The organism is Salinicola socius, from assembly GCF_001937195.1.
GTDB lineage: Bacteria > Pseudomonadota > Gammaproteobacteria > Pseudomonadales > Halomonadaceae > Salinicola > Salinicola socius.
This window is the reverse complement of the sequence record NZ_MSDO01000020.1, coordinates 1-115343: the sequence shown is the minus strand read 5'-3', so window position 1 is coordinate 115343 and position 115343 is coordinate 1. Positions and strand designations below refer to the sequence as shown.

The 115343-nt window shown below is 62.1% G+C and carries 97 protein-coding genes, 2 tRNA genes and 1 pseudogene (1 of these 100 running past the window's edge); 72 read left to right on the top strand and 28 right to left on the bottom strand.

Features of this window, described 5'->3' with window-relative positions; all coding sequences use genetic code 11:
* From BTW07_RS13640 to BTW07_RS13580, 13 genes are all read left to right on the top strand, one after another.
* Nucleotides 1-741, top strand: partial view of a KpsE/RkpR family capsule polysaccharide export protein gene (locus tag BTW07_RS13640; protein ID WP_075570725.1) — the 3' portion only. 375 nt of this gene lie to the left of the window's left edge; 741 of the gene's 1116 nt are visible here — the last part of the coding sequence; its start codon lies off the left edge, out of view; its stop codon occupies nt 739-741.
* A 176-nt stretch (nt 742-917) separates the two neighbouring features.
* Complete coding sequence (gene rfbB, locus BTW07_RS13635) at nt 918-1991, top strand: dTDP-glucose 4,6-dehydratase (protein ID WP_198651205.1); 1074 nt, start codon at nt 918-920, stop codon at nt 1989-1991.
* A complete protein-coding gene (gene rfbD, locus BTW07_RS13630) occupies nt 1988-2875 on the top strand; it encodes a dTDP-4-dehydrorhamnose reductase (protein WP_075570723.1) in 888 nt (295 codons plus the stop codon). Before rfbB ends, rfbD begins: the two co-directional genes overlap by 4 nt.
* Nucleotides 2876-3029: 154 nt before the next feature.
* Complete coding sequence (rfbA, locus tag BTW07_RS13625; protein WP_075570722.1) at nt 3030-3959, top strand: glucose-1-phosphate thymidylyltransferase RfbA; 930 nt, start codon at nt 3030-3032, stop codon at nt 3957-3959.
* Between the two features lie 72 nt (nt 3960-4031).
* On the top strand, nt 4032-4577 hold the full coding sequence (rfbC, locus tag BTW07_RS13620; protein WP_075570721.1) for a dTDP-4-dehydrorhamnose 3,5-epimerase: 546 nt from the start codon (nt 4032-4034) through the stop codon (nt 4575-4577).
* A 104-nt stretch (nt 4578-4681) separates the two neighbouring features.
* Nucleotides 4682-6031, top strand: a complete 1350-nt coding sequence (locus BTW07_RS13615; RefSeq protein WP_075570720.1) for a UDP-glucose dehydrogenase family protein — start codon at nt 4682-4684, stop codon at nt 6029-6031.
* A gap of 579 nt (nt 6032-6610) precedes the next feature.
* Nucleotides 6611-7783 (top strand): hypothetical protein, encoded by a 1173-nt coding sequence (locus BTW07_RS13610; RefSeq protein WP_208605410.1) that lies wholly within the window; start codon nt 6611-6613, stop codon nt 7781-7783.
* A gap of 20 nt (nt 7784-7803) precedes the next feature.
* Nucleotides 7804-10194 carry a rhamnan synthesis F family protein gene (locus tag BTW07_RS13605; RefSeq protein WP_208605409.1) on the top strand — a complete coding sequence of 797 codons (2391 nt, stop codon included), beginning with the start codon at nt 7804-7806 and terminating at the stop codon, nt 10192-10194.
* A gap of 129 nt (nt 10195-10323) precedes the next feature.
* Nucleotides 10324-11322: a glycosyltransferase family protein gene (locus BTW07_RS13600; RefSeq protein WP_075570719.1), complete on the top strand. Its 999-nt coding sequence runs from the start codon at nt 10324-10326 to the stop codon at nt 11320-11322.
* A gap of 27 nt (nt 11323-11349) precedes the next feature.
* Nucleotides 11350-13194: a glycosyltransferase family 2 protein gene (locus BTW07_RS13595; protein ID WP_075570718.1), complete on the top strand. Its 1845-nt coding sequence runs from the start codon at nt 11350-11352 to the stop codon at nt 13192-13194.
* 11 nt (nt 13195-13205) lie between these two features.
* Nucleotides 13206-15521 carry a glycosyltransferase family 2 protein gene (locus BTW07_RS13590; RefSeq protein ID WP_158025882.1) on the top strand — a complete coding sequence of 772 codons (2316 nt, stop codon included), beginning with the start codon at nt 13206-13208 and terminating at the stop codon, nt 15519-15521.
* A gap of 44 nt (nt 15522-15565) precedes the next feature.
* Nucleotides 15566-16594 carry a glycosyltransferase family protein gene (locus tag BTW07_RS13585; protein ID WP_075570717.1) on the top strand — a complete coding sequence of 343 codons (1029 nt, stop codon included), beginning with the start codon at nt 15566-15568 and terminating at the stop codon, nt 16592-16594.
* 121 nt (nt 16595-16715) lie between these two features.
* Entirely contained in the window at nt 16716-17666 is a 951-nt protein-coding gene (locus BTW07_RS13580; protein ID WP_075570716.1) for a glycosyltransferase family 2 protein, read from the top strand.
* A 212-nt stretch (nt 17667-17878) separates the two neighbouring features.
* Here BTW07_RS13580 and BTW07_RS13575 read toward each other — a convergent pair whose 3' ends face one another.
* The 4 genes and pseudogenes from BTW07_RS13575 to BTW07_RS13565 form a co-directional block, all read right to left on the bottom strand.
* Nucleotides 17879-19129 carry a capsular polysaccharide export protein, LipB/KpsS family gene (locus BTW07_RS13575; RefSeq protein ID WP_075570715.1) on the bottom strand — a complete coding sequence of 417 codons (1251 nt, stop codon included), beginning with the start codon at nt 19127-19129 and terminating at the stop codon, nt 17879-17881.
* Nucleotides 19130-19516: 387 nt separating this feature from the next.
* A complete protein-coding gene (locus tag BTW07_RS20335) occupies nt 19517-19921 on the bottom strand; it encodes a helix-hairpin-helix domain-containing protein (protein WP_425272038.1) in 405 nt (134 codons plus the stop codon).
* Nucleotides 19922-20062: 141 nt separating this feature from the next.
* A pseudogene (gene ligB, locus BTW07_RS20185) lies at nt 20063-21319 on the bottom strand (NAD-dependent DNA ligase LigB); the annotation flags it as partial.
* Between the two features lie 320 nt (nt 21320-21639).
* The gene (locus BTW07_RS13565; RefSeq protein ID WP_075570714.1) at nt 21640-23811 is read right to left on the bottom strand and encodes a carboxy terminal-processing peptidase; all 2172 of its coding nucleotides are present in this window, start codon (nt 23809-23811) and stop codon (nt 21640-21642) included.
* A 133-nt stretch (nt 23812-23944) separates the two neighbouring features.
* Between BTW07_RS13565 and BTW07_RS13560 the strand changes: the two genes are divergently transcribed.
* From BTW07_RS13560 to BTW07_RS13510, 11 genes are all read left to right on the top strand, one after another.
* Nucleotides 23945-25261: a M18 family aminopeptidase gene (locus tag BTW07_RS13560; RefSeq protein ID WP_075570713.1), complete on the top strand. Its 1317-nt coding sequence runs from the start codon at nt 23945-23947 to the stop codon at nt 25259-25261.
* A gap of 94 nt (nt 25262-25355) precedes the next feature.
* Nucleotides 25356-26270, top strand: a complete 915-nt coding sequence (locus BTW07_RS13555) for a LysR family transcriptional regulator (RefSeq protein WP_075570712.1) — start codon at nt 25356-25358, stop codon at nt 26268-26270.
* A gap of 102 nt (nt 26271-26372) precedes the next feature.
* Entirely contained in the window at nt 26373-27293 is a 921-nt protein-coding gene (locus BTW07_RS13550; RefSeq protein ID WP_075570711.1) for an N-carbamoyl-D-amino-acid hydrolase, read from the top strand.
* Nucleotides 27294-27357: 64 nt separating this feature from the next.
* Nucleotides 27358-28764 carry an amidohydrolase family protein gene (locus tag BTW07_RS13545; protein WP_075570710.1) on the top strand — a complete coding sequence of 469 codons (1407 nt, stop codon included), beginning with the start codon at nt 27358-27360 and terminating at the stop codon, nt 28762-28764.
* A 37-nt stretch (nt 28765-28801) separates the two neighbouring features.
* On the top strand, nt 28802-30241 hold the full coding sequence (locus BTW07_RS13540) for an N-acyl-D-amino-acid deacylase family protein (protein WP_075570709.1): 1440 nt from the start codon (nt 28802-28804) through the stop codon (nt 30239-30241).
* A gap of 89 nt (nt 30242-30330) precedes the next feature.
* Nucleotides 30331-31470 carry a TRAP transporter substrate-binding protein gene (locus tag BTW07_RS13535; RefSeq protein WP_075570708.1) on the top strand — a complete coding sequence of 380 codons (1140 nt, stop codon included), beginning with the start codon at nt 30331-30333 and terminating at the stop codon, nt 31468-31470.
* Nucleotides 31467-32027: a TRAP transporter small permease subunit gene (locus BTW07_RS13530; protein ID WP_075570707.1), complete on the top strand. Its 561-nt coding sequence runs from the start codon at nt 31467-31469 to the stop codon at nt 32025-32027. Before BTW07_RS13535 ends, BTW07_RS13530 begins: the two co-directional genes overlap by 4 nt.
* 57 nt (nt 32028-32084) lie before the next feature.
* Nucleotides 32085-33401, top strand: a complete 1317-nt coding sequence (locus tag BTW07_RS13525; RefSeq protein WP_075570706.1) for a TRAP transporter large permease — start codon at nt 32085-32087, stop codon at nt 33399-33401.
* Between the two features lie 80 nt (nt 33402-33481).
* Nucleotides 33482-34483 (top strand): N-acetyltransferase DgcN, encoded by a 1002-nt coding sequence (gene dgcN / locus BTW07_RS13520; protein ID WP_075570788.1) that lies wholly within the window; start codon nt 33482-33484, stop codon nt 34481-34483.
* Complete coding sequence (gene dgcA / locus BTW07_RS13515) at nt 34477-35457, top strand: N-acetyl-D-Glu racemase DgcA (RefSeq protein WP_075570705.1); 981 nt, start codon at nt 34477-34479, stop codon at nt 35455-35457. Before dgcN ends, dgcA begins: the two co-directional genes overlap by 7 nt.
* A 94-nt stretch (nt 35458-35551) precedes the next feature.
* Complete coding sequence (locus BTW07_RS13510) at nt 35552-36415, top strand: D-amino-acid transaminase (protein ID WP_075570704.1); 864 nt, start codon at nt 35552-35554, stop codon at nt 36413-36415.
* 129 nt (nt 36416-36544) lie between these two features.
* Here the strand turns inward: BTW07_RS13510 and BTW07_RS13505 are convergent.
* From BTW07_RS13505 to BTW07_RS13465, 9 genes are all read right to left on the bottom strand, one after another.
* Nucleotides 36545-36621 (bottom strand) — tRNA-Met (locus BTW07_RS13505).
* Between the two features lie 154 nt (nt 36622-36775).
* Entirely contained in the window at nt 36776-37867 is a 1092-nt protein-coding gene (gene ychF, locus BTW07_RS13500) for a redox-regulated ATPase YchF (protein ID WP_075570703.1), read from the bottom strand.
* Nucleotides 37868-38041: 174 nt separating this feature from the next.
* Nucleotides 38042-38626, bottom strand: a complete 585-nt coding sequence (gene pth, locus BTW07_RS13495; RefSeq protein ID WP_075570702.1) for an aminoacyl-tRNA hydrolase — start codon at nt 38624-38626, stop codon at nt 38042-38044.
* 34 nt (nt 38627-38660) lie between these two features.
* Nucleotides 38661-39308: a 50S ribosomal protein L25/general stress protein Ctc gene (locus BTW07_RS13490; protein ID WP_075570701.1), complete on the bottom strand. Its 648-nt coding sequence runs from the start codon at nt 39306-39308 to the stop codon at nt 38661-38663.
* A gap of 163 nt (nt 39309-39471) precedes the next feature.
* Nucleotides 39472-40413 (bottom strand): ribose-phosphate pyrophosphokinase, encoded by a 942-nt coding sequence (locus BTW07_RS13485; protein WP_198651187.1) that lies wholly within the window; start codon nt 40411-40413, stop codon nt 39472-39474.
* Nucleotides 40414-40676: 263 nt separating this feature from the next.
* Nucleotides 40677-40751: transfer RNA gene (locus BTW07_RS13480), tRNA-Gln, on the bottom strand.
* A gap of 147 nt (nt 40752-40898) precedes the next feature.
* Entirely contained in the window at nt 40899-41783 is an 885-nt protein-coding gene (gene ispE, locus BTW07_RS13475) for a 4-(cytidine 5'-diphospho)-2-C-methyl-D-erythritol kinase (protein WP_075570699.1), read from the bottom strand.
* The gene (gene lolB, locus BTW07_RS13470; protein ID WP_075570698.1) at nt 41780-42433 is read right to left on the bottom strand and encodes a lipoprotein insertase outer membrane protein LolB; all 654 of its coding nucleotides are present in this window, start codon (nt 42431-42433) and stop codon (nt 41780-41782) included. The genes ispE and lolB overlap by 4 nt, the downstream gene beginning before the upstream one ends.
* A 173-nt stretch (nt 42434-42606) precedes the next feature.
* Nucleotides 42607-44331 carry a tetratricopeptide repeat protein gene (locus tag BTW07_RS13465; RefSeq protein ID WP_075570787.1) on the bottom strand — a complete coding sequence of 575 codons (1725 nt, stop codon included), beginning with the start codon at nt 44329-44331 and terminating at the stop codon, nt 42607-42609.
* 321 nt (nt 44332-44652) lie between these two features.
* Between BTW07_RS13465 and hemA the strand changes: the two genes are divergently transcribed.
* From hemA to BTW07_RS13435, 6 genes are all read left to right on the top strand, one after another.
* Nucleotides 44653-45927 carry a glutamyl-tRNA reductase gene (gene hemA / locus BTW07_RS13460; RefSeq protein ID WP_075570697.1) on the top strand — a complete coding sequence of 425 codons (1275 nt, stop codon included), beginning with the start codon at nt 44653-44655 and terminating at the stop codon, nt 45925-45927.
* Nucleotides 45928-45943: 16 nt separating this feature from the next.
* Nucleotides 45944-47029, top strand: coding sequence for a peptide chain release factor 1 (gene prfA / locus BTW07_RS13455; protein WP_075570696.1), 1086 nt, complete (start codon nt 45944-45946; stop codon nt 47027-47029).
* The gene (gene prmC / locus BTW07_RS13450) at nt 47029-47859 is read left to right on the top strand and encodes a peptide chain release factor N(5)-glutamine methyltransferase (RefSeq protein ID WP_075570695.1); all 831 of its coding nucleotides are present in this window, start codon (nt 47029-47031) and stop codon (nt 47857-47859) included. Before prfA ends, prmC begins: the two co-directional genes overlap by 1 nt.
* Before the next feature lie 281 nt (nt 47860-48140).
* Complete coding sequence (locus tag BTW07_RS13445) at nt 48141-48641, top strand: Lrp/AsnC ligand binding domain-containing protein (RefSeq protein ID WP_075570694.1); 501 nt, start codon at nt 48141-48143, stop codon at nt 48639-48641.
* A gap of 109 nt (nt 48642-48750) precedes the next feature.
* A complete protein-coding gene (locus BTW07_RS13440; RefSeq protein WP_075570693.1) occupies nt 48751-49500 on the top strand; it encodes a HesA/MoeB/ThiF family protein in 750 nt (249 codons plus the stop codon).
* Between the two features lie 677 nt (nt 49501-50177).
* Complete coding sequence (locus tag BTW07_RS13435; protein ID WP_075570692.1) at nt 50178-50408, top strand: hypothetical protein; 231 nt, start codon at nt 50178-50180, stop codon at nt 50406-50408.
* Nucleotides 50409-50654: 246 nt separating this feature from the next.
* Here the strand turns inward: BTW07_RS13435 and BTW07_RS13430 are convergent, their stop codons facing one another.
* Together BTW07_RS13430 and BTW07_RS13425 are read right to left on the bottom strand one after the other, a co-directional pair.
* Nucleotides 50655-51200, bottom strand: coding sequence for a glycine zipper 2TM domain-containing protein (locus BTW07_RS13430; RefSeq protein WP_075570691.1), 546 nt, complete (start codon nt 51198-51200; stop codon nt 50655-50657).
* A gap of 395 nt (nt 51201-51595) precedes the next feature.
* A complete protein-coding gene (locus tag BTW07_RS13425; RefSeq protein WP_075570690.1) occupies nt 51596-52855 on the bottom strand; it encodes a 6-phosphofructokinase in 1260 nt (419 codons plus the stop codon).
* A 460-nt stretch (nt 52856-53315) separates the two neighbouring features.
* Here BTW07_RS13425 and mpl point away from each other — a divergent pair, with 460 nt between their 5' ends.
* Both mpl and BTW07_RS13415 read left to right on the top strand, forming a co-directional pair.
* Nucleotides 53316-54683 carry a UDP-N-acetylmuramate:L-alanyl-gamma-D-glutamyl-meso-diaminopimelate ligase gene (mpl, locus tag BTW07_RS13420; protein ID WP_075570689.1) on the top strand — a complete coding sequence of 456 codons (1368 nt, stop codon included), beginning with the start codon at nt 53316-53318 and terminating at the stop codon, nt 54681-54683.
* Nucleotides 54673-55359, top strand: a complete 687-nt coding sequence (locus tag BTW07_RS13415) for a flavin prenyltransferase UbiX (protein WP_083941862.1) — start codon at nt 54673-54675, stop codon at nt 55357-55359. The genes mpl and BTW07_RS13415 overlap by 11 nt, the downstream gene beginning before the upstream one ends.
* A gap of 49 nt (nt 55360-55408) precedes the next feature.
* Here BTW07_RS13415 and BTW07_RS13410 read toward each other — a convergent pair whose 3' ends face one another.
* The 3 genes from BTW07_RS13410 to BTW07_RS13400 are packed head-to-tail and all read right to left on the bottom strand — an operon-like array spanning nt 55409 to nt 58553.
* Nucleotides 55409-56815: a bifunctional DedA family/phosphatase PAP2 family protein gene (locus BTW07_RS13410; protein WP_075570688.1), complete on the bottom strand. Its 1407-nt coding sequence runs from the start codon at nt 56813-56815 to the stop codon at nt 55409-55411.
* A complete protein-coding gene (locus tag BTW07_RS13405; protein WP_075570687.1) occupies nt 56812-57735 on the bottom strand; it encodes a diguanylate cyclase domain-containing protein in 924 nt (307 codons plus the stop codon). Before BTW07_RS13405 ends, BTW07_RS13410 begins: the two co-directional genes overlap by 4 nt.
* Nucleotides 57726-58553, bottom strand: coding sequence for a hypothetical protein (locus tag BTW07_RS13400; protein ID WP_075570686.1), 828 nt, complete (start codon nt 58551-58553; stop codon nt 57726-57728). The genes BTW07_RS13405 and BTW07_RS13400 overlap by 10 nt, the downstream gene beginning before the upstream one ends.
* A gap of 209 nt (nt 58554-58762) precedes the next feature.
* On the opposite strand from BTW07_RS13400, the gene BTW07_RS13395 reads away from it, so the two are divergent.
* The 13 genes from BTW07_RS13395 (at nt 58763) to BTW07_RS13335 (ending at nt 71359) form a co-directional block, all read left to right on the top strand.
* A complete protein-coding gene (locus tag BTW07_RS13395) occupies nt 58763-60046 on the top strand; it encodes a glutamate-5-semialdehyde dehydrogenase (protein WP_075570685.1) in 1284 nt (427 codons plus the stop codon).
* Nucleotides 60033-60734 carry a nicotinate-nucleotide adenylyltransferase gene (gene nadD, locus BTW07_RS13390; protein WP_075570684.1) on the top strand — a complete coding sequence of 234 codons (702 nt, stop codon included), beginning with the start codon at nt 60033-60035 and terminating at the stop codon, nt 60732-60734. The genes BTW07_RS13395 and nadD overlap by 14 nt, the downstream gene beginning before the upstream one ends.
* Nucleotides 60735-60799: 65 nt before the next feature.
* Nucleotides 60800-61168 carry a ribosome silencing factor gene (gene rsfS, locus BTW07_RS13385; RefSeq protein ID WP_075570683.1) on the top strand — a complete coding sequence of 123 codons (369 nt, stop codon included), beginning with the start codon at nt 60800-60802 and terminating at the stop codon, nt 61166-61168.
* Nucleotides 61165-61632, top strand: coding sequence for a 23S rRNA (pseudouridine(1915)-N(3))-methyltransferase RlmH (gene rlmH / locus BTW07_RS13380; RefSeq protein ID WP_075570682.1), 468 nt, complete (start codon nt 61165-61167; stop codon nt 61630-61632). Before rsfS ends, rlmH begins: the two co-directional genes overlap by 4 nt.
* A 105-nt stretch (nt 61633-61737) precedes the next feature.
* Nucleotides 61738-63633 (top strand): penicillin-binding protein 2, encoded by a 1896-nt coding sequence (gene mrdA, locus BTW07_RS13375; RefSeq protein ID WP_075570681.1) that lies wholly within the window; start codon nt 61738-61740, stop codon nt 63631-63633.
* The gene (gene rodA / locus BTW07_RS13370) at nt 63623-64765 is read left to right on the top strand and encodes a rod shape-determining protein RodA (protein WP_075570680.1); all 1143 of its coding nucleotides are present in this window, start codon (nt 63623-63625) and stop codon (nt 64763-64765) included. The genes mrdA and rodA overlap by 11 nt, the downstream gene beginning before the upstream one ends.
* 35 nt (nt 64766-64800) lie before the next feature.
* Entirely contained in the window at nt 64801-65832 is a 1032-nt protein-coding gene (gene mltB / locus BTW07_RS13365) for a lytic murein transglycosylase B (RefSeq protein ID WP_075570679.1), read from the top strand.
* Nucleotides 65829-66908: a septal ring lytic transglycosylase RlpA family protein gene (locus BTW07_RS13360; protein ID WP_075570678.1), complete on the top strand. Its 1080-nt coding sequence runs from the start codon at nt 65829-65831 to the stop codon at nt 66906-66908. The genes mltB and BTW07_RS13360 overlap by 4 nt, the downstream gene beginning before the upstream one ends.
* A 27-nt stretch (nt 66909-66935) precedes the next feature.
* Nucleotides 66936-68156, top strand: coding sequence for a D-alanyl-D-alanine carboxypeptidase family protein (locus BTW07_RS13355; protein ID WP_075570677.1), 1221 nt, complete (start codon nt 66936-66938; stop codon nt 68154-68156).
* Nucleotides 68157-68532: 376 nt separating this feature from the next.
* A complete protein-coding gene (locus BTW07_RS13350; protein ID WP_075570676.1) occupies nt 68533-68820 on the top strand; it encodes an HP0495 family protein in 288 nt (95 codons plus the stop codon).
* 5 nt (nt 68821-68825) lie between these two features.
* Nucleotides 68826-69494 (top strand): lipoyl(octanoyl) transferase LipB, encoded by a 669-nt coding sequence (gene lipB / locus BTW07_RS13345; protein ID WP_075570785.1) that lies wholly within the window; start codon nt 68826-68828, stop codon nt 69492-69494.
* A gap of 35 nt (nt 69495-69529) precedes the next feature.
* Nucleotides 69530-70519 carry a lipoyl synthase gene (gene lipA / locus BTW07_RS13340; protein ID WP_198651188.1) on the top strand — a complete coding sequence of 330 codons (990 nt, stop codon included), beginning with the start codon at nt 69530-69532 and terminating at the stop codon, nt 70517-70519.
* A gap of 306 nt (nt 70520-70825) precedes the next feature.
* Nucleotides 70826-71359: a GAF domain-containing protein gene (locus tag BTW07_RS13335; RefSeq protein WP_075570675.1), complete on the top strand. Its 534-nt coding sequence runs from the start codon at nt 70826-70828 to the stop codon at nt 71357-71359.
* Here the strand turns inward: BTW07_RS13335 and BTW07_RS13330 are convergent.
* Nucleotides 71356-72339, bottom strand: coding sequence for a LysR family transcriptional regulator (locus BTW07_RS13330; protein WP_075570674.1), 984 nt, complete (start codon nt 72337-72339; stop codon nt 71356-71358). The two genes, BTW07_RS13335 and BTW07_RS13330, sit on opposite strands and share 4 nt — an antisense overlap.
* 137 nt (nt 72340-72476) lie before the next feature.
* On the opposite strand from BTW07_RS13330, the gene BTW07_RS13325 reads away from it, so the two are divergent.
* Nucleotides 72477-73892, top strand: coding sequence for an acetyl-CoA carboxylase biotin carboxylase subunit (locus tag BTW07_RS13325; protein WP_075570673.1), 1416 nt, complete (start codon nt 72477-72479; stop codon nt 73890-73892).
* 37 nt (nt 73893-73929) lie between these two features.
* Nucleotides 73930-75750: a sodium-extruding oxaloacetate decarboxylase subunit alpha gene (gene oadA / locus BTW07_RS13320; RefSeq protein WP_075570672.1), complete on the top strand. Its 1821-nt coding sequence runs from the start codon at nt 73930-73932 to the stop codon at nt 75748-75750.
* Nucleotides 75751-75911: 161 nt separating this feature from the next.
* Here oadA and pyk read toward each other — a convergent pair whose 3' ends face one another.
* Entirely contained in the window at nt 75912-77375 is a 1464-nt protein-coding gene (pyk, locus tag BTW07_RS13315) for a pyruvate kinase (protein ID WP_075570671.1), read from the bottom strand.
* Nucleotides 77376-77894: 519 nt separating this feature from the next.
* On the opposite strand from pyk, the gene topA reads away from it, so the two are divergent.
* The 4 genes from topA to BTW07_RS13295 all read left to right on the top strand — a co-directional run bounded on the left by topA (nt 77895) and on the right by BTW07_RS13295 (nt 82194).
* A complete protein-coding gene (gene topA / locus BTW07_RS13310; RefSeq protein WP_075570670.1) occupies nt 77895-80516 on the top strand; it encodes a type I DNA topoisomerase in 2622 nt (873 codons plus the stop codon).
* A complete protein-coding gene (locus tag BTW07_RS13305) occupies nt 80513-80971 on the top strand; it encodes a DUF6586 family protein (protein WP_075570669.1) in 459 nt (152 codons plus the stop codon). The genes topA and BTW07_RS13305 overlap by 4 nt, the downstream gene beginning before the upstream one ends.
* A gap of 135 nt (nt 80972-81106) precedes the next feature.
* Complete coding sequence (locus BTW07_RS13300; protein ID WP_075570668.1) at nt 81107-81346, top strand: hypothetical protein; 240 nt, start codon at nt 81107-81109, stop codon at nt 81344-81346.
* 59 nt (nt 81347-81405) lie between these two features.
* A complete protein-coding gene (locus tag BTW07_RS13295; protein WP_075570667.1) occupies nt 81406-82194 on the top strand; it encodes an aldolase in 789 nt (262 codons plus the stop codon).
* 11 nt (nt 82195-82205) lie between these two features.
* On the opposite strand, the gene BTW07_RS19865 is transcribed toward BTW07_RS13295, so the two are convergent.
* A complete protein-coding gene (locus BTW07_RS19865) occupies nt 82206-82367 on the bottom strand; it encodes a hypothetical protein (protein WP_157958550.1) in 162 nt (53 codons plus the stop codon).
* A 155-nt stretch (nt 82368-82522) separates the two neighbouring features.
* On the opposite strand from BTW07_RS19865, the gene BTW07_RS13290 reads away from it, so the two are divergent.
* Nucleotides 82523-83467 carry a cation diffusion facilitator family transporter gene (locus BTW07_RS13290; RefSeq protein WP_075570666.1) on the top strand — a complete coding sequence of 315 codons (945 nt, stop codon included), beginning with the start codon at nt 82523-82525 and terminating at the stop codon, nt 83465-83467.
* 18 nt (nt 83468-83485) lie between these two features.
* On the opposite strand, the gene BTW07_RS13285 is transcribed toward BTW07_RS13290, so the two are convergent.
* A complete protein-coding gene (locus tag BTW07_RS13285) occupies nt 83486-85141 on the bottom strand; it encodes an FMN-binding glutamate synthase family protein (protein ID WP_075570665.1) in 1656 nt (551 codons plus the stop codon).
* Between the two features lie 310 nt (nt 85142-85451).
* On the opposite strand from BTW07_RS13285, the gene BTW07_RS13280 reads away from it, so the two are divergent.
* The gene (locus tag BTW07_RS13280) at nt 85452-86552 is read left to right on the top strand and encodes a metallophosphoesterase (RefSeq protein WP_083941885.1); all 1101 of its coding nucleotides are present in this window, start codon (nt 85452-85454) and stop codon (nt 86550-86552) included.
* Nucleotides 86553-86629: 77 nt separating this feature from the next.
* On the opposite strand, the gene mfd is transcribed toward BTW07_RS13280, so the two are convergent.
* Nucleotides 86630-90079 (bottom strand): transcription-repair coupling factor, encoded by a 3450-nt coding sequence (gene mfd, locus BTW07_RS13275; protein ID WP_075570663.1) that lies wholly within the window; start codon nt 90077-90079, stop codon nt 86630-86632.
* 311 nt (nt 90080-90390) lie between these two features.
* On the opposite strand from mfd, the gene BTW07_RS13270 reads away from it, so the two are divergent.
* The 10 genes from BTW07_RS13270 to sthA all read left to right on the top strand — a co-directional run bounded on the left by BTW07_RS13270 (nt 90391) and on the right by sthA (nt 100915).
* Nucleotides 90391-91842, top strand: a complete 1452-nt coding sequence (locus tag BTW07_RS13270) for a glyceraldehyde-3-phosphate dehydrogenase (RefSeq protein WP_075570662.1) — start codon at nt 90391-90393, stop codon at nt 91840-91842.
* Nucleotides 91843-92166: 324 nt separating this feature from the next.
* The gene (locus BTW07_RS13265) at nt 92167-93516 is read left to right on the top strand and encodes a Na(+)-translocating NADH-quinone reductase subunit A (protein WP_075570661.1); all 1350 of its coding nucleotides are present in this window, start codon (nt 92167-92169) and stop codon (nt 93514-93516) included.
* A complete protein-coding gene (locus tag BTW07_RS13260; protein WP_075570660.1) occupies nt 93516-94751 on the top strand; it encodes an NADH:ubiquinone reductase (Na(+)-transporting) subunit B in 1236 nt (411 codons plus the stop codon). The genes BTW07_RS13265 and BTW07_RS13260 overlap by 1 nt, the downstream gene beginning before the upstream one ends.
* On the top strand, nt 94748-95527 hold the full coding sequence (locus BTW07_RS13255) for a Na(+)-translocating NADH-quinone reductase subunit C (protein ID WP_110641882.1): 780 nt from the start codon (nt 94748-94750) through the stop codon (nt 95525-95527). The genes BTW07_RS13260 and BTW07_RS13255 overlap by 4 nt, the downstream gene beginning before the upstream one ends.
* A 2-nt stretch (nt 95528-95529) precedes the next feature.
* A complete protein-coding gene (locus BTW07_RS13250; RefSeq protein ID WP_075570658.1) occupies nt 95530-96210 on the top strand; it encodes an NADH:ubiquinone reductase (Na(+)-transporting) subunit D in 681 nt (226 codons plus the stop codon).
* Nucleotides 96203-96823, top strand: coding sequence for an NADH:ubiquinone reductase (Na(+)-transporting) subunit E (gene nqrE / locus BTW07_RS13245; protein ID WP_075570657.1), 621 nt, complete (start codon nt 96203-96205; stop codon nt 96821-96823). The genes BTW07_RS13250 and nqrE overlap by 8 nt, the downstream gene beginning before the upstream one ends.
* Nucleotides 96824-96900: 77 nt before the next feature.
* Complete coding sequence (gene nqrF, locus BTW07_RS13240) at nt 96901-98133, top strand: NADH:ubiquinone reductase (Na(+)-transporting) subunit F (RefSeq protein ID WP_075570656.1); 1233 nt, start codon at nt 96901-96903, stop codon at nt 98131-98133.
* Nucleotides 98130-99185 carry an FAD:protein FMN transferase gene (locus BTW07_RS13235; protein ID WP_075570655.1) on the top strand — a complete coding sequence of 352 codons (1056 nt, stop codon included), beginning with the start codon at nt 98130-98132 and terminating at the stop codon, nt 99183-99185. The genes nqrF and BTW07_RS13235 overlap by 4 nt, the downstream gene beginning before the upstream one ends.
* Nucleotides 99182-99439, top strand: coding sequence for a (Na+)-NQR maturation NqrM (gene nqrM / locus BTW07_RS13230; protein WP_075570654.1), 258 nt, complete (start codon nt 99182-99184; stop codon nt 99437-99439). Before BTW07_RS13235 ends, nqrM begins: the two co-directional genes overlap by 4 nt.
* A gap of 84 nt (nt 99440-99523) precedes the next feature.
* The gene (gene sthA, locus BTW07_RS13225) at nt 99524-100915 is read left to right on the top strand and encodes a Si-specific NAD(P)(+) transhydrogenase (protein WP_075570653.1); all 1392 of its coding nucleotides are present in this window, start codon (nt 99524-99526) and stop codon (nt 100913-100915) included.
* Nucleotides 100916-101052: 137 nt separating this feature from the next.
* Here sthA and BTW07_RS13220 read toward each other — a convergent pair whose 3' ends face one another.
* The 3 genes from BTW07_RS13220 to BTW07_RS13210 form a co-directional block, all read right to left on the bottom strand.
* Nucleotides 101053-101985: a DNA replication terminus site-binding protein gene (locus tag BTW07_RS13220; protein ID WP_075570652.1), complete on the bottom strand. Its 933-nt coding sequence runs from the start codon at nt 101983-101985 to the stop codon at nt 101053-101055.
* 186 nt (nt 101986-102171) lie between these two features.
* The gene (locus BTW07_RS13215) at nt 102172-103071 is read right to left on the bottom strand and encodes a carbon-nitrogen hydrolase (protein WP_075570651.1); all 900 of its coding nucleotides are present in this window, start codon (nt 103069-103071) and stop codon (nt 102172-102174) included.
* Between the two features lie 9 nt (nt 103072-103080).
* The gene (locus tag BTW07_RS13210) at nt 103081-104133 is read right to left on the bottom strand and encodes an agmatine deiminase family protein (protein ID WP_075570650.1); all 1053 of its coding nucleotides are present in this window, start codon (nt 104131-104133) and stop codon (nt 103081-103083) included.
* A 303-nt stretch (nt 104134-104436) separates the two neighbouring features.
* On the opposite strand from BTW07_RS13210, the gene BTW07_RS13205 reads away from it, so the two are divergent.
* Complete coding sequence (locus BTW07_RS13205) at nt 104437-105678, top strand: lipoprotein-releasing ABC transporter permease subunit (protein ID WP_075570649.1); 1242 nt, start codon at nt 104437-104439, stop codon at nt 105676-105678.
* Nucleotides 105671-106396, top strand: a complete 726-nt coding sequence (locus BTW07_RS13200; RefSeq protein WP_075570648.1) for an ABC transporter ATP-binding protein — start codon at nt 105671-105673, stop codon at nt 106394-106396. The genes BTW07_RS13205 and BTW07_RS13200 overlap by 8 nt, the downstream gene beginning before the upstream one ends.
* A 165-nt stretch (nt 106397-106561) precedes the next feature.
* On the opposite strand, the gene BTW07_RS13195 is transcribed toward BTW07_RS13200, so the two are convergent.
* Nucleotides 106562-107092 (bottom strand): DUF2062 domain-containing protein, encoded by a 531-nt coding sequence (locus BTW07_RS13195; protein WP_075570647.1) that lies wholly within the window; start codon nt 107090-107092, stop codon nt 106562-106564.
* 87 nt (nt 107093-107179) lie between these two features.
* Here BTW07_RS13195 and BTW07_RS13190 point away from each other — a divergent pair, with 87 nt between their 5' ends.
* From BTW07_RS13190 to murB, 7 genes are all read left to right on the top strand, one after another.
* On the top strand, nt 107180-109540 hold the full coding sequence (locus BTW07_RS13190) for a DNA internalization-related competence protein ComEC/Rec2 (RefSeq protein WP_244158366.1): 2361 nt from the start codon (nt 107180-107182) through the stop codon (nt 109538-109540).
* A gap of 79 nt (nt 109541-109619) precedes the next feature.
* Nucleotides 109620-111359, top strand: a complete 1740-nt coding sequence (msbA, locus tag BTW07_RS13185) for a lipid A export permease/ATP-binding protein MsbA (protein WP_075570645.1) — start codon at nt 109620-109622, stop codon at nt 111357-111359.
* On the top strand, nt 111356-112417 hold the full coding sequence (lpxK, locus tag BTW07_RS13180; protein ID WP_075570644.1) for a tetraacyldisaccharide 4'-kinase: 1062 nt from the start codon (nt 111356-111358) through the stop codon (nt 112415-112417). Before msbA ends, lpxK begins: the two co-directional genes overlap by 4 nt.
* 71 nt (nt 112418-112488) lie before the next feature.
* Nucleotides 112489-112689 (top strand): Trm112 family protein, encoded by a 201-nt coding sequence (locus BTW07_RS13175; protein WP_075570643.1) that lies wholly within the window; start codon nt 112489-112491, stop codon nt 112687-112689.
* Nucleotides 112686-113471, top strand: a complete 786-nt coding sequence (kdsB, locus tag BTW07_RS13170; protein WP_075570642.1) for a 3-deoxy-manno-octulosonate cytidylyltransferase — start codon at nt 112686-112688, stop codon at nt 113469-113471. Before BTW07_RS13175 ends, kdsB begins: the two co-directional genes overlap by 4 nt.
* A complete protein-coding gene (locus BTW07_RS13165) occupies nt 113468-113962 on the top strand; it encodes a low molecular weight protein-tyrosine-phosphatase (protein WP_075570641.1) in 495 nt (164 codons plus the stop codon). The genes kdsB and BTW07_RS13165 overlap by 4 nt, the downstream gene beginning before the upstream one ends.
* Nucleotides 113962-114990: a UDP-N-acetylmuramate dehydrogenase gene (gene murB, locus BTW07_RS13160; RefSeq protein ID WP_075570640.1), complete on the top strand. Its 1029-nt coding sequence runs from the start codon at nt 113962-113964 to the stop codon at nt 114988-114990. The genes BTW07_RS13165 and murB overlap by 1 nt, the downstream gene beginning before the upstream one ends.
* A gap of 144 nt (nt 114991-115134) precedes the next feature.
* On the opposite strand, the gene BTW07_RS19860 is transcribed toward murB, so the two are convergent.
* The coding region (locus tag BTW07_RS19860) for a hypothetical protein (protein WP_208605408.1) at nt 115135-115343 on the bottom strand (209 nt) is incomplete at its 5' end.

The window sequence follows — 115343 nt, the reverse complement described above, 5'->3', positions numbered from 1 at the left end:
TACTTCCTGTCGCGGGTGTCGATAGAGCTGGACGATTACGCCGGCGTGCTGCGAGTCGATGTGGAAGCCTTCGATCCGGAGGAAGCCAACAAGATCGCCCAACTGCTGCTCGACGAGGGCGAGCGTCACATGAACCTGATGGGGCAGCGTCTGGCGGAGGAGCAGGTTCGCTTCCTCGAACAGCAGGTCTCGTTGCTGGAAGACAAGTTCCAGCAGACCCGTGATGCACTGCTCGACTATCAGAACGCCAACGGCCTGGTCTCGCCGACGGGCACGGTGGAGAGTCTGAGCTCCGTCGTTTCTAGTCTGGAAGGGCAGCTTGCCATCGCCAAGGCCCGCAAGAGCGCACTGGCCAGTTACCAGAGCGTTCGCTCGCCGGAAATCGTGCGCGTCAATAGCGAAATCAAGGCGCTTTCCGATCAGATCACCCAGGAACAGGGCCGCCTGGCTCGGCAGTCCGGCGATGCGCTCAACAGTATCTCCTCGGAATATCAGACCTTGATGCTGCGCGCCCAGTTTGCTCAGGAGAGCTACTCCGGGGCGCTGGGAGCGCTCGAAACGACACGCATCGAAGCGGCGCGGAAGTTGAAGCAGGTATCCGTGCTCCAGACGCCGACGATGCCGGAATACCCCGAACAGCCTGAGCGCCTCTACAACTCGGTGGTATTCGCCGTGATCGCGCTGTTCATCACGCTGATCATCAACATGCTGATCCTGATCGTGAAGGACCACCGCGACTGATCCAGCAGATCCGGCCGCGGCCCCGGCTGTCTCATGCCACGGGCCCGGCCCGCTGCCGGAAAGCCATACCACCCCGGACAGATCGCACGATTCAGTCGGTCTTTCCAGTCGATCTCTTCCGTAGATCGATCTACCCGCTATTCAACAACAGGCTCGACGGGGGAAGCACCATGAGCATGACATTTCTGGTAACAGGTGGCGCCGGGTTCATCGGCTCGGCAGTCGTGCGCGAATTGATCGAGCACACGCCACATCGCGTCATCAATGTCGACAAATTGACCTACGCGGGCAATCCGGAATCGCTCGCTCGCGTCGACAGCGACGAGCGTTACGAATTTCGTCTGGCCGACATCTGCGATGCGGCGGCCATGGCCCGGATCTTCAACGAGTACCGGCCGGATGTGGTGATGCATCTGGCTGCGGAGAGTCACGTGGATCGCTCCATCGATGGGCCGGCGGCGTTCATCGAAACCAACATCGTGGGGACCTACGTCCTGCTGGAAGCGGCACGTAGCTACTGGAAAGGGTTGCAGGAGAGCGACCCCCGCAAGGCAACGACGTTCCGGTTTCACCATATCTCCACCGACGAGGTCTATGGCGATCTGCATGGCGTGGACGAGCTGTTCACCGAAACCACGCCATACGCGCCAAGCTCGCCCTACTCGGCCAGCAAGGCGAGCTCCGATCATCTGGTTCGCGCCTGGCACCGCACTTTCGGTTTGCCGACGCTGGTGACCAACTGTTCCAACAATTACGGGCCGTTCCATTTCCCGGAGAAGCTGATTCCGCTGACGATCCTCAACGCGATGGCGGGTCAGCCGCTACCGGTTTACGGCGATGGCAAGCAGATCCGTGACTGGTTGTTCGTCGAGGACCACGCGAGGGCGCTGGTTCTGGTCGCCAGCGAGGGCGAGATCGGCGAGACCTACAACATCGGTGGTCATAACGAGAAGCAGAACATTCAGGTAGTCGAGACCATCTGCGAACTGCTCGAGGAGCTCGCGCCGAAGAAGCCGGAAGGTGTCGCTCACTATCGCGACCTGATCACTTTCGTGACCGACCGACCGGGGCATGACCAGCGTTACGCGATCGACGCATCCAAGATCCAGCGGGAACTCGATTGGACCCCCAGCGAGAACTTCGAGAGCGGCATGCGCAAGACCGTGCGCTGGTTCCTGGAGAACGACATGTGGTGGCGCCGGGTGCAGAACGGCAGTTACCAGGGCGAGCGTCTGGGAGCGACGGCATGAGCATGCTGATTCTGGGAGGCAACGGGCAGGTCGGCTTCGAGCTGCAGCGCGCGCTGGCCCCGCTCGGGCCGTGCGTCGCGCCCGGGCGCCAATCACTCGATCTGCAGGATGCCGCTGCCGTCGCTCGGCTGCTCGATGAGCATCGGCCGTCCCTCATCGCCAACGCCGCTGCCTGGACCGCGGTCGATGCGGCGGAGACGGCGCGCGACGAAGCCTTCCGGCTCAATGCCGAGTTGCCGGCTCAGCTTGCCGACTACTGCGCGTCGCACGGGGCCAGACTGGTTCACTACTCGTCGGATTACGTCTATCCGGGGGATGGCGACATTGCCTGGCAGGAGTCCAGCAGCAGTGGACCTCTGTCCGCCTACGGGGAGAGCAAGCTGGCGGGTGACGAGGCGATCCTGGCCAGTGGCGCGGAGGCGCTGATCTTCCGTACCAGCTGGGTCTACAGCGCACGCGGTCACAATTTCATGAAGACCATGTTGCGTCTCGCCCGCGAGCGCGAAGCGCTGAGCATCGTTGGCGATCAAATCGGTGCGCCGACGCCAGCCCGGCTGATCGCCGAAGTGACCTTGCTGGCAGTGAAGCAGCAGACGGAAGGACGCCTGGCCTCTGGCCTTTATCACCTCGCGCCGCGTGGTGAAACCAGCTGGCACGGCTTCGCGCAGGCGATCTTCCAGCATGCCGAGGTACTCGGGGAGACCCTGCGGGTACGACCGGATCAGGTGGCATCGATCGCGACCGCGAATTACCCCACTCCCGCTCATCGGCCGCTGAATTCGCGACTGTCGCTGGAGAAAGTCGAGCAGGCGCTGGGTATCACGCTGCCGGATTGGCAATCCCAGTTGCAGCTGACGCTGGCGGAGCTGCTCGAGGGCGCATAGCGCGCCGATCATGGCTGTTCCATCGCTTCGTAACTGTTCCATCGCTTCGTAACTGTTCCATCGCTTCGTAACAGAGTCCCTTGTCACAGGGGTAACTCTTATACCGTTATCTTGAATGTCTGAATCGATCCTCGCATCGAAAAGGAGCTCCACCATGGCACGTAAAGGCATCATTCTCGCCGGCGGTTCCGGCACACGCTTGCATCCGATCACTCAGGGCATCTCCAAGCAGCTGCTGCCGGTGTATGACAAGCCGATGATCTACTATCCGATTTCGGTGCTGATGCTGGCAGGGATTCGCGAGATTCTGATCATCTCGACGCCGTCCGATCTACCGCAATATCAATACCTGCTGGGCGATGGCGCGCAATTCGGGGTACGTTTCGAATATGCCGAACAGCCGTCTCCCGATGGTCTGGCGCAGGCGTTCCTGATCGGCGAATCGTTCATCGGCAGCGACTCGGTCTGCCTGGTGCTCGGCGATAACGTCTTTCATGGGCAGCACTTCTCGGAGCAGCTGATGCGGGCCTCCGACATGCAGAAAGGGGCAACGGTCTTCGGCTATCTGGTCAAGGATCCGGAGCGCTTCGGCGTGGTGGAATTCGACGCATCGGGCAAGGCGCTGTCGATCGAAGAGAAGCCGATCAAGCCGAAATCCCCTTATGCGGTCACCGGCCTCTACTTCTACGACAACGACGTGGTCGAGATCGCCCATCAGGTCAAACCCTCCGAACGCGGCGAGCTGGAAATCACCAGTATCAACAACGCCTACCTGGAGCGGGGCGATCTGCGCGTCGAGCGACTGGGCCGCGGGTTCGCGTGGCTCGATACCGGCACGCACGACAGCCTGCTGGAAGCGGGCCAGTACGTACAGACGATCGAACATCGCCAGGGTCTGAAGGTCGCCTGTCTGGAAGAGATCGCCTGGAACCAGGGCTGGATCGATGACGCGCTTCTCACCGAGCGTGGAACCGCGCTCAAGAAGACCGGTTATGGTCAATATCTGCTCAAACGTCTCGAAGACGCCCAGCGCGGTGCAACGCTGACCGAAGCTGCGGTGGCCGGCATCCGCGGCAATCGCTGATTGCTGTCCCTCAGTTCAGCCATCACCTCAACCATTGCCTCAGCCATCCACCCAGCCGAAGAGGCGGACGACATGAATTACGAAAAGTTGGCTATTCCCGAGGTCGTGCTGATGACACCGCGTGTGTTCGGCGACGAACGCGGATTTTTCCTCGAAACCTTTCGCCACAGTGAATTCGTCGAGCACTGCGGCGATCATCGGTTCGTCCAGGATAACCACAGCAAATCCGGCCAGGGCATTCTGCGGGGGCTGCACTATCAGCTGCAGCACCCGCAGGGAAAACTGGTACGGGTCACGCGGGGCGAGGTCTATGACGTCGCGGTGGATCTGCGTCGCAGTTCGCCCACCTTCGGCCGTTGGGTCGGCGCGCTGCTGAGCGAAGACAATCGCCAGATGCTGTGGGTGCCGCCGGGATTCGCCCACGGTTTCTACGTCACCAGCGAGGTCGCCGAGTTCCAGTACAAGTGCACGGACTACTATGCGCCGGGCGACGAATACAGCCTGCACTGGAACGACCCGCAATTGGCCATCGACTGGCCGCTGGTGGGCGACGAACCGGTAACGTCCGACAAGGACGAACAGGGCAGCTCGCTGGCCGACGCGGCGACGTTTGCCTAGAGCCGACGTTTGCCTGAAGCCGACGCTTGCCTAATGCCAATGCTACTGAGACTTGACCGAGCTGCCCCTGTGGGTGGCATCGCGCATTCATGGGGATTTCTCGAATGAAGATTACCGTTTTCGGTACCGGCTATGTCGGTCTGGTCACCGGCACCTGTCTGGCCGACGTAGGCCATGACGTGGTGTGTGTCGATATCGACCGAAACAAGATCGAGCGTCTGGTTCAGGGAGACATTCCCATCTATGAGCCCGGCCTCGAGTCGATGGTACTGCGCAATGTGGAAGCCCGGCGTCTGCGGTTCACGACCGACGCCGGCATGGCGGTCGAACATGGCGTGCTGCAGTTCATCGCCGTCGGCACGCCGCCGGACGAGGATGGCAGTGCCGATCTGCAGTATGTGCTGGCAGTGGCATCCACTATCGGTCAGTACATGAACGGCTACAAGGTCGTCATCGACAAGTCGACCGTGCCGGTCGGTACGGCCGACAAGGTTCGGGATCGTATCGAGAGCGTGCTTGCGGAGCGCGTCGCAGATGTCCCCTTCGATGTCTGCTCCAACCCCGAGTTTCTCAAGGAAGGCTCGGCGCTGGAGGACTTCACGCGTGGGGCTCGTATCGTGGTGGGTACCGACTCGGACCGCGTCAGCGATCTGATGCGCGAATGCTATGCCCCTTACAACCGCAACCGCGAGAAGCTGATGTTCATGAGCGTGCGTGCGGCGGAGTTGACCAAGTATGCCGCCAACGCGATGCTGGCGACCAAGATCAGCTTCATGAACGAAATTGCCAATCTGGCAGAACGTCTTGGCGCAGACATCGAGGACGTTCGCCGCGGCATCGGTTCCGACCCGCGTATCGGCTACCACTTCATCTATCCGGGCTGCGGCTACGGCGGCTCCTGCTTTCCCAAGGACGTCCAGGCGCTGGCGCGTACCGCCAGCAAGGTGGGCTACGAAGCCGAGCTGTTGAAGGCCGTGGAAGCGGTCAATAAACGTCAGAAATCGACGCTGTTCGAGAAGCTCTCTCATGCGCTGAATGGCGAGCTCGAGGGCAAGACGATCGCGGTATGGGGGCTATCGTTCAAGCCGGAAACCGACGACATGCGGGACGCCCCCAGTCGCACCCTGATGGAAGCGCTGTGGGCACACGGGGTCACGGTACAGGCCTACGATCCGGAGGCCATGAAGGAGTGTCGCCGCATCTACGGTGAGCGGGACGATCTGATCCTGGTGGCAGACCGTATCCAGGCGGTCAAGAAGGCCGACGCGCTGGTGATCTGCACCGAGTGGAAAGAGTTTCGCACGCTCGATGCCGAGTGGATTCGTGGCCAGTTGAGCACGCCGGTGGTGATCGACGGTCGCAACCTGTTCGATCCGCAGACGATGGCGTTGGCAGGGGTGGATTACTACGCCGTAGGCCGAGGCAAGACCCTGAGCACTTCGGCTCCGGTCTGACGTCGCCTCTCTCGCTTCCTCCCGCCAGAGACATTTCATCGACGATCCATGGCTCGGTGGCACCACTCGAACGGGTGCTGCCGGGCCGATGTATGGCGGAAAATGAGCTAAATCGTTTCTATTGAGTAAGTCTAATACCGTCGTAGATGAAGTTTTTAATGTTTCCTTGGCGCCGTTAATTCATGGAAGCGTGGATGGTGAATATCGATGAGTAAATTCATCTTCACCAAAAGCCGGGGCACGATTAACCTGACTAAAGTCTTAACGCTAGTTGCTTCGTTACCGATGGCAAGATCGCAGTTCTGTCGTGCTCGATATTTCTGGTCCTGCATGCTTTGTCGGTTAACGGCGACGTTCGTTTTTTGGGACGTCTCTATATTGCCTTAACCGTCCCGGTTTTCGAACCTGGGAACAATGCCCGGTTCATGACGACGAAGTTTGACCAGTATCGGTCTTAGAAGATATCGGTCTTAGAAGAAATGACTTATTGAAATAGGTTTTGAGAGCCGATTCCATATGCTGGCCCTGGTTTCATTTAAATGACATTGAGTTCCTGGTCATTGAGTCTCGAACTCATTGATGTCGAATTCATCGAATGCCGAGTCATTGACGAACAAGATATTTTATTCCGGCATCATGGTGCCGCAATCACAAGTATATAACGTCAGTATTGCAACCTATTACATCGACAGACGAGGCGTCACCATGCAAGCCAAGAGCCGGGCACTATATGAATTCGGGGCGACCTTCCTTGGACCTGCCCTGCACGTTTATGCAGAGTCCATTGAAGCCGAGGCCGAAGGTCATCTGCCGGTATGTCTGGCGCGCGAAGGATGGTGTTTTCATCGCCTGCTGACTCGCCTTCAGCGAGAGTCTTCGATCGAATTGCAGCACGACCCCATTTATCTGCGCGTCTCCAGAACGCTGTTGTTCCGCGCCATGCTGGGATCCGAGACGATCACCCCCATGGCCCTGGGCAACGATTTCTCGGGCAGCGTTCTGGATCTCATGCGCAAGAGGTTCGGTCTTCAGCTGCACGAAATATTCGCAGCGTTACCGTTCGAGCTGCTTCGCTTTCAATGCGAGCTCCCCAAGGACAGGGAGCTGGTTTTCCAGTGGCTGACTCCGCACCTGCAAGCCTTGAAGACGGTGGTGTCCCCGACCCGGAAGGCGTTAGTCGCCTACCTGGAGCGATCGGGGTTGATGGATCCAGACAAGCGCCCTTTGATGCTGGATCTGGGGTATTCCGGCACGATCCAGAAGATTCTTACCCATATTCTGGAGCGTGACACGACCGGACTTTACTTCATCGCTACCAAGCCGGGCGACGCGGAGATCAGCGAACATCATGCGCTGTTGAAGGGCGTCTTCCATGAAGGGGTGGGCTGGCGAGAAGGGTGCATCATGCTCGAACGCTCTCTACTTTTCGAATGCCTTTTGACCGCGCCGCATGGCCAGATGGTCGATATCCGGCAGAAAAGCAACGGAGAGTTCGAATACTTCTACGGCCGCCAGGCGGCAACGCAGCGTCATTTCCAGGACTTGAAGACGCTCTTCGACGGGGCGATCGATCACGTCGTGATGTGCCGCCGCCACGGCGTGAATTATACGCCGGCTGACGTCCAGGGGCTCTATGAGGTCTTCGCGACCCGACCCAACTGTATTCCGCACGATGTTTGGCATCTTTTCAGTGTCGATGATGACATCACCGGCAACGGCATCGTCAATCCGATGCAAATGTTTGCAATATAAATCAAGAGGTGGGGGCCCACATGAAACCGACGGGAAAGATGATATCGCTACTACCGTGGCTATTTCAGACCCAGTTCGCCAGTCAGGCACGCAAAAGGCGCCTGGCGGCCGAGGAGGTCGTGGGGATGGACGACAATATCGTCGTGTCGGAGAAGGGTATCGAAGACCAGCCAGGCAAGGAGCCTGCGCTCGATGACAGGCATCTGGTCACGGTGACCGAAACTGTCGTGGTGGCAGACGGCGAAGCGGTCAATGACGACCTCTCTCCGGTGGATGATTACCACCGCGGAACTGGCGATGCCAGCGGCGAGCGGTTGATGGGCTTGCCTGCTGGTCTGGCTCCTGCCGCTGGCGTCGGGGAAATGGCGGAGCCAGGTATCGCTGCGCCGGCGGCTGACACGCCAGAAACCGATCGCTCGGGAATCGACGGTTCAACAACAGCAGCATCGGAAGTGGTCGAGCCCGAGATCGTCGAGCCAGAAATCGTCGAGCTCCCGCTGGGAAACACCGCCCGAAGCGGTGGCGCCCACGCCGCCATGATGAGTCAGGCCTTCATGGATTCGCTGAACACTGGCCTGTTCGATCCCAAGTGGTATCAGGCTACGTATGGCCTGCGTTTTTCGACCCAGCGAGAGGCGTTCGACGATTATCTTCGCAAGTCTCGCTTCGCGCCGGTCAACCCTTCGCCGCGTTTCGACAGCGAAACCTATCTGCGAATGTATCTCGATGTTTTCCACGCCCAGCAGAGCCCTCTTCAGCATTATCTGCTGCACGGACGCAGCGAGGGCCGCAAGCATGTGCCGGCAACGGTGCGCTGGTTCCCACGGGAAATCGTCAGCCCAGCCAAGACGCTGACCCGAGCGGCTGGCGAGTTGAAGGTCGCGCTCTGTCTGCATGTGTTCTATGTCGATTTCCTGGATCGATTTGCCAAGGCGATCGAGCGCTTTCCGGTCACCGTCGATATCTATCTCACGCTGGCGGATGCCAGCTTCGAGACGCGAGCCAGACAGGTATTCGGCGAGCACCCGCGGGTGACCAAGCTGGAAACCCGGATCGTGCCCAACCGTGGGCGCAATTTCGGTCCGGTGCTGGTGGAGTATGGTCAGGCGCTTCAGGAGTACGATCTGTTCTGCCATCTGCACTCGAAGAAGTCGCTCTACTCCGGCAAGGAGCAGACGCAGTGGGCGGAATACCTGATCGAATATCTGCTGCGTGACACATCCGTCATCACGCGCTTGTTGAACGCCTTTGCCGCCGACGACTCCCTGGGGGTCTATTACCCGACCACGTTCTGGATGATGCCTTCCTGGGTCAATCACCAGACCATGAACAAGGGCTTCATGCGCGAGTGGCAGGAGAAGCTCGGCATCGACCATATCCCTGAATTCCTGAGCTACCCGGCGGGCGGCATGTTCTGGTCGCGCCCCGAGGCCATGAAGGGGGTTCTGGATCAGACCTGGACCTACGAGGATTTCCCGGAAGAGCCGTTGCCCAACGACAACTCGATGCTCCATGCCCTCGAGCGCGTTCTGGGGCCGTTGGCCGAACATCACGGTTTCCGTCAGCTGTTCTTCTATCCGCCCACGGGCCAGTTCACCACCGACAACGGTTACATCACCGCGAGCTATCACGGTCGGCTCGAGCATCACATCGCCAGCATTCAGGCCCATGCCTGCATCAGTTTCGACGTCTTCGACACGCTGGTGCGCCGTGAGTACACCGTTCCCGATTACGCCAAACTGAAGTTGGGCAAGATGCTGGCCGAACAGGGCCATGTGCCCTCCGCACAAGCGTTCGTTCGGCTGCGCAACGATGCCGAGTCGACGCTGCGTCGGCGCGCCAACTTCCAAGGTGACGTTCGTATCGAGGCCGTCTACGACGAGCTGGCCGACCAACTGGACGTGACGCGGTCAGTCGCGCAGCAGTGGATGGAGCTGGAGTACGAACTCGATCTCGAGATGATCCAGCCCAAGGACGAGATGGTCGAGCTGTTCAACCATCTTGCCGCCCAGGGACACATTCTCTGGGTCATCTCCGACAGCTACTACAACCGCGAACAGGTGGGGTTGATGCTGCGCAAGGCCGGCATCGCGGCGGCGTATCGGCTGATGGTCTCCAGCGAAGAGCAGGCGCGGAAGGATAACGGTTCGATGTGGGTCAAGGTGAAGCAGGACCTGGCCAACGAGGGCATCTCCCGTCATCTGCATATCGGCGACAACGTGGTGGCGGATGCCCAGATGCCCGGCGATCTCGGACTGACGACGTTCCACATTCTGCATCCGATGGACAAGTGGGCGGCTTTGGGTTTCCCGCCGGTCCTTCATGGCGAGGACGCGCTGGATGAGATGCAGATACTCAAGTGGGGGCGTCTGATCAACGAGGTCGGAAGAAATCCGTTCATCGGTGAGTGACGCCCGCACCTGCCTCCGGATCACGCAGGGGCGGGTCGCCAGGCAGTTGGCCAACAAGCGCGCAGGCGGGGATCCACTACCGATTTCCGATGCCGGTTCAGCGATGGTTTTAGAGGTCGAGGGGGAAGCGTGACAGCCGATTCAAAGCGCGCGGCGTTTCGTGCCACGCCGGACATCTGTTTCACCGCCCTCATCATGGTGCGGGGCGAGAGCGATATCGTGTGGTCGTCGCTTCTGCACCATGCGCGGCTGGGATTTCATCGCCTGATCGTTATCAGCTATCTGGATCACGATTTCCTCCGCCAGTGTATCGACAAGCTGCGCGATGACTTCCCCGGCATGGAAGTCGATCTGGTCGAACTCGAAAGCCAGGGTCATTTCGGACGGCGCAAGGCCTTTTACGTCAATCGGGCACTGTCGTTGTTCATCGATCCCAAAATGGAGAATTACGTCTACTGCTTTGACGCCGACGAGTTTCTGTCTCTGGGGATTTACCCCTCGATTGGCACCTTTTTCGCGGCGTTTACCGCCGGGCTGGCGAGCGGGGCCCACGACGGGACGGTAGGGGACTGCTTTCCGCTGCCGTGGCTGAACCTGATTCCACAGCGTCATCAGTACGACGAGCGGGATCTGGGAGGGCAGTTTCTCGAAGGCGATTATCTCTGCGTCGATACCCGCCAGAACAGCCGCCACAAGGTGCTGTTCCGCAAGCGCCCCGGGACGCGTGTGCATATGGCCTATCACCAGGCTTACGCGGGAGAGAAGGACGTCCCCATGCTGCCCGATTCCGAAACGCTGGCATTCGTCGAGGCGAGCGGGGCCTGTGTCTATCACGTGCCGTTACGCAGCCTGAGCCAATTTCGGGATCGGCTGGAAGGGCCCATGCGGCGAGTGATGAGCCAGTCGGGGGTGAATCCCGCGCCGGCGCACGCCGAGCTGCCTTTCGATATCGCCGATGCCCTGTTTTCGGCGTGTACCGCCAGTCAGCCACGATTCGCCAGTCTTGCCGAAGCGGCAGATGTCTTCGGCGAAGCCATTACCGATAGAAAGATCCGGGCCATCACTCGATTCATCTACCGCCATCGAGTGAACGTCGGCCCGGTTCTGAGCCCGCGAAATAGTCGCTGAGCTCGTGTTGCCTGGGAACTAACGCCAATGATTTCACGTATTGCCAATCATCCCCGTTATCGCTACGCCATCGCCGCCATCGTCAAGAACGAGCGGCCGTATCTGGCCGAGTGGATCGCCTATCACCGGCTGATCGGCTTCGAGCACTTCTATATAGCCGATCACGGCAGCACCGATGGTACCGATCTGCTGTTGGCGAAATGGCAACGTCAGGGTTTGGTGACCGTTCAGCATTGGGTGCCCGAGGAGCGAGCGCAGACGCTGTGGTATCAGCATGTGCTCGAACACCATGGACGCGAAGTCAGCTATCTGGCGTTCATGGACGCCGACGAGTTCCTGGTGCATCCCCATTGCGACCGACCGCTGGAGTGGCTGGCACCGACCCTGTCCGCCAACGATGTGGGCGCCGTGGCGATCAACTGGCGGATATTCGGTTCGTCGGGCATGCGCTTTCGCCAGCCGGGAGGCGTACTCGAACGCTTCAGCATGGCGAGCGACAGCGAGCGGGTCGTCAACTGCCACGTCAAGTCGATCGTCAAGCCGTCGCTGGTGGTGTCGATGACCGCCCATACGGCCGAGCTGAAGCCCGGCTATCGCTACCTGACCGCCGATGGTCAGGAAGCCGCATTTCTGGATGACAAGGTGACATCCGGCCGTACCGATCGGGTGATCGATACGCCGCTGAAGATCTATCACTACAACATCAAGTCGTACGAGGAGTTCGTCGATACCAAGATGTCGCGCGGTCGCGCCAACATGGGGCCGGCCCACTCCCGTGACCTCGATTACTTTCGCAATCACGACATGAACGAGGCGTGCGTTCGCTTCTCCCCTGAGCTGTTGAGCCGGTTGCGCCAGGCGAGTCGTGAACTTGCCCCTGACATGACCGCGCCCTCACGCCAGCCCTGCTTCTTCATTCACATTCCCAAGACCGCGGGAACCAGTTTTCGATTGGGCGCCAAGGCGTATCTCGGCGAGGGCCAGGTCTGGCACGACTATGGCGAGACTCAGCGCGAGACTGCGCCCATGGTGGCGCGCTGGGCCTACGAGCGGCGTGACGTGTGGCGACTGTGGCAGATCGTGACCGCGCAGAACGTGCAGCTGCTGGGCGGCCACGTCAAGGTGGAAAAATATGGTCACCTTGCCGGCCTGCGCCACTGTTTTTCGTTCGTGCGCGATCCCTTGCAGCGTCTCGCATCCGAATACCACCACTTCGTGCGGCATCACGGTTACCAGGGCGCGTTCTCGGCGTTCTACCGACGCCACGACATGATCAATCGCCAGAGTCGATTTCTCGAGTCGACGCGCGTCGAGGCGCTCGGGTTCGTCGGGCTCACGGAACGGTATACGGAATCCCTGGCGATCCTTAACGACCTGTATGGCTGGCAGATTCCCGGCAGGGCCGAAAACCTGGGGCATGCATCCGTCGACCACGTCTACGACATCGATCCGGCCGACGAAAGTGCCTTGCGCGAACTGAACGCTGAGGACTTCAGGCTTTATCAGGATTGCCAGCGCTTGTTCGAATCGCGTCTGGCCCTTTTCCGGCAGGGCATGCCATTCGTTCATGGCGCGATACAACAGTGCGTGGCCGACAAGGTAGTGGGCTGGGCGTGGTGGGCCGCCGACGACAGTCCGGTCGAGATCGAGGTCTGGGTCAACGATCGCAAGATCGGCCGCACGCTGGCCAACGCGCTACGCCCCGGCATGCTGCGATGGGGCGCCCCGCGCGGCGCCTATGTAGGCTTCCACCTGCCGCTGCAAGCCGTGCCAGGCGACATCGTCGACTGTCGCGTGACGCTGACTCAGCAGTCGTTGGGTCGGCACCGGGTGGCACGAACCGCTTCACTTCAACCCGTGCTGGAACCGTGAGGGAGATGCTCATGCAGACCTCTGTGCCGGCTGGGGCGGACGCCCGAAATTGGATGCTCTGGCGCGGCTTGAAGCGCTCCACCCGGATCGTCTGTTATCCGCGACTGAAGCCTCTCTACCAGCTCGAGCGATTGGTTGAAGGGGAGATGGACGAGTCTCGTCAGTACCTCTGGCGTTCGACCGGTAACGACCCCCAGTTTGCCTGGAAGCGTCATTTGCCGTTGCCGGGCTGGAACATGCTGGAGGTCACCATCCGTCATGATCAGCCGAGCGGTGCCGTGCGGTTGTACGTCGATACGGGCCGTGGCTTCAACGAAAAGGAGAGTTTCTATCTGATGCTCAGGCCGGGACGCACCGCCAAACGGCTCTGCTACATCGGCTCGGGGGTCAGGGGAATTCGTTTCGATCCGCTGGAGAGCGAAGGCTGCTTTGCCGTCGATCACCTGCGGCTGGTGTGGCTGAGCCCGTGGTTCGCTCACGACCGTCTGGTTCAGCGGCTGGCCAATCTGCACGGCGAGTGGCTGGAGACCCCCAAGGCGAGGGTCCTCGCACAGCTGAAGCAGCGTGCCAGGGAGCAGCACGTCCACTGGCGAGCGCTTGCGCTCAGGCAGTACGAGGAGACGTTCGTTCGGCTCTGCCCGCGCAAGAGCTATCGCCAATGGCTGACGCAGCAGCCCGTATTGGCCTCCGATCAGATATCACGGCGTCTGGAGAACTTTTCCTACCGACCGTTGATCTCGATCCTGCTGCCGACGTATGACCCGGTTCCCGAGGCGCTCGAGCGTTGCATCGAGTCGGTGCTGGCCCAGCACTATCCGCACTGGCAGCTGTGTATCGCCGACGATGCCTCGACCGATCCGCGGATCCGGGAACGGCTTTCCCGTTACGCCGAGCAGGATCCCCGCATCGACCTGGTGTTGCGCCCGGTCAATGGTCATATCTGTGCAGCCAGCAACAGCGCGCTGGCATGCGCCGACGGCGAATACGTGGCGCTGCTCGATCACGATGACCGGCTCGTGCCGGAAGCGCTCTATCACGTCGTCGAGACGCTGCAGCGTCAGCCTGACGCCGAGCTTCTGTACAGCGACGAAGACAAGGTCGACGGGTTCGACGAGCGCTACGATCCGCACTTCAAGCCGGCCTGGAATCCCGATCTGCTGCTGGGACAGAACTATGTCAACCATCTGGGGGTGTACCGAACGGCGAGAGTCAGAGCCGTCGGCGGCTTTCGTGTGGGCTTCGAGGGCAGTCAGGACCACGATCTGACCCTGCGTTTCACGGCAGGGCTGGCAGCGGATCGTATCGTGAGGATCCCCCGTGTGCTGTATCACTGGCACGCCGGCCAGGGCTCCACGGCGACCGCGGCCGTCGAGAAGAGCTATACCGCCGAAGCGGGCCTGCGCGCGGTACAGGATTATCTGACGCGGCAGGCAACGGGGGCCCGCGCCGAGCCGGGCAAGTTCCCCAACACCTACCGCATCCGTTGGCCGATCCCCGATCCGGCGCCGCTGGTGAGTCTGCTGATTCCCACTCGCGATCAGGTAACGATCCTGCGGCCCTGTATCGAGGCGCTGCTCGAACGCACGCGTTATCCGCATCTGGAAGTGCTGATCCTGGACAACGGCTCGACCTGCCGAGAAACCCTGGATTTTCTTGACGAAATCGTCAGAGATCCCCGGGTTCGCGTGCTCCGCTGGCCGCACCCGTTCAACTATTCGGCGATCAACAATTTTGGCGCGCGTCAGGCGCGCGGCGAGATTCTGGGGCTGATCAACAACGACATCGAACCGATCAACGAGGACTGGCTGGAAGAGATGGTGGCCCAGGCCTGCCGCGAGGAGATCGGTTGCGTCGGGGCCAAGCTCTACTACCCCAACGGCACGATCCAGCACGCCGGGGTGCTGCTGGGAGTGGGCGGCGTCGCGGGTCACGCGCACAAGTATTTCTCGCGCCACGAACCCGGTTACTTCAGCCGGCTGCACCTTGCCCAGAATTTCTCCGCGGTGACCGCGGCCTGTCTGGTGGTGCGCAAATCGCTGTTCGATTCAGTCGGTGGGTTCGATGAAGCCAACCTGGCGGTCGCGTTCAACGATGTCGATTTCTGTCTCAAGGTCCGCGAGGCGGGTTATCGCAATCTGTGGACGCCGTTTGCCGAGCTCTATCACCACGAGTCCGTTTCCCGAGGCGCCGACGACACCAGTGCCAAGCGACTGCGGGCGAGCCAGGAGGCCAACTACATGCGCCGCCGGTGGCAACATCGACTGTTCGACGATCCGGCCTACCACCCCAGCCTGACACTGACTTACGAGGACTTTTCGCTGCGCTGAGTCGCGGTGGAAAGAATGAAATCCAGCCTACGAGGGGACTGATCATGAACTATCCGCGCTGGGTGGTTTTGAGTGATGGAACCTGCCCGACCGAAGATATCTACTTCCTGAAATCGGTGGCACCGTGGCTGCAATCACGTGGCATCGAGGTCAAGCGTATCGACACCAGCTACTGGCGACTGCCGGTGATGTGCATGCCGTGGCTGGTAGGCGAGCTTCGCAATGCCCACGTCCTCGTCTGCAGATCGCTCAACGGCGCCTGGATCTCGTGGCTGGAAGACAACCGTCATCGCGTGGCCACCATTCGCTATCTGATCGATGACGACATCGATGCCGCTGCCCTGGACGAACAGCTGCCGGAGACCTATCGGCGCCGGATGTCGCACGTGGCGTCACACCTGCAGCCGCGCTTGCTGGCGATTGCCGACGAGGTGATTGCCTGTTGCGAACCGCTGGCGAAGCACTTCAGCCGTCGTCACGATTCGGTCTCGCTACTGGCGCCTTCATTGATCGCGCCGATGCCGAACCACGATCACTTTTCGATGCTGGCACCGCGGGTCGGATTTCACGGCTCGCGGGCGCATCTGGCCGATCTCGAGAACATCACGCCGGCGCTGGTCGATATCCACGAGCGCAACAAGGCGCTGACGTTCGAGATCATGCTGGGGGGATTTTCGCCGGTCTCGCTGCGAGGGTTGCAGCGGGTCCGTACCCCCAAGCCTCTGGGCTGGCGGGCCTTCCAGCGCTATCGCGACCGGCAGCGCATGCATATCAGTCTGACGCCGATGCGCGATACCCCGTTCAATGCCGGCAAGACCTATATCAAGTTCCTGGACAACGCGGCGATGGGAAGCGTGGGGCTATACAGCGCGCGCTCGCCCTATCGGGAAATCGTCTCGCAGGGGGAAGACGGTCTGCTGGTCGAGGATACGCCGGAAGCCTGGCGTTCGGCGATGCAGCAGTTGATCGACGATCCGGCGGCCGCGCGGCTCATGGCTCAGAATGCGGCTCGCAAGGCGCTCGATATCGGTAACCCGGAAAAGGCGCGCGCCTTCTGGTGGGTCAGGCGCTGAAACCGCGACGGCGAGACGAATGCCGCGAGCCTGATCTCGCAGGGATGATGATGGCAAATGTTCCCGATCTACGTCGCCGCGACGGCGACAAGAACCTTTAACGTTGACAGGAAACTTCACGATGAAACTTGAATTTACCGCCATCACCATGGTCAGGGGAGAAGAGGATGTCGTCTTCGCCTCGTGCCTGCATCATCTGCGTCTGGGGTTCGACCGGCTCATCCTGATCAGCCACATCGAGCACGATTTTCTGCGGGATTGCGTCGCCGAACTGCGAGAACGCTATCCCGAGAAGGAGGTCGCTTTCGTCGAGATCGAGGACGAGCAGGGCTTTTCCAGACGCAAGGCCGACTATATCAACGGGGCGCTCGAGCTCTATCTGAAGAAAGACTGCTACAACGTCGTCTACGGATTCGACGCGGACGAGTTCCTGACGTTCCGGAAGGGCCATACGATCAAGGATTTCTACGCGGCGTTCGCCCAGCGCTTCCCGGGAGAGGAGAACCTGAAGCGCTTCTACTTCCGACTGCCGTGGATCAACGTGATCTGCAAGGAGCGCATTGCCTATCAGGAAGATCTCGAAGGCAAGTTGCTGGACGCCGAGTACTGGTCGCTGGGTGAACAGGCGTCGGATACCAAGGCGCTTTTCGTCTATCGCCAGTCTCATCGGCTGCATATGGGCTATCACTGGCTGATGGCCAAGCAGGATGGCACCGTGCTGGAACCGGAATCCGAACTCATGGACTTCGCCCGGGAGTGGGAGGCCTGCATCTATCACTTGCCGCTGCGCAGCGTGGAGCAGTTTTTCGCCCGGATCGGCAACTACGTTTCCAGCGCTGCGAAGCAGGAGAAGCACAATCGCCTGAGCCAGTTCTTCATCGATAACCCGCACATCAATCGGCAGCATTTTTTCGAGATGTGCATTGCCCCCGAACCGACCTACCCGAGTTATGAAGCGCTCAAGCAGGATATGGGCCCGGCCATCGAAGAGATGGTGTTGATGGCATTCACCAAGTTGATGGTGAAGCCTCGTATCGATATCGGACGAGCGTTGCTGTCGGCCAATCAGTAGGCCTCGCATCGACAGGGCCGATACCCGAGTGGATATCGGCACGCAAGTCGTGATCGAAAGGAGAGCGCTGGCAACGACCAGGCGGCCGGGTGGCATTCACCTGGCCGCTTGTCGTTGGCAGGGGGCGTTGAATGGTCTATCTGCTTGGTCTATCCGATGGGGCTAGCCGAGCCGTCTGTTCGAGCGGAATCGATTCGAACGTATCGGCGACGTCAGGAGGCGACCGGGAGACGGGAATCCCACAGCAGTCGCTCGATCGGGGAGACGTTATCGGTCAGATGCGACACTGCGTTGACCACGGCGAGATCGATGCCTTCCCGACTGAAGAACCCGCCGTTGATCTGGGTGGCGTGGGTGAGCACTTTGGCAAAGCTTCGAAACAACCGCCTGTCGGGGCTGATGGGGTGGCGCCAGAAGTCATCCAGCGAGCTGGGTGAGATGAGCCCGGGCATGCGATAGATGGCCTGGCCGAGCACCACAGTCGGGCACTCGCTCTCGATCGCCATGAGGCCTTCGCTGCCGTTGATCGTGACCAGGCCCGACGCGTGCTCGATCAGCCGGTTCAGATCGCCTCCCGGCATGACGATCAGCCGGTCGCCAATCTCGGTTTCCCGGGCCAGACCCCGAAGGCGTCGCGCATCGCCCGACGAGAGGTCGCCTGCGCGGTCGATGACGACCAGCCGCGCACGTCCCGGGGCAAAGCAAGCGAAGGATCGGATGACGCGCTCCAGCGCTTCCCAGCGGTCGGCAAGGGACGAGTGCCATCGAATCCGCGGGTCCTCGGCGGGCTGCAGCGGGAAAAGATAGAACGGTCCGCCTTCGCCGATCAGCTTTCGGCAACGCTCCAGGGATCGGCGTCGATTCAGCGCCACGAGCTGCCTGAAAGTGCCGGGTGAGTGGCTGGCCCCGGGCAGCCTGGCATGGCCGCGGGTCTGCCAGAACATCACTGGATTGACGAGCTGTGCCAGGTGATAGCCGACATCATGCGCGGCGCGAGTGGTAAACGTCTGGCGAAAGGGGCGGGGCGGCAGAGCGTGGGGAATGGTCGGGCCGACACTGTGATACCACTCCGGATCCCGCGGAAGCAGTGAATAACCGTTGGCGCCCTCACGTTCCAGCGTGACCCAATGGGGGTGGAGATAGCCTGCCTCCAGAACGTGGCTACGTATCCCGCGCCGGCGGGCAACGGGGATCACGGCTCTGTGGGCGAGGCGGCAGTCGTCGAAGGCGACCTGATCGGTAATCTCGTGACGGCGCCACAGCTCGACAATGAACTCCCCCAGCATGGGCCACGGGTCACGAAAGGTCTCCGTCAGTTTCCCGTGCCAGATGGCTTGATCGCCGGTGCTGAAATTGACCTTGACGACCTTGTGGCCATCATCGGTGAGCCGCTGCCCGAGCTGATTGAAGAACGGGGAGCGGGGGCCTTGCAGGAACAGGAAAGCTCGCCTGGCCGGAAACATCGTGTCGATCCCTTACTGCGTCGATCTCTCCAGCGGCGATTCTTCCTGCATGAAGAGAAAGGCATTCAGGAATCGGCTGTCGTCGACATCGTTGTGGGGAAAACGCTTCAATGTCCTTCCCGGAGGGAACCACGGATTCGGGGGTGGCATCGGGTCGTCAAGGGATCGAGTGCCTTGAGGGTCGACACATCGATGACTCGAGACGCTGATAGCTCGGAACTGATGGCTCGAAGCTTGGCGAGGTCGACACGTCGACCATGAGCGGACAGCACGCCGCCCGGCCCCGGGGTGGACACGATTCGACTATAAGGCGCCCTGGCTCCGCTGCCATGGCGCGTTTTGGTGAATCTGGCGGTGGTTTAAGTCGTGCCGGGAAGATGAAGCTTCTCAGCCGTCGGTGTCGTCCGCCGAGGAAGCGGGGAGGGAGGATAGCCAGGCATCGATGGTGGCGTCATGGAAAAAAGCTACCAGCTGTGCGCCGCGGATGGCGCCAATTCCCGGGAACGCTTGCCAGCCTGCGGTCGTTCGCTCACGCAACGTCGACAGTGGCGCTTCCAGTGCCTTGTCGCGCACCGCTTCTGGAATCGGCGGCATGCCGAGCGCCACGAACCATTGCGTGCGGCTGCGGGCGTTCGCTGCCTGAAACGTGTGGATCCAATGCTGGGCACGAACCTCGTCAACCCCGGGTAGCTGCTGTAGTTGATCCGCACTCAGTTGTCGCCAGGCGAGCAGGTCGTCGACCAGGCCTGCGTCGACGAGTGCTGCCCAGCTGGCGGGGCCGATGCCGTCCATATCCAGGCCTTCCTCGCTGCCAAGCCAGGTCAGACGAGCAAGAAACTGCTCGCGGCAGCCAGGGGTCAACGTCAAACAGGAGAGCGCGTCGTAGCGATCGACATCGGGAAGCTCCAGCGGTTCACGCGGCGTCGCCGGGATGACCACCTGCTCGACTCGAGGAATGGTAGCGCCGGCGAGAGAGAGCGACACCTGATCGCCGGGACGCACATCCAGCGTTTGCCAATGTGCCAGCGATCCCAGGCTTACCGAACTGACTTCACGGTCGTCGAGCTGTACCGGATCGAGCCGGGCAACGGGAGTCAGCCGACCGGTGCGACCGACCGATACGTCGATCGCTTCGACGACGGCCAGCGTTTGCGCCGCAGGGTATTTCCAGGCCATGGCCCAGCTCGGCGGTTCGGCTTGCCAGCGATCGCCGGAGGGCCGCTCGCTGCGCTTGATGACGATGCCATCGGAGGCGAACGGTAGCCGGGCGTGATACCAGTGATCCCGCCACTGCGCGACCTCGGATAACCGAGTCACCGTGCGGGTGTAATTGGCCGTGTCGGCGAATCCGAGCTGCGTCAGCTGGCGGAGTCGTTCCGCGCCTTTCCGGGGGCCATCCGGCCAGGCCCAGGCAAAGAAGCCGATCTTTCGGGCCGCTGACTCGGAAAGCGTCTGGCGATTCAGCAGCCCCGCCACTTGGGAGCGCGCAGAGACACTGCCGTCCCGGGCCTGAACATGATTCGGCAGGCGAAGATAGAGCTCTCCCTGCAGAGTCACCGGTTCGTCGGTCGTCAGATGTCGGGGAATGCTTTCGATCCGGCTGACCTGCCGCGTCTAGTCCTGGCCCTTCACGCCGTCGCCACGACTGATGGCGGTCTCGAGCTGGCCTTTCCGGTAGACCAGCGTCACGGCGACGCCGTCCACTTTGGGCTGGATCCAGAGCGTCTGGTCCGACTGGCGTGCAAGCCAGTGTCTGACGGCCTGGCGGTCAGGCAGCTTGTCGAGCCCGGTCTGGGCGAAAGGGTGGGTGAGTTCGTCACGGGCCGACGCCGGCGTTGGCTGGGGCGGCGGCGCTATGGTGGGGTCGAGGCATTGCCGCCAGTGTTGCCAGCGGCGTTTGGCCTGATCGTACACGCCGTCCTCCACGAGACGCTCGCCTTGTCGATAGTAGGCGTCGTCCCACACCTGCAGCTGTCGGCTCAGGGCATCGTAGGCGTGCTGCCGTTGCGCCCGTGTCGTACCGGGAGGGCACGACGTATCGCCCGTGCCGGCAACGACCGTGCTGGAACCGGTCTTGCTGGAACCGATCTTGCTGGAACCGATCTTGCTGGAAGGTGCCGTATCGGCATGGGCCGTCACCGACAGCCCCAGGCAGACGAAGGCCGTGGCCCGGATCAATGTCGCAATCATGGCGTCGCTCTTGAGTCTTCTAGAGGTTCAACGACCGATAAGCGATTTTCTGAACACCGATAGCCCCAGGATGCGATGCGTCGAGGGCAATGCAATCCGTCGATTGACAAAAGGCCGACAAAAAAGGGCCTCGCGATTTGCGAGGCCCTTCATGTTTCGTGATTCGGTCGCTCATGGCTGGATAGTTCATGATGCGACGGTTCACGGGTCGACGGTTCACGGGTCGACAGCTCATGGGTCGACAGCACCGGGAGGGGAGATGTCGCAGGCTCCAGTCTCGCGCCTCGGTCCTCATGGGTTCCGGACCGGGGCGCGATGGATCAGCTGGCGGACTTCAGTTGCACATAGTCCAGCAGGATCTGGGACGTTTCCTGCAGTTCGGCCCGATCGATGGGCTTGGCATCGTCGGAATCGACGGCTTCGTCGTCACCGCTGTCGCTCTTCTGGCCAGCACCGTCCTTTCGACCATTACCGTCCCTTTGGTCACGGCTTTCGGTCTTGGCGTCGTCGCTGGTCTGACCCGCTTCACTCGCGCCGTCATCGTCCTGATCTCGAGCATCGGTCCAATGATCGAGGGGCTCCATACCCAGCGCTTTCCGCCGCTGATTCTCGAGCGCCAGCTGCTCGGTTTCCTGAGCATCCATCTCGCGCTGACGCTGTGCCTTGTTGAGACTGATGCTGGTCTGCTGATCGCGTAGCCGCTTGCTCAGTTGCGCCTGTTTTTCCAGGTAGACGAAATCCGGGTCACTGGCGATGCGCTGCTCATGACGATCCTGAAGCGCTTCGAGATAGCGCCACGGTTCGCCGTAGAGACGATACTGCACCGGTCGAACGCGATCCCAGGGTAGGGCGTTGTCGAGTGCGCTTTCGCCGATCTCGTCCGGGTCGATCAGACTGGGATAGAGAATGTCGGGCTCGACACCGCGATGCTGGGTGCTCTCGCCGGAAATCCGGTAGAACTTGGCCCGGGTCAACTTGATCTGGCCATGGCTCAGGTCGCTCAGCGTCTGGACGGTCCCCTTGCCGAACGTTCGGCTGCCGATGATCAGGCCGCGACCGTAGTCCTGAATCGCGCCGGCGAAGATCTCGGAAGCGGAAGCGGAAAGCCGATTGACCAGTACCGCGAGGGGGCCGTCGTAGGCCACCCCGGCGTCGGTATCGCCATAGAGATTGATGCGTCCCTGAGCGTCGCGAACCTGTACCGTGGGCCCCCGATCGATGAACAGGCCGATCATGGAATTGGCTTCCTGCAGCGCGCCGCCGCCATCATTGCGCAGATCGAGCACGATGCCTTCGACGCCCTGCGCCTTGAGCTTGTCGATCTCCTTGGCCACGTCGCGGGTGGTGCTGCGATAATCGGACTCACCGGCCTGCCAGGCATCGAAATCGACGTAGAATGCCGGCACGGTAATGATCCCGATCTTGTGCGTCTTGCCGTCGCGCTGAACGTTCTCGACCCGGCTGTGAGCGGCCTGGTCCTCGAGCTTGACGGTATCCCGCGTGATTCTGATGGTATGCGTACGGGTCACGTCGACGGCCTTGGCCGGAATGATGTCGAGTCGCACCGTCGAGCCTTTCGGACCGCGGATCAGATCGACCACTTCATCGAGGCGCATGCCGACCACATTGACCATGTCGCCATTTTCGTTCTGGCCCACGGCGACGATACGATCCGCCGGTTGCAGCACGCCGGCCTTGTCGGCGGGTCCGCCAGGGACCAGGCTCGAAACCTTGACGTACTCGCCATCGCTCTGCAGCAGCGCACCGATGCCTTCCAGCGACAGGCGCATCTGGATATCGAAAGACTCGCTCTGCTGGGGAGAGAAGTACTCGGTATGCGGATCGACGGTGCCGGTGACCGCCGCCATCAGCAGCACCAGAACGTCTTCGGCGTTGGTCTGACGGACGCGATTGAGCTGGTTGGCATAGCGGTCATGCAGCGTCTTCTGGATTTCGGCCGGGGATTGATCGCTCAAGGAGAGCGTCAGTGCGGCGTTCTCCAGCCGCTTGCTCCACAGCTCGTCGAGCGAGCTCTCGCTGCCCGCCCAGGGCGAGTCCTCACGATCGAGGGCCAGGCGCTCGTTGCTGGTGTAGTCGTAGTCGATGCCCTGATCGACCTTGTCTACCAGCCATTGAAGTCGCGATTCCACCCGATCCTGATAGCGTGAATAGAATGCATAGACGCGGTCGAGATCACCCGCCTTGACGGCATCGTCCAGTGACGTCTCAAGCTCGCTGAAATTGTCGACGTCCCGCTGCAGAAGGTAGGCGCGTTGATCGTCCAGCACGTCCAACAGCCGCTGAAAGGCGCGCTTCGACCAGTCGTCGTCGAGGTCGACTCCCGAATAGGAGCCGTACTGCAGTGACTCGGCGACTTCGCTCGTCGCCTGACGCTGATCGTCCGTTGGGGTGGGACCGGCTAGCGCCGTGACGCTCCATGCCAGCAGTAGCAAACACATGGCCGCGTGCCGAGCGGCGACAGTCAGGGTCATCAATGAAGCACTCCCGGTTTCCTGTACACTCTCTATTCCCTAGAAGACCACCGGATCCATGAATCTTTTTCAGGTCCGGGGCTTATTGTAGCAGTCAGTTCACATGACTACAGATCGACATCCGAGGAAACCCATGTCAGACCACGCCGCCGACAAGGCTCTCGAGGATCGCTTGCTCGATTTTCTCCAGCGTTCGCCGTCCCCTTGGCACGCCACCGCCAATCTCGCGGAGAAACTCGAGTCGGCAGGATATCGGCCGCTCAAGGAAACTGACAGCTGGAAGTTAACACGGGGCGAAAAATATTACGTGACGCGCAACGATAGCGCCCTGATCGCGTTCCAGCTGCCGACGACCTCGCTCGATGCGATGCGCATGGTCGGCGCCCACACGGATAGTCCGGCGCTGCGCCTCAAACCGCAGCCGGCGATCGTCAACAAGGGCTGGCTACAGCTTGGCGTCCAGGTCTACGGTGGTGCGCTGCTGTCGCCGTGGTTCGATCGCGATCTCGGGATCGCCGGACGAGTCCACGTTCGCCGTGCCGATGGCGGCCTGCAGGGGGTCCTGCTCAACGTGGCCGAGCCGGTGGCGATCATTCCCAGCCTGGCGATCCATATGGATCGCGAAGCCAACAATGGGCGTGCGCTCAATCCGCAGACGCAGATGGCGCCGCTGCTGATGCAGGGCGGCGACGCGCCGGATTTCGATCGCTTGCTCAAGCAGTGGATCGAACGCGAACATGCGATCGAGGTAGCGGACATCGTCGATTTCGAGCTGGGGTTTTACGACGTTCAGCCGCCGGCCCGGATTGGCATCCACGGCGAAATGCTTGCCAGCGCCCGGCTCGACAATCTGCTCTCCTGCTTCATCGGGGTCGAGGCGCTGCTGGCGGCCGACGGTCAGCAGGGGGCGCTTTTCGTCGCCAATGATCACGAGGAAGTCGGTAGCGCCAGCGCCTGCGGCGCTCAGGGCCCGTTCCTGGCCGACGTGCTGCGACGCGTGAATTCAGCACTCGGCGAACCGGGAGACGAGGGCTTCGTGCGTCTGATTCAGCGCTCCCTGATGATCTCCTGCGATAACGCTCATGCCGTTCATCCCAACTTCGCGGACAAGCACGATCCGAACCACGGCCCGTCACTCAACGCGGGGCCGGTGATCAAGGTCAACGCCAGCCAGCGCTATGCTACCAATAGCGTTACCGGGGCACTCTTTCACGACATCTGCCGTGAGGCCGAGGTACCCGTGCAACAGTTCGTGACACGTGCGGACATGGGCTGCGGCAGCACCATCGGCCCGATTACCGCCACCGAGCTGGGCGTGCCCACCATCGACGTGGGCGTGCCGCAATTCGGCATGCATTCGATTCGCGAGACGGCCGGTACCCGTGATCCCGGTTATCTGATCCGCGCCTTGAAGATATTTTTCAACCGGCCCGAGCTGGTGATCGATTGAGAACTTGATGTTCGTGTCGCGGATGTCGAGCTGGGGCCAAGAATGGGTATCGGTTGTGCCGATGTCACGGTGGGCTTTGATGAGCGAGGCGGCAATGGCGTTGAATTTGCGGCAGATCGAGGTTTTCCGGGCGATCATGACGACCGGCAGTATCAGTGGCGCATCTCGCGTGTTGATGATCTCTCAACCGGCGGTCAGTCGGATGCTCTCTCACATCGAGCAGCGCATCGGTTTTCCGTTGTTCGAGCGCATCAAGGGGCGGCTCTACCCATCGCCGGAAGCTCGACGGTTATTTCGCGATGTGGAGAACGTCTATCGTGATGTGCAGCGAGTCAACAACACGCTCCACGACCTGACTCAGCGGCGTCACGGCGTCGTTCGCGTCGCGGCCAGTTCGAGTCTCGGCCACCAGGTAGTGCCGTGGGCGATCACCAGCTTTCGGGCAGAGCAGGATGTCCGTGTCAGTCTCGATTGCCAGCGGCATACGCAGCTGCGCGACCAACTGCTCGATCGTCAGGCCGACCTGGGCATTTCGCTGTTTCCGGTCAATCATCCCAACCTGGAAGCCAGCCCGCTGCATCGAGCGGGCATGGTTTGCGTTTGTCCGAGCGATCACCCGTTGGCGTCGCGCGCGAGGGTGCAATTGCCCGAGCTCCGCCACTACGATCTGATCGGCTATGGCGCAGAAACACCGTTCGGGCAACATATCCGTTCGGCATTCGAGAGTGCCGGTGAGCCGTGGCGGCCAGCTACCGAGGTCGATTCCCCGCACTATGCCTGCGCCCTGGCCAATGCGGGTGCGGGCATCGCGCTGATCGACGAATTCACCTGGCAGGGGTTTCACAGCGAGCATTTGACCGCGGTGCCTCTGCCCGTCGAACAGCGGCTGATCGTCAGCCTGGTCTATCCGCGCACCGAGCCGCTTTCGCAGCTGGCCCACGATTTCATTTCACACCTCAAGGCGGCGTTCGTCCGCTTCAGCGCTACCGATACTTGCGTGCACCCGTAGATTAACCAAAAGTTATGGGTTGGCGATAAATCGGCATACGACACTTTCGCGTAAAACTCAGACACTGATCCGACCCATACAATCTCGATAGGCGGACAGGTCATGCGTGAACGGGTAATCGGCGCGGCTCAAATGGGCCCCATTCAGAAAAGCGATAGTCGTGAAGCGGTCGTATCGCGAATGCTGGCGTTACTGGACCGGGCTGCCGCCCAGGGCTGCGATCTGGTGGTCTATCCGGAATTGGCGCTGACGACCTTTTTCCCCCGATGGTATATGGAGGATCAGGCCGAGATCGACGGCTGGTTCGAGCGCGAGATGCCCAATGCGGCCACCCGCCCCCTGTTCGACCGGGCCCGCGAGCATGGCATCGCGATCTCTTTCGGCTATGCCGAGTTGACCCCAGAAGGACACCATTTCAACACGTCCATCCTCACCGACCGCCAGGGCAACATCGTCGGCAAATATCGCAAGGTTCATCTACCGGGGCATGTGGAGTATGACGCCGCGCGTGACTTCCAGCATCTCGAGAAGCGGTACTTCGAACCCGGCGACCTTGGCTTCGAGACTTTCGACAACGAAGGCACGCTGATGGGCATGTGCATCTGCAATGACCGTCGCTGGCCGGAAACCTGGCGCGTGATGGGCCTGCAGGGCGTCGAACTGGTCATGCTGGGTTACAACACGCCGTCAGTGAACTCGCAGAATCGTGGCGAGGGCCTCAGCAAGCGGCTCTATCACTCCGAACTGTCGGTCACGGCGGGCGCCTACCAGAACGCGACCTGGGCCGTGGCCGTTGCCAAGGCCGGGGTAGAGGACGGCTTTCCGTTGATGGGGGGCACGATCATCGTCGATCCGGACGGATTCGTGGTTGCGCGCACCACCGGAGAGGGTGATGAGCTAATTGCCGCGCATTGCGATATGGAACGCTGTCAGTTCGGCAAAACGACCATCTTCGATTTCGCGCGTCACCGGCGCGTCGAGCACTACGGGCGAATTACCTCGCAGACGGGTGTCGAGCGCTAGCGGTTGCCGTGAGGAAAACCGCTCTCTCGACAACGACAATAACGACAATCGCCAAGGTGTGAACATGATCGAACGTTATGACGTCCTGCTGCGTAATGGCACCGTCGTCGACCCCGCCAGCGGATTGCATGAAATCCGGGACATTGCGCTACGCGACGGGAAAGTCGCCGAGGTGGCGCCGACCATTGCCGGTGAGGCGAGACGCGAGCATGACCTGGCGGGACTCGTGGTGATGCCGGGTATCGTCGACATGCACGTACATCTATCCCCTTTTCTGGGCGGCGGCTGCGGCCATCGCATGCTGGCGAGGGCTGGCGTGACCACGGCGCTGGACATGGCCGGGCCCATCGAGGGCGTGGTCGATCTGACGGCGCGCCACGGTTGTGGTCTGAGCATCGCCTGCGTCAATTATCTGCGTCCGGAACATACCATCGCCTCCGCCGACCCCGGCCGCGACGATATCGACGATGCCCTGACTCATGCCCTGAGCCAGGGCGCGATCGGCCTGAAGCTGCTGGGTGGCCATTATCCGTTGACCGCCGACGCCACGGCGCATGCCATCGAGGCGGCTGCCGGACAGGGTGCGTATCTAGCCTTTCATGCCGGCACGCAGTCTGCGGGCTCCAATATCGAAGGCATGCGCGAGGCATGCGAATTGAGTGCGGGCCATCCGCTACATCTGGCGCATATCAACAGCTACTGCCGTGGGCAGATCCGCGATGCCGTGTCCGAGGGCGAGGAGGCGTTGGCGCTGCTGGCCGCACATCCGCACATCCGCTCGGAGTCCTATCTCGCACCCTTCAACGGTGTCAGTGGCGAGTGTGTCGACGGCGTCCCGGGGAGTCGGCTGGCGGCTTTCGGGCTCGAGCGTGGCGGGTATCCGGCCACCAGCGAGGGGATGGCCGAAGCGATTCTGGCCGGCTGGGCGCTGGTCAATCTCGAGCGCGAGGGGGTCGTCGACTTGGTGGGCGGCCCCGAGGGTCTGGCCGCCTGGCGTGCCTGTGGCTCCAACATCGGCATCAGCTTTCGGGCCAATCCGCCGGAGCCGCGTCTGCGACTGGTCACGGCCACGCGGGGCGACGGGCGTTATGCGGTGGATGCCCTGGCCACCGATGGCGGCGGCATTCCGCGCAACGATATCGTCGCGCGAGGTCTCGCGCTGGTGCATCTGGATGCCTTGAGTCTCGAGGGCTTCGTGCGCAAGGCAAGTCTGCATCCGGCGAGAATCCTCGGGTTGCATGATAAGGGGCATCTGGGGATTGGTGCCGACGCGGATATTACGGTGCTCGACCTCGAACGCCGGCGCCCGGTCCTGACCTACGCGCATGGGCAACGGCTGCTCGATGGAGACGATGTCGTCGGCAGCGGTGGCCGTCTGATTACTACGCCGATGGGCGAGGCTGCGGTGCGTGCCGCCGGGCTCGACACGCTGGTCATCCAGCCGGGCACGATGCTGAAAAGCCCGCAATGAGACCACGTCGGTCATTCCACATCCTCAGGAGGACGATATGACATTCGATGTGATCATCCGTCGGGCTCACGTTCTGGATGGTACCGGTCGCAAGCCGTTCGTTGCCGACGTTGGCGTGAGCGGAGATCGAATCGTGGCGATTGGCGATCTGGACGCGACCGATGCCGCGCAGGTGGTCGAAGCGGAAGGGCGTTATCTTTCCCCGGGATTCATCGACGTTCATACCCATGACGATAGCTGCGCCATCCGCGAACCGGAGATGCTGCCCAAGATCACCCAGGGTGTCACCACGGTCATCGTCGGCAACTGCGGGATCAGCGCCTCGCCGGTGAAACTCGGCGGCAATGTCCCGGACCCGATGAATCTACTCGGCGAGGCGGACGACTTCTTTTCGACGTTCGAGGCATTCGGCGAGGCAATCGAATCGGCGGCCCCGGCGGTGAACGTGGCGGCGTTGATCGGGCATACTACGCTGCGCGCCGGGGTGATGGATCGCTTCGACCGGACCGCCAGCGATGAAGAGATCCTGGCGATGCGTCAGACGCTGCGCACGGCGCTGCGTGCCGGCGCGATCGGCCTCAGTACCGGTCTGGCCTATACTAACGCGCGTCAGGCGCCGGCCGGTGAGGTGAAGGCGCTGGTCGAGGTAGTCGGCGAAGAGGGGGGGATCTACACCACCCATATGCGCAACGAGCGCGAGCTGCTGTTCGAGGCGATGGATGAGGCGTTCGACACGGCCCGGCATGGCGGTGTGCCGCTGGTGATATCGCATTTGAAGTGTGCCGACGTCGACAACTGGGGCAAGAGCGAGCACGCCATCGAGAAGCTCGAGGCGGCTGCGGCCGAGCAGCCTTGCAACTGTGACTGTTACCCCTATTCGGCCTGCTCGACGACGCTCGATCTGTGGCGGGTCTCGGACGAGTTCGAGATCCTGATTACCTGGTCGAAGCCGCATCCCGATCAGAGCCGACGTCTGTTGACCGACATCGCCGCGGAATGGGCCGTGGATCTGACGGAAGCGGCACGCCGCCTGATGCCGGCCGGAGCGATTTATCACAACATGAATGAGCAGGATGTGCGTCGCGTGCTGGCGCATCCTCTGACCATGATCGGCTCCGACGGGCTGCCCAGCGACCCCAATCCGCATCCCCGATTGTGGGGGAGTTTTCCACGCGTCATCGGCCACTATTGCCGTGACGAGGGGCTGCTCGACCTGCCGGAAGCGATTCGCAAGATGACCTCGATGTCGGCGGCGCGTTTCGGGCTGACCGACCGTGGCGTGATTCGCGAGGGTGCGTTTGCCGACCTGACGCTGTTCGATTTCGACACGATCCGTGAGGGCGCCAGCTTCGTCGCGCCGACGACGCCTGCGGTCGGTATCGACTGGGTCATGGTCAACGGACAACCCACCTGGGTCGATGGCGATGTCCGCAACCGCGCAGGGCGCCTTCTGCGGCGCGAGGGAGGGATCGGATAACTCACGTCATTAACGTCAGGTTATGGCCCGTCGACAAAAAGGTATGAGACAGGCGCGTGTGACATCGATGATTATTTTCTGACAGCTCGATGACGACGAGCTGTGACGGCAACGACAACGACAACGACAACGAGGTTTTCCCCATGCCTTTGATGAATCCGCAATCTCTCCCGTGGCGCCGTCTCATGTCGGCGGCCGCCTTCACCCTGACCCTGGGAGCCGGCCTGGCTGCCACGCCCGGCGCGGTTACCGCCGCGGAAACGCTAACGTATGCGACCAATACTGCACCGAACGGCCTGCGCGGCGCTGCCGAAAAAGGCTTCCTGGATGCCCTGAACGAGGTTTCCGGTGGCGAGATCGAGGTAGTGCCTTACTGGGGGGCCTCGGTCATGCAGGGTGATGAAATCCTTGGTGGCGTCAGCAATGGTGTCGCTGACATGGGTTATATCAACATCAATTACTATCCCAATCGGCTGCTGCTGAACGGGGCGTTCCAGCTGTTCCCCGCGGGGCCGGAGAACTACGCCGACATCATGTCGGTCTACCATGCCGTCGACGATCGGGTGCCAGAGCTAAGCGAGGAGTTCGCCAGGCAGGGCCAGCACATCATCTATATCTACCCCTATCTTCCCTACGCCGGCGTCTTTCGCGAACCTGTGACGTCGTTCGATGACTTCAGAGGCAAACGGGTGCGCGCGTCCAGCCAGTGGATGCTCAATCTCCTCGGCGACCTGGGAGCAACGCCGGTATCGGTGCCCTGGAGCGACACCTATCAGTCGCTGCAATCGGGTGCCATCGACGGCGTCTTCACCAATTACGACAGCCTCAACCGCACGGGCATGGACGAGGTTGCACCGAATATCCTGACGTCACGCCGCTTGTGGTTGGCGGTGCCCATGATCCTCACCATCAATCAGCGCAAGTGGGACGCCATGTCTGAGGAGATGCGGGGCTGGTTCGAGCAAGCCGCGGCGCAGGCGGAGAAGACCTTCGGCGAGTACTACGCCAACGAGTTCGATCGCATCGTCGAGGTGCAGAAAGAGGCAGGTTACACCGTCACCGCAGCCTCCGCCGACGATATCGAGAAGTTCGTTTCGCTACCGGCAGTTGAAACCAATCGCCAGAGCTGGATCCAGAGCGCCGAGGATGCCGGCGCCGAGGACCCGGCGCGAATCATCGAGGAGATGAAAACGATCATCGACGACGGTTCGGCGGCGGGCGACTCATGAATAGCGACTCGAACGCCGGTTCTCGGGCGCATGCCGAGGTCACGCCGTCCCGTTTGACATCGGCCAATCGTCAGGCGCCTAGGCCGCGCCTGATGACCCGGCTGAATCAGAGTCTGGCTGAGCTGTGTGGCTGGCTGTTGATCCTGGTGGTGCTGTTCATGATCGCCGATCTGGTGGCGCGGGGCTTTTCGCGCCCTCTCTACGGCGTCTCCGAATTGGCCATGTTCACGATGATTGCGGTGGTGTACCTCGGTCTGTCGCATGCCGAAGAGCGGGATGCGCATATCCGGGTCGAGTTCCTGACCGACAAGCTCAGTGGCACCGCGGCGCGCCTGTTGACGGGCTTCATCACGCTGGTGTCGCTGGTGACGGTGGTCATCGTGGCGTGGGCGGTATGGACCAACGCCGTCGGTGCCTGGGAGAGTCGCCAGGCAATAGCCGGGCCCCGGCCGATTCTGGTCTATCCGGTCAAGTTCGTGATGTTTGCTGCGCTGGCGCTTTACGGACTGCAGCTATGTCGCCGGCTGATCGCACAGTTCCGGCCCGAGAGTTCGTGAAAGCCGAGAAGCTTGCACCTCCTGGTTTCTGACTTTTCTTCTGCTACGGATATCATCATGGACTTTACGCTAGTCGGCGTCGTTGGTGTCGCGGCATTACTCGTACTTCTTGTACTGGGTGTCCCTCTGGCGATCAATTTCCTGCTGGTCGCTTTCATCGGAATCGCTACGCTTCTCACCCCCTTCAGCGCCACTTCACTGCTGGGAGATACCATGTATACGGCGATCGCTTCGCCGACCTTCACGGTGCTGCCGTTGTTCGTCTTGATGGGAGCGCTGGCTGCGGCCAGCGGATTCGCGGAGCTGGCGTACAAGGGTTTGCATCGGGCGACCGCGCGCATTCCCGGTTCGCTGGCGGTCGCGACGGCTTTCGGCAGCGCGGCGTTCTCGACCGTCTGCGGATCTTCTCTGGCAACGGCTAGCGTGTTCGGGCGCATCGCCTATCCGGAGATGCGTCGTTATCAATATGACAAGCGCTTCGCACTGGGCAGTATCGCCTGTGCGGGTTCGTTCGCGGCGATGATCCCGCCCAGCGGCATGTTCATTCTGTTCTCGATCTTCACCGGCGTGCCGGTAGGGCAGCTCTTCATCGCCGGCATCGTGCCGGGCGTATTGACCGCACTGGTCTACGCAATCTCGATCGTGTGGCGTGCCAAGCGCAATCCGGCACTGGCGCCGATGCTGGAGGAAGAGCACCGGATCATGCTGCGGGATCGTGTACGCGGACTTCTCGATCTGTGGCAGATCCTGCTGCTGGGCGGCGTGGTGATCGGCGGCCTTTACGGTGGGCTGTTCACGGCGACCGAAGCCGGTGCGGTCGGGGCGCTGGGGGCGATCATCCTGGGCGTGGCGACCGGCCCGCTGCGCTCGCTCGACAAGCTGCGCGGGGCGCTGAGGGAGTCGGCCGGGATCACGACCACACTGTTCTTCATCATCGTGGCGGCGCTGTTCTTCAGTCGATTTCTGGGGCTGACGCGAATTCCGTTCGAGATCACGAACTTCATGACCTCCTGGGATGTGCCGTCATGGATGGTGCTGGGGTTGATTCTCATCATCTGGTTCCTGATGGGGATGGTCGTGGTTCCGGCGGCGGCGTTCGCCTTGACGCTGCCGATCCTGTTTCCCATCGTGGTGGAGCTGGGTTACGAGCCGATCTGGTTCTGTATCATTGCCATGAAGATGTGCGAGATTGCAGGAGTGACGCCGCCGGTCGGGCTCAACGCCTTCGCCCTGGCCGGCGCTGCGGGCAAGGAAGTCAAGATCAGCGAAGTCTTCGCGGGTGTCTGGCCATTCGTGGCGTGCGATCTGATCATCCTGGCACTGTTGCTGGCGTTCCCCGCCATCTCGCTGTGGCTACCGCAGAGTATGATGTAGCGAACCACAATGTTGCGTTGCAGCGCATCGTCACGACGGAAGAAGCGCCGTCGGTATCTATTCATCAGAGACAAGACAACATGCTCAAGACTCCCTATCTGTTGTTCCTGGGCGATGTGCCCGATCCGCTATCCGCCAAGGTCGCCCAGGGCATTCGTGACTGGCGCCCGGAGTATGCGTTGGGGCAGTACCGGCTTCCCGGTTGCCAGGCTGACATGAAGCTTCCGGATCTCGACATCGATGCGGCGGTGGCCCAGGGGGCCAGAACGCTGGTGATCGGCGCGGCCAATCGCGGTGGGGTGATTTCCCGCAGCTGGATCGCGGTGCTCGAAGAGGCGCTGGCCGCGGGGATGGATATCGCTTCTGGCTTGCACAATCTGCTGCGCGACGAGCCGGAACTGGTGGCGGCGGCCGAGAAGCACGGCGGGCGTCTCATCGACGTGCGTGTGCCCCAGGTCCAGTATCCGATCGGTGACGGCAAGAAGCGCAGTGGCAAGCGTTGCCTGGCCGTGGGTACCGACTGTTCGATCGGCAAGATGTACACCGCCCTGGCGCTGGACATCGCACTGCGCGAGCGCGGCGCCAAGTCGAGCTTCCGTGCCACCGGTCAGACCGGCATCCTGATCACCGGTGAAGGCGTGCCGCTGGATGCCGTCATCGCCGACTTCATGGCCGGTTCGATCGAATGGCTGACGCCGGACAACGATGACGATCATTGGGACATCATCGAAGGGCAGGGCAGTCTGTTCCATCCTTCCTACTCCGGCGTCACCCTGGCGTTGATCCACGGTGGTCAGCCGGATGCGCTGATTCTGTGCCACGAACCCACTCGCACGCATATGCGCGGCTTGCCGCATTACTCGTTGCCGACGCTTGAACAGCTGCGCGATACGGCGCTGCCGCTGGCGCAGGTAGTGAATCCGGCGTGCCAGGTCGTCGGTGTCTCGGTCAATACTGCCGGCATGGCGGTCGACGAGGCCGATCGCTATCTGGCGGCACTGGAAACGCGCATGGGGCTGCCCTGCGTCGATCCCTATCGCCAGGGCGCGGATCGGCTGGCGGAGGCGGTGTTGGCATGCTGAGTCTCAGCGTCGAGGAGCAGGTATTCCCGCTTGCCGAAGTCTTCACCATCTCCCGTGGCTCGCGAACCGAAGCGCATGTCGTGGTCGCGACGTTGAACGATGGAACGCATACCGGGTGCGGCGAATGCGTGCCCTATGCGCATTACGGCGAGTCGGTCGATAGCGTGATTGCCCAGATCGAGTCGATGCGCGATGCCTTGGCAAACGGCATGGACCGCCTTGCGTTGCAGTCGCGACTGCCGGCCGGTGCCGCGCGTAACGCGCTCGACTGCGCATTCTGGGATCTGGAAGCCAAGACCGCCGGCAAGCCGGTCTGGGAACTTGCCGGCATCGACGCGCCCAAAGCCGAGATCACTGCCTTTACGCTATCCCTGGACACGCCCGACGTCATGCGCGAGAAGGCCAGGCGCCACGCCGCCCGGCCGTTGCTCAAGCTGAAACTGGGCGGCGAGGGCGATATCGAGCGCCTCGAAGCCGTTCGCGAAGGCGCGCCGCAAGCACGGATCATCGTCGACGCCAACGAAGGCTGGGATCGAGCAGCCTACCAACGTCTGGCACCGGCACTGATGGCGCTTGGCATCAGCATGGTCGAGCAACCGCTACCGGCTGGAGACGACGCGCCGCTGGCGGAGGTCGAACGACCGCTGCCGGTCTGCGCCGACGAGTCCTGTCACGATCGCGGCTCGCTGCCGAACCTGGTGGGTCGCTACGACATGATCAATATCAAGCTCGACAAGACCGGCGGCCTGACCGAGGCGCTGGCGCTCAAGCAGGAAGCGCTGGCACAAGGTTTCGGGATCATGGTCGGCTGCATGGTGGGTTCGTCGCTGTCGATGGCGCCGGCGTTGCTGGTGGCCCAGGGAGCGGCCGTGGTCGACCTCGACGGTCCGCTGTTGCTGGCGCGGGATCGTGATCACGGCATGCGTTTCGACGTCGAGGGTGTACACCCGGCGACCCCGGCGCTATGGGGTTGAGCTGTCGTCAAGGCAGGGCTGAACGCTCTACTCCGTCGCGAGGTTCAGTGACGATCGACATGAACATGAACGCTGATATTAGAGACAGCATGAGATGACACAGCGCACGGTCTACGTGAATGGCGACTATGTCGCCGAACAGGACGCCAAGGTGTCGGTCTTCGATCGCGGGTTTCTGCTCGCCGATGGGGTCTACGAGGTTTCTTCGGTCCTGGATGGCAAACTGATCGATTTTTCGGGGCATATGCAGCGTCTGAAGCGCTCGGCCGGGGCGCTCGAGTTGGCATTGCCGTGGGACGACGAGGCGCTGCTGACGATCCACCGCGAGTTGATACGTCGCAACGCGCTGGAGGAGGGAATGGTCTACCTGCAGCTGACGCGGGGCAGCGCTGGCGATCGGGAGTTTCACTATCCCGGCGCCGACACGCCGCCGACGCTGGTGCTGTTCACCCAGGCCAAGGCGCTGATCGCCGGCCGGAGTGGCAACGATGGCATTCGCATCGCGACGCAGCCCGACTGGCGGTGGGCACGGAGAGACATCAAGACGGTGCAGCTGCTCTATCCGGCAATGGCCAAGATGGCGGCGAAAGCGGCTGGCGCCGACGACGCCTGGCTGGTCGAGAACGGCGTGGTGACGGAAGGGGCTTCCAACAACGCCTGGATATTGACTCAGGACGGCGTGCTGGTGACGCGAGAGCTGTCCCACGCCATCCTGCCGGGGATCACCCGCGCCGTCGTCCTTGAGCTCGCCGAGGCGCTGTCGCTGCGGGTCGAGGTGCGAGCGTTCAGCGTCGAGGAGGCCCAAAATGCCAGAGAGTGTTTCGTCACCTCGGCATCCTCTTTCGTCACGCCGGTCGTCGCGATCGACGATATCGCGGTCGCGGATGGTCGGCCGGGTCAAGTGACCCGACAGCTGCGCGACGCTTATATCGAGGAGAGCCGACGCCGCGCGATATGAAGCGCGGTCGAAGGCCCTGCAACAAAGCCCTGCAACAAACCCGTACCAAAGCCTGGCCAAAAACCTGCAAGACAGTCTCGTACGAAAAAGCCCGCCGATCGGGAGAACGGCGGGCTCTTTCGTGATATCTGGTGGCTACGCCCTGATTCGAACAGGGGACCCCATCATTATGAGTGATGTGCTCTAACCAGCTGAGCTACGTAGCCTCGGGGCTGTCATCGTCATCGACAACGGTTGCGAATACTACCATAACCTGATGAAACGTCAACGCTTTCCAGGAGCCGGGAGTATTCGCGTCGCTGCCGTCATATCCGTATGCGTGTCGATGCGTCCGACGTCAGAGCCTGAAAGGTCCAGGCATTAGACGTTGAAACGAAAATGCATCACGTCGCCATCCTTGACGATGTAGGTCTTGCCTTCGAGACGCCACTTGCCGGCATCCTTGGCGCCACTTTCGCCGCCCAGCGCCACGAAGTCCTCGTAGCCGACCACTTCGGCGCGAATGAAGCCCTTCTCGAAGTCGGTGTGAATCACGCCGGCCGCTTGCGGGGCGGTCGCGCCGACCTTGACCGTCCAGGCACGGACTTCCTTCACGCCAGCGGTAAAATAGGTCTGTAATCCCAGCAGGCCGTAGCCGGCGCGAATGACGCGATCGAGCCCGGGTTCTTCCATGCCCATCTCGTCGAGGAACATGGCACGCTCCTCGTCCTCGAGCTCGGCGATTTCCGCTTCCAGCTTGTTGCAGACCGGCACCACGACGGCGTTTTCGGTGGCGGCAATCTCGCGCACGATATCCAGGTGAGGGTTGTTCTCGAATCCGTCCTCGTTGACGTTGGCGATATACATGGTCGGCTTGAGTGTCAGGAAGCCGAAGCTGCGCAACTGATACTGTTCGTCGGCGTCGAGACCGAAACTGCGCAGCGGCTGGCCCTCGGCCAGATGCGGCTGGATCCGGTCGAGGATCGCCTTGGTGGCGATCGCTTCCTTGTCGCCGCCCTTGACCACACGGGTCAGGCGCTGGATGGAGCGCTCGACGGCATCGAGATCGGCCAGTGCCAGCTCGAGGTTGATGGTTTCGATATCGGCGGTCGGGTCGACCTGGTTGGCGACATGGATGACGTTGTCGTCGTCGAAGCAGCGCACCACATGGGCGATGGCATCGGTTTCCCGGATATTGGCGAGAAACTGGTTGCCTAACCCCTCACCCTTGGAAGCACCCTCGACCAAGCCGGCAATATCGACGAATTCCATCGTGGTCGGCACCACTTTTTCCGGCTTGACGATTTCGGCGAGCCGGTCGAGACGCGGGTCGGGCATCGGCACGATACCGGTGTTGGGCTCGATGGTGCAGAACGGGAAGTTCTCGGCGTCGATGCCCGATCGCGTCAACGCATTGAAGAGAGTCGACTTGCCAACGTTGGGCAGGCCGACGATGCCGCAATTGAAGCCCATAGTGAGATCCTGAGAACAGTATGATTCCGGGTACGGTTCGATTCCGAGAAACGAACGCAAGGCATGAAAGTGAATGGCGGGCATTCTACGGGACACGAGGGGTGGGGGCCAGACTCTTGAATGGCGACGCACGAGCTGTCCGTCACGAACGACGAACGACGAACGACGAACGAGTCAGTCAGGCTTGAAACTGTGCAGGCGGTTCATCGCTTTGGCCCAGTTGCCGGCGAGGGCGTCGGGCAGCGTGACCTGGATCTCATCGATGGCATCATCGATGGCGTGGCGCTCCGTTTTGGCGGGAGAACCGAGAACGTAGTGCGTTACCTGTTTGGCACTGCCAGGGTGGCCAATGCCGATACGCAAGCGATGGAAGCCGTTATTGTTACCCAGCGCGCTGACGATATCGCGAAGGCCATTGTGGCCGCCGTGGCCGCCGCCGGTCTTGTAACGGGCATAGCCCGGATCGATATCGAGTTCGTCGTGGGCGACGAGAAGTTCGTCCGGCATGATCTTGAAGAACTGACACAATGCCGCTACCGAGGCGCCACTGCGATTCATGAAGGTAGTGGGGTTGAGCAGATGCAGATCATGCTCGCCCAGTCGGATCCTGGTGTACAGACCCAGAAACTTGCGCTCGGAGCGCAGCGTTTCCGCTGCGCCCCTCGCAAGTTGCTCGACCAGCCAGGCGCCGGCATTGTGACGGGTGTTTTCGTATTCCGGCCCGGGGTTGCCGAGACCGATGATCGCTTTCACTGCCATGCCGACTGCCTGTTATCCGGTCTGTCGCGAAAGATCAGGCTTCGTCTTTCGGTTCGCCATCTTCGTCGACGCCTTCACCGGCGACTTCGTCGTCACTGACGACGGTCGGGTGCGTGACGCTGACGACACCGGCGTCGTGCTCTTCACCATGGCTCAGTTCGACCAGAGTCACGCCTTCCGGCAGTTTGATGTCGGACAGGTGAATGGTCTCGCCGAGCGCCAGGTTGGCCACGTCGACCTCGAGGTACTCCGGCAGCTTGGACGGCAGGCAGCTGATCTGAACGTCGTTGTTCAGAACGTGCAGCACGCCACCCTCGTCCTTGACGCCTTTGCACGTCTCTTCGTTCAAGAAGTGCAGCGGGACGTTCAGGGTCAGTTCGTGGGTCGCATCGACGCGCATGAAGTCAGCGTGAGTGACCAGTGCCTTGTACGGATGGCGCTGAAGATCACGGATGACGACCTGTTCGCTCTTGCCGTCGACCTGGATGTCGATGATCGAGGAGAAGAAGGCTTCGTCTTCGATCGCCTTGTAGAAGGCCGGCTTGTCGATGGTGATCGGCTGCGGTTCGGCAGTACCACCGTAGATGATGGCAGCGACCTGTTCGTTCTTGCGGCGCAGGCGGCGGCTCGCACCTTTCCCCAGCTCCTTACGAACATTGGCGGTCAGGGTGTAATGGGACATTGATTGTCACCTCTAATGGTCAAGTAATGGAAATCGGCATCGTCCGCGACCAGAGGATGCCGTTCCAGCAGGGTGGCTGCCCTTACGGCAGTCACCCACGTATCCGCGCGTGGTTCCCGATCGTCCCCGGCGGACCGTCGTGAAACGGTCGTGTCGAGAGCGATCAGTGGAACATCGCGCTGACGGATTCTTCGTTACTCACACGACGAATGGCTTCGGCAATCAGGCCGGCGACCGTCAATTGACGAATCTTGCCGCTACGACGTGCAGGTTCGGAGAGCGGTATGGTATCGGCAACGACGAGTTCGTCAAGCACTGAACCGCTGATATTGTCGACGGCGGGTCCGGAAAGGATCGGATGGGTGGCGTAAGCGACCACCCGACGAGCGCCGCGATCCTTCAGTGCCTCGGCGGCCTTGCACAGCGTTCCCGCCGTATCGACCATGTCGTCGACCACGACACAGGTACGATCCTGGATCTCCCCGATGATGTGCATCACCTGCGCCTGATTGGCCTGGGGGCGGCGCTTGTCGATGATCGCCAGATCGACGTTGAGCTGTTTGGCGATGGCACGGGCTCGGACGACCCCGCCGACGTCGGGAGAGACCACGACGAGGTTATCGTAATTCTGGCGCTCGATATCATCGAGCAGTATCGGCGAGCCGTAGACGTTGTCCACCGGGACATCGAAGAAGCCCTGTATCTGATCGGCGTGCAGATCCATGGTCATCACGCGGTCGACGCCGGCCTTGACCATCATGTCGGCCACGACCTTGGCCGAAATCGGCACGCGGGCCGAGCGCACGCGGCGGTCCTGGCGGGCGTAGCCGAAGTAGGGCACGACGGCAGTGATGCGGGTCGCCGAAGCACGACGTAGCGCATCGACCATCAGGATCAGTTCCATGAGGTTGTCGTTGGTCGGGGCGCAGGTCGATTGCAGAATAAAGACGTCTTTACCGCGTACGTTTTCGTTGATCTCGACGGCGATTTCGCCATCGCTGAACTGTCCGACCGTCGCATGGCCGAGTCGGTTATCCAGACTCTCGGCTACCTTCGAGGCGAGTCCGACATTGGCGTTACCGGTAAAAACCATCAATTTAGACACGCGCGGCCACCTTTGAGAGCTGTAGAAGGTCGGTAAAGGACATTCGTTTCGATTCTGGACGGGTGACAAGACTGCAGAGGGAGTGCGAGACGAAGCGTCGAATTCCGGAGAGGCCACGGTTGTCCGCCAACGATGCAAAATGGCATCGAAGTCGCGCGTCGAGACGGCAGGAAAAGTAACCGCAACGCCGGTAGGGAAATCGTGTGGGCTGAGTGGCCATCGCGACCCGGTTTCCGTATGCAGGCTTGTCGAAAGTCAGGAAGTGGCTGGGGTACCAGGATTCGAACCTGGGAATGCTGGTACCAGAAACCAGTGCCTTACCACTTGGCGATACCCCAGCAATCATCGGTCGCGCCCATTATGCGCAAAAGCACAAACCGTTGGCTAGGTTTGAACGGAAAACCAGTCGTAAAGCCGTAACCCGTCTGAAAAGTCTGACAAAAACCGCGTAGTCGAAACGGCTTCTGGCGACGGCGATATGGCAATTACCCCTGAGCCCTGTCCAAACCTTTGGCAGTGTCCAAGGCCAAGTGCAGCGGAGACCGATTGCTGCCACGGGCCTTGAAGGCTTGCCATCCGTCCGGGACCTGACGCAGCACCTGATCGGCTTGCGCTTCGTCGTCCAGCGGACAGAAGACGCAGGCGCCAGTCCCGGTCAGCGTCGCGTTACCGTACTGGTCAAGCCAGCTCAGCGCGCGGTCGACTTCAGGATAGAGCGCTCGCACGATGCTCTCGCAATCGTTGCGCCACACCGCGTCGGGGGCGGCCCCGGCGAGTGCGCGACGCATACTAATGACCGTGCTGTCGCGTGTCAAACCGGGGTGGCCGAAAACCGCCGCGGTGGAAATTTCCACATCGGGATGGATGACGACGAACCAGCAAGGCGCCAGGTCGACCGGGACGAGCTGTTCACCGATACCTTCTGCCCAGGCGGTATCGCCGCGCACGAAGACGGGGACGTCGGCGCCGAGTGTCAGTCCCAGCGCCGCCAATCGATCGATACCCAAATTCAGCCCCCACAGGTGGTCGAGAGCCAGCAGCGTAGTGGCCGCGTTGGAACTGCCGCCGCCCAGTCCGCCGCCCATCGGCAGGCGCTTTTCCAGCTCGATGGCTGCGCCCTGGCGACAACCGGTCTGTTGCTGGAGAAGGCGGGCGGCACGGACGACGAGATTGTCGGCTTCTGCAACGTTGGCCAGCGCCGGGGATAACGTGATGTCGTCGCTGTCGAGCCGTGGAAGAAATCTCAGCGTGTCGCCGCTATCGAGAATCTGGAACAGCGTCTGCAGCGAGTGATAGCCATCCGGCCGACGGCCGGTGATCCGCAGCAGACGATTCAATTTGGCAGGCGCGGGCAGTGTCAAAGCTCTCATTGCGTCGCGCCCGGCGTCTCCTCGGACGCATCGTCAGAGCCCACCCCCGGTTGCCATTGATTGACCACCAGCGTGGCGCGAATGTCGTCGTAGGTCATGATCAGGCGACTCGGCAGCCACAGCGAGCCGGCGTAGGTCCAGTCCCGGTAGCGGATGGTCCAGCCGTCCTGGCTGAGGGTTTTCGGAAAGCCGAGTTCGTCGTCGGTCTGCTGATGAGCGCGGCCCGGCGCCGGAAGTCCGCGAACCCAGGAGTCCAGTGCGGAGATGGGCAGCGACCAGCCCAGCTGCTGCTGCATCAACGCTTCCGGTGATGCAGCCTCGAAGCGGCCGTCGCCAGTGGTGAGCGTGACGGCACCTTGGCGGCCCTCGAGAACGCTGCGACCGGCACCGAACGGGCCGCTGATCAGCATGCGGTAGTGATTGGGCGCCTGGGACCAGTCCAGATTCGCGCTGCGGCTGTCATCCGCGGTTCGCAGGCCGACCTTGCCGGCCAAGGACCAGGTGTCGAGGGCGGTCAGTTCATCCTGCTGTCGCTGCCAGTCATCGGGTTGGCGCGGCACGTCCGGTGCCGGCGCCTGCCCGGCGCAACCGGCAAGCCAGGCCACCAGAATCAACGCCCCTAGCGGCTGCCACCACTGCTTGCATGCCATTGGGGCGCGTTGTCGCCGTTCGCTGACCGGGAGGGAGTGTGCCATCGATGTTTCCTGTCGAGTACGAATGAGTAGAGTGGGAGGCCGGGCGCCGGGTTGCTTCCCGGGGCCTTGCCCCGGTACAGGCGGCTGAATTCCGGCACGACTGCCGAGCTTAGGGCCCGGCTATCTGGCTAGGGTTCTGCCTGGGGCGAAAGCTGCGGATAGCGAATCAGCAGATCGTCGATATCGGGGTGGTTGTCGCTGGTGGCGATTGCCGATTGCACCAGCGTTCTGGCTTCGGCTGCCTGGTCGAGAACGACCAGCGCTTCGGCCAGATGCGCGGCGACTTCCTGATCCGGCTGTCCGGCATAGGCCCGGCGCAGGTAACCCAGCGCCTTCCGGGGCTCTCCGCGCTTGAAATGAACCCAGCCCAGGCTGTCGAGAATGGCCGGGCTCTGCGGCTCGAGCGCGTGCGCTCGCTCGATGAGATCCAGCGCCTCATCGTAGTGATCGGTGGTCGTCGCCAGGGTGTAGCCCAATGCGTTGAGAGCCGCGGCATTGTCGGGATCTCTGGCGATCACGTCGCGCATCTGCGTCATCATCGTCTCGACGTTGCCTTGGTCGAACTCTCGCATGGCGCGGGTATAGAGCAGGTCCGTGTCATTCGGCGACTGTTCGAGAGCGTCGGCGAGCAGGGCGTCCGCCGCAGGAATCTGGCCGGCGTCGTCGAGTGCCTGCAGGCCGATCTGTGTCAAGGGAGTGCGCTGATCGGGGTGGCGCAGAATTTCGACCTGCAGGAATTCCTGGGCGTCCCTGGCGCGACCACTGGCGATCAGCATACGGGTCGCCAGTGCCCGGGAATCGAGAAAGCCGGGGCCGGCTGGCACCTGGCGATAGTAGAGCAGGGCGTTGTCGATCTCGCCCTGAGTCTCGGCGATGCTGCCCAGCACCAGATAGGTCGCCGGCGGCGTGTCGTCGCGATCCAGCAGCGGCAGCAACAGGCGGCGAGCGGGCTCCAGCGCGCCGGCGTCGAGATAGAGCTGAGCGAAGCCGATACGTAGCGACGGCGTATCGTTGTAACGCGCCAGTAGTTGATCGATTCGCGGCTCGGCAGACGCAATATCGCCATTGGCGATCTCGGCCTGGGCCAGCGCCAGCAGGAACCGGCTATCGTCGGGCGCGAGCTCGCTCCCGCGTCGCGCCGCTGCTGCCGCCTGACCGTAGTCGCCGGCCTCGAGGGCGATCTGCGAGCGGGTGAGCCAGAGCGCCGGCAGGTCGGCATGATGCCGCGTCAGGGTCGCCAGGCGCTGGCGAGCGTCGTCCAGCTGACCATTGGCTGCCTCGAGCCGTGCGGTGGCCATCTGCGCGTCGGCGTGATCGGGGTGGGATGCCGTGAAATCGCGTAGCTGGGCGATCAGCGGGACGGGGTCGGCCCGGGCTTCCACCATCAGATCGGCGAGCTCGAGAAGTTGAGCGTCCTCATCCGAACGAGCGAGCTCCAGCCTGTGGCGTAATGCCGCAGGCCAGTCGCCGCGGTCCACCGCGATCCCCGAGAGCAGCTTCTGCGGTGCCGAGTCCCGCGGGGCCAGCTGCTGCCACCGAGCCGCCGCGGAGGAGAGCAGTCCGGTGTCGTCGGTGTAGCGCGCGGCCAGCGTCGCTCGCTCGGCGAGTTCGGCGGAGCGGTAGCGATCGGCAGCGGCCAGATAGCCCTCGGCGGCGCGACGAAAGTCGCCCCGCTGCCCCGCCATCTCGGATAGCATCACCTGAGAAAGGCCGCTTGCGTCGAAACCACGGGTGATGGGTGGCGCCGTCGTCATGGGGTCATCGGCGGGCATCGATGGGCTATCGGCCGACATGCTTTGACAGCCAGCCAGCAGGACCGCGCAACTGGCGGCGTAGAACAGACTTTTGGGCATGCCGTCCTCGAGATCGATCAATGGCTCCAGCATAACGGCTGGCCGCCGGGGGTCAATCGCCCAAGCATGCCAGCCGACGCGATTCATTGCCTGCTAAGCGTCTTTTGGCTGTGCTAAAATGGCGCCGCCTGGCTGGGCGGACCACAATAGGGTGGGCCGTTATCGACCGGGTGTGTCGACTTCCGGCTGCGGCCGATCGCGAACGGTGAATGGGGCGGTCGGCGACCTGACATCTGCCGCGCTTCATCCCGGCTTGCCGCGCCAGCGATGACGTTCGCAGGCGCAAAGCCGGGTCCACGCAAGATAAATGACCGTGATTTCATGACGCTGCTAGCTCTGGGTATCAATCATAGAACGGCTGCGGTCGACATGCGCGAGCGTGTCGCCTTCTCGCCGGCACAGCTCGAGTCCGCGCTGACACAGCTGCGGGCCCTGCCCGACGTGCGTGAGGCGGCAGTGCTGTCGACCTGCAACCGGACCGAGCTCTACTGCATCACCGTGGCCAACGGCGAGCGTCAACTGCTCGAGTGGCTGGGGGCGTTTCACGGCATGCCCGCGCAGGAGCTGTTGAGCTGTGCCTATCACTACTACGAGGGCGAGGCTGCAAGACATCTGATGCGCGTGGCGGCCGGTCTGGACTCCATGGTCCTGGGCGAGCCGCAGATTCTCGGTCAGCTCAAGGATGCCTACCAGATCTCGCGTCAGCATGCGGGGCTGGGGAGCGAGCTGGAACGTCTTTTTCAGCAGACGTTCTCCGTCGCCAAGCAGGTTCGCAGCGAAACCTCGATCGGCGAGAATCCGGTTTCGGTGGCCTACGCCGCCGTGAGCCTTGCCAGTCGCATCTTCGACGATTTCAGCCGCGCCCGAGCATTGCTGATCGGCGCCGGCGAGACGGTCGAACTGGTCGCACGCCACCTGAGGGAAGCCGGCATCATGGGGCTGACCGTGGCCAATCGCACGCTGGAACGGGCTCAGGTGCTGGCGGAAGCCTGCGGCGGGCGGGCGATCGAGCTCAACGCCATTCCGCAGGCTCTGGAGCAGGCGGATATCGTCATCGCATCGACCGCCAGCGAATTGCCGATCCTCGGCAAGGGCATGGTCGAGCGGGCGCTCAAGGTGCGCCGCCACCGGCCCATCTTCATGGTCGATATTGCCGTCCCCCGGGATATCGAACCGGAAGTGGGCGATCTCGACGATGTCTTCCTCTATAGCGTCGACGACCTGCAGCAGGTGATCGCCGAAAACCGGCGGCATCGCGAGGTCGCTGCCAGCCAGGCCGAAGCCTTGATCGACAGCGGCGTCGATCACTGGCTGCATGAACGCCGGGTTCGCGGTGCTGGGGATCTGATCCGCCGCTATCGTCAGCACGGTGAAACGCTGCGTCGCGATTCCGAAGCCGAGGCACTGGCGCAGTTGGCGCGCGGCGAGGATCCGGAGACGGTGATCAAGCGTCTCTCGCACCAGTTGGCCAACAAGTTGATGCATGGCCCGACGCTGCGCCTGCGCGAAGCGTCGGGCCAGTCGCGTCACGACATCATTCAGGCGGCCGATAGCCTGCTCATCGAGGGGCCCGCCACGACACAGGACTCGGCATGAAAATACAGGACTGGGCATGAAAGCGTCTCTGCGCGAACGACTCGACGCCTTCCAGGAGCGCTTCGAAGAGCTGTCGGCGCTGTTATCCGAACCCGAAGTGATTTCCGATCAGCCTCGCTTTCGCGATTACTCTCGCGAATACGCCGAGCTCGAACCGCTGGTCGAGTCCTGGCTTGTCTATCGCCGTACCGAGAGCGATATCGAAGCGGCCGATCAGATGCGGCAAGATAGCGATCCCGAAATGCGCGAGCTGGCCGAAGAGGAGTGGCGCTCGTCCAGATCCCGGCTCGAGGAGCTGGAAGAGGAGGTCAAACGCTTGCTGGTCCCCAAGGACCCGGATGACGACAGCAACGTCTTTCTGGAAGTCCGGGCCGGTACGGGTGGCGACGAGGCGGCGCTGTTCGCCGGCGATCTGTTTCGGATGTATTCCCGCTATGCCGAGCGGCGTGGCTGGAAGGTCGAGGTGGTCAGCGCCAGTCACGGCGAGCAGGGCGGCTACAAGGAGATCATCGCCAGGGTCAAGGGCGACAACGTCTACGCGTCGCTGAAATTCGAATCCGGCGCACATCGCGTGCAGCGTGTTCCGGCGACGGAATCCCAGGGCCGGATTCATACTTCGGCCTGCACCGTCGCGGTGATGCCCGAAGCAGGTGAGGTCGGCGACATCGACGTCAGCAGCAATGATCTCCGTGTCGACACGTTCCGCTCCAGCGGGGCCGGCGGCCAGCACGTCAACACGACCGATTCCGCGATTCGCATCACCCACCTGCCGACCGGGCTGGTCGTCGAATGTCAGGAAGAGCGCAGCCAGCACAAGAACCGTGCCAAGGCGATGTCGCTGCTGGCCGCGCGGCTGAAGCAGGCGGCCGTGGACTCCCAGCGCCAGCACCAGGCCGATACCCGCCGCTCTCTGGTGGGATCGGGCGATCGCAGCGAACGGATCCGCACCTACAACTTTCCCCAGGGGCGGCTCACCGATCACCGCATCAACCTGACGATCTACAAGCTGGGCGAGGTCGTGGCCGGCGATCTCGACGAGGTCATCGGACCTCTGGTCAATGAGTATCAGGCCGACCAGCTGGCAGCGCTGCAGGGCGAGTGATGACCATCGACGACGCTATTCGCGACGCGGCAGCACGACTCATCGCCTCGCCGACGGCGCGACTGGATGCGGAGGTGTTGCTGGCACACGTCTGCGAGACGAATCGAACCTGGCTCTATACGTGGGGCGACCGCGAATTGATGCCGGCGCAACAAGAGCGCTTTCAGACGCTGATCGCCCGTCGGACCCAGGGGCTGCCGGTGGCCTACCTGGTCGGCGCGCGGGAGTTCTGGGGGCTCTCCCTCGAGACGTCGCCGGCGACGCTGATCCCGCGTCCGGATACCGAGCGTCTCGTCGAGGTGGCACTCGAGTCTGCGCCGATGCCCAAGGGCGAACTGCTCGATCTGGGCACCGGCACCGGCGCGATCGCGCTCGCCTTCGCCAGCGAACGCCCGGGCTGGCGGGTCACCGGTGTCGATGTTTCCGCCGACGCCGTGGCCCTGGCGCAATCCAACGCCGAACGACTGGCGATCGCTAACGCTCGCTTTCTGAAAAGCGACTGGTTCTCGGCATTGTCCGGTCGCCGTTTCGATTTGATCGTTTCCAATCCTCCCTATATTGCCGATGACGATCCGCATCTGCTGCTTGACGACGTTCGCTTCGAGCCGCGTTCGGCGTTGGTCGCCGGTGCCTCTGGCATGTCCGATCTCGAATGGCTGACGGGGCAAGCGCCGAGCTACCTGACACCGGGGGGCTGGCTCTGGATGGAGCATGGCTACGCGCAAGCGCAGCAGGTGCGCGAAGCGCTGTCGCATCGCGGCTTCCACAATGTCGGGTCCCGATACGACCTGGCAGGTCACCAACGGGTCAGCGGCGGGCAGTGGAGCTGAGCCTGTCGATCAATGGCGTAGGCCAATTCGGTCGACCGAACAGGCGGCGCCTGGCCGTACCTCTACAATCGAAGCGTTGAACGAGGGTTGCCGGGCTGGCTGGTGATTCGTAACCGCTCTGTGATAAGAGTATTGCCCCGCGAAAAGCGGTGAGCCGGGGCGGTAATCCATACGTCGTGTCGCTTGCATGGTGTCACTTGCTGATTACCCAAGCGAGCCATTCGCCTTCGGCTTCTCATTCATGGAACCTTTCCATCCACCGGCTTGGAACAATTACAGCAATGAAAGCCAAATCTCGATCTCTCGATCGAATCGACCTCAATATCCTGCGCTGCCTGCAGGAAAACGCGCGAATTTCCTACGTCGACCTGGCGTCCCAGGTGGGATTGTCGACGACACCCTGTCTCGAGCGCGTCAAACGCCTCGAACGTTCGGGTATCATTCGCGGCTACAAGGCGATACTCGATCCACAGGCGCTGCGCGCCAATCTGCTGGTGTTCGTCGAAATCAGTTTGAACACCCAGTCCCCGGCGGTCTTCGATGAGTTCCGACAGGCGGTCGCCAAACTGCCGCAGATTCAGGAGTGTCATCTGGTTTCCGGGCAGTTCGACTATATCCTCAAGTGCAGGATTCCGGAGATGTCGGCTTATCGCCAACTGCTGGGTGACGTCGTATTGACCCTGCCCGGCGTCAAGGAGTCCAAAAGCTACGTCGTGATGGAAGAGGTCAAGGAGGAGTTGGCCCTGCCGATTCCCGATCTCGACCTGGCAGGCGACGGGTAGCACGTCGGATCGCGACGCCGTCATTCTTGGATTTGGAGCGCGTTCGCCGGCAAGCCCATGATGGCACTCACGAAGACGGCCATGAACGAAAGGCGATGAAGTCAAAGCTATGAACGATGAGGCATTACTACGCTACAGCCGCCATATCATGCTGGAAGAGATCGATGTCCGGGGGCAGGAGCTGCTGCTCGCTTCCCGCGCGCTGGTCATCGGTGCCGGTGGTCTTGGTTCTCCCGCTGCGCTCTATCTGGCGTCGGCCGGTGTGGGGTGTCTTAGCATCGCCGATGATGATGTCGTCGAATTATCCAATCTGCAGCGCCAGATTGCGCACACCGAATCGGCGCTGGGGCATTCCAAGGCGCAGTCGGCGGCCGATGCGGCACGAAGGCTCAACGCCACGTGCCAGGTCCGGGCGCTGAATGCTCGGCTCGCCGACGGTGCCCTGAAAGAGGAAGTCGATTCGGCCGATGTGGTGCTCGATTGTACCGATTGTTTCTCCAGCCGCTTCGCGATCAATCGGGTCTGCGTCGAAACTCGGACCCCGCTGGTGAGCGGCGCTGCCATTCGTTTTTCCGGCCAGTTGGCAGTCTTTGATTCGCGTCAGCCATCGTCGCCCTGTTACGCCTGCCTTTACGGGGAGCAGGGCGACGATGAAGCGCTGACCTGTGCAGAGAGCGGTGTCGTGTCGCCACTGGTTGGCGTTATCGGTAGTTTTCAGGCGCTGGAAGCCTTGAAGCTGATCACTGGCGCGGGCCAGCCTCCTCGAGGTCTATCGACGTTCGACGCATTACGCGGCGAGTGGCGGCGTTTCGCGTTGCCAAGAGATCCGGCCTGTGCCGTATGTGGGGGGCGTCAATGACCATGACGAGGTCATGGCGTCATTGGACAGCTGGAGTAAGGGCCCATGAGCACCGGCAGGGCGGTGGTCGGTATTTATCCGGAAATACTAAAGTAGATGAAATTTCCGCTTTCTCTTTATTGCGACATGCTGATAATCTAGTAGCTATAGTAGGTTGATAAGGCGGTTTGCTACTAGATATTGATTTTTTTGGTGCGAAGCGCCCGCTTTGAACCGTAACGAATCGGTCGAGGGTGCGTTCTTCATGCGCGCTCTTTTGAGCCCCAGAGGTTCATGGTCGCGGTCTCGCGATCTTTGGCCCGGCAGACTTCAGCACCAGATGGTGAAGTATGCCGGGCGTTTTTTTGTTGGCCAGTCACGGTTTTTCGACTTGCCCGCATTGCCGCCGGCCGCGACCGCTCTCTACTCGTTGCTCTCTGAACATGTTCACACCCTTCAAGGTCTGTGCTGGGACCGAAATAGTGTGAACGTGCTCCTCCACCGATCGCCAGTGCTTCCGGCAGAACCCGAACCATGGCCTCAATGTCAGTCTTTCTTGCCCTGAGTTAAGTAAAGTTAACCTCGAGGCGTGCAAACTGAACTAAAGTTCATTTACAAACTATTTAAAGTTCAGTTGAATCAATAATGCCTTTATTAGATGGTTTTGTTAATAACGGCAGTTGCACCTCGGGACGACAATGAAATTGACTGCGCGGGATTTTCAGCTCGTTCAAGGTCAGAAGAAGACCGAGTGTGCGATGGGGAGCTTGTCCCATCGTGCCAAAGCCGTTGGCATGCCTGTGAGCACGCTGAAAACGAGAATCAGGAAGCTGGTCGATAGCGGCATCGAGCGAGAGCGGGCGATCGAGATCGCGCTAAGCAAACCGATCGGTCCTCAAGGTCGGCCGAGGAAGCCGACGCATTTTTGATGAAGGTTCTCGGCAGATAGGGCTCGCGCTTCCCGATGCCTGCGTGCGATGGTCGAAGAAAGAGTCGCCAGATTAACATTCGGAAGGGATCTGGCATTGCTGTCAAAGACGAAGCCCCGAGTCGATGACTCGGGGCTATTTGATTCTCGTCTTTCTGACTCAGCCCTATTTGACGCTCGAACCGTTGGAAGGCGTCAATCCGCGAATGGCGGCGGTCTTCAACCGAGTTGTTCAAGACCGAGTTGTTCAGGATTGAGAGTCGTCCTGCCATTGCGGTGCTCCGTCGCGCATCAGCACGCGGTCACCCTCCGGTTTGTCATCCAGCTTGGCTTCATGGACCTCGCCATCGTAACGATAGCGGACGTCATAACCGACGGTCTCTTCCTTGCTGTCGTTGACGGTGCTGCAGCGCTTCTCGGTCGTCTGATAGGTGTCGCCCTGTTGCATCTGCTGCTGAACCTGGTTGCCCGCGACGCCGCCGCCCACGGCGCCGGCTGCCGTCATGATCTTCTTGCCGCTGCCGCCACCGAATTGATTGCCGACGACGCCGCCGACGATGGCGCCGATGGCGGTGCCGGCGATGCGATGATCGTCCTTCACCGGGCGCTGATGCGTCACCGTGACATCCTTGCAGACTTCGCGAGGAGAGTTGGAGGTCTGCACGATCGGGTCGACGCTGACGATATCCGCATAACGCGGTCCGCTCTCGGATGATTGATAGGCGCCAACCGCGACGCCACCGGCGATACCCAGTGCAGCGATGATACCGCCAACAATGATCGGTTTCTTCATGGCCCTGCTCCTTCTCTTTACTCGCCGCCGCAAGAGCGACGAGGCGCTGAATCTGACGATTTACCTGAATCCTCGAGATGTGCTTCCCGCGATAGCCGCTTGTGGGCGATTTTCAGGATAAGCCAAGTATAGCCCCGGAACTTTCGCCGAGTAGCGGATCTCGGAGTTGTTGAACACTGTTTTCATTTTGGAGGGAGGGTGTTGCTGAATCGCGACAGGGATTCTGTCGCTGGGCCGTCAGTCTTCCTTGAAATGCGGACGAACGTTCTGAAGAAGGTAGGCGAGCGACCGCTTCTGGCGTCGGCACCCGCAATGGTGGTGCCGACGGTGGGAGCGGAGTGTGGCTCGGTTGACAGGCGTCGCGCGAACGCCGCGATGACGCCGGAGTCTGTGGGTTAGAGCTCGAACGGCTGCAGCTTGCGCTCGACCCTGGCTTTGTTCAATTTGGCGACCTTGGGCAGGCCGTTTTCGAATGGGGGGAAATCCTCACCCAGAATCAGTGGTGCGAGGTATCGGCGACCTGCTTCGCTGATATAGAGACCATCTTCGCTGATGTAGTCCCGCGGCATGAATTTTTCGTGGTTGGCGATTTCCGACAGCGGAGCCGGTTCGATCTTCCATTCGTAGGGTGCGTCCGAGATACGCTTGATCGCAGGCATCATCGAATTTTGCCCGGCCAGAGCGAGCTCGACGGCGGCTTCACCCACGGCGTAGGCCTGGTCGACATCCGTCTTGGAAGCAATATGGCGCGCGGCACGCTGTAGATAGTCGGCGACGGCCCAGTGGTATTTGTAGCCCAGGTCTTCCTTTACAATCGATGCCAACATCGGGGCGACGCCGCCCAACTGCTTGTGACCGAAGGCGTCGGTACTGCCCGAATCGGTCAGGAAGGTGCCGTCCGCGTACTGGGCGCCTTCGGATACCACGAGCACGCAGAAGCCGTGACGTTTGACGGCGTCGTCGATGCGCGCCATGACCTTCTCCCGGTCGAAGGCGATTTCCGGAAAGATGATCAGGTGCGGGGCCTGTTCCGGAGATTCACCGGAGAGTGCACCTGCGGCGGCGATCCAGCCCGCATGACGTCCCATCACCTCGAGAATGAATACCTTGGTGGAGGTCGAGCACATCGATTCGATGTCCAGCGCCGCTTCTCGCGTCGAGGTGGCAACGTACTTGGCGACGCTGCCGAAACCCGGCGAGTTATCGGTGATGGGCAGATCGTTGTCGACGGTCTTGGGTACGTGAATCGCGGTCAGCGGGTAGCCCATCGTCTCCGACAGCTGGGAGACCTTGAGGCAGGTATCGGCGCTGTCGCCGCCGCCGTTGTAGAAGAAATAGCGGATGTCGTGGGCCTTGAATACCTCGATCAGGCGTTCGTATTCGGCGCGGTGGGTCTCGATCGACTTGAGCTTGTAGCGACAGGAACCGAAGGCGCCACCGGGCGTATAGCGCAGCGCCGAGACGGCGTCGTCACTCTCCTGGTTGGTATCGATCAGATCTTCCATGAGCGCGCCGATGATGCCGTTGTGCCCGGCATAGAGATGACCGATGCGGTCCGGGTGACGGCGGCAGGCCTCGATCACGCCACAGGCGCTGGCGTTGATGACGGCGGTAACGCCACCGGACTGGGCGTAGAAGGCATTATGCTTGGCCATATCGGCTCTCATCTCCTGATGTTCGGTTATGCTGGCTCACGTCATCGAACTGGCGTGCCCGGGCCGTCGACTGACGCTGACTTCCTGGACGATATCGCGGTGGCGATAGCCTGTCGGTGAATCACCACCGATGATGAAACCGGGGCCATGGCAACGACGTGGTGCCACCTGGCAAGGATGCCGCAGGTCGCGAATGCGGGCCCAGCATAGCCGAAAGGCGAATGCCTGTTAACACGAGATGCGTGTCTTGACCTCGGTCAATTTTCTGCAACTGTCGGATGAGTCATCGGCTGATGTCTGCCGTGACGCCATGATCGCTGCGGCCGCTAGTCTGCGTTTCGCAGGGGGCTCGTGGGCGGTTTCGACGCCGCGGGAGCGTATCGGATGCGGTATCGGGCGAGCCGGTGGCCCGGTTTGCGAGCCCATGCTAGGCTCGCCGGCTCATGCGAGGGAGAGTGGAATGCACGTTCATGTAGTGGGGGTATGCGGGACTTTCATGGGGAGTCTGGCGCGCCTGGCAAAGATGCTGGGCTATCGCGTGACCGGCTCGGACGCCAATGTCTATCCCCCGATGAGCCACCAGCTCGAAGAGATCGGCATCGAGCTGATGGAGGGTTATCGCCCCGAGAATCTCGAGCCGGCTCCCGATCTGGTCATCGTCGGCAATGCGCTTTCGCGCGGCAATCCGGAAATCGAGGCGATGCTGAACGCCAGGCTTGCCTATACTTCCGGGCCGCAATGGCTGGCGGAACATGTGCTGTCGACACGTCGTGTCGTGGCAGTCGCGGGGACGCATGGCAAGACCACCACCGCGAGCATGCTGGCCTGGATACTGGAGGTCGCGGGGCTGGAGCCCGGCTTCCTGATCGGTGGCGTGCTGCGCAATTTCGGATGCTCTTCTCGTCTCGGCGGATCCGGTGCGCCGTTCGTCGTGGAGGCGGACGAGTACGACACCGCGTTCTTCGACAAGCGGTCGAAGTTCGTTCATTACCACCCGGATGTCGCCATTCTCAACAATCTGGAGTTCGACCACGCCGATATCTTTGCCGACCTGGCGGCCATCGAGCGCCAGTTTCATCACTTCGTGCGTACGGTGCCGGGCAATGGCGGCCTGGTGGTCGCCGACAGCGAGCCGGCGCTGGAGCGGGTTCTGGCCCAGGGTTGCTGGACGCCGGTACAACGCTTCGGTGAACGTGACGGCAGCGATTGGCGCTTTACCCTCGAGCCGGATGACAGCCGTGCCTTCACGGTGACTTACGGCGGCGAGCGTCACCGGATTCAGTGGGGAATGAGCGGTCGGCACAATGCCGCCAACGGCGTTGCCGCGCTGGCAGCGGCCCATCAGCTTGGCGTGTCGGTGGCGGACGGCTGCCACGCACTCGCGACGTTCGCTGCTCCCAAGCGACGCCAGGAAGTTCGCGGCGAGGTGGCCGGGATCCAGGTGCTCGACGACTTCGCGCACCATCCCACGGCCATTGCGATGACGCTCGAGGGGTTACGCCAGGACCGCCACGGCGGCCGGCTGTTGGCAGTCATCGAGCCCCGTTCCAATACCATGCGCCAGGGCACCATGAAGACACGCCTGGCCGATAGCGTCTCGGTGGCCGATCGGGTCTGGTGGTATCAGCCTCCCGGGCTCGACTGGTCGCTGGACGAAGTTGTCGCCCGCCGTGCGACCAGCCGGGTAGCGAACGATCTCGACACGCTGATCGGGCAGGTCGTCGAGACGGCCGTTTCCGGAGATCGGATCGTGGTCATGTCCAACGGCGGGTTTGGCGGTATTCACGACAAGTTGCTGCAAGCGCTGGAGGGTTTTCATGGCCGCTGACAATGAGTTTCCCGCCCGCCCGAGCCATGCCCAGAGCCATGTCCAGAGCCATGTCCAGAACAACGCTCCAAACTATGCGCCGCCGATCGCCGTGGCGTTGACCGGGGCCTCCGGCGTGCAGTATGGGCTGCGCCTGATCGAATGCCTGATCGGCGCCGGGCACGAGGTCTACGTATTGGTCTCCAAGGCGGCGCATCGCGTGATCGCGGTCGAGACCGATATCGATCTGCCGGCACAGCCGGATCGACTGGCAAGGGATCTGACGGCGCGGTTCGGCGCCGGCGAGGAGCAGATTCGCTGTTTCGGCCGGGAAGACTGGATGGCGCCGGTGGCCTCCGGATCCGGTAACTGGCAGGCGCTGGTGATCTGTCCGTGCTCGACCGGCACGCTCTCGGCGGTCGCCTGCGGGGCAAGCAACAACCTCATCGAGCGTGCCGCGGATGTCGCGCTCAAGGAGCGTCGGCCGCTGATTCTGGTGCCTCGGGAGACGCCGCTCTCGGCGGTTCATCTCGATAACATGCTCAAGCTGACCCATATGGGCGCTGTCATGCTGCCGGCAGCACCAGGTTTCTACCATCGTCCAGACAGCGTCGAGGCGATGATCGATTTCATCGTGGCCAGAATCCTCAATCAGTTAGGCATTGCCCAGACGTTGATGCCCCGCTGGGGGGCTTAGGCGATGACCCTCGGCGATGGCCCTCTCCCCCGGCGGAGCGCTCGGGAGTTCAGATGGGAGGGAAAAACAGCACGCGTGTCGTCTCCAGCGCCAGCGAGGCGACGCCTAGCCAGATCCACGGCGGCATGTCGCGGTCGGGGCGCTGGAAATGTTGATAGCTGATGCGCGTCAGGGCGCAGACAGTAAGCCCGAGCAGGGCACCGCCGATCAGATCACTGGCCCAGTGAACGCCGATCACCAACCGGGATATGGCCATGGGCGCGCAGACGAGGATCCCTAGCCAGTACGCATATCCGCGATAGCGCTGCGGCATCACCTGGGCGGCAAACGCTGCCGTCAGCCCGACGACGACCACGATCGTCGACGTATGGGCGCTGGGGTAGGACATCGAGCCGGTCAGGTAGTCCGGGGTGTCCGGCCGTGCCCGACCTGCCAGATCCTTGAATATCGTGTTGCTGACGGCAATGAGAACCAGGGCGCCGGCGATGTGCAGCAGCGCTGCGAAGCGTTTCGCGTACAACAGCCAGAGCAGCCATGGGGCCATGAGTACGCTGATGCCCAGCGCATCGCCGATCTCGGCGAGCGTCTCGCTGGTCCCGACCAGCCAGCTTCGCTGCAGCAGACGAGCGAGCGAGTGGATCTGCGAATCCATGGGTAATGGCCCATCGTGCATCAGCACCCATATCGTCCAGCCGGTCAAGGCGATCAGGCTGGTCAGCAGCAGTGACACCGACGCCAGCGGGAATTCACTTGCCGGCGGCGGTGAGCAAAGCGTGTTCCAGCCCTTGGCCAGCGCAGGGCTTCGAGTCATGCGCGCTTCCAGCCAGCGATGCACACGCCCGTCGCTGCTCAGCTGATAACGAATCCATGAGAACAGCAGCCCCAGCGCCAGTAGCGACAGGGAGAGCGTCAGCAGCCAGTGTTCGGCCCCTGCCGGCAGCTGCATCAACTCTTCCCAGGATCGTCCCAGCAGATAACCCGGCAGAAGATAGACCGGAGCCCAGGCCAGAGCGGAAACCAGATTGACGACAACGAAGCGTTTCGTCGGCATCGACAGCATGCCCGCGATCATGGGGATGAACGGGCGTACCGGGCCGACGAAACGACCGATCACGACGGATAGAATACCGTATCGCTGAAAGAACTCATGACCCCGGCTCAACCAGTCGGGGTGCTGCTTCAGCGGCCACCATCGCGGAATCCGGCTGCGCTGCGTACGGCCCAGCCAGAAGCTGAGGTTGTCACCGGCGAACGCGCCAAGAATACCGGCTGGCAGCACCAGCCAGAGGGAGATGTCGCCGTGTCCGGCGATCGACGCTGCAGCGCCGAGCAATACCACGCCGGGCACCACGACCCCGATGACGGCGAGGGATTCGATCAGGGCCACCGCGAAGATGATGACCAGGAGGAGCTCCGGGGGCGGGGCGAGAGAGTAAAGCCAGTGCGTGAAATTCAAGCGTGAGGTTCCAGCAGTTTGGTGGCAGCGGCTTCAAGGCGCCGAGCGAAGCGCTCTGCGCTTTCCTGGCTCTGCAGCGTACAGACTCGACTGTAGCTTTCCAGTGCGCCGATTTCAGGATGGGCGACCGCGGTGACCGCATCCGAGAGTCTTTTGGCAGCAGCGACGGCGCCGGGTTCAGCCGTGTTCGGCAGTATCAGCCAAAAAACGTTGGCATGATTCTCGCCGAGGAGGTCGCTTTGACGGCTATTGTCGGACACCACGCTGCTGAAACTGGACAGAAGCACTTCGCGCAGGTGACCGCCGAATTGATCTCCTGCCTGATCCAGTTGAGGGATATAGACGACCAGTACGCTCAATGGCTGGTCGAGCGCGGATGCCCTGGCGATCTCTATTTTCAAGTTCTCGCGAGTACAGGTGGCGGACAGGCGCTTGTCGCGACGCCAGGGCGTCAGCGTGAAGCGCTTCGCATGGGACGATTGATCCAGCAGGACGGTCAGGGCAGCCGCAACCAGCATCAGCCACCAGCCAAACACCAGGTTGAGCGCCGCCAAGTGGCCGTCGCCGATCAGCACCAGCAGTATCGGGACCAGGCAGAACGCCAGTAGAAGGGCCGGGAAGAACGTGAGCAACAGAAAGCTGAGCGTGATCGATAGCCCCAGCCATAGCATCGGGTTCGCGCTACTCGGTGCCTCGACGGCACAAAGGACCAGCCCGCCGGCCAGCAGCAGATGGTCAGCCACCGATGGGCGAAGGCGCCCCAGCCACTGCAGCGGCAGGGAAATCAGCAGTGCGATCGCCAGCAGGGTCGGCGGGAGTATCAAGTCGTAGTGGCGCATCAGGTGTTCCCACAGTGCGAGACCCACCAGCAATGCCAGCGTGAGTAGTTGTGCGATCAGCTTGTAACGACTCAGTGCCAAGAGTGCATCTCCGCCATGCGCGTGGACGATTTGCCGTGGTAACGGGTGAAACGATCGCCGATTTCCGTCAGTGGCGTCGACGAGACCTCGCGATGAGGAGCGATAGCGTATCCCAGCTGTTGGCGGCGTTGCTGGGCGACCTCGGCATTGGGCGCCACGAGAATCACGGCAACGCCATAGTCATTGAGTCGGTAGGCCCGTTCGTAGAGCGCCAACTGCTCTTGCAGATAGCGACAGAGCTGATCCATATCGGCCGTGGTCGAGTGGGCGCAGCCGAAAACCACCACCTCTCCATGCAGCCGTTCTCGCTCCGAGCGCTTGAGCTCACGCTGAATGTCGGCATCCAGTTGCGCCGGCGGGAGCAGCCAATCGGACTTCGCCGATGCCGGTGTCGTGGCCGACAGCCGTTGTCGCTCCAGGCACAGTAGCCAGACCACCGCCAGTGAAAGACTGGCAACGATGGTGGTCGGCAAGGGCAGCGTCCAGGCCATGTAGATGACGCATGTTGCATAGACCGCCACGTTGACTATCGCGCCGCCGCGGCCCGCCAGGCCCAGCAGGCATAGCGGCAACGCCCAGATCCAGAGATGGGTGTTGGCATGGTCGATCGCGAGCATGGCAACGCACAGAAGCGTGATCACGACGGGAAACCACTGCGCGAGACGCGTGGGGCGAGCCAGCAGCAAGGCAAAGAGGGCGCCACTGACCCAAGCCGCTACTCTCACGGCGTCCTCGGCTAGCCCGCCCGCCACCAGGGCGAACAGCAAGATAAGCGCCAGAAGCGTTTTGGAGCCGGGGCTTTTGTACTTGCTTTGCATGGTGGCTTATATTGGACCGATTGCGGATGGCGTGTGCGATTCGTGTTTCACTATCGCATGGGCCGGGACTGAGCGTATAGCGCGATTAACGATAAAGGACAGCGCGTTATCGTGCCCTTGGCATCGAGCTTTCTCGCTATCGAGACGTTCGGCAGCCCGACGTCGGACGCCACCCGTTGCGGATCATCATCGAGAGGGGATAGTACACCATGCAGCAGACGGCGACCTCTCGGGTCGAGGATATCACCCACTACATGCAGGCGCTGGGGCAGCGTGCGCGTGACGCCAGTGCTGCACTGCGCCGGGTCGACAGTGGGCGCAAGAACGCTGCGCTCGAGGCGATCGTGGCGCGCTTGGACGCGGCCCGCCCGAACCTGGCAGCGGCCAACCGGGAAGACTTGCAGCGCGGGCGAGACCACGGGCTGAGCGAGGCGCTGCTGGATCGTCTGGCGCTGACCAACGAGCGAGTCGACGCCATGATTGCCGGGGTTCGTCAGGTCGCGGCGCTGCCCGATCCCGTCGGCCAGATCGACGGGCTGAGCTACCGACCCAGCGGTATCCAGGTCGGCCAGATGCGGGTGCCGCTGGGGGTGATCGGTATCATTTACGAATCCCGTCCCAACGTGACCGTCGAGGCGGCGAGTCTGTGCCTGAAATCCGGCAATGCCTGCATCCTTCGGGGTGGTTCCGAGGCGACAGCCAGCAATGCCGCGATCGCCGAATGCATTCGCATGGGGCTCGAGGATGCTGGCTTGCCCGCGAGTGCGGTGCAGGTGGTAGCAACGACCGATCGCGCCGCGGTGGGCGCGTTGATCACCATGCCGCAGTTCGTGGATGTCATCATTCCGCGCGGCGGCAAGTCGCTGATCGCCCGTATCGCCGCTGATGCCACGGTGCCGGTCATCAAGCACCTCGATGGTATCTGCCATGTCTATATCGATGCCGCCGCGGATATCGCCAAGGCGGTGGCGATCGCCGACAACGCCAAGACTCAGCGCTATTCGCCCTGCAATACGATGGAGACGCTGCTGGTGCACGTCGATATCGCGGCGCAGGTGCTGCCGTCGCTGGCCGCGATCTATCGGCACAAGGGCGTCGAGATGCGCTGCTGCCCGCGGACCCGAGAGTGGATCGAGGATGCCGTCGAGGCATCGGACGCGGACTGGTCGACAGAATATCTGGCGCCGATCCTGGCGATTCGAATCGTCGACGATTTCGATCGGGCGATCGAACACATCAACACTTATGGATCCCAGCATACGGACGCGATCGTGACCGAGAATCTCACCCTCGCCAGACGATTTCTGGCCGAGGTGGATTCAAGCTCGGTGATCGTCAATGCGTCGACGCGTTTCGCCGATGGGTTCGAGTACGGCCTGGGAGCCGAGATCGGCATCTCCACCAACAAGCTGCATGCTCGTGGCCCGGTTGGCCTGGAGGGGCTGACGACCCGGAAGTACGTCGTTTTCGGCGACGGCCATGTGCGGGGTTGACGTGAGAGACTCCTCCTTTGCGCGTATTGCCATGCTGGGTGGCACTTTCGACCCGGTTCACCTGGGGCATCTGCGCAGTGCCGTCGAGCTGGGCGAGGCGCTGGCTCTGGACGCGGTGCACATGATTCCGGCGCACGTGCCGCCTCATCGCAAGGCGCCGGGCATCTCCGCCGAACATCGTCTGGCGATGCTGGAGGCCGGCATCGGTGACACCCCGGGGTTGCTAGCAGATGATCGCGAGGTGCGTCGTCCGGGCCACTCCTACTCTGTCGACACCTTGGCGTCGTTGCGCCAGGAGTGGGGCGACGAGGCGCGGCTGGTCATGGCGGTCGGGCACGACGCGTTCCTGGGCCTGCCCGACTGGCACCAGCGTGAGCGCCTGCTGACGCTTGCCCATATCGTGGTGATCGATCGCCCGGATCACGAGGCACCGCTGGAACCGCTATTGGCATCACTGATCGAGGGTCGGGAAGTGGATTCGGTCGCGTCGCTGATGGCGGCGCCAGCCGGAAGCCTGCTGCGGCTGCGTCTGCCCAGCCGCATGGCGATCGCGGCCACCGCAGTGCGTCGGCGTCTGCAACAAGGACTCAGCGTGCGCTACCTGATTCCTGAAGCCGTCGAGCGTTACATTGCCGTCCACGGCCTCTATCGAGAGCCCGGGGCTGGCGTTCGGGGGTTATCCGAGTAAAATGCGCGTCTCCCGGATTCCGGGAGACGCGATTCCCCATCCGAGGGGCTATATGACGAGGAGCTATGCAGACAGATACGCTTAAATCATTGGTGGTCGAGGCGCTGGAAGAGCTCAAGGCGCGCGACGTCGTCGAGCTGGATGTCGCCGAGTTGACCAGTGTCACCGATGTCATGGTGGTCGCCAGCGGTACGTCATCGCGGCATGTTTCTGCGCTGGCGGAAAACGTGGTGGAGAAGGTCAAAGAAGCGGGCCTGCGGCCGCTGGGTGTCGAAGGGCAGCAGAGCGGAGAATGGGTGCTGGTGGACCTGGGCGATGTCATTGCGCATGTGATGATGCCGGAAACTCGCCAGCTCTACGATCTCGAGCGCCTGTGGGCTGACTTGCCGTCGGATTCGCAACGGGAAGCGGATCGGCAAGAGCTTCGCGGGTGAAAATTCGGCTGCTGGCGGTCGGCTCGCGCATGCCCGCGTGGGTCGAGGCTGGCGTCGATGAGTACCGCAAGCGATTGCCGCGGGAGATGCCGTTCGAGATCATCGAGATCCCGGCCGGTTCTCGCGGCAAGAACGCCGACGTGGCGCGGGCGGTCCAGGCCGAGGGTGATCGGATGCTGGAGAAACTGCGCGATCAGGAACGTATCGTGGCACTCGAGGTCAAAGGGGCGGCCTGGACGACCGAGCAGCTCTCCCGGCAGCTGGATTCCTGGCGCCTGGAAGGGCAGGACATCGCACTGGTTGTCGGAGGGCCTGACGGTCTCGATCCCCGAGTCGTTGCTCGTGCTCGACAGTCCTGGTCGCTATCCGCCTTGACGCTACCGCACCCGCTGGTGCGGGTCGTGCTGGCAGAACAGCTCTATCGCGCCTGGACATTGCTCGCAGGACATCCGTATCACCGCTGAGCCAGAGAGTCAGTCGCTTGTTTCCATTTGACGCCACCGAAAGCGATGCCATCGGACGTCGTGACGGCTCGCAGCCGGTCATCGACAGGAATCGCCGTTCTCCTCATGCGTAAACGTCGGGAAAACGTCAAGAATCACGAGCGTGAAGTTCGTGTCTTTCGTCATCGTTCGCTGGTTGCCGCACTGATCATTGTGCTGATGGCAGGGGCGATCGTCTCGCGCCTGGTCTACCTGCAGGTCATCGAGCACGACGTTTTCATCACCCGCTCCGACAACAACCGCATGCGAGTGGAGCCGCTCCCTCCGCGTCGCGGCCTGATCTACGACCGACACGGCAAGCTGCTGGCGGAAAACCGTCCCACCTACAATCTCACCATCGTGCGCGAACGCGTCGACGATCTCGACACCACGCTGCAGCGCCTGGTGGACATCCTGGATCTGCCGGAGGATGAGGTCGAGACTTTTCGCGAGCGCTCGCGTCAGCGGCAGAGGCCGTATCAGCCGGCGCTATTGATCAGCGATCTGACCGAAGATCAGATTGCCCGGCTGGCAGTGAACCGCTATCTGCTCAGTGGGGTCGAGGTCGAGGCGCAGCTGATGCGTTATTACCCCGACCCCATCGTGATGTCACACGTTCTGGGCTACGTCGGGCGAATCAACGCGGAGGAGCTGGCCGACCTCGATCCGGGCAACTATGCCGGGACCCATTTCATCGGCAAGACCGGCATCGAATACACCTACGAAGATGCGCTCCATGGCAAGGCCGGCCTGCGCAAGGTCGAAACCAATGCGCGTGGCAGGGTCCTGCGCGAACTGGAGCGAAGCCCGGCCGTGCCGGGCAAGGACATCACGCTGACCATCGATAGTCGCCTGCAGCATATGGCATACGATCTGCTGGGAGGGCGGCGCGGCGCTATCGTGGCGATCCAGCCCAAGACGGGCGACATCCTGGCGATGGTCTCGGCGCCGGGCTTCGATATCAACAAGTTCGTCACCGGAATTTCCTACAAGGACTATCGTGCCCTGCAGGAAAATCTCGATCTGCCGCTGTATAACCGTGCGGTGCGAGGCCAGTATCCGCCGGGGTCCACCGTCAAACCGTTCGAAGCGCTGGCTGCGCTGCAGGATGGGGTGGTCAAGCCCGATGACATCATCTACGACCCGGGCTATTTCCAGCTGCCCAACGATACCCGGCGTTACCACAACTGGCTGCGCTGGGGCCATGGCCGTGTCGACCTCGAGCGCGCGCTGGAGGTCTCCAATAACACCTACTTCTATACCATGGCCTATCGCCTGGGCATCGATCGGCTATCCGCCTTCATGCACCAGTTCGGCTTCGGCGAGGTCACTTCACTGGACGTTCAGGGCGCCTTGCCGGGCTTGATGCCCTCCCGTGAATGGAAGCGCGAGAAGTACAACCAGGTGTGGTATCCCGGTGAAACGCTTTCCGCGGGGATCGGTCAGGGTTACTTCATGGCGACGCCGCTTCAACTCGCGGCTGCCACGGCGACGTTGGCCAATCACGGTCACTGGGTGCGACCCCACCTGGCCAAGCGCGTGGGCGATGAAGCCATCGAGCCGCCGTTTGCGGATACCAAGCCGGACGTGGAACTCGACAAGGCGCGCTGGTGGCAGGACGTCTACAAGGGCATGGAGGCGGTGCTCAACGGTTCCGAAGGGACTGCCCGCAAGGTCGGTGCAGGCATGCAGTACCAGATGGCGGCGAAGACCGGCACGGCTCAGGTCTTTTCACTGGGGCAGAACCAGAAGTATGACGCCGATGAACTGACCGAGCGTCTTCGCGACCACGCGCTATTCATCGGCTTTGCTCCGGTCGATGACCCCCAGATCGCGATCGCTGTCATCGTCGAGAACGCCGGCGGTGGCGTATCCGGGCTGGGTCGCGAACTCACCGATGCCTGGCTGCTGCCGGATAGCGAACTCAAGGATCCGCCGGACACGACGGTCAACGAAGAAGTCGAGAGTATCGATGGCGACTGATTTTCAACGCGTAGCACCGGGAAACCATCGTGCACGAGTGGGGCGGAAGCGCTCGCTGTGGCTGCGAGTGCACCTCGATCCGTGGCTGTTGTCGATCCTGTTGCTGCTGATCTCGTTCGGGCTGGTGGTGCTCTACAGCGCCAGTGGCATGTCCGCTTCGACGACGATGGCGCAGGCCTCGCGCATGGGCGTGGCATTGCTGGGCGCGATCGTCATCGCGCAGTTCTCGCCCGGGACCTTGTTTCGATGGACGCCGGTGGCCTACGGCGGAGGTCTATTGATGCTGATCGCCGTCGAGATCATGGGGGATATCGGTATGGGGGCTCAGCGTTGGCTGGAAATCGGTCCGCTACGGTTCCAGCCTTCCGAGTTGATGAAGATCGCCATGCCGATGATGCTGGCGGCTTATTTTCATCGGCGGCCGTTGCCACCGACCTGGCGCGATCTGATCGTCTGTGCGGTGATCGTCGGCGTCCCGGTGCTGTTGATCGCTCGTCAGCCTGACCTGGGCACCTCGCTGCTGGTCACCTGTGCGGCAGTGTTCGTGATCCTGCTGGCGGGGCTTTCGTGGAAGTTCATCCTGGCGCTGGTCGCCCTGGCGGGGGGCGCTGCGCCCCTGCTGTGGATCAACATGCATGACTACCAGCGGCAGCGAGTCCTGACCTTTCTCAATCCGGAGAGCGATCCCCTCGGCGCCGGCTGGAACATCATCCAGTCCAAGACGGCGATCGGCAGTGGCGGGCTGGAAGGCAAGGGGTGGGGGTTGGGCACGCAGTCTCAGCTCGAGTTTCTGCCCGAGCGCCATACCGACTTCATCGTCGCCGTGCTGGGTGAAGAGTTCGGCCTGATCGGCATGAGCACCATTCTGGTGCTGTATCTGCTGCTGGTCTCGCGCGGTCTGGTGATGGCCAACAATGCGCAGGACACCTATGGACGCTTGCTGGCGGGCAGTATCGTGCTGACGTTCTTCATCTATGTTTTCGTGAATATCGGCATGGTTACCGGCATTCTGCCGGTCGTCGGCGTGCCGTTGCCGCTGGTCAGCTATGGCGGGACCTCCAGCGTGACCTTGATGGCCGGGTTCGGTATTCTCATGTCGATTCACACGCACCGGCGTCTGTTGACACACTGACGCTGGAAGAGCCGCAAGCAGGGAGTCAGTCGCGCATGCCGTTGCGTTGGAGACGAGAACGTCGATTTAGCATCAGTCTGCTGTTGGTAAGTCTGCTGGGCATGGCAAGCGCAGTGGCGCAGGCCGAGGAGAACTTCGATCCGGCCACCGACCCCGACGTCGGGGCAATGCTGGAAGGGTTATCGCAGCAGGGATTGCCGAGACAGAAGCTCGAGGCCGCGATGCAGGCGGCGCAGTACCGCCCCCAGGTGCTGAAGGCGATGAATCATGCGGCGGAACGCCGGCTGCGATGGGATGAGTATCGCGACATTTTCATCCAGCCCGAGCGCATTCGTCAGGGCGTCGCCTTTCTCAAATCGCATCACGAGGCGTTGGCCCGGGCCGAAAAAGTCTACGGCGTGCCGCCCGAGATCGTGGTGGCGATCCTGGGTGTCGAAACCCAGTATGGTCAGCACAAGGGCACGCACCGCGTACTGGATTCCCTCTCGACGCTGGCCTTTCATCATCCATCCCGGGGCACATTCTTCCGCGGCGAACTCGAGGCCTTTCTCGAGATCACGCTGGGCCAGGGCGTCGATCCCGCCACGCTATATGGATCCTACGCAGGGGCGATGGGATATCCGCAGTTCATTCCGACGAGCTATCAGGCCTATGCGGTGGATTTCGATTTCGATGGCCTGAAGGATCTGTGGAACAACCCGGTCGATGCCATCGGCAGTATTGCCAATTACTTCGGCGAGCATGGCTGGCGCCGCCACCAGGCGGTTCTGGTCGAAGCCAGTGGCCCTGAGGTGCTGCCATCTTCGATCGGCTTCAATCGTACCGAGCCGCCGGATACCTCGGTCACCACGCTCGAGCAAGCGGGTATCGAGCCGACGGCGGGACGTCTGCAGCCGGGCGACAAGGTCGTCCCGTTGGCCCTGGATTTCGCCGACGGACACGTCCGCTATGTGTTGGGTCTCGACAACTTCTATGTCATCACGCGCTACAACCACAGTCATCTTTACGCCATGGCAGTGGCGACCCTGGCGCAACGTATCCAGACGGCGATGAGCGAGGGCGCATGACGAGGTGGTCCCGGAGAGGGCGCTGGCTTGTCGCCTCGACGCTGGTGTCGCTTGTGTTGGCACTGCTGGCCGGGTGCGCTGGCGGGGGCGGTTCCGGAGGCGGTAGCGGCCGTTACGCGATGGATCAGGACGCCTACCCGGATACGCCCGAGGATGTCGCCAACGTGCCGGATGCCGTGCCGAGGGTCGAGCCTCGCTCGAGGAGCGGCAATCGCTCGACGTATACCGTCTGGGGCAAGACCTATCACGTGCTCGACGACCCCTCGGGCTATTCGGCGGAAGGTCGGGCTTCCTGGTATGGGGTCAAGTTCCAGGGTTACGACACTGCCAATGGCGAAACCTACGACATGTACAAGATGTCGGCGGCGCATCGCTCGCTGCCGTTACCGACCTATGCGCGAGTCACCAATCTCGACAACGGACGCAAGGTCATCGTGCGCGTGAACGACCGGGGCCCGTTTCACAGCGATCGGCTGATCGATCTTTCCTATGCGGCAGCTGCGCGGCTGGGGATTCTCAAGGGCGGTACGGGACGGGTGAAAGTCGAGGCCATCGATCCGGTGGTCTGGGCTCGTACGCATGGCCAGTCGAATGGCGAGCGACCACGCGCTGACCAGGATACTGTCGCCTCCCGAGCCACAGCGAGCCCATCGGTACCTGCCCGGACGTCGCTTCGTCAGCCCGTCGTTTCGAGGGCAAGCGGCACGGGCGCCGGCTCGAGCATCGACTACCAGACGAGCATCGATCCCGTTCTCGCGGCGGCGAATGCGGACGCTACCGAGTCGGCACCGTCGCCGTCGCCTGGCGATGATGTCTCCCCGCTGGCCCCGGGACCATCGTCGACGGCGGGGCAGCGCTACGTGCAGGTGGCCGCGCTGGGCTCTCAGTCCGGAGCGGAAGCGTTGAAAAGCCGCCTGCAAGACTTGCTGTCGCAGCCGGTTCGCATTGACAATGCGTCCCCTCTCTATCGTGTCCAGGTCGGGCCCATCAATGACCTGGCATCGCTCGAATCCATCAGGGCTACCCTGCGCGACGCCGGCTACGGCCAGACGTTCCTGGTAGCGCCCACTCAGTAACCCTCGTCCAGTGAGAACCCGACTGTCATGAAAGCGTTGTTCACTTCATCTGTTTCACGCCTGGTTATCTCGGCGTCATTATGCCTGGGGCTGCTTTCCTCTCCAGTCAGCGCCCAGCAGCCCACGCCCGATAGCCAGATGTCGGCGAGCAATCCGGAGCCGGGCCAGCTGATTCCGTCGCCGCCGGATCTGGCGGCGTCGTCCTGGGTGCTGATGGACGCTTCCACCGGTCAGCTGCTGGTGAATCACGACGGTGATCAGCGATTGCCGCCGGCGAGCCTGACCAAGATGATGACGGCGTATATCGTCGAGCAGGAGATCGACGGTGGCAGTATTTCCGATACCGATATGGTCAGCATCAGCGAAAATGCCTGGCGGACCGGCGGCTCTCGCATGTTCGTTCGAGAGGGTACGCAGGTCAGTGTCGAAAACCTGTTGCGGGGCGTGGTGGTGCAATCCGGCAACGATGCCAGCGTGGCCTTGTCGGAGTATGTGGCCGGAAGCGAGTCGGCCTTCGCGGATCTGATGAATCAGCAGGCCCAGCGTCTGGGCATGAAGAATAGCCACTTCATGAATCCGACCGGGCTGCCGCACGACGATCATTACTCTTCCGCCCACGACCTGGCGATTCTCGCGCGTCATATCATCACGGACTTCCCGGACCACTATCAGGTCTACTCCGAGAAATATTTCACCTACAACGACATTCGCCAGCCCAACCGCAATCGTCTGTTGTGGCGCGACCCGGACGTGGACGGTTTGAAGACCGGCCATACCGAAGCCGCCGGATTCTGCCTGGTGGCCTCGGCCAAGAAGCAGGATACTCGATTGATCGCCGTGGTCATGGGCACCAACTCCGACGAGGCCCGGGCCGCGGAAACCCAGCGTCTGCTCAACTACGGCTTCCGTTTCTTCCAGACCCGCAAACTCTACGATGCCGGCTCCGTGCTCAACGAAGCGCGCGTCTGGGGCGGCGCAAGCGATACGGTTCGCCTTGGCGTCCAGAACGAGGTCAGCATGACCGTGCCGCGGGGCAGCGCCGATAACCTGACTGCCCGTCTCAATCTGCCGGAAACCTTGCATGCGCCGATCAAGGCGGGCCAGCAGGTCGGCACCCTGGAGATCAAGTCCGGAAATGAAGTGCTGGGCCAGGAGCCGCTGGTAGCGCTGGAAGGCGTCGAAGAGGGAGGTATCTTCAAGCGCCTGTGGGACTCCGTCGTTCTGTTCGTGACCGGTCTGTTCGATTGAGCCGGCTGCCTGGGTCGAAAAGACTGAGGCGACGTGACCTCGGCGACGAGACCTAGGCGAAGGGGCTGTCTCGAAGGTCAATCTCGAACACCGAGACGATTCGGCTGAGAGCGATCCTTCGAGCCGGTTCCATCGAATGGCGATCGGGCGCCGCCGACAAGGCGGCGCCTTTTCCGTGAGCTGCTCGGCTAGAGCGGAATGCGGTGCCGGGGAAACGGCTTGTGCAGAAGGCTCGCGGTCTGCTCCGGTTGGTGCCAGGGGGGATGTTGAGTAGAATGGTCGGAAATGACTTTCAGCGCCTGATGTCATCATGCAGATGACCCTTGTGCCCTGACTCAGATAACGACAGTGCCATGACTCAGATAACGACAGTGCCATGACCCAGACACCCAACGATGTTGACCTGCCCCGACCGAAGGTCGAGTTTCCCTGCGATTATCCGATTCGTGTGGTGGGTGACGCTGCCGAGGATTTCGTCGCCGCCGTCAGCGAAGTGATCGAGCAACATGCTCCCGGTTTCGATCCGGCATCGATCAAGCTGTCCGATAGCCGCAACGGCCGTTTTCAGTCAATCCGGGTGGTGATTCACGCCACGGGAGAGGCGCAGTTGAGTGCGCTGTTTCAGGATCTGAAAGCGACCGGCCGCGTTCACATGGTGCTTTGACGTCGATGTCCGCGCTGCAACTCTATCGCCTGGGACGACAGCCATATCTACCGGTGTGGCGGGCGATGTCGCAGTTCACCGATACGCGCGACGCCGCTGCGCCGGACCAGCTTTGGCTGGTCGAGCATGATCCGGTTTTCACGCAGGGACGCGCCGGCAAGCCGGAGCACCTGTTGATGCCTGGAGACATCCCGGTGATCGAAAGCGATCGTGGTGGACAGATAACCTACCATGGTCCGGGTCAGATCGTGCTCTATCCGCTGCTCGATGTGCGAAGGCAAGGGTTGGGCGTCCGGGAACTGGTCACGCTGCTCGAGACTGCCGTCGTCGATCTGCTGGCATATCACGACGTGGAAGCGCGGGCGCGGCCAGATGCGCCCGGTGTCTACGTCGGCGACGACAAGATCGCATCGCTGGGTCTGCGGATCCGACGAGGCTGCAGTTTCCACGGCGTCGCGCTCAACCTCGATATGGATCTGTCACCGTTCGCGCGAATCAACCCGTGCGGCTATGCCGGACTGAAGATGACTCAGCTGCGTGACCATGTCGCCGAGCCGGTATCATGGGTCACCGAAGCCGATAGACTGGCAGACTGCCTGGCAAGGCGACTGTCCACGATGCTGCTCGCGCAATCCGGCTGGCCGCAAGCTTTTGAACCGGTAGCGACTGCTTAGCTATCGGCGTTTCACGACCTATCAGGAAGGGACCTATGACCGAGACGACCGTCATGCCAACGCCCGAGACCAAGAAGCCGGCGCGCGCCGAGCGCGGTGTCAAACTGCGCGGTGCCGAAAAGGTCTCCCGGATTCCCGTCAAGGTCATTCCGACCGAAACGTTGCCGAAGAAACCGGACTGGTTGCGAGTCAGAATGCCGGTCTCGCCCAAGATCACCCATATCAAGCAGACTCTGCGCAAGCATGGACTGCACACCGTCTGCGAAGAAGCGTCCTGCCCGAATCTGGGTGAATGTTTCAGCGGGGGTACGGCGACCTTCATGATCATGGGGGACATTTGCACTCGTCGTTGCCCCTTCTGCGATGTCGCCCACGGTCGTCCCAATTCGCTCAACGAGAATGAACCTCGCGAGCTGGCGGAAGCGATTGCCGAGATGCGGCTCAATTACGTCGTGGTGACGTCGGTGGATCGTGATGATCTGCGCGACGGCGGGGCGCAGCATTTCGCCAACTGCATCCGCGAAATTCGACGTGACAGCCCGGAAATCGAAATCGAGGTCCTGGTCCCGGATTTTCGCGGACGGATGCAGGTCGCCCTCGACATCATGGAAGGCGAGGCGCCGGACGTCTTCAATCACAATCTGGAAACGGTCCCGTCGCTTTACCGCAAGGTTCGGCCCGGCGCCGACTATCAGTGGTCGCTGGATCTGCTGAAAGGTTACAAGACGCGCCGCCCGGAAGTGATGACCAAATCGGGTCTGATGCTCGGGGTCGGAGAGACCGACGAGCAGGTGATCGAGGTCATGCGCGACTTGCGGGCCCACGATGTCGATATGCTGACACTGGGCCAGTACATGCAGCCTTCCCGCAATCACCTGCCGGTCGATCGTTGGGTGCACCCCAGTACCTTCGACTGGTTTGCCGAGCAGGGCAGGGCGATGGGCTTCAAGCACGTGGCATCCGGGCCGTTGGTGCGCTCGTCCTACCACGCCGACAAGCAGGCGCATGGGGTCGAGGTGAAGTAGATCTGCCTCGTCAGGAAGGATCTGGACGGGCTTGCCAGTACGCCGGCAAGCCCGTTTTTCGTGGGTGCTGCCAGACCGTCTCATCTGGCCCCGGGGTTGCAAGCATTCGCCACGCAATTCGGTCTATTTTATGGGTCGATGCATCCGATTTTGCTCCACGGGCGTATTTGGGAGATCGTTTATCGGCGCTGTTCGGTCCGACGTGAGGGCCGCTCAACCGGAATCGCCTCTCCGTTCCCTGATTTTCTGTTCCGAGAACCCGCCTTTCGGATGGTTTCTCCGTATTGAAGAGTAAGAGCCAGTACTATGATTGCACCGGATTTGCCCCAGAACGAAGTCGAGCGCCTGACCGTGCTGCGAAATCTTCAACTGCTGGATTCCACATGCGACGAGGGATTCGACCGGTTGACGGAGTTGGCGACAAAGATCTTCGATGTTCCCATGTCGATGGTTACGCTGATCGACGAGGATCGCCAGTGGTTCAAGTCGCGCCAGGGTTTGAGCGTCTGTGAAACGCCACGGCGGATTTCGTTCTGCGGCCATGTCGTGGCCGACGGCCAGCCCATGGTGATCAACAATGCGCTGCGGGATCCGCGATTTTCCGATAACCCGTTGGTGACGGGGCCGCCCTTCATTCGCTTCTACGCGGGCTACCCGCTGTTCGTGATGCCGGGCGTGTGCGTGGGAACGCTCTGCCTGATTGGCACGTTGCCGCGCACCTTCGAGGAGGACGATATGCAGCGTTTGCAACTGCTGGCAACGCTGGCCCAGGAGTTGATCCAGCTACACGTGCTGCGCGTCCAGTTGCCGCTGCGCGAGGCGTCTGGTCGCGGCGCCTAGCCCTCGGCGGGCAGGCACAGCAGCGTCGGGGTTTCGATTGGCGTCATTGGGGCACGGAAGTGGGCATTCAGCTCCGGCAGCAGCTCGCGCACGAACCGCAGGAACAGCTCGGTGACCGGCGTGGGATAGCGGTCCTTGGGGTAGACCGTGCACCACGAGCGTCTCAGCGGAAAGCCGGAGATGGTCGGGCTCGCCAGCAGGCCGGATGCCAGCTCCAGCTGGACTGCAAGGCGCGGCAGTACCGCCACCCCGAGATGCGCCATGACGCCTTGCTTGATCGCTTCGTTGGTACCCAGCTCGATGGTGTGATGCAAGGAGATGCGCTCTCTGGCCGCGAAATCCTCGAACGCCGTGCGGGCACCAGAGCCCGGCTCTCTCATCAGCAGGTAGTGACGCGCGAAATCCTCGAGCGTCGCCTGGTCGGCCGTGACCAGCGGATGCCCCGGCCACACCACCGGAATCAATTCATTGTCCAGAATGGGCATGAACACCAGATTGGGATCGTCGGGCACCATGCCCATGATCACCAGATCATCCCGCCTTTCCGCCAGGCGCTCGAGCGCCTGCGCCCGATTGCAGACCCGTAGCCGAATCTGAACCTCCGGATAACGGGCGCGGAAGCGGGCCAGAATATGCGGCACCACGTATTGGGCCGTCGAGACAGCCGCCAGATTGAGCTCTCCCCGTATCGTGCCTGCCAGCTCCGACAGCTCCATCTGCAGGCTCGATACCTGGCCGAAGATCGACTGGACGGAAGCGGCCAGCGCATCGGCGGCGGGCAGGATGTGAAGCGTCTTGCCGGCATACTTGAACAGCGGCTGGCTCAACGCCTGTTCGAGCTGTCGGATCTGGGCGCTGACGGCGGGCTGCGTGAGACCCAGCTGTTCGGCTGCGCGGGAGTATGACTGCTGACGGTGCACGGCCTGAAACACCTGGAGCTGACGGAATGTCAGGCGATTGAGCAGGTTGGGTCGCGACATTCGGTAGGCTCTCACAATCAGGTATAAGGTTTAGCTTATAGGTTGGCAAAAAAATATCAATTTTTCTATTGGTACCCGGATCGCTAGCGTAAGAGACCAGATCGAGCGCATCAATGCGACAACCGGGAGGATCAACGGTGTTCAAAAAGCTGCTTATCGCCAACCGCGGCGAGATTGCCGTGCGTATTGTACGAGCCTGCGCCGAAATGGGCATTCGTTCGGTCGCGATCTATACCGAACCCGACCGCTTTTCGCTGCATGTCAAAGGCGCGGACGAAGCCCACTTCCTCGGCGACGAGCCGCTGGCCGGCTATCTGGATCCGCGGCGCATCGTCAATCTGGCGCGGGAGACCGGCTGTGATGCCATCCATCCCGGTTACGGTTTTCTATCCGAGAGTGCCGAGTTTGCCAGAATCTGCAGCGAGGCGGGCATCGCATTCGTCGGCCCGAGTGCCGAAGTCATCGCCAGGATGGGTGACAAGACCGCTGCAAGGGCCGCGATGCGCGAGGCCGGCGTGCCGATCACGCCTGGCTCCGAGGGCAATCTGGCCGACCGCGACGAGGCGCTGACAGTGGCCGAGCAGATCGGTTACCCGGTGATGCTCAAGGCGACGTCCGGCGGCGGGGGGCGTGGCATTCGCCGCTGCGATACCCCGGATCAGCTCGCGCAGGCCTGGGATCGGGTGATCTCCGAGGCGACCAAGGCGTTCGGCAGCGCCGAAGTGTTCATGGAGAAGTGCGTCGTCGATCCGCTGCATATCGAAGTTCAGGTGCTGGCCGACGCCCACGGCGGCGTGATCCATCTGTTCGAGCGCGACTGCTCGATCCAGCGCCGCAACCAGAAACTGATCGAGATCGCCCCCAGTCCTCAGCTGACACCGGAGCAGCGCAGTTACGTCGGCAAGATGGCGGTGCGCGCCGCGCAAGCGGTGAACTACGAAAACGCCGGTACCGTGGAGTTCCTGGTCAAGGATAACGAAGTCTTCTTCATGGAGATGAATACCCGCGTCCAGGTCGAGCACACCGTTACCGAAGCGATCACCGGCGTCGATATCGTCCGCGAGCAGCTGCGAATCGCCGCCGGAGAGCGGCTGGCCTACCGCCAGGAGGACGTGCGCCATCAAGGCTATGCCATGCAGTTCCGGATCAACGCCGAGGACCCCAAGAATGATTTCCTGCCCAGCTTCGGGCGTATCACCCGCTACTACGCGCCCGGCGGCCCGGGCGTGCGCACCGACACGGCGATCTATACGGGCTATACCATCCCGCCCTATTTCGACTCGATGTGTCTCAAACTGATCGTCTGGGGAATGACCTGGGAGGAAACTCTCAATCGCGGTATCCGCGCGCTGAACGACATGCGGCTGCAAGGCGTGAAGACCACCGCACCTTATTATCAGGAAATTCTGCGCCACCCCGACTTTCGTGGCGGCCATTTCGACACCGGATTCGTTCCCGCCCATCCCGAGTTGCTCAACTACTCCGTCAAGCGCAACCCTGAAGCGGTAGCGTTGGCGATCGCGGCGGCGATTGCGGCTCATGCCGGGGTTTGAAAGCGTCGAACGAACCAGGATCAGAACAGGAGAGACCATGAACAACGCCGACTCGTCATCCGTCAAAATCAGTGATGTCGTCCTGCGCGACGGCCACCAGTCGTTGATCGCCACCCGCATGCGAACCGAAGACATGCTGCCGATCTGTGCCAAGCTCGACGCGATCGGCTTTCATTCGCTCGAGGTCTGGGGAGGCGCCACCTTTGACGCCTGCGTACGTTTCCTCAAGGAGGACCCCTGGGAGCGGCTGCAGTCGTTGCGGGAAGCGCTGCCCAATACGCCGTTGCAGATGCTCCTTCGCGGCCAGAATCTGCTCGGCTATCGCCATTACGCGGATGACGTGGTCGAGCGCTTCGTCGCCCGTTCCGCCGATAACGGCATCGATATTTTCCGGGTGTTCGATGCGTTGAACGACCTGCGTAACCTCGAAACCGCGATGAAGGCGGTCAAGGCCAGTGGCAAGCATGCCCAGGGGACGATCTGTTATACCGTCAGCCCCGTTCACACCCGAGAGATGTACGTCGAGCAGGCCAGGCGGTTGGTCGAGATGGGCGCGGATTCGATCGCGATCAAGGACATGGCCGGCCTGCTGACACCCTATGCCACCGGCGAGCTGGTCGCGGCGCTGGTCGACGCGGTCGACGTGCCGATTCATCTTCACGCTCACGCAACGTCGGGGCTGGCGTCGATGAGCCAGATGAAAGCCGTGGAAGCGGGCTGTCGTCATATCGATACCTGTATCTCGGCCTTTGCCGGGGGTACCAGTCATCCGTCTACCGAAGCGATGGTGGCAGCGTTTCAGGAAACGCCCCACGACACCGGGCTGGATCTGGTGGCACTCAAGGAAGTCGGCGACTACTTCCGCGAGGTGCGCAAGAAATATGCGGCTTTCGAGAGCGAGTACACCCGCGAGGATGTCAGCGTGCAGATCTGGCAGGTGCCGGGCGGGATGATGTCGAATCTGGCCAATCAGATGAAAGAGCAGAATGCGCTGGGCCGGATTCAGGATGTGTTCGACGAGATTCCCAAGGTGCGTGCCGATCTCGGTTATCCGCCGCTGGTGACGCCGACATCGCAGATCGTCGGCACCCAGGCCGCCATGAACGTGTTGACCGGGGAGCGCTACAAGTCGATCACCAACGAGGTGAAGCGATATCTGTTGGGTGGCTACGGTCAGCCGCCGGCCGAGGTCAATGCCGAAGTGCGCCGCAAGGCGATCGGCAACGAGCCGGTCGACGAAGGCCGTCCCGCGGATCATCTCAAGCCGGAGATGACCCGACTGGAGAAGGAAGTCGGTGAGCTCGCCGAAAGCGAAGAAGATGTGCTCACCTTCGCCATGTTCCCCGATCTTGGACGCGAGTACCTGCAGGGCCGCCGTGACGGCACGCTGACCCCGGAGGCGATTCCGGCAGCGGAATCCGCCGGCGCGGCCGGGCGTCCGGTTTCCGAGGGCGTTCCGACCGAGTTCGTGATCGATGTCCATGGCGAATCCTATGAAGTTCAGATCACCGGCGTCGGCAGCGGTAGCGGCAGCAAGCGCCGTGTCTATCTGACGCTCGACGGCATGCCCGAGGAGGTCGTGTTCGAGGCCAAGGGCGAGTTCGTGCAGGAGGGCAAGAGCGGCGGCCGTGCCAAGGCCAGCGCTCCGGGGCACGTTTCCACGTCGATGCCGGGCAATATCGTCGACGTGCTGGTGGCCGAGGGCGATAGCGTCAAGGAGGGGCAGGCGGTGCTGATCACCGAAGCGATGAAGATGGAAACGGAGGTCCAGGCCCGTGTCAGTGGCACGGTCAAAGCGGTGCATGTCGCCAAGGGGGACCGCGTCACGCCTGGCGAAGTGCTGATCGAGATCGAATAGCCGGTCAAGATCGAATAGCCGGTCAAGATCGAATGGCCGGCCGAAATCGAGGCGCGGGTCGATCCCGTGCCGAGATCGGCATCGGCGGGACAAAAAAACGCGGAGCCAGGCTCCGCGTTTTGTCGTTTCATCGATGGGCGCCATGGCGCCTACGCTGCGGCTTATTCTTCGACCTGAATGATCTTCATGGTGTTGGTGCCACCGTGGGCGTTCATGTGGTCACCGCGAGTCAGGATGACGTGATCGCCTTTCTTGGCGAGTCCGAGACTGACCAGTTCCTTGATCGCGCCGGCGTTGATTTCGGTTAGCGGGAAGCGTGAGCTATCGAAGACCAGCGAGACGACGCCACGATAGAGCGCCATCCGACGCTGGACCATCGGTGTCTCGGCCAGCGCGACGATCGGCAGGCCGGAGCGAATGCGCGAGGCGATCAGCGGGGTATAGCCGGATGCGGTCAGACAGGCGATTGCCACCACCCCGGAAAGATGATTGGCGGCGTACATGGCCGACAGCGCCAGTGTTTCGTCGATCCGGCTGAAGCCTTCGTGGATCCGGTGCTGCGACTGCTGAGCGGCGCGCTCGCGTTCCGCACCCAGGCACAGCCGGTTCATGGCGTGAATGGTCTCGACCGGGTAGTCGCCGGCTGCGGTTTCCGCCGACAGCATCACCGCATCGGTGCCATCCAGAACCGCATTGGCGACGTCGAAGACTTCCGCGCGGGTCGGCAGCGGCGACTCGATCATCGACTCCATCATCTGGGTGGCAGTGATGACCACCTTGTTGAGGGTGCGGGCTCGAGCGATGATCCGTTTCTGCACGCCGATCAGCTGGGCATCGCCGATCTCGACGCCGAGATCGCCGCGGGCGACCATCACGGCTTCCGAGGCACGGATGATGTCGTCCAGCGTTTCCGGGTCGGCGACCGCTTCAGCGCGTTCGATCTTGGCCACCAGGCCGATATCCTGACCGGCTTCGCCCAGCAGCTCGCGGGCATACTGCATGTCGGCGCCGCTGCGCGGGAACGACACGGCGAGGTAGTCGACACCGATATCGATCGCGGTCTTGAGATCTTCCTTGTCCTTCTCCGTCAGCGCGGCAGCGGAGAGGCCGCCGCCTTGCTTGTTGATGCCCTTGTTGTTGGTCAGCTTGCCGCCGACCTTGACCGTGGTGAAGATCTGCGAGCCTTCGATACGATCTACCTCGAGCACCAGGCGACCGTCATCCAGCAACAGCTTGTCGCCGGCTTCGACGTCGTCGGCCAGCTCCTTGTAATCACAGCCGACCCGTTCGCTGTCACCGGCGTCGCGATCCAGCGAGACATCCAGCACGAAGGGCTGGCCCTTCTCGAGCTTGACGCCGCCTTCGGCAGCAAAGCGCGCAATCCGGATCTTGGGGCCCTGCAGATCGCCCAGCGCCGCGACAGCGCGGCCCTGACGATCCGCCGCCTCGCGGACGGCCTTGAGCCGACGCCGGTGATCTTCCGGGTTCCCGTGGGAGAAGTTCAAGCGAACGACGTCGACCCCGGCTTCGATGATGGCATCCAATACTCCCTCGCGGTCCGTGGCGGGGCCCAGAGTGGCGACGATCTTGGTGCGGCGAATCGGACCGTGAAACGCGTGCTGCATGGAAATTCTCCTGGCAACTGAGTGAGTCGTCCCGTCGCGCTGAAAAGGTCTGAAGCGTGCCGCGACGATGACATGTGGTTATTTTACAACAAGGGGCCGGCCTTGTCCGAAGCGCTGTCGATGGCGTTCTCTTCCGCTCGAGAGTCTTTCCGCCTGGCCTGAGAGTGTCCGCGCGCAGCGCAAAATGCCTCCGCGAAGCTCAAGAGTATCTCCGCATAAAAGTCTTTCGCGACGATGACCGTCAATGAGCCGAGTGTAGCGCGCAAGATGCAGCGGCGACATGGCACAAGTGTGCGAAAATCTCGAGGCTGACACTATTATTGCTTGGAATTCACCCTCTCAGCCCCATTATGAAGGGCCATTGACATCACTTCGGTTTCGTTGACCAACGTCAAGCTTCGGCTGGCGCCATGGGAAAGGCTAGGGTAGGGTAGGCGGATTTTCCGGTCGGCCCCATTCCCTGCCGTCGAGCACGTCGCCGGCTGGAACCGCCGCTATATATAAAGAAGCAGGAGCGCTATGGGCAAGTCACTGGTTATCGTTGAGTCGCCGGCCAAGGCCAAGACCATTAACAAGTATCTCGGCAACGATTTCGTGGTGAAGTCGAGCGTCGGGCATATTCGTGATCTGCCGACCAGTGGTTCTTCCAAGCAGGCCAGCGATCCCAAGGAGCGTGCCAAGCAGGCGGCGCTGACCCGCAAGATGTCGCCCGAAGAGAAGGCGGTGCATAAAAAGCACAAGCAGTGGGATCAACTGGTCCGTCGCATGGGAATCGATCCTGAACATGGCTGGCGGGCCAATTACGAGATTCTCCCGGGCAAGGAGAAGGTGGTCGATGAGCTCAAGCGGCTGGCCGACAAGAGCGACACCATCTATCTCGCGACCGATTTGGACCGCGAAGGGGAAGCGATCGCCTGGCATCTGAAAGAGACCATCGGCGGCGACGACTCCCGTTACAAGCGCGTGGTGTTCAACGAGATCACCAAGAACGCCATCCAGGAAGCCTTCAAGCAGCCCGGCACGCTCAACATCGCTCGCGTCGAAGCGCAACAGAGTCGTCGCTTCCTGGACCGCGTGGTCGGCTTCATGGTCTCTCCGCTGTTGTGGAGCAAGGTGGCGCGCGGCCTCTCCGCCGGTCGCGTGCAGTCGGTGGCGGTGCGTCTGATCGTCGATCGGGAGCGCGATATCCGCGCGTTCAATCCGGAAGAGTTCTGGGACGTGCACGCCGATCTCGTCACCGCCGATGGCGAACCGATCCGTTTCGAGGTGGTACGCGAGAATGGCGAGGCTTTCCGGCCGACCTCCGAGAAGGAGACGCTCGAGCGCATAGCGCCGCTGCGTCAGGATGCGTTCGACATCAGCAGTCGCGAAACCAAGCCGACCAGCTCCAAACCCAACGCGCCGTTCATTACTTCGACGCTGCAGCAGGCCGCCAGTGGACGCCTGGGGTACTCGGTCAAGAAGACGATGACGCTGGCGCAGCGCCTGTATGAGGGCGGCTATATCACCTACATGCGTACCGATTCGACCAACCTGTCCCAGGATGCGGTCGCCGGCGTGCGTGACTATATTCAGGCCGAGTTCGGCGAGCGCTATCTGCCGGAAGCGCCGAATCGCTATTCGAGCAAGCAGAACGCCCAGGAAGCGCACGAGGCCATTCGTCCTTCCAACGTCAAGCAGCGGGCCGACGATCTGCCCGTCGAGCGCGATGCACAGCGCCTGTACGAGTTGATCTGGCGTCAGTTCGTCGCTTGCCAGATGGTGCCGGCGGAGTATCTCGCGACCTCATTGACCATCGAGGCCGAGGGCTTCGAGCTCAAGGCGCGCGGTCGCGTACTCAAGTTCGACGGCTACACCCGCGTGATGAAGCCGGTGGCCAAGAAGGATGAGCAGGCGCAGCTGCCCGACATCGGCGAAGGGGCAACGCTCAAGGTCGAACAGATCGATCCGCAGCAGCACTTTACCAAGCCGCCCGCGCGTTATACCGAAGCGAGCCTGGTCAAGGAGCTCGAGAAACGTGGTATCGGTCGCCCCTCGACCTACGCGGCGATCATCTCCACCATTCAGGACCGAGGTTACGCCAAGCTCGACAACCGGCGTTTCTATGCCGAGAAGCTGGGCGAAATCGTGACCGACCGTCTGGTGGAGTCGTTCAACGATCTGCTGGACTATGGCTTCACCGCCCGGATGGAGGATCGTCTCGACGAGGTGGCCGAGGGTCACGAGCAGTGGCAGAAACTGCTCGACGCGTTCTATGCCGATTTCAAGCAGAAGCTGGAGCGCGCCGAGGGAGAGGAGGGGATGCGCCCCAACGAGCCGGTCGAGACGGACATCGCCTGCCCGACCTGCGGCCGGCCGATGCAGATTCGCATCGCCTCTACCGGTGTGTTCCTGGGTTGCTCCGGGTACAACCTGCCACCGAAGGAACGCTGCAAGACCACCATCGACCTGATCCCGGGGGACGAGGCGGTGCCGGAGGAAGCCGACGAGGCAGCCGAAACGGATGCCCTGCGCGCCAAGCGGCGGAATCCGAACACCGGCACGGCGATGGACAGCTACCTGATCGACGAGGGCCGCAAGCTTTACCTTAGTAACGATGACGATGGCTACTACGAGATCGAGCAGGGCCGTTTCCGGATCAAGGGGTACGATGGCCCGGTGATCGAGTGCGACAAGTGCGGTTCCGAGATGCAGCTCAAGAGCGGCCGATTCGGCAAGTACTTCGCCTGCACCAACGAGACGTGCGGCAATACTCGCAAATTGCTGAAGAGTGGCGAAGTCGCGCCGCCCAAGATGGATCCGATTCCGATGCCGGAACTGGCCTGTCAGAAGGTCGATGACCACTACGTGCTGCGTGACGGCGCCAGCGGGTTGTTCCTGGCCGCCAGCCAGTTCCCCAAGAATCGGGAAACCCGACCGCCGCTGGTCAAGGAGCTGAAGGCTCACGCTGACGCGCTGCCGGAGAAGTATCACTTCCTGCTCGAGGCGCCGAGCGAGGATCCGGACGGCCGACCGGCGCAGATCCGTTTCTCGCGCAAGGCCAAGAGCCAGTTCGTGATGACTGACGAGGACGGGAAGGCGACCGGATGGCGCGCGACATTCGAGGACGGTCGCTGGCAGGTGGAGGACAAGCGCAAATGACATCGCCGGCCCGTACCAATCAGTTGCTCTATCAGGCCGAGCTGCTGCTGGCGATGGAGGCCGGGGACGACGAACATGCGATGGCGCGTCGCATGGCGCTGGAGGAAGCGGCGTTGGGTCAACTCGAGCTGGCGTTGAATGCGGTGTTGAGAGAAGTCACCGAGCATGTCGATCTGGATCTCGAAAACTGGCGTGCCTGGCTGCAGGCGACGACGGTCAACGTCGCCGAGCTCGAGCGGCTGCGCGCGTTGGCCGGCGAAACCGGCAGCTGGCTGGCGATACTGCTCGAACGTCTGCAGGCGCTCCACGGCGATGACGGCGCGGCCCGCCGCGATGCCCGCGCAGGGCTGATAGCGAGTGCCGGTGAGCCCTCGCTTAGCGACACGCTCAGGTGGTGTCACCGCCAGTTCAAGATGCTGCTGCCGGCGCTGCGCGAAGGCAGCAGCGAGTGGTGACTGGCCGAGGTCAAACGTGATAGCCTGATTTCAGACGATAACGACCGGGGCCCAGGCTCTGGTCGTTTTTTATTGGTCTCATCTTTGATTCAGGTCGTCACCGCCACGACGAGAGAACGATACGGGAGGTTAGCCATGTCCGATACCGCGATTCTGGAAATCGTCGAGCTTGCCAATGGGGAAGTCGTGCTACGACCGGCCGAGGCGACGGGGGAGCCGCTCGTCTCGATCCGCTTCTCCGAAGAGGCCGTCGAGCTGCTGCGGCGCAGTCGCTTCGATGTGGCCCGTGAAATGCTCGATCACGCGATTACCCGAACCCATCTCTGGGAAGATGACGAAGACGAACCCGAGGAAGAAGCCGCGACCGTCCATTAACGCCTGGGACGCACCGTCTCCGTCCGTCCCTGCCCGCCTCGATCCCAGGAGTTCCGATTATGGCCCAGCAGTTCTCTTCATTGACTGACGCTCAGCCTGTCGCTGGAGAAATCCTCGACAGTGCAGCGATTCTGGAAGCGCGGCGTGACCTCGCGGCCTGTTTCCGAATGGCGGCGGCCCTGGGTATGGGAGAGGGCATCTGCAACCACTTTTCGGCGATGGTGCCGGGGCGGGACGATCTATTTCTGGTCAACCCCTACGGCTGGGCCTTCGAGGAGATCACTGCCTCCAGCCTGCTGATCTGTGATCTTCATGGAAGGGTGCTGGCCGGTGACGGGGTGCCAGAGGCGACCGCGTTTCATATCCACGCGCGGCTTCATCTTCGCAAGTCGGGCGCGCGGGCAGCGTTCCACACCCATATGCCCCACGCCACGGCTTTGACCATGACGGCAGGCGATCCGCTGCTGTGGGCAGGGCAGACCTCGCTCAAGTTCTACGGGCGAACCGCGGTCGACGAGCACTACAACGGCTTGGCGCTGGATAGCGCGGAAGGGGATCGGATCGCGTCTGCCATGGGTGACGCCGACATCGTCTTTCTGCGCCATCACGGTGTGATCGTGACCGCCCCGACGATCGCCGAAGCCTGGGATGACCTCTATTTTCTGGAGCGCGCCGCTGAGGTGCAGCTGAAGGCGATGGGGTCGGGCCGGGAAGTGCTGTCGGTGGATCCCGACGTCGCCGCCAGGACGGCCGCCCAGATGCGGGAGGAGGATCCCGAAAGTGCCAGACGCCATCTGATCAGCGTGCGTCGGCGACTCGAGCGTGAGGCACCGGCGTACGCTGACTGACAAGCGTCATGTCAAAGCGCCAGGCCGGCGACCAGGGCCGCGATCACGGCGACGACGACCGATGTCAGTGCGACCACGAGCAGGCCGCGGCGGCGCGTGGCGCTGAAGATGAAAAAGGTGGGAAAAGCGATGGTCATTGCGAGCATCGAGAGTATCCAGGCGTAGTTGGCCATCGAACTTGCGGCTCCTGCTGCGAGAGTTTGAGAGTCGTTGACGGCGCATTATACAGATCGTGATGACCGCTGCGGTGTTTGCGATCACGTGGCGTGGACATGCGACAGATTGAATGGGACAGGGCATGACGCCACTGTCACGGGGGAAAGACACTATGTCGATCGGTTGGCCCAGGACCGAGAGCAGTGCGCTTCGCTTTTCGACGGCCATGGCGGCGTTCATCGGTGCGCTGGCCTTGACGGTTTCGGTGCTCTCCACTTCCCAGGCGATTCTCCTCGACGGCCTGTTCAACGCGATCTACGCCGTGGTCGGCATCTTCACGCTTCGGGTCGGGCGGCTGGTCGTATCACCCGACGACGACACCTACCCGTTCGGGTACGGCTATTTCGAGTCGATGGTCAATGCCTGCAAGGGCCTGCTGATGCTGGGGGTGTCCGCGCTGGCGCTCTTCAACTCGATCACGGCGCTATTGACCGGTGGCAACGCCATCGCCGCCGGCATCTCAATCGTCTACGCCTGCGTGGCCACCGCGTCCTGTACCCTGACGGCCCTGGTGCTACGGGGTGTCAGCCGTCATGTCAGCAGCCCGCTGCTGCAGGCCGATATCGACAACTGGCGGATCAATGCCTTGATTTCGGCGGCGGTGCTGCTGGCTTTCTGCCTCATACCCCTGGCGTACGCCGTTGGCTGGGACGCCATCGTTCCCTACGTCGATTCGTGGTTGGTGATCGCGGTCGTGCTACTCTGTCTCGGCGTGCCCGTGCGCGTCGCCCGCGGCGCGATCCTGGAGCTGTTGAATCGCTCCCCGCGAGCGGCCGTTGCCGAGCCAGTGCGCGCGGCGATCATGACCGCCTTGGCGCCGCTTCCCACCCAAGACGTCTACGTTCGCATGGTCCGTCCGGGCCGGTTGCTCTACGTCACCGTCCATGTCGTGCTCGAGAAAGCCCATCCGCTTTCCGTCGAGGAATCAGATCGGTGGCGAGCGACCCTCGACGGCTGCGTTCGTCGGATTTCGGCACCGGTGCTGGTCGAGACGCTATTCACCTGCGACCGGCGCTGGGCGGCGCCCAGCACCGGTCAGGGTCACGCCGACGCCTGACCCAAATCGCGCCTCTCGTCAGCGCAACTTGGTCAGACGCAGTTCGGCGAGCTGTGCGGGGGGCAGGAACGAGTCCGAGCGCGCCTCTTCCCAGTAGTTCTTGAATACCGTGTGCTGGCTGTTGCCATCGAGTAGCTCGTCCGGTTTGAGAAAGGTGAACAGCTTGTCATAGGACTGGATTTCGTCGGCAGAAACTCGCCGAATGATATGCTCCGGTCCCAATTCTGCCGGATGTTGGAGCCCGGCGGCGGCCAGCATCTCGGCCAGCCCCTTGAGCGTGTTGCGATGGAAGTTGTAAACCCGTTCGGTCTTGTCGGCGACATCGAGGTGCCCGCTGCGCTTGGAGTCCTGGGTGGCCACGCCGCTGGGGCACTTGTCGGAATGGCAGTTGAGCGCCTGGATGCAGCCCAGCGAGAACATGAACCCCCGCGCCGCGTTGCACCAGTCGGCGCCCAGCGCCATGGTGCGGGCGATGTTGAACCCGGAAGTGACCTTGCCGGCGGCGCCGATCTTGATCTCGTCACGCAATCCTGCACCGACCAGCGTGTTATGAACCAGCATCAGCGCTTCGGTCAGCGGGACGCCCAGACGGTTGATGAACTCCAGCGGCGCAGCGCCCGTACCGCCCTCGCCGCCGTCGACCACGATGAAGTCGGGGCGCTGGCCGGTTTCGCGCATGGCCTTGACCATCGCGAACCACTCCCAGGGATGGCCGATCGCCAGCTTGAAGCCGACCGGTTTGCCGCCGGACAGCTCTCGCAGGCGGCCGATGAACGTCATCAGCTCCAGCGGGGTGGAGAAAGCGCTATGCCCGGCCGGCGAGACCACGTCTTCGCCCATGGGGACTTCCCGCGCTTCGGCGATCTCGGCGGTGACCTTGGCGGCCGGCAGGATGCCGCCGTGGCCGGGTTTGGCACCCTGCGATAGCTTGATCTCGATCATCTTGACCTGCTCGTCGCGCGCATTGGCGGCGAATCGCTCCTCGTTGAAACTGCCGTCGTCGTGGCGACAGCCGAAGTAGCCAGAGCCGATCTCCCACACCAGATCACCGCCGTGAATGCGGTGATAGCGCGAGATCGAGCCTTCGCCGGTGTCGTGGTAGAAACCGCCTTTCCGCGCACCGGCATTGAGTGCCTCGATCGCGTTTCCGGACAGCGAGCCGAAGCTCATGGCTGAAATATTGAACACGCTGGCCGAGTAGGGCTGGCTGCAAAGGCTACCGCCGACACGGATACGGAAATCGCTGTCTTCGATGTGGGCCGGGCGCAGCGAATGGTTGATCCATTCGTGGCCGGGGGCATACATGTCGATCAGCGATCCGAAGGGCTTCTTGTCGCTTTCGTTCTTGGCCCGCTGATAGACGACGGCACGCTGCTCCCGGGAAAACGGACGCTCATCGAGATCGGACTGGATGAAGTATTGACGAATTTCGGGACCGATCGATTCGAGAATGTAGCGACAGTGCGCCAGGATCGGATAGTTGCGGCTGATGGTGCGGCGCTTCTGACGCGTATCGTGAAAGCCCAGCCAGGAAAGACCACCGAAGATCGCGACGCCCCACCACCAGTGCGAGGAGGAGGCGAGGCCAATCAGCGAAACGACGAGTAGACAGAGGCTGACAATGAAAGCGGCGTTGCGTAACGGTAGACGCGAAAGGCCAGTGGCGTAACTCATGCGGACATCGGCTCCAGGCAGGTGAAATCGCGGCGGCACGGGACGCCACCGCGATCGCAAGGATAGCGCAACGCTCGGCGTTGCGGCCAACGCCACTCGGGGCTATTTTGGAGCACCGTCTCGCTCCTCGGCAGAGCGTGTCGTGCCGTCTGAAGGGCGGGCCGTCCACTCGCCGGATTCCGGCATGCCTGATGTTTTGCCCATTCGATACTTTGCACTTCGATGCTTTGCACATTCGATGCTTTGCCCATTCGATACTTTGCCAATTTGATACAAGGAATGCCCGAGTTTGCGACATCATCGATCCTTTTTGCGGTTACGACTGATCCTGCTCGTGCTGCACGGCTACGTCGGCTGGCGCCTGCTGGCCGGGCTTTCGCTGGGCATTTGGAGTGACATCGTCGTTGGCGGGTATCTGCTGATCAGCGCGCTGCTGATTCCCTGGGTCGTCAGGGTGACCTGGCTCAACGGCCGCTGGTTTGCCTGGCCTGTCGCGCTGATGACGGGAATGTTCTCGTTTCTGCTGCAACTCACCCTGATTCGGGACGTCCTGCTCGCGGTGGGATCTCTGCTGGCGGCGCCGAGGGCTTCGATCATCGCCGGTAGCGCCTGGGGGGTATTGGCCGGAACGTTGGTGCTGTCGGTCTACGCCCTCTGGCAGGCCAGGCGGGTTCCTCGCGTCGTCGACGTATCGGTGCCGCTGGCCGGACTTCCCGCCACGCTGGAAGGTTTCGTGATCGTTCAGTTGAGTGATTTGCACATCGGGCCGACGATCAAGCGCGGCCATCTGCAGCGTATCGTCGAACGCGTCAACGCGCTGAGACCGGATCTGGTCGCGATCACCGGCGATCTGACCGATGGCCGCGTCGCGGAGCTGGAAGCGGACGTGGCGCCGCTGGCGAACTTGAACGCTCGACATGGCACCTTCTGCGTCACTGGCAACCATGAGTACTACAGCGAAGCGGAGGCTTGGGTCTCTGCGTTTCGGCGATTGGGCATGCACGTGCTGATCAATGAATGCGACTACGTCGAGCATCAAGGGGCAACGTTGGCCGTCGCCGGCATCACGGATCTGTCAGCCGGCTACTACGTACCGAGCCATCGCAGTGACGCCGGTTTGGCGGCTCACGGCATTCCGCCCGGAATCACGCGGGTACTGCTCGCCCACCAGCCGAATTCCGCGCCCGCGGCGGCGGAGGCGGGATTCGAGCTCCAGCTCTCCGGCCATACTCACGGTGGCCAGATGTGGCCTTGGAGCCTGCTGGCGCGCCGCGCCAACCATTTCCTGGCCGGGCTGGGCAAGCAGGGAGGAATGTGGGTCTATACCAGCCGCGGTACCGGCTACTGGGGGCCGCCGATGCGTTTCGGCGCGCCGTCGGAGATCACCCGAATCCGACTGACCGCGGCATAGCTCCCGTCAAGGGCGACCCAACACGGGCGAGTCAGCGACCCCGTCGCTGACTCGCCCGTACCATGTCTCATCTGCGGTCACGCCGCCTTGGCCTTGCGATTGAGGGTTTCCAGCAGGGCGTCGATGTGTTGGAAGCGGTCTTCCTCTTTTTGCATGTCGCCGTGGAAGCGCAGCGTATCGGCGCCGTCGAGCTTGTAATCCGCGGGATGACGCTGGATCAATTCGACCAGTGTCATCGGATCGACCTGCGGTTCCGGGCCGAAGATCACCCGGCCGCGTTCGGGCCCGGCTTCCAGCTTGGCGATGCCGAGCCGTTCGGCGCGCTGACGCAGACTCGTCTGGCGGAACAGCGTCTTGAGCGGCGCCGGCAGCAGGCCGAAGCGGTCGATCATCTCTACCTGGAGCTCTTTCAGCGCCCCGTCGTCGGCCGCGCTGCTGATTCGCTTGTACATGATCAGGCGCTGCTGCACGTCCGGCAAGTAGTCGTTGGGAATCAGCGCTGGCAGGTTGAGACTGATCTCGGTGCCTTCGTCGAGCGGCGCTTCGATATTGGGGGTCTTGCCCGCGCGGATCGCCTTGACCGCGCGGTCCAGCATCTGCATGTAGAGGCTGTAGCCGATGGTTTCCATCTGCCCGCTCTGCTCGTCGCCGAGCAGCTCGCCCGCCCCGCGAATCTCCATGTCGTGGCTGGCGAGCGTGAAGCCGGCGCCAAGATCGTCGCTCTGGGTGATGGCTTCGAGTCGCTTGATCGCATCCTTGGTCATCGCCTTGGGCGGTGGTGTCAGCAGGTAGGCGTAGGCTTGGTGGTGGCTGCGTCCGACTCGCCCGCGCAGCTGGTGCAACTGGGCCAGTCCGAACTTGTCGGCCCGCTCGATGATAATGGTATTGGCGCTGGGGACGTCGATGCCGGTCTCGATGATGGTCGAGCAGACCAGCACGTTGAAACGCTTGTGGTAGAAGTCTGACATGACCCGTTCCAGCGCCCGCTCGGGGAGCTGACCATGGGCGACGCCGACCCGGGCTTCCGGTACCAGCTCGCGGATCTTCTCGGCGCTGGCCTCGATCGTTCTGACTTCGTTGTACAGGAAGTAGACCTGGCCGCCACGCAGCACTTCGCGCAGGATCGCCTCCTTGACCACGGGCTCGTTACGCTGCTGCACGAAGGTCTTGACCGAGAGGCGCCGCGCCGGTGGCGTGGCGATGATCGACAGATCGCGAATGCCGTTCATGGCCATGTTGAGCGTGCGCGGAATGGGTGTCGCCGTCAGCGTGAGGATGTCCACTTCGGCGCGCAGCTGCTTGAGCCGCTCCTTCTGAGCAACCCCGAAGCGGTGCTCCTCGTCGATGATCATCAGGCCCAGGTTGGAGAGCTTGACCGATTTGGAGAGCAGCTTGTGCGTGCCGATGATGATGTCGGCGCGGCCCTCGGCGATGCGCTTCAGCGCCTCGCTCTCGCCCTTGCCGCCGGTGAATCGCGAGAGCATTTCGACCTGCACGGCGGTGTCGGCAAACCGGTCGCGGAAGTTGTCGTAGTGCTGCTGCGCCAGTAGCGTCGTGGGCACCAGCACGACCACCTGTCGCCCGGAATTGACGGCGAGGAAGGCGGCGCGCATGGCGACCTCGGTCTTGCCAAAGCCGACGTCGCCACAGACGACGCGGTCCATCGGGCGGGGTGCGGTCATGTCATCGATCACGGCCTCGATGGCGGCGTGCTGATCGGGCGTCTCCTCGAACGGGAAGCTCGCCGCGAAGCGCAGATACTCCTCGCCTGGCATGTCGCTGGCGAAGCCTTCCCGGGCTTCGCGACGCGCGTAGATATCGAGAAGTTCGGCAGCAGTGTCGCGGACTTTCTCGGCCGCCTTGCGCTTGGCCTTGTCCCAGGTGTCCGAGCCCAGCTTGTGCAGCGGAGCAAGCTCGTCGGTGGCGCCGGCATAGCGGGAAATGAGCTGCAGATTGTCGACCGGCACGTAGAGCTTGGCGCCGCCGGCGTATTCCAGCGCCAGGAATTCCGCCGCCTGGCCACCGGCGGTGAGCATCTCCAGGCCCTGGTAGCGACCGACGCCGTGATGCTGATGTACCACCGGTGCGCCGGGTCGCAGTTCGGAGAGGTGACGCACCGCCAGCTCGTTATCGTCGGTCGCCTTGGCGCGGCGCCGCGTCTGGCGCACGACTTCGCCGTAGAGCTCGGTTTCGGTGATGACGGCGACGTCGGGATCGCCCAGCCACAGCCCTTCGTCCAGGGCTCCCTCGGCGATCGCGAACGGCTGATCGCCGTCCAGAAAGTCCTGCCAGCCATCGATATGGGGAATGTCCCGATGCAAGGGCGCCAGCGCCTCGTCCAGCGCTTCACGGCGCCCCCTGGACTCGGCGACGAACAGAATGCGTAGACCACGGTGGGCCTCGAGGAACGTCTCGAGGGACGCCAGCGGGCGTTGGGCCCGGGCATTGATCGCGACGGCCGGCGGTTGCTGCGTCGCGCTGACAATGGCATGACGCGATTGCGGATCGGTCACGAACTCGAGCCGGGGATGCTGCTTGATCGCCGCAAAGACCTCGGCGGCCGGCACGAACGCTTTTGCCGGTGGCAGCAGCGGCCGAGTGGGGTCGACGCCGAGATTCTCGTAGCGGCCTTCGATCGAGAGCCAGTGATGCTCGGCGGCTTCGAACACGTCCGGCAGCATGGCGATGCGGGTCTGTTCCGCCAGGTGCTCGAACAGGGTCGCCGTCTCCTCGAAGAACAGCGGCAGGTACTGCTCGAGCCCGGGGGAGGGAATGCCCTTGATCGCATCGGCATACAGCGGGCACTGGCGCGGATCGACATCGAAAAGGGTTTCGAAGCCTTCGCGGAAGCAGGCGATCGCCGAGCGAGACAGCGAATATTCGTGTGCTGGCAGCAGATCGATGCGCTCGATCTTGTCCTGGGTGCGCTGGGTATCCGGATCGAAGCGCCTAAGCGTATCGATCTCGTCGTCGAACAGATCGATGCGTAAGGGTGCATTCGTCCCCATCGGGAACAGATCGATCAGCGAGCCACGCATGGCGTATTCGCCGGGTTCGTAGACCGTCTCCACCGCGCGATAGCCGGCCCGCGACAGACGTTCGCGGAAACTTTCCCGATCGAGTCGGTCCCCGGTCGCCAGCGTCAGCACGCGTCCGGCCACATACTCCCTTGGCGGCAGGCGCTGCATCAGCGTATTGATCGATGCCAGCACGATGCCCTGCGTTCCCTCCTGCAGTTCCCGCAGCGTTCGCAGCCGCTCGGAGACGATATCCTGATGCGGGGAAAAGCTGTCGTAGGGCAGGGTTTCCCAGTCCGGAAACGGCATGACCGGGACGCGGGCATAGAAGCGCAGGGTGCTTTCGAGACGCTGCGCACTGGCGGTGTCCGGAGTGATCACCAGCAGCGGCGCGTCATCGGCCAGGCGCGCCAGCGTCAGCGCGGTGGCGCTTCCCTGAGGCAGCTGGCAATAGGTGGTTTCACGCGTGCCTGTCGGCAGAGGCGGGGCAAGCGGTGTGAAATGCGACATGGGCCTTTCGGAGAACGAATTTGCGTGCAGGGATGATAGCAGGCTGTCGCGGAGGCGGGGACGTCGAGTCCAATTTCTTGTCCCGACTGCCTTTGGCGGTTTACGCCGAGCATGATGCATCCGGCTACGACCTTTGTAGTGAAACTACAACATTTGCGACTACGCGGCGATTGCGGGGTGTTCCGTAGGGCGCAGATAATACTCGGGTTTTTAGCAAGCTCGACGCTTCCGGCGAGGATTGGTCAACGGCCCGCTCGATGAATTCGTCCCGCCAATTCGACCCGCCAATTCGATCAGAGAGAGATCCGCTTGTGAGTCATGAACAGCTCGATACCGTCTTCCAGGAGTGGCAGGACAACGAGGCTCGCGCGGAGGAGATGATCCCGCTTCTGGGCAAGCTCTACCGCCAGTACAACGTGATTCCTTCGCTGTTCGGTCGGTCGTTGATCAACCGTTCCGTCACCCGGATCCTCAAGAACCATCGCTATGTTCGCAAGGTCGAGGGGACCGAGCTGTCCATCGCCGATACGCTGCCGATGGTGCGTGCCATGAGTGAGATGGAACTGGCGCCGGCGCACATCGATATCGGTCGTCTGGGCGTCGCGTTCAAGAATGCCGGCGAGACCGACGTCATCGCGTTTCTCCAGCGTGAGCTCGCCGACATCGTCGGCCGTCACGACAGCAGCGGGATGGGCGGCGAGCCGCAGGACGTGGTGCTTTACGGTTTTGGCCGCATCGGTCGCATTCTGGCGCGTATCATGATCGAGAAGGCCGGCGGCGGTAACTTGCTGCGGCTGCGCGCCATCGTCGTTCGCGGTAGCGGCGACGATCTCGAGAAGCGCGCCAGTCTACTGCGTCGCGATTCCGTTCACGGCCCGTTCTCCGGCTCGATCGATATCGATCACGACAATCATGCTCTGATCGCCAACGGCCACTATATCCAGATCATCTATGCCGATTCGCCGGCCGAGATCGATTACACCGCCTACGGCATCGACAACGCCATCGTCGTCGACAACACCGGCAAATGGCGCGATCGTGAAGGGCTGGCTCAGCATCTCGAGTCGAAAGGGGTTGCCAAGGTGCTGCTGACCGCGCCGGGCAAGGGCGATCTCAAGAACATCGTCCACGGTATCAATCATCGGACCATCGGCGACGAGGACCGGATCGTTTCGGCGGCTTCCTGTACCACCAATGCCATCGTCCCGGTGCTGAAGGCGATCGACGACGAGTACGGGATCGCTCACGGTCATGTCGAGACCGTTCACTCCTACACCAACGATCAGAACCTGATCGACAACTATCACAAGGGCGACCGGCGTGGGCGCAGCGCGCCGCTCAATATGGTGCTGACGGAAACCGGTGCGGCCAAGGCGGTGTCCAAGGCGCTGCCGGCACTTTCGGGAAAGCTGACCGGCAACGCGATTCGTGTGCCGACGCCCAACGTATCGATGGCGATCCTGAACCTGTCGCTGGAAAAAGAGACCGACCGCACCGCGCTCAATGAATACCTTCGCCAGATGGCGCTGCACTCGCCGATGCACAAGCAGATCGATTATGTCGATTCGCCGGAAGTGGTATCGTCGGACTTCGTCGGCAATCGCCACGCCGGGGTGCTGGATGCCAAGGCGACCATCGCCGACGGCAAACATGTTGTACTCTACGTCTGGTACGACAACGAGTTCGGCTACAGCTGCCAGGTGGTGCGGATCCTGCAGTACATGTCACGCGTCTGCCATCGGTACCTGCCGGTCACGAGCTGATTCGTCCATTGGACCTTAGTCTAAAAAGTCTCGGCCTCGCCGGGACTTTTTCGTGATTCGACGGTCGGCTCGGCATGCCGGCGAGTAGTCTTCCAAGGCCCGCATCATTATAATGGTGCGCGTTTTTCCGCGTGGCCCGTCGAAGTCCCGGGCCATGGAAGTCACCCTTTCTGATAAGAGAAGCATTCGGATGCCGTGACGTCATTTTCCTGCGCTTCCGCGGCCGCGCTGTTTTCCTCGGCCGTGCGACAGGAGCCAGGGCGTGCCTGACGTCCGTCGAACCTTTTTCCTTATCGACATCAGATTCGACAACTGGGCGAGACTATGATCGAAGTCAAACGAGGCCTGGACCTTCCCGTTGCCGGGGCGCCGGAGCAGCGTATCGACGAGGGCCGCGCCGTGCGCCACGTCGCGTTGCTCGGGTCCGACTATGTCGGCATGAAGCCGACCATGGAGGTCCGTGAAGGCGATCGCGTGAAGCGGGGCCAGGTACTGTTCACCGACAAGAAAGTGGCTGGGGTCCGGTATACCGCTCCCGGGGCTGGCGAGGTGGTCGCGATCAACCGCGGCGAGAAACGTCGCCTGCTGTCGGTGGTCATCAAGCTCGACGAGGAGGAGCAGAGCGAGGCATACACGGCACACGGCGTGGACGGACTGGCTTCTCTCTCGCGATCACAGGTCGTCGATCAACTGGTCGAATCCGGGCTGTGGACAGCGCTGCGCACGCGGCCTTTCTCGCGGGTTCCGGAACTCGATGCGGTGCCGGCGGACATCTTCGTCACGGCCATCGACACGCATCCGCTCGCGGCCGACCCCAAGATCATCATCGACGCTGATAGCGATGCGTTCCGCCAGGGGTTGCAGGTGATTCGTCACCTGACGCCAGGCAAGGTCTTCGTGAGCCGTCGTGGCGATGCGCAGTTGCCGGGTGACGATCTGGACGGCGTTCGGGCCGAAGGGTTCGAGGGGCTGCACCCGGCCGGGCTGGTCGGCACGCATATCCATTACCTGTCTCCGGTCGGTCTGCAGCGACAGGTATGGCACCTCGATTGCCAGGACGTGATTGCCATCGGCAAGCTGTTTGCCGAAGGGCGCTTCGATCCCACCCGGGTAGTCGCGATCGGCGGGCCGCGGGCCAGGAATCCGCGCCTGGTTCGCACGCGTCTGGGGGCCAGCAGCGAAGAGCTGCTCGAAGGCGAGATCGAGAAGCCGGAAGATACGCGGGTGATCTCCGGATCCATTTTCGGCGGTACGCAGTGCGAGGGAAGTCGTCAGTTCCTGGGACGTTTCCATCGCCAGTTTTCATTGCTCGAGGAAGGCAACAAGCGCGCCTTCATGGGCTGGCTGTCGCCCGGTCGCAATCGTCATTCGGTGATGGGGATCTACGTTTCCCAGTTCCTGGGACTGCCCAACTACGCGCCGAACACGTCGACCAACGGTTCCGAGCGTGCGATGGTGCCGATCGGGGCCTACGAGAAGGTCATGCCGCTGGATATCATGCCGACCCAACTGCTGCGTTCCTTGATCGTTGGCGATATCGAGTCGGCCATGCAGCTCGGCTGCCTGGAACTGGATGAGGAAGATCTCTCGCTGTGCACCTATGTGTGCCCGGGCAAGTACGAGTATGGTCCCATCCTGCGCGACAACCTGACCATGATCGAGAAAGAGGCCTGATGATGGGGATTCGCAACACGCTGGACAAGCTGGAGCCTCATTTCGAGAAGGGCGGCAAGTACGAGAAGTTCTATGCCCTCTACGAGGCGGTCGATACGATTTTCTATTCGCCCCCCAGCGTCACCAAAAGCATGACTCACGTGCGCGACGGCATCGACCTCAAGCGCATCATGATCACGGTCTGGGCCTGTACGTTCCCGGCCATGTTCTTCGGGATGTACAACGCCGGCTACCAGGCCAACCTGGCGATCGCTGACGGATTCAGTGCCATGGCGGGCTGGCGCGAAGTGGTGACCATGGCGCTGGCGGGCAGTCATGATCCTGGCAGCATCTGGGCCAATTTCGTGCTGGGCGCGACCTATTTTCTGCCCATCTATCTGGTGACGTTCATCGTGGGCGGCTTCTGGGAAGTCCTGTTCGCGGTCAAGCGTGGCCATGAAGTCAACGAAGGTTTCTTCGTCACCTCGGTGCTGTTCGCACTGACGCTGCCGGCGACCATTCCGCTGTGGCAGGTGGCGCTCGGCATTTCCTTTGGTGTCGTGATCGGCAAGGAGATCTTCGGTGGTACCGGCAAGAACTTCCTCAATCCGGCACTGACCGGGCGGGCTTTCCTCTACTTTGCGTATCCGGCGCAGATTTCCGGCGATAGCGTGTGGGTGCCGGCCGATGGCTTTACCGGTGCCACGGCATTGTCCAATGCTTCGCTCAATGGCATGGAGGGCCTGCACCAGCAGTACAGCTGGTGGGACGCGTTCTTCGGTTTCATCCAGGGTTCCGTGGGGGAAACCTCGACGCTGGCCATTCTGATCGGCGCGGCGGTGCTGTTGCTGACGCGTATCGCGTCGTGGCGCATCATGGCGGGGGTCATGCTCGGCATGATCCTGACGGCTTCGCTGTTCAACCTCGTCGGTTCCGACAGCAACCCGATGTTCGCCATGCCATGGTACTGGCACCTCGTCCTCGGCGGCTTCGCCTTCGGCATGGTGTTCATGGCGACCGATCCGGTGTCGGCGTCGATGACCGATCGCGGCAAGCTGATCTTCGGTGCACTGATCGGGGTGATGACGGTACTGATTCGCGTCGTCAACCCGGCATTCCCGGAGGGCATCATGCTGGCCATTCTGTTTGCGAATCTGTTCGCGCCGCTGATCGATCACATCTTCGTGCAGGCCAACATCAAGCGGCGCCAGAAGCGACTGGCGAGCCTTGCGCCCGCCGAGAAGGAGGCTGTCTGATGGCGAACAACAACTCGATCAAGAAAACGCTGATCGTCGCGTTTTCGCTCTGTGTCATCTGCTCTGTCGTGGTCTCGTCCGCGGCAGTGGTATTGAAGCCCAAGCAGGTGCAGAACCAGGAGCTCGATCGCAAGAGCAACATCCTCCAGGTCACCGAGTTATACAAGCCGGGTGATGACGTCGAGGAAAAATACGCCGAGCTGATCACACCGCGCGTGGTCGATCTCGAGACCGGTGAATATTCCCAGGATCTGGATCCGGGTAGCTACGACCAGTTCGATGCGGCCAGGGATCCGGCGACTTCGCGCACGCTCTCGGGTGACGACGATATCGCGGGTATCGGCCGGCAGGAGAAGTACTCCACGGTCTATCTGGTCGGCGATCCCGACGATCCGGACCAGATCGTCATGCCGATTCGCGGCCAAGGCCTCTGGGGCTTGATGGAAGGCTTCTTGTCCGTGCGTGGCGATGGCAATACCATCGTCGGTCTATCCTATTACGACCAGTCGGAAACGCCGGGGCTGGGCGGTGAAGTCGACAATCCGCGCTGGAAGGCCAAGTGGGATGGCAAGAAAATCTACGAGGACGGCGATTTCCAGGATCCTCAGATTCAACTCGTGAAGGGCGGTGCCAGCGGCGATTACGAAGTCGATGCGCTGTCGGGTGCCTCGCTCACCAGTCGAGGTGTCACCAACATGTTGCGGTTCTGGCTGAGTGACGAGGGCTACGCCCCGTACCTCGCTCGATTCCATGACGATTCCCAAGGAGGTGCGTGAAGATGGCTACGGACTCCGTAAAAGACGTCGTTCTGTCACCGGTCTTCAAGAACAACCCGATCGCCTTGCAGGTGCTGGGGATCTGTTCCGCGTTGGCGGTGACCAACTCCATGAGCGTATCGCTGGTCATGGGGCTTGCAGTCATCGCGGTGACGGCATTCTCCAGCATGTTCGTATCGCTGATCCGCAATCACATCCCGTCGTCGATCCGCATCATCGTGCAGATGACGATCATCGCGTCGCTGGTCATCGTGGTCGACCAGGTTCTTCGCGCCTACGCCTACGATATGTCCAAGCAGCTATCGGTGTTCGTCGGCCTGATCATCACCAACTGTATCGTCATGGGTCGCGCCGAGGCTTATGCCATGCAGAACGGCCCGGTCATGAGCTTTCTCGATGGCGTGGGCAACGGGCTGGGTTATGCCGTGATTCTGCTGATCGTCGGTTTTGTCCGCGAGCTGCTGGGATCCGGCAGCGTGTTCGGACTGACCATTCTACCGACGGTTCAGAATGGCGGCTGGTACGTGCCTAACGGCCTGATGCTGCTGCCACCGTCCGCGTTCTTCGTCATCGGTCTGTTGATCTGGATATTGCGTTCGCTCAATCCGGAACAGATCGAGAAGACCGAATACCGCATCGTTGCCAACAGCAAGACCAAGATCAAGGAGGCCTCTCATGTTTGAGCACTATCTCAGCCTGTTCGTGAAGGCGGTCTTCGTCGAGAACATGGCCCTGGCATTCTTTCTTGGCATGTGCACGTTTCTGGCGGTATCCAAGAAGATCTCGTCGGCCATCGGCCTGGGCATCGCGGTCGTCGTCGTTCTGACGATCACCGTGCCGGTGAACAATCTGATCCTCAATTACCTGCTCAAGGCGGGTGCGCTGAGCTGGACCGGACTGGAAGGGGCCGAGAACATCGACCTCAGCTTCCTGGGGCTTCTGAGCTATATCGGCGTGATCGCGGCGATCGTCCAGATCCTTGAGATGTTTCTGGATAAATTCGTTCCCTCGCTCTACAACGCCTTGGGCGTTTTCCTGCCGTTGATTACGGTCAACTGCGCCATCATGGGTGCCTCTCTGTTCATGGTGCAGCGCGATTACTCCTTCGGGGAGTCGGTGGTCTACGGTGCCGGTGCCGGCGCCGGTTGGGCCCTGGCGATCATGGCGCTGGCGGGTATCCGGGAAAAGCTCAAGTACAGTGATGTGCCGGGTAGTCTGCAGGGGCTTGGCATCACCTTCATCACTGCGGGTCTGATGTCGCTGGGCTTCATGTCCTTCTCCGGCATTCAGCTTTGACATTCGGCCCAGACGCCAACAAGGCTCCGTGGCGTCACAGCAGTGACGTCGACGCAATAAGGAAATAGGAACCCGACATGGTTGATACATCCATCATCGTGCTCGGCGTCGTCATGTTCACCGTGATCGTGCTGGGGCTGGTAGGGGTCATTCTGGCCGCACGCAGCCGCCTGGTGAGCAGCGGTGACGTGGCGATCGAGATCAACGGCGACCCTGACAACACCGTGACGACGCAGGCCGGCGGGAAGCTGCTCCAGACTCTCGCCGCCAACGGCATCTTCCTCTCCTCGGCATGCGGGGGCGGCGGTTCCTGCGCTCAATGCAAATGCCAGGTGAGCGACGGCGGCGGCTCGATCCTGCCGACTGAGGAGTCCCACTTCACGCTGCGCGAGAAGAAGGAAGGCTGGCGCCTCTCCTGCCAGGTGCCGGTCAAGCAGGACATGAAGATCCGCGTGCCGGACGAGGTCTTCGGGGTCAAGAAGTGGGAGTGCGAGGTGGTCGAGAACCCCAACGTCGCCACTTTCATCAAGGAGCTGAACCTGAAGTTGCCGGAAGGCGAAGAGGTGGCGTTCCGTGCCGGCGGTTACGTGCAGCTGGTGGCGCCACCCTATGACGTTAAGTTCTCCGACTTCGACATCGAAGAGCAGTATCGGGGTGACTGGGATAATTTCGGGCTTTTCAATATCACCCACAAGAGTGATGAAGAGGTGATTCGCGCCTACTCGATGGCGAACTATCCCGAAGAGAAGGGGATTCTCAAGTTCAATATCCGTATCGCGACGCCGCCGCCCAAGTCGAGCCACCCGCCGGGGCTGATGTCCACCTACGTGTTTAGCTTGAAGCCGGGTGACAAGGTGACCGTGATGGGGCCGTTCGGTGAGTTCTTTGCCAAGGATACCGAAGCCGAAATGGTCTTCATCGGCGGCGGTGCCGGCATGGCGCCGATGCGTAGCCATATCTTCGATCAGCTCAAGCGTCTGAAGTCCTCGCGAAAGATGTCGTTCTGGTATGGCGCGCGCTCCTGGCGCGAGACGTTCTACAACGAAGAGTACGACCAGCTCGCCGAGGAGTTCGACAACTTCGAATGGCATCTGGCGCTCTCCGATCCGCAGCCGGAAGACAACTGGGAAGGGCCCACCGGGTTCATTCATAACGTGCTGTACGAGAACTATCTCAAGGATCACCCGGCGCCGGAGGACTGCGAGTACTACATGTGCGGGCCGCCGATGATGAATGCCTCGGTGATCAAGATGCTGACCGACATGGGTGTCGAGCCCGAAAACATCATGCTGGATGATTTCGGCGGATGATCGAGCGGCTTGAGCGCCGAGTGACGGGGCCGATCCTTCTGGGGTTGGCCCTGTTGCTATTCGTACTGCTGGCCGGGTGCGAGCGCGATCCCCAATCCTATCGGCTGGAAGGGCCGATCTTCGGCACCGGATTTCACATCACCTTCTACGGTGACTACGACGACGAGAAACTCGCCGATATCGAACAGTCGGTCAAGGACGCGCTTCATGACGTCGATCGTTTGATGTCGACCTACAAGCCAGACTCCGAGCTGTCGAGATTCAACCAGGCCGAGGTCGGCCAGCCATTCGAGTTGTCCCCTCAGACCGCGGAGGTGGTTCGAGAAGCGATCCGCGTGGGCGATATTTCCGACGGGGCTTTCGATGTCACGGTGGGTGCCGCCGTCAACCTGTGGGGCTTTGGACCGGACAAGCATCCGGATCGCGTCCCCGACGACGACCAGATCGCGGAAGCGTTGAAGGAGGTCGACTACAAGGCACTCGAGCTCGACGGCAACACGCTGACCAAGACCAAACCGGTGTATGTCGATCTTTCCGGGATCGCCAAGGGGTACGGCGTCGATGCGGTGGCGCGAGCGCTGGATGCTCTCGGCGTGGATCGTTACCTGGTCGAGGTCGGTGGCGAGATCCGCACCCGCGGTGACAAGCCTGGCGGTCAGCCATGGCGCATCGCGGTGGAGAAACCGGTCTCGAATGAACGCAGCGTGCAGCGTATCATTGAGCTGGACGATTCCGCCGTGGCGACTTCGGGCGACTATCGCAACTATTTCGAAAGCGATGGCAAGCGCTACTCGCACACCATCGATCCGCGAACAGGGCGGCCGATCACGCATCATCTGGTCTCGGTGACGGTGATCACGTCCGACTGCATGACCGCCGACGCTCTGGCCACGGCGATCGATGTATTGGGTCCCGACGCCGGCTATACCATGGCGGAGCGAGAAAACCTGGCGGTCTATCTCGTTGTCAAAACACCGGAAGGCTTCGAAACGCGCGTTTCTACGGCGTTTCAGAGCTATCTCGAAGATTCGGAAACGGAGGATCGATCATGACGATTTGGATTCTGGCCTTTGCCATCATGCTGCTGCTGGTAGCCGGCATGGCGATTGGCGTCATCCTCGGAAACAAGCCTATCGCCGGATCCTGCGGCGGCCTCAATACGCTCGGGCTCAAGAGCGGATGCGAGATCTGCGGCGGGAACGACGAAGTCTGCGAAGAAGAGAGCCGCAAGAACATTGCCGGCGCACGCCGACGCAGCGACGAGAACCGCGGCGCGGATCTGGGCTACAACGCCATCAAGCGATGACCGAGGGTATCACCGGGTTCGCTTGTCGGTTGCCACGAGCCAATCGGATCGTACCAGCCATCAGGTAAGGAGTAGGCGAAGCACATGGCAGTTCACAATTACGACGTCGTGGTCATCGGCTCGGGGCCCGCGGGCGAAAGCGCGGCGATCAATGCGGCGAAACACGGCAAGCGTGTCGCTATCGTCGAGCGGCAATCCTCCGTCGGCGGCAACTGCACCCATTGGGGGACGATCCCCTCCAAGGCGTTGCGGCATCAGGTCAAGCAGATCATGCAGTTCAATACCAACCGCATGTTCCGCGATATCGGTGAACCCCGCTGGTTCTCGTTTCCCAAGGTGCTCGAGCGGTCTCGGGTGACGATCGATCAGCAGGTCGAGCTGCGCACCAAATTCTATTCCCGCAATCGCATCGATCTGTTCTTTGGCGTGGCGCGCTTTCGCGATGACAATACGGTCGTGGTGCGGGACAACCACGAGGGCGCGGAAGAACTGAGCGCACCGCAGTTCGTGATCGCTACCGGATCGCGCCCCTATCGCCCGGCCGACGTCAACTTCCGTCATCCGCGTATCTACTGTTCCGACACCATTCTCGGCCTTTCGCACACCCCGCGGACACTGATCATCTATGGGGCGGGTGTGATCGGTTCGGAGTACGCTTCCATTTTTTCCGGGCTGGGCGTCAAGGTCGATCTGATCGATACCCGTGAGCGCCTGCTGTCCTTTCTCGATGACGAAATCAGTGACGCGCTCTCCTACGAGCTGCGCAATTACGGCGTGTTGATTCGTCACAATGAAGAGTACCGGAGCGTCGAGGGCGACGAGGCCGGCGTGGTGGTCAATCTGGAATCCGGCAAACGGCTGCGTGCCGATGCCTTCCTGTGGGCCAACGGTCGTACCGGTAATACCGACGAGCTAGGCCTGGAGAACATCGGGCTCGAACCCAACGGCCGCGGCCAGTTGCAGGTCGATAACCACTATCGCACCGCGATCCCGCATATCTATGCGGTCGGGGACGTGATCGGCTGGCCGAGTCTGGCGAGCGCGGCCTACGACCAGGGGCGTAGCGCCAGCGATGAATTTCTCGGGGAAGATTTCCGCTTCGTCGATGATATTCCCACCGGGATCTACACCATTCCCGAGATCAGTTCCGTCGGCAAGACCGAGCGCGAACTGACCGAAGCCAAAGTCCCCTACGAGGTGGCTCAGGCCTTCTTCAAGGATACCGCTCGGGCGCAGATTACCGGCGATACGGCCGGCATGCTCAAGATCCTGTTCCATCGCGAGACACTGGAGATCCTGGGAATTCACTGCTTTGGCGATCAGGCTTCCGAGATCGTTCATATCGGTCAGGCCATCATGCAGCAGAAGGGCGAGGCCAACACGCTACGCTACTTCATCAATACCACATTCAACTATCCCACCATGGCCGAGGCCTATCGCATCGCTGCCCAGAACGGCTTGAACCGACTTTTCTGAATGGCCTGAACGTGGTTCGCCCCGGATCTGCAACCCATCGAGGCTTCGCGATCCGGGGCGACGGCGTTTCTGACGTCTCGCTTTTGCAGGATGGCTGACGCTGGCCATTCATGTCGCGCCATCGGGGTGGGCACGGCTCAGACTTCTGAGTCTTCGCTGCTGGCGGCGTCCTGTTCGCGTTGCTTGTCGAGCGCGATCTGCAGTGCGGGATTACGATAGCGGTAGACGCGCAGGCTCTTCAGGAACACGTCATCCTCGAGTCGCTGATCGGAGCGCCGGGCGCGGGTCCGCGTCGCTGGCGGGCGTACCGGTGGATCGTTGAGATGCGGCAGCTTCAGCGCCGGATCGGGAATGAAGAGCGGCAGGGGCAGGTTCATGGCGCGTCGCATCCGCCCGTCCGCCAGCGCCTCGCGGAAGAACAGGTTGGCCCGCATCACCGGTGCCTGTTGCTGGATCTGCGCCAGTGGCTCGCCATCCGGGATGTCGGCAAGTTGGCGCAGCTGAATCTGAATGTGCGCCGCCGACAGATCCATCTGCTTCAATCGGGCTTCGGCATCGGCGACGCTCACACGCTTGATCGAGCGGCCGCTGGTATACCAGGCCAGCCTGACCCGAGAAAGCGCAGCGTCGGCGACCGGGATCTGGCGCCAGCACTGCTTGAGATGCAGCCGCGCGAGCCCCTGACCACGCAGGTGGTCGTGCAGAACCGGATGCCTGAAAGGCAGTACGGCCTTGATCTCAGCAATCAGCCGGGGAGCGGATTGGCGGATCCGCTTCAGCGTCGAGGCAAAGCGGGCTTTGGCGAGATTGACGGCCTCGACCGCTTCCATCAGCACCGCCCCGGCAACGATCACGCCGATGTAATTGCGCGTCTCGCGGCCATCCTGGCCATCCTGATACCAGAAGTCGGTCAGCGCCCGGCGTAGCCAGTCTGCGTCGATGACCGTCTCGCCCAGCGCCCAGGCAGGCGTCGGATCGTCGGCGTAGGTGGCCGCCAGGTGTTCGACGGCATCGATCAGATGGTCGAAGTCGGATTCCAGCTCGGCCAGCAAGCGGTACTGTAGTTCCATGTGTGGCCTCTATCCATAAACGCTACTTTATACCGTTATCCCGAGAGTTTTGTCTACCGCCACAGGGAAGACGAGATTGGCCTGTCATCCAGAGCGTGACATCTCGACCTGTCATCCAGAGCGTGACATCTCGACCTGCAGGATAGTCGCGGCGGTCGCCATCTGTGCCGCCGCGACGATGCGGGTTCAGCGGTCGCGGTAGCGGCGCGTCAGGTCGCCATAAGCGTCTACCCGGCGGTCCCGCAGATAGGGCCAGATACGCCGAACGTCTTCGCTGCGCGACAGATCCACCTCGACGAGAAGATTCTCACTCTCCTCACCGCCATGCGCCAGCAGTTCGCCTTGAGGACCGCAGACGAAACTCCCGCCCCAGAAGTCGATACCTTCGCCGACCCGGGACAGATCGGGTTCGTGTCCGACCCGGTTGGCGACGATGACCGGCAAGCCGTTGGCGACGCCGTGCGAGCGCTGGATCAGGGTCCAGGCATCTTTCTGACGCTGCTTTTCCGCGATGTCGTCGGAAGGCGTCCAGCCGATCGCGGTGGGGTACAGCAGCAGCTCGGCACCCGCCAGTGCCATCAATCGCGCCGCTTCCGGATACCACTGATCCCAGCACACCAGCACGCCCAGGCGGCCGACGGAAGTGTCGATCGGCTCGAAACCCTGGGTGGCGTTCTCGTCGCCCGGGGTGAAGTAGAACTTCTCGTAGAAGCCGGGATCGTCGGGAATGTGCATCTTGCGATAGTAGCCGACACGACCCCGGGCGCGATCCAGCACGATCGCGGTGTTGTGATAGAGCCCGGCGGCACGACGCTCGAAGATAGAGCCGACGATGACGATGTCGAGCTCCTGAGCGAGCGCGGCCAATTGCTGTCCGGTCGGGCCGTCGAGCGGTTCGGCGAGATCGAACAGGGCGGTATCTTCGCTTTGGCAGAAATAGTGGGTCGCGTGCAGCTCCTGCAACAGAACCAGTTCGGCACCTTGGGCCGCAAGCTCGCGAATGCCGGCTTCGCTGGCCTGGAGGCTGCGCTGTTTTTCCGGCCAGGCCTGCTGTTGTACCAGACCGACTTTGAGCGTCTTGGACATCGTCTCTCCTTACTGGGGGAAGAGCGCGGGGTTCAGCGAACCGCGCGGCAGCTGCATGGTTAGACAATGGAGGCTGCCATGTTGGCGGATGACCGCGCGGCAGTCGATCGGTACGACATCGCGGCCGGGGAAGGCATCGTCGAGCACCTTGAGTGCCCGGAAATCGGCCGCGTCGCCATAAGTCGGCACCAGCACCGCGCCGTTGATGATCAGAAAATTGGCATAGGTCGCCGGCAAACGATGACCGTCCTCCGGGTCGAAGCAGGCCTTGGGCCAGGGAAGTGCCAGCAGACGATAGGGCGAACCGTCCTCGCGGCGCAGGGCCTTGAGTTCGGTCTCCATCGCGGTCAAGGCATCGTGGTGCGGGTCTTCGGGATCGTCGCAACGGACGTAGGCGATGGTGGCCGGATCGCAGAACCGCGCCAGCGTGTCGATGTGGCTATCGGTATCGTCGCCCTCGAGATGGCCGTTGTGGAGCCACAGTACGCGCGAGACACCCAGCTGTTCGTTGAGGCAGGTCTCGATAGCATCGCGGTCGAGATCGGGATTGCGATTGGGATTGAGCAGGCAGGCGCTGGTGGTGAGCAGGGTACCTTCGCCATCGGTGTCGATGGCGCCGCCCTCGAGAATCAGCGCTTGAGAGACTACCGGGGCCGCGAACACTTGCTGGTCTGCCAGCGTTCGCGTCAGCGCATCGTCGCGCTCGGCGGGAAACTTGCCCCCCCAGCCGGTGAAGACGTAATCCAGAAGTTGGAGGTGACCGTCGCGCTCGACGGCGATCGGGCCATGATCTCGCGCCCAGCTATCATCGCTGTCAGCGAGCGCCAGATGGAAGCGCCTCGAAGTCACGCCCAGGGCGACGAACCGCGTGGACAGGCGTTCGCGCTGACGCTCGTCGTGCACGACGATCAGTACCGGCTGGTAACGAGTGATAGCGACGACCATCGCTTCCAGCGTCGCCTCGATATGCTCTAGCAACGGCGCCCAGTCGCTGGTCGGTGTCGGCCAGGTCAGTTGAATGGCATCTTGCGGCTGCCATTCGGGGAACAGACGCAGGGTCATGGTGTCTCCATTGCGCGTGAGGGCCGATGTGCGTGAGGGCCGATGTACGTGAGAGTCGATGGCGAGGACGCGGCATTGTAGGGCCTGGTCGTGGCGATGCAAGCAGAGGATCGGCGTTCTCGGCACCAGGTGCGATCGGTAGTTTCACCGCGTTTTTCCACTAGCCGCCTCTCAAACCTGGACGGAGTGACAGTCTAGCGTGAGCGAGGTGACTGGCAAGCGGCAAATCGCTCGGCAAACGGGCGTTTTCCGGAACCGACAAAACCCGTAACATGAGCCGCTGCTGACAAGGAATCCAACCTGATGCTCGACCGTTTACCCTTTCTGGTGGGCCTGAGATACGTTCGGGCCAAACGACGTAATCACTTTATCTCTTTCATTTCGCTAACCTCGATGCTGGGACTGGCGCTGGGAGTCGCCGTTCTGATCCTGGTGCTGTCGGTCATGAACGGTTTCGATCATGAGCTGCGCACCCGTGTTCTCGGCATGGTGCCCCATACGCGTATCGAACAGCAGGGCGGCATGCAGGACTGGAAGGCGCTGGCCGAGAAGGTCGACCAGCACAAGGACGTGGTCGCTTCGGCTCCCTACGTGCAGCAGCAGGGCATGTTCTCGGCCAGCGGGCGCACCCAGGGCGCCATGGTCACCGGGGTTCAGCCGGAGTACGAACGCCATGTCTCGATCATCGACCAGCACATGCAGGCGGGGACGCTCGACGAGCTCTCTCCCGGCAGTTGGCACGTCGTGCTGGGTTCGTTGCTGGCGCGCAATCTCGGCGTCGGCGTCGGCGATCGGGTGACGCTGCTGGTGCCGGAGGCGTCGATCACCCCGGGGGGGGTATTCCCGCGCCTGAAGCGCTTCACCGTCAGCGGGATCTTCAAGGTCGGTGCCGACCTGGACGCCAACCTGGCCTACGCCAATATCGAGGATATGCAGACCCTCGCTCGCCTCGGCGACAAGGTCGACGGTCTGCGCCTGGAACTCGACGATCTGTTCAAGGCCGGGCCGGTGACGCGGGACATCGTCTCGAATCTGGGGTCCGGTTACCGGGGCATGGATTGGACCTATACCCATGGCAACCTGTTCCAGGCGATCCAGATGGAGAAGCACATGATCGGCCTGCTGCTGATGGTGATCGTCGCCGTGGCCGCGTTCAACATCGTTTCGACGCTGGTCATGGTGGTCACCGACAAGCATGCGGACATCGCCATTCTGCGAACGATCGGTGCCAAGCCGACATCGATCATGGGAATCTTCGTCGTGCAGGGGCTGGCGATCGGGATCATCGGTATCGTGATCGGCGTCGTGGCAGGGGTCATCCTGGCACTGACGGTATCCGACATCATCGCCTGGGTGCAGGCCGTCACCGGCATTCAGTTCCTCGATCCCAATGTCTATTTCATCAGCTATCTGCCGTCGCGGCTCGAAATGAGTGACCTGGGCGTGATCGTCTCCAGCGCGTTCGGGCTGACCTTCCTGTCGACGCTCTATCCGGCCTGGCGAGCGGCGCGCATTCAGCCGGCCGAGGTGCTGCGTTATGAGTGAATTCAATTTCAGGTCATCGTCCGCCAGCGGAGACAACATCATGCTCGACTGCCGCCAGCTCACGCGGATCTACAGCGAAGGACCGCAGGATGTCACGGTTCTGGACCACCTGGATCTGCAGGTGCGTGCGGGAGAGCGAGTGGCCGTCGTCGGAAGTTCGGGTTCGGGCAAGACCACGCTGCTCAACTTGCTGGGCGGTCTCGATGATCCCAGCGGGGGCGAAGTCGTCATCGGCGGGCAGTCGCTGGCGGGGCTGGGCGAGGCGGCGCTGGGCAGTTTCCGGAATCGCTATATCGGTTTCGTCTATCAGTTCCACCACCTGCTGGCGGAGTTCACCGCGGCGGAAAACGTCGCCCTGCCACTGATCATTCGCGGGCAGAGCCGCAAGGTCGCCGTCGACAAGGCGCAGCAACTGCTGGATCGCGTCTGCATGGCACCGCGGGGTGCCCACAAGCCCGGCGAGCTGTCGGGCGGTGAACGCCAGCGTGTTGCCATCGCCAGGGCGCTGGTCACCGATCCCAGCCTGGTGCTGATGGATGAGCCAACCGGGAATCTCGATCAGACCACGGCGGCCAATATTCTCGCGATGATGGACGAACTGGCCGCGACCACCGACTGTGCATTCGTGGTGGTCACCCACGACATGTCGCTGGCGGCCCATCAGGATCGCACCATGCGCCTGGACAAAGGGCGGTTGACCGCCATCAACGCGGTGTGACCGGGCACGGGTAGTTTCCGCGAAATCTGAGAGTTTTCTCAAAACCTAAAGCTGGCGCCGCCCTGGACGATCAAGACTCCAGGGCGGCTTTTTTTGCGCCGTGAATGTCGAAAGTGAAGACGCTAAGCGAGAGCGCGGTGGCGGGAGAGAGGCGTCGGTCGAGGATCAGTGTTTCTGTCGACGCTGGCGGCGTTTCGCGCGTCTTCGCCAGCTGCGGGAGATCTGCCAGCGCCAGATGAGCCGAACCAGAACATTGCTGACGAAAGCCAGCGCGAGGCCGACGATCACCGAGCCGACCGCCAGCGGAAAAATGATGTGAGCCATCTGTTCTGCGATCCACATCGTGGTGATGTGATCCGGTACCGCGCGCGCGGGGTAATCCATGACCCAGGCGCCCACACGGTAGTTGAAATAGAACACCACGGGCATGGTCAGCGGGTTGGTCAGCCAGACCAGGCTGACGGACAGGGGGAGATTGCCGCGAAAGCAGTAGGCGCCGAAAGCGGCCAGCAGCATCTGACAGGGGATCGGCAGCATGGCTGCGAACAGGCCGACCATGCAAGCGTTGGCAACGCTATGGCGAGACAGCACCCACATCGCCGGATCGTCCAGCATATGGTGCATGAAACGCAAAGAGCGAGTGCGCTGAAGCCTCTCCTGGCTGGGAATGTAGCGTTGTAACCATCGACGAGACATGAGGCCGCTCGCTGAACGAAGAAGGCCCATTATCCATACAACCCCAAGGCCCCGCCATGTTAAGTCGGTTTATCAGGAGTTCCGGCGTTGTCGGTCGCTGACATCGGAAGGCTCGGCTCGGCATTGACGAGGCGAACGGGCTGGGCGGCGCCAATGGCGATGGCGGCGATGGCAGGATCGTTCTTCGGTTACCAGGGTGGAAGTGCGCTATCCGCGGCCTTGCTGGCGATACCGGTCGCCTTCGTTCTAGCACTCGCGCTATGGCGGCGTTCGCTATGGGGCACTTCGACGGTACTGGCGTTCCTGATTTGCCTGTATGGCGTCGGCGAGCAGCGTGCGGGGATACTGCCGGCATCGCTCGCCGGACATGACTTCATTCTGACGGGGCGTGTCCTGACGCTGGATGTCGACCAGCGCCGGGCGCGTTTCCGTTTCGAGGTGGACAACTGTCAGGCCATGGTCGCTACCGACGCTTGCCCTGTCGGCACTCGGTTCAGGCTGTCCTGGTACGACGCGCCGACGCTCGAGCCGGGCGAGCGCTGGCGGTTGACCGCACGCTTGCGTCAGCCGTTGGGGTTCGCCAACCCGGACACCTTCGATTACGGCGGATGGCTGTGGCGGGAAGGCATTCAGGCGCTTGGCTATGTTCGGGACGATTCGCCCCGTCGTATCGCGGCTGCCCCGTTCTCGTTGCGCCAGAGAGCGCTCGAGCAGTTGGATCTCGTCGACATCTCGCCTCGCGGCAAACGCTGGCTGGCCGCGCTGACATTAGGCGCCGGTGAACGTCTGAATGACGATGACTGGGATCTGCTGAACGCGACCGGAACGACTCACCTGATGGTCATCTCGGGACTCCACATCGGTCTCGTTGCGGCGCTTGCCCTGTGGTTGCTGAGACGTCTGTCGCGATGGCTGCAGCCTTTTTCCTGGCGGATGACGGTCTGGCCGTGGCTGGGTGCGGGGCTGGCGGCCTTTGCCTACGCAGGGTTGGCGGGTTTTGAACCGCCGGCGGTACGCGCGGCGATCATGGCGGCGATCGGCCTGTGGGCGGCCAGCGGTCGTCATGCCCCCGGCTGGTGGCAGGCCTGGTGGCTGGCCCTCGCGCTGGTGGTGGTCAGTGACCCCCTGGCGCCGTGGCGTCCTGGGTTGTGGTTGTCCTTCGTCGCGGTCGCCGTCCTGATTCTGGCCTGGTCGGGCCGGCCCCGTCCCTCCGGCTGGCAAGGCTGGGGCGTCGCGCTGCTGCGCAGTCAATGGCTGCTGGCACCGATCATGGCGGCGGCGGTGCTGCTCGCCTTCGGTCGATTGTCACCGCTGGCGCCGTTGATCAATCTGTTCGCGGTTCCTCTCGTAGGCAGCCTGATGGTGCCGCTCGGTTTCGCAGGATGGCTGTTCGGTGCCTGGCCATCGCTGGCAAGCTGGGTCTGGTGGCCTTTCGATCACCTGGCCAACGCATTGGCCTATGTCTTTGCACTCGCTGCCGATAGCCTGCCGCTGTGGACGCCGGAGCCCTGGTGGCGGTGGCCGATCGCCAGTGCCTTGCTGCTGTGGGGCCTGCTCTGGCTATTGCCGGGCGTAACGCGGATGACGCGGGCATGGACGTGCCCGGGGCTGTTGATTCTCGTACTGGTGCTCAAGGCACCCAGTCTGGATCGGGATCAACTGCTCGTCACCGTCTACGATGTCGGCCAGGGGCAGTTGGTCGAGCTCGAGACCCGGGATCGGCGGGTGCTGGTCGATACCGGACCCCGTTTTGCCTCGGGGTTCATGCCGGCCAGTTTGCTGTGGCCAGCGGGTCAGCGATTCGACGATGTCATCGTCACCCATAGCGATACCGATCATTCGGGAGGCGTCGCTGCGTTGCGCCAGGATCATCGAGTCGAGCGCTGGTGGGCGCCACGCGGCAACGATCTGGCCTTGCCATCTCGACCCTGCGTGGCAGGCGAGGGGTGGCGCGACGGGCGAGTCTCCTGGACGTTCCTGTCGCCGCCGGCCGGCGATATCGCACCGGACGCCAACGATCGCTCCTGTGTCCTGCTGGTCACGGTGGGCGAGCGCCGCGTGCTGGTCACGGGCGACGCCAGTGCAAATCGGGAGCGGGAATTCTTGGGTGCGCTGAAAACGGCGCTGCCGGGATCTCGTCGGCTCGACGTGCTGGTAGCCGGCCATCACGGCAGCGCGACCAGTTCTTCCCAGGCTCTGGTCGATGCCACGCGTCCCGTCGAGGTGATCTTCAGCAGCGGGCGCGGCAACCCGTTCGGCCATCCGGCGCCGGTGGTCGTACAGCGATTCATCGATGTCGGCAGCCAAGTCTGGAACACGGCCTATGACGGTGCGGTTCGTGTCACGCTGTCGGCGGCCGGCATCGACGTCCTCACACAGCGTCACCCGGGCTGGTCGCGCCGGTCGGCTGTCGACGGCGCGGATGTTGGGGTAGAATCCAGCCCCTGAATGCGCCCGAGTCGCATCTTGGCTCCTCGGTTTGCATGGCGCTCGGCGCCGGACCCTTTTCCAGTCGAACGGAGTTACCGTGTCACGAGATTCCAGTTGGGCGCTCTATCGACGTCTCCTCGAATACGTCCGTGCGGAATGGCGCTCCTTTGCGTTGGCGGTCGTCGGCTATGCCATTTACGCCGCGTCGAGTACGGCACTGGCAGAGATGATGAAGCGGCTGATCGACGGCATACAGAACCCCGATGCCTCGTTTCGCCTCTTCCTGCCGCTGTTCGTGATCGGCATGTTCGCGACTCGCGGCGTCGGGACGTTTCTTGGCACCTACTTCATGAGTAACGTATCGCGCAACGTCGTGCATCGGCTGCGCTGCAACGTCTTCAATCACATGTTGCATCTGCCGGGTCGATTCTTCGACATGCACTCCAGCGGGCATCTGATTTCGCGAGTGACCTATCACGTCGAGCAGGTTACCGGCGCTGCCACCAATGCGGTGACCACCATCCTGCGAGAAGGCCTGTTCGTGATCGGCCTGATCAGCTATCTGTTCTGGACCAATTGGCTTCTGACCCTGATCTTCATGGGCGTCACCCCGCTGATCGGTTTGGTAGTGCGTTACACCAGTAAACGCTTTCGCAAGATCTCCCGACGTATTCAGAACTCGATGGGCGAAGTGACGCATGTCGCGTCCGAGGCCCTTTCCGGCTATCGGGTCGTGCGCACCCACGGCGCCGAGGAGTACGAGAAGCGTCGCTTCGAGGCGGCGAGCAACTACAATCGCGAACAGAGCATCAAGGAGGCGATGACCAAGGCGACCAGCACCCCGATCATTCAGCTATTGGTGGCGCTGGCACTTGCCGGTCTGGTGTGGCTGGCGATGGCGCCTGAGCTGATGAATGCGATGACGCCGGGCGAGTTCGTGGCGTTCATCACCGCAGCCTCGCTGATGGCAAAGCCCATTCGTTCGCTGACCGATGTCAACAGCATCATCCAGAAAGGCCTGTCGGCGTCGCAGGAACTTTTCGGTCTGCTGAGCCGCCCGACGGAACTGGACGAAGGGCAGCGTCTGCCGGAGCGCCTGGCAGGTCACGTCCGTTTCGAGGACGTGAGGTTTGCCTACGACGAGGACCAGCCCGAGGTGCTCAAGGGAATCGATCTCGACGTGCCGGCCGGGCAGATGGTCGCGATCGTGGGACGTTCGGGGAGCGGCAAGTCGACGCTGATGGGGCTGCTGCCACGCTTTTACCGGCCGACCGCGGGGCGTATTTTGGTCGACGATGTCGATATTCAGGACTATCAGCTGTCGCCGCTGCGTCAGCAGGTCGCGCTGGTCTCCCAGCAGGTGACCCTGTTCAACACCACCATCGCCGACAATATTGCCTACGGCGTTCCCGGGGCCAGTCGGGAACAGGTCGAGTCCGCGGCCAGGGCGGCCTACGCCCACGAGTTCATCGAACAGCTGCCGAAAGGCTACGATACGCGGGTCGGTGACAACGGTGTCATGCTCTCCGGTGGCCAGCGCCAGCGCCTGGCGATAGCGCGTGCGATCTTCAAGGATGCGCCGATACTGATTCTGGATGAGGCAACGTCGGCACTGGACACCGAGTCCGAGCGCTATATCCAGCGCGCGCTGGAGGTGGTGTGCCGAGGTCGTACCACGTTCGTCATCGCCCACCGGCTATCGACCATCGAGCGCGCCGATCGCATCGTGGTGATGGAACAGGGCAACCTGGTCGAGAACGGAACTCACGCCGAGCTGCTGGAGAAGGGCGGGGCGTACGCTTCCCTGCATCAACTGCAGTTCCAGGAGGAGACGTGACGCCGATCGAACGCGCCTGGTATCGCGGGGCGGATTGGCTGGTACTGCTGGCGCCCCTGGAGGCGCTTTATCGTCATGTCGTGAAGCGCCGACGCCAGGCCTACCGTGACGGTCGGCGCGACGTCTGGCAGCCGCCGGTTCCGGTGATCGTGGTGGGCAATCTGTCGGTGGGCGGAACCGGTAAATCTCCGTTGGTCGCGTGGCTGGTCCGCTGGTTGCGCGACAATGGTTGGCGGCCGGGTATCGTGTCTCGGGGCTATGGGGGCAAGGCCGAATCCTATCCGCTTGCAGTCACGTCCACCACGCCGGTGGCGCAGAGCGGTGATGAGCCGTTGATGCTCGCGCAGCAGACAGGGGCGCCCGTGGCGGTCGACCCCGATCGCCCGCAGGCTGCACGCTGGCTCCTCGAACAGTTGCAGTGCGATATCCTGATTGCCGATGACGGCCTGCAGCATTATGCCCTGGGGCGGGCGCTGGAACTGGTCGTCGTCGATGGTGTGCGGGGCTTCGGCAACCGCCACTGCCTGCCGCGTGGGCCGCTGCGAGAGCCGCTCGGGCGTCTGGCCGAGGTCGATGCGCTGATCGCCAATGGCGGCGTCGCATCGCTTGCCGGTACTGACGGCGAAGGGGTTCCACGGTTTTCGATGACGCTGGCGCCGACGGCATGGCGCCATCTGGCAAGTGGTGCGCGCTACCCGATCGAGCCGTTGCCGTTCGCGGTCGATGTCCCCGTGGTCGCGCTGGCCGGGATCGGTCATCCCCAGCGGTTTTTCGACACGCTCGACACACTGGGTGTGCCACACCAGGGGGTGGCGTTCGGCGATCATCATCGCTATTCCATTGCCGATCTGCCGGATGCGCCGACGATCGTGGTGATGACCGCGAAGGATGCGGTGAAATGCGCGGGCTTTGCCGACGAGCGCTGTTGGGTGCTGGATGTCGAGGCGACGCCCGAACCGGCCTTCGTCACGTGGTGGGCCGAGCAAGTCGACGGCTGGTCGCGATCCTGGATCGACGCGCTTCCCGCTGGCGCGGAGAGGCCGATGACGCGATCATGACGATAGACTTTCGCGCGCACCGGTGTATCGGGCGCAGTTGCGTATACAGGAATCGTTGATAAGGAAAGCTCATGGATAAGGAATTGATAGCGATGCTGATCTGCCCGGTCAGCCATAGTGAACTGACCTACGATCGCGAGCGCCAGGAGCTCAGGAGCTCGATCAGTGGCCTGGCTTACCCGGTCCGAGACGGGATTCCCGTGATGCTGGAGAGCGAAGCCCGGGCCATGTCGACCGAGGAAAAACTCGGTAAGGCAGCGCCGGCCCCATGAATGAATTCGTGGTGGTGATTCCGGCTCGGTACGGATCCAGCCGGCTTCCGGGCAAGCCGTTGATGGAGATCGACGGTCTGCCCATGGTTCAGCACGTCTGGATGAGGGCCAACGACAGCGGCGCCTCGCGTGTCGTGATCGCGACCGACGATGCCCGGATCCAGCAGGCCGCCGAAAATTTCGGCGCCGAGGTGGTGATGACGCGGGCCGATCACCCTTCGGGAACCGATCGTCTGGCCGAAGTTTCTGCGAAGCTTGAACTGCCTGCCGAGACCATCGTCGTCAACGTGCAGGGTGACGAGCCATTGTTGCCGGCCAGTGCGATCGACCTCGTGGCCGAGCGGCTCGCATCGGACGATCGGGCTTCCGTGTCGACGTTGGCGGAACCGATCCATGACGTGGAGACGCTGTTCAATCCCAATGTGGTCAAGGTCGTCACCGATCTGACCGGGCGTGCGCTCTACTTCTCGCGGGCGCCCATCCCCTGGGATCGCAACGCCTGGAAGACCCAGCCGCCGACGCTGCTCGAGACGGATGCCTGGCTTCGCCATATCGGTCTCTATGCCTATCGCGCCCAATTTCTGGCCGACTATGTCAACTGGCAGCCGGCACCGCTGGAACAGCTCGAACAGCTCGAGCAGTTGAGAGCGCTGCAGTACGGCCATCTCATTCAGGTGGCAACCGTCACTTCATCGCTACCCGGTGGCGTCGATACCCTGGAAGATCTGGAACGGGTGCGTGAGCATTTTGCGTCACGGGCGGCAACGCGGAGCGAGGCATGAGCGATTCAGCTCCCGAGTGGCGAATCCTGTTCGTCTGCATGGGCAACATCTGTCGCTCGCCGACGGCCGAAGGCATGCTCAGGAAGCGTCTCGATGAAGCTGACATGATCACCCGCGTGGCGGTGGACTCCTGCGGCACCGGCGCCTGGCACGTTGGCCAGCCGCCGGACCCGCGGGCGATCCGGGCTGCCGCCGAACGAGGTGTCGATCTTGGCGCACTGCGGGGGCGACAATTGAGCGCAGAGGACTTCAGTCGGTTCGACGACATTCTGGTGATGGATAGCGACAATCTGAAGCGCGTGCTTGCGCTGAAACCGACGGATAGCCGGGCTCGGGTATCGCGATTGCTGCAGTATGCCGGTCGGCCCGATGACGATGTCCCTGACCCCTATTTCGGAGGCGAGACAGGATTTCAACGGGTCCTGGATCAGCTGGAGCTCGCCGTGGATGGTCTGATGGTGTCGCTGCGGCAGCGCCTGGATCTCGGCTGATGCGGGAAGTTTTCTCGACTCTCGAGGCCGATCAGGATCTGTCTCACGCCAACACGATGGCGCTGCCGAGTCTAGCCGAGTACTTGTGGCGAGCGCGAAATGAACGTGATGTCGGGCAAGGTCTGCAGTTGGCCAATGAGCGGGGCTGGGATCTGACGGTGCTGGGAGGTGGCAGCAACCTGTTGCTGCCACGCCGGATCGGAGGGCTGACACTTTGCGCGGACATCGACGAGATAGCTTTCTCGTCAGGGGCCGGTGATGCGGTTCATGTCGAGGTTGGCGCCGGGGTGGGTTGGCACTCTCTGGTGGAGGCCTGTGTCGAGCGCGAGCTGTGGGGGATCGAGAACCTGGCCCTGATCCCCGGGCGAGTCGGCGCTGCGCCGATTCAGAATATCGGTGCCTACGGTGTCGAGATCGCAGATGTGCTCGACTGGGTCGAGCTGGTGGATCGTCGAGATGGCAAGTCCCATCGGTTGGATCGCGAGGCGTGCGAGCTTGGCTACCGCGACAGCATTTTCAAACGCGAGCTGGCGAATCAGGTCGTGATTACCCGGCTCGGCCTGACGCTGTCTTCGCGCCCTCGACCCAGGCTCGACTACGGCGCGCTGAGTCAGCACGTTGGCGTCTCGGGAAGCGCGCGGGAGGTATTCGCGGCCGTGTGCGCCATTCGGCGCGAAAAGCTACCCGATCCCTCTGATCTGCCCAATACCGGCAGTTTTTTCAAGAATCCGCTCGTTTCCGGCTCCCAGGCTTCCCGGCTGTTATCGGAGTTTCCAGCGATGCCGCACTATCCGCAGGCTGATGGGCGAGTGAAGCTGGCAGCGGGGTGGTTGATCGATCAATGTGGATTGAAAGGATACCGCCAGGGCGCTTTTGGCGTTCATGATCGCCAAGCGTTGGTGCTGGTCCATTTCGGTGGTGGAGTGCTGGCGGAGCTTCTGGCATTCGCCGGCAGGATCGTCGACGCGGTTCATGCGCGTTTCGCAGTGACGCTGGAACGCGAGCCCCGCTGTGTTGGCGAAAGGTGAGGATAGGTCACGACCGCCCGCTGTCAATCAGTGCTGAAGGGGAAGCGCCGGACCCGAGATTCCCGTGGTTGCCGACAAGGGACCAAGAAAAAGCCCAGACGATTGTCTGGGCTTTTCGCTTTCTAGCGCAACGGCTCTAGGCTATCAGCTATCGCCTTGGCCGGACTCGAGCCGACGCTTTTCACGCGGGTCGTTGTGGGCCCTGCGGCGACGCGATCGACGTAGCTCGCCGTCACTCTCTGCCACGGAAACGCTGGCGTCGGGCGCTTTGGGTTCCGGTGCAGTGTCGCTGGATTCAGCGCTGGTGGGAGTCGCATCCGCCGCCTGCTCACCGCGGGTCTCTGCCTGCTCAG

What these genes read in the sequence shown, in the direction of transcription:
- BTW07_RS13200 (WP_075570648.1), top strand. Translation starts at nt 105,671, where the DNA reads ATGAGTGAATTCAATTTCAGGTCATCGTCCGCCAGCGGAGACAACATC.
- mfd (WP_075570663.1), bottom strand. Translation starts at nt 90,079, where the DNA reads ATGTCGCATTTCACACCGCTTGCCCCGCCTCTGCCGACAGGCACGCGT.
- nqrM (WP_075570654.1), top strand. Translation starts at nt 99,182, where the DNA reads ATGACGATTTGGATTCTGGCCTTTGCCATCATGCTGCTGCTGGTAGCC.
- pth (WP_075570702.1), bottom strand. Translation starts at nt 38,626, where the DNA reads ATGGCAGTGAAAGCGATCATCGGTCTCGGCAACCCCGGGCCGGAATAC.
- nqrE (WP_075570657.1), top strand. Translation starts at nt 96,203, where the DNA reads ATGTTTGAGCACTATCTCAGCCTGTTCGTGAAGGCGGTCTTCGTCGAG.
- rsfS (WP_075570683.1), top strand. Translation starts at nt 60,800, where the DNA reads ATGCAGACAGATACGCTTAAATCATTGGTGGTCGAGGCGCTGGAAGAG.
- BTW07_RS13440 (WP_075570693.1), top strand. Translation starts at nt 48,751, where the DNA reads ATGAACGATGAGGCATTACTACGCTACAGCCGCCATATCATGCTGGAA.
- BTW07_RS13510 (WP_075570704.1), top strand. Translation starts at nt 35,552, where the DNA reads ATGACACAGCGCACGGTCTACGTGAATGGCGACTATGTCGCCGAACAG.
- BTW07_RS13220 (WP_075570652.1), bottom strand. Translation starts at nt 101,985, where the DNA reads ATGGAACTACAGTACCGCTTGCTGGCCGAGCTGGAATCCGACTTCGAC.
- rfbD (WP_075570723.1), top strand. Translation starts at nt 1,988, where the DNA reads ATGAGCATGCTGATTCTGGGAGGCAACGGGCAGGTCGGCTTCGAGCTG.
- BTW07_RS13260 (WP_075570660.1), top strand. Translation starts at nt 93,516, where the DNA reads ATGATGGGGATTCGCAACACGCTGGACAAGCTGGAGCCTCATTTCGAG.
- BTW07_RS13265 (WP_075570661.1), top strand. Translation starts at nt 92,167, where the DNA reads ATGATCGAAGTCAAACGAGGCCTGGACCTTCCCGTTGCCGGGGCGCCG.
- ychF (WP_075570703.1), bottom strand. Translation starts at nt 37,867, where the DNA reads ATGGGCTTCAATTGCGGCATCGTCGGCCTGCCCAACGTTGGCAAGTCG.
- oadA (WP_075570672.1), top strand. Translation starts at nt 73,930, where the DNA reads ATGAACAACGCCGACTCGTCATCCGTCAAAATCAGTGATGTCGTCCTG.
- BTW07_RS13615 (WP_075570720.1), top strand. Translation starts at nt 4,682, where the DNA reads ATGAAGATTACCGTTTTCGGTACCGGCTATGTCGGTCTGGTCACCGGC.
- lipB (WP_075570785.1), top strand. Translation starts at nt 68,826, where the DNA reads ATGTCCGCGCTGCAACTCTATCGCCTGGGACGACAGCCATATCTACCG.
- BTW07_RS20335 (WP_425272038.1), bottom strand. Translation starts at nt 19,921, where the DNA reads ATGGACGGCATCGGCCCCGCCAGCTGGGCAGCACTCGTCGACGCAGGC.
- BTW07_RS13465 (WP_075570787.1), bottom strand. Translation starts at nt 44,331, where the DNA reads ATGCCCAAAAGTCTGTTCTACGCCGCCAGTTGCGCGGTCCTGCTGGCT.
- BTW07_RS13360 (WP_075570678.1), top strand. Translation starts at nt 65,829, where the DNA reads ATGACGAGGTGGTCCCGGAGAGGGCGCTGGCTTGTCGCCTCGACGCTG.
- BTW07_RS13330 (WP_075570674.1), bottom strand. Translation starts at nt 72,339, where the DNA reads ATGTCGCGACCCAACCTGCTCAATCGCCTGACATTCCGTCAGCTCCAG.
- BTW07_RS13355 (WP_075570677.1), top strand. Translation starts at nt 66,936, where the DNA reads ATGAAAGCGTTGTTCACTTCATCTGTTTCACGCCTGGTTATCTCGGCG.
- BTW07_RS13295 (WP_075570667.1), top strand. Translation starts at nt 81,406, where the DNA reads ATGGCCCAGCAGTTCTCTTCATTGACTGACGCTCAGCCTGTCGCTGGA.
- mpl (WP_075570689.1), top strand. Translation starts at nt 53,316, where the DNA reads ATGCACGTTCATGTAGTGGGGGTATGCGGGACTTTCATGGGGAGTCTG.
- BTW07_RS13530 (WP_075570707.1), top strand. Translation starts at nt 31,467, where the DNA reads ATGAATAGCGACTCGAACGCCGGTTCTCGGGCGCATGCCGAGGTCACG.
- BTW07_RS13210 (WP_075570650.1), bottom strand. Translation starts at nt 104,133, where the DNA reads ATGACCCTGCGTCTGTTCCCCGAATGGCAGCCGCAAGATGCCATTCAA.
- BTW07_RS13195 (WP_075570647.1), bottom strand. Translation starts at nt 107,092, where the DNA reads ATGTCTCGTCGATGGTTACAACGCTACATTCCCAGCCAGGAGAGGCTT.
- BTW07_RS13535 (WP_075570708.1), top strand. Translation starts at nt 30,331, where the DNA reads ATGACGACGAGCTGTGACGGCAACGACAACGACAACGACAACGAGGTT.
- nqrF (WP_075570656.1), top strand. Translation starts at nt 96,901, where the DNA reads ATGGTTGATACATCCATCATCGTGCTCGGCGTCGTCATGTTCACCGTG.
- BTW07_RS13250 (WP_075570658.1), top strand. Translation starts at nt 95,530, where the DNA reads ATGGCTACGGACTCCGTAAAAGACGTCGTTCTGTCACCGGTCTTCAAG.
- BTW07_RS13580 (WP_075570716.1), top strand. Translation starts at nt 16,716, where the DNA reads ATGAAACTTGAATTTACCGCCATCACCATGGTCAGGGGAGAAGAGGAT.
- BTW07_RS13290 (WP_075570666.1), top strand. Translation starts at nt 82,523, where the DNA reads ATGTCGATCGGTTGGCCCAGGACCGAGAGCAGTGCGCTTCGCTTTTCG.
- lipA (WP_198651188.1), top strand. Translation starts at nt 69,530, where the DNA reads ATGACCGAGACGACCGTCATGCCAACGCCCGAGACCAAGAAGCCGGCG.
- BTW07_RS13525 (WP_075570706.1), top strand. Translation starts at nt 32,085, where the DNA reads ATGGACTTTACGCTAGTCGGCGTCGTTGGTGTCGCGGCATTACTCGTA.
- BTW07_RS13445 (WP_075570694.1), top strand. Translation starts at nt 48,141, where the DNA reads ATGAAAGCCAAATCTCGATCTCTCGATCGAATCGACCTCAATATCCTG.
- BTW07_RS13545 (WP_075570710.1), top strand. Translation starts at nt 27,358, where the DNA reads ATGATCGAACGTTATGACGTCCTGCTGCGTAATGGCACCGTCGTCGAC.
- BTW07_RS19865 (WP_157958550.1), bottom strand. Translation starts at nt 82,367, where the DNA reads ATGGCCAACTACGCCTGGATACTCTCGATGCTCGCAATGACCATCGCT.
- BTW07_RS13235 (WP_075570655.1), top strand. Translation starts at nt 98,130, where the DNA reads ATGATCGAGCGGCTTGAGCGCCGAGTGACGGGGCCGATCCTTCTGGGG.
- BTW07_RS13415 (WP_083941862.1), top strand. Translation starts at nt 54,673, where the DNA reads ATGGCCGCTGACAATGAGTTTCCCGCCCGCCCGAGCCATGCCCAGAGC.
- sthA (WP_075570653.1), top strand. Translation starts at nt 99,524, where the DNA reads ATGGCAGTTCACAATTACGACGTCGTGGTCATCGGCTCGGGGCCCGCG.
- hemA (WP_075570697.1), top strand. Translation starts at nt 44,653, where the DNA reads ATGACGCTGCTAGCTCTGGGTATCAATCATAGAACGGCTGCGGTCGAC.
- BTW07_RS13610 (WP_208605410.1), top strand. Translation starts at nt 6,611, where the DNA reads ATGTCGAATTCATCGAATGCCGAGTCATTGACGAACAAGATATTTTAT.
- BTW07_RS13540 (WP_075570709.1), top strand. Translation starts at nt 28,802, where the DNA reads ATGACATTCGATGTGATCATCCGTCGGGCTCACGTTCTGGATGGTACC.
- BTW07_RS13165 (WP_075570641.1), top strand. Translation starts at nt 113,468, where the DNA reads ATGAGCGATTCAGCTCCCGAGTGGCGAATCCTGTTCGTCTGCATGGGC.
- BTW07_RS13435 (WP_075570692.1), top strand. Translation starts at nt 50,178, where the DNA reads ATGAAATTGACTGCGCGGGATTTTCAGCTCGTTCAAGGTCAGAAGAAG.
- BTW07_RS13395 (WP_075570685.1), top strand. Translation starts at nt 58,763, where the DNA reads ATGCAGCAGACGGCGACCTCTCGGGTCGAGGATATCACCCACTACATG.
- BTW07_RS13400 (WP_075570686.1), bottom strand. Translation starts at nt 58,553, where the DNA reads ATGCAAAGCAAGTACAAAAGCCCCGGCTCCAAAACGCTTCTGGCGCTT.
- ispE (WP_075570699.1), bottom strand. Translation starts at nt 41,783, where the DNA reads ATGAGAGCTTTGACACTGCCCGCGCCTGCCAAATTGAATCGTCTGCTG.
- BTW07_RS13595 (WP_075570718.1), top strand. Translation starts at nt 11,350, where the DNA reads ATGATTTCACGTATTGCCAATCATCCCCGTTATCGCTACGCCATCGCC.
- lolB (WP_075570698.1), bottom strand. Translation starts at nt 42,433, where the DNA reads ATGGCATGCAAGCAGTGGTGGCAGCCGCTAGGGGCGTTGATTCTGGTG.
- prfA (WP_075570696.1), top strand. Translation starts at nt 45,944, where the DNA reads ATGAAAGCGTCTCTGCGCGAACGACTCGACGCCTTCCAGGAGCGCTTC.
- BTW07_RS13430 (WP_075570691.1), bottom strand. Translation starts at nt 51,200, where the DNA reads ATGAAGAAACCGATCATTGTTGGCGGTATCATCGCTGCACTGGGTATC.
- BTW07_RS13555 (WP_075570712.1), top strand. Translation starts at nt 25,356, where the DNA reads ATGGCGTTGAATTTGCGGCAGATCGAGGTTTTCCGGGCGATCATGACG.
- rfbB (WP_198651205.1), top strand. Translation starts at nt 918, where the DNA reads ATGACATTTCTGGTAACAGGTGGCGCCGGGTTCATCGGCTCGGCAGTC.
- BTW07_RS13575 (WP_075570715.1), bottom strand. Translation starts at nt 19,129, where the DNA reads ATGTTTCCGGCCAGGCGAGCTTTCCTGTTCCTGCAAGGCCCCCGCTCC.
- BTW07_RS13350 (WP_075570676.1), top strand. Translation starts at nt 68,533, where the DNA reads ATGACCCAGACACCCAACGATGTTGACCTGCCCCGACCGAAGGTCGAG.
- BTW07_RS13205 (WP_075570649.1), top strand. Translation starts at nt 104,437, where the DNA reads ATGCTCGACCGTTTACCCTTTCTGGTGGGCCTGAGATACGTTCGGGCC.
- BTW07_RS13300 (WP_075570668.1), top strand. Translation starts at nt 81,107, where the DNA reads ATGTCCGATACCGCGATTCTGGAAATCGTCGAGCTTGCCAATGGGGAA.
- BTW07_RS13285 (WP_075570665.1), bottom strand. Translation starts at nt 85,141, where the DNA reads ATGAGTTACGCCACTGGCCTTTCGCGTCTACCGTTACGCAACGCCGCT.
- rfbA (WP_075570722.1), top strand. Translation starts at nt 3,030, where the DNA reads ATGGCACGTAAAGGCATCATTCTCGCCGGCGGTTCCGGCACACGCTTG.
- prmC (WP_075570695.1), top strand. Translation starts at nt 47,029, where the DNA reads ATGACCATCGACGACGCTATTCGCGACGCGGCAGCACGACTCATCGCC.
- rodA (WP_075570680.1), top strand. Translation starts at nt 63,623, where the DNA reads ATGGCGACTGATTTTCAACGCGTAGCACCGGGAAACCATCGTGCACGA.
- BTW07_RS13585 (WP_075570717.1), top strand. Translation starts at nt 15,566, where the DNA reads ATGAACTATCCGCGCTGGGTGGTTTTGAGTGATGGAACCTGCCCGACC.
- rfbC (WP_075570721.1), top strand. Translation starts at nt 4,032, where the DNA reads ATGAATTACGAAAAGTTGGCTATTCCCGAGGTCGTGCTGATGACACCG.
- kdsB (WP_075570642.1), top strand. Translation starts at nt 112,686, where the DNA reads ATGAATGAATTCGTGGTGGTGATTCCGGCTCGGTACGGATCCAGCCGG.
- BTW07_RS13590 (WP_158025882.1), top strand. Translation starts at nt 13,206, where the DNA reads ATGCAGACCTCTGTGCCGGCTGGGGCGGACGCCCGAAATTGGATGCTC.
- BTW07_RS13560 (WP_075570713.1), top strand. Translation starts at nt 23,945, where the DNA reads ATGTCAGACCACGCCGCCGACAAGGCTCTCGAGGATCGCTTGCTCGAT.
- BTW07_RS13425 (WP_075570690.1), bottom strand. Translation starts at nt 52,855, where the DNA reads ATGGCCAAGCATAATGCCTTCTACGCCCAGTCCGGTGGCGTTACCGCC.
- BTW07_RS13175 (WP_075570643.1), top strand. Translation starts at nt 112,489, where the DNA reads ATGGATAAGGAATTGATAGCGATGCTGATCTGCCCGGTCAGCCATAGT.
- pyk (WP_075570671.1), bottom strand. Translation starts at nt 77,375, where the DNA reads ATGCAGCACGCGTTTCACGGTCCGATTCGCCGCACCAAGATCGTCGCC.
- dgcA (WP_075570705.1), top strand. Translation starts at nt 34,477, where the DNA reads ATGCTGAGTCTCAGCGTCGAGGAGCAGGTATTCCCGCTTGCCGAAGTC.
- topA (WP_075570670.1), top strand. Translation starts at nt 77,895, where the DNA reads ATGGGCAAGTCACTGGTTATCGTTGAGTCGCCGGCCAAGGCCAAGACC.
- BTW07_RS13305 (WP_075570669.1), top strand. Translation starts at nt 80,513, where the DNA reads ATGACATCGCCGGCCCGTACCAATCAGTTGCTCTATCAGGCCGAGCTG.
- BTW07_RS13490 (WP_075570701.1), bottom strand. Translation starts at nt 39,308, where the DNA reads ATGTCCCATTACACCCTGACCGCCAATGTTCGTAAGGAGCTGGGGAAA.
- BTW07_RS13215 (WP_075570651.1), bottom strand. Translation starts at nt 103,071, where the DNA reads ATGTCCAAGACGCTCAAAGTCGGTCTGGTACAACAGCAGGCCTGGCCG.
- murB (WP_075570640.1), top strand. Translation starts at nt 113,962, where the DNA reads ATGCGGGAAGTTTTCTCGACTCTCGAGGCCGATCAGGATCTGTCTCAC.
- BTW07_RS13335 (WP_075570675.1), top strand. Translation starts at nt 70,826, where the DNA reads ATGATTGCACCGGATTTGCCCCAGAACGAAGTCGAGCGCCTGACCGTG.
- BTW07_RS13605 (WP_208605409.1), top strand. Translation starts at nt 7,804, where the DNA reads ATGAAACCGACGGGAAAGATGATATCGCTACTACCGTGGCTATTTCAG.
- BTW07_RS13565 (WP_075570714.1), bottom strand. Translation starts at nt 23,811, where the DNA reads ATGACCCTGACTGTCGCCGCTCGGCACGCGGCCATGTGTTTGCTACTG.
- dgcN (WP_075570788.1), top strand. Translation starts at nt 33,482, where the DNA reads ATGCTCAAGACTCCCTATCTGTTGTTCCTGGGCGATGTGCCCGATCCG.
- mrdA (WP_075570681.1), top strand. Translation starts at nt 61,738, where the DNA reads ATGCGTAAACGTCGGGAAAACGTCAAGAATCACGAGCGTGAAGTTCGT.
- nadD (WP_075570684.1), top strand. Translation starts at nt 60,033, where the DNA reads ATGTGCGGGGTTGACGTGAGAGACTCCTCCTTTGCGCGTATTGCCATG.
- mltB (WP_075570679.1), top strand. Translation starts at nt 64,801, where the DNA reads ATGCCGTTGCGTTGGAGACGAGAACGTCGATTTAGCATCAGTCTGCTG.
- BTW07_RS13550 (WP_075570711.1), top strand. Translation starts at nt 26,373, where the DNA reads ATGCGTGAACGGGTAATCGGCGCGGCTCAAATGGGCCCCATTCAGAAA.